Source organism: Pseudomonas sp. Marseille-Q5299, assembly GCF_943737035.1.
Classification (GTDB): domain Bacteria; phylum Pseudomonadota; class Gammaproteobacteria; order Pseudomonadales; family Pseudomonadaceae; genus Aquipseudomonas; species Aquipseudomonas putida_E.
The window spans coordinates 1-102,066 of sequence record NZ_CALSFR010000014.1 but is presented as its reverse complement, the minus strand read 5'-3'; the positions used below and the strand labels follow the sequence as shown (position 1 = coordinate 102,066).

Here is a 102,066-nt window from a genome sequence, read left to right as displayed (position 1 = left end):
CCGCTTGAACGGCTCAACGCTGAAATCAAACGCCGCACCGATGTCGTGGGGATTTTCCCCAACGATCCGGCCATCACACGGCTGGTAGGCGCGATGCTGCTGGAGCAGAACGACGAGTGGTGCCTGCCCTTTCCTCGCTCTGAGCGAGGCGCAATAAATCCGTCCATTCTGATTGCCTGTGATGCACCAAAAGCTCACATGGATAAAGCCCTACGCTCGGAATGAGGGCAGTAAGCGTCATCTTCCCTATGAAAATGTAACCTCCTATGCAGTGAATGCAGCTTGGCATATACCTTGCTTTACCCAAGAAAACCGAACGAATGTTCGTGCGGTTTCGGCAGGTCAGGTTCAACGACATCGGGGGCCCTATCGAGGCTCGAGGTTCAAGGGGAGAAGTTAGATGACAGCGTGTTTCCCAACCGTAGCCATCGTAGGAAGTGGGCCCTCAGGTTGCTACGTGGCCCAATTTCTTCAAAAAAAATGGGCAGGAGCACAGATCACTATTTTTGAGGCCTTACCAGTTCCTTACGGACTCATTCGCTATGGGGTGGCTGCCGATCATCAGGGATCTAAAGCGGTCATTCAGCAGTTCGAGCGCATGTTCGAGAAGGGTGGTGTCGAGTTCAGGGGAAATGTGAGCATCGGGCGGGACATTTCCTATGCGAAGCTGACCGAGTCATTCGATATCGTCGTCTTGGCAACCGGCCTGAATAATGATGCAGCCTTGGATATTCCAGTGCATCCCCAAGCGGCAGTTGTAGGTGCGGGAAGCTTGCTTAAGGCTCTAAACGGGCATCCAAGAGCCAGCCTACCTAAGGTAGTCGACGGCACCATTCGGAAGCTTGGAAGAAATGTCGCAGTTATTGGAAGTGGGAATGTTGCAATTGATGTTCTTCGGATGGTCGCAAAATCGGATGTCGATCTCGTGGGGTCAGATATCGCCGATGAAATTAGGAATGCTCTGGGTACGGAAGAAGTTAACTGCTTAACACTCATCAGCAGGTCGAGTGCTTCCGACGCTAAATGTGATGAATCAATGATGGCCGAATTGCTCAGCTTGCCTGGGGTTGCCATTCGTGCTCAGGGAATTAGTGAGGATGATCATGGCCCGATCGCACAACTACTTAAGTTGGCTTCTGAGAAGGAAGTAGGCCGAGGCGCCTCTCGTTTGTCTATAAACTTCATGTTCAATGCGATTCCTGTGGAAGTCAATGAGGAACGTGGTTTAGCAAAAGTCTCGCTTGTCGATCGACTGACCGGACTTCGAGCCGAAATGATGTTTGACACAGTGGTGACAGCCATTGGATTTAATAATGGGTGTGCACGTAAGTCTACTGTCCCATTTGAAGACCAAGCATACGACGGAGTTTATCGTGTGGGTTGGCTTAGACGAGGCCCTAAAGGTACCGTGGCAGAAAATCGCAAAGATGCTAAAGCAGTATCAGATCAGATTGTTTCTGATTATGAGGCTGGCATTGTGCAAGCTAGAAAACTTGGGTTGATTTCTATTGTTCATGAATTACCTATCGGTGTGGTAAATCATCAAGGATGGCTTCGTATAGATCGGCATGAGCGGGCCTATGCCAAGCCAACACGGTGTCGCGAGAAAGTCACCGAGATTAGAGCAATGCTAAAAATTGCCCAGAGCGGTGATGACATTAAAGTCATCGCTGTGTCAGAAAAGTTGGTTGACTGATTCGGTTGGATCCTGAGAGGTAAAGATATGTCGAATATTTTAATTGCTTTCGGTACTGAAAGTGGAAATGCCGAAATGGCAGCGGATGATATTGCGTCGTCTCTGAATTCGCGTGGTGCGATAGCAGTTGTTAAATCCATGGAGGACATTTCTGCGGATGATCTGCTCGCAGTGGGACAATTGGTAGTTGTGACCTCCACCTACGGTGAAGGAGAACTTCCTGAAACTACAGCACCTTTTTATGCAGATCTAGTAGAGGCTCAGCCTGATTTGAGCGATGTTGCGTTCTATGCTTTTGGTTTGGGTGATAGCACCTACTCCAAGTTTAATAATGCGATCGATATCGTGGCTGCAAAGCTAATCGACCTAGGAGCCAGTCAAGTAGGTGAGACGGGGCGACATGACGCGGCGACTGGAAAATCGGTCACATCCGTAGCGCAAGGCTGGGTCGACAAAGTCTTTAACTGATAGTGGTTGGGAAGAAACATGAACATTACTCATGAAGTGCTGCCTTGGGCAAACCCTGATTTTCGCCGGAACCCTTACCCTTGGTACGCACGATTGCAGCGCGAATATCCAATTTACAAAGAAAATGAGCACACTTATATTGTCTCGCGATACGAAGATTACATCGAGTATGTGAAACATCCTGCCATGAGCATGGTAGAGCCTGATTGGGTTAAACCTCATCATTGGCATGTGTTCTTGGATACTGTGCTTTTTTACGATCCGCCTAAACATACCGCCCTGCGTAGGCATACAAATAAGTGGTTTACACCCAAGCTGGTGAGGGAATGGATTAAACATACTACTGATGTGACTCGAGAGGCCCTAAATTTTATTGAGGCTGATGGATACATCGAAGCACACCACCATATTTGTGTTGTGCCGACCCATATCACGATGTGCCGAGTTTTGGGGATTGCTGAAGATGATATCGAGATCGCAACTCTCAACTCCTTGAAGATTGTAGGGATGCAGACTCCGGCTGCCACCCAAGCGGATAAAGATCGAGCGCGTGAAGGGTTTGATTGGTTGTTCTCTAAATGCAAAAGCATGATTGAAGAGAAGAGAAAGAGTCCAGGGGATGGTTTGTTGGATGCGATGTTGGCTCTCGAAGCCTCAGGAGATATGACTCCGGAAGAGGTAATTCAAACCCTAGTGTTATTCTATTTCTCGGGTGCGCCAAATCCGGCATATGTCCTAGCATCGATTCTGGAGCACTTTGCAAGAGAGCCGCATTTGTTCGCCCTCTATCGGAATGAACCAGAATCTCGGCAGGCGATGATTAACGAGTTCATTAGATTAAACCCGCCAGAGCAGTCATTCACGCGTTACCCTACCGAAGAAGTGGAAATTCGGGGAGTAAAGATTCCTGCTGGCTCTTGCATCCGATTTATGACTGCCGCAGTCAATCGTGATGAGGCGGTGTTCAAACGGCCTAACCAATTCGATCACAAGCGTCCTCAAGAGGCCAGCCAGCATGTGTCGTTCGGTATCGGCGTCCATGCGTGCGCAGGCCAGGTTATCAGTAGAGCAGAGATTGAAGCGTCTCTGAATGTCATTGCCGAAAGTTTCACCAGTATTGAATTAGCTGAAGACCCGGTCACGCTGCATGATGATCGAATTCGAAACTATCTAACACTTCCCTTGATTTTCAAGAAGTAGCAAAAATTTTACTGCGATGTTGGTTCATTTCTTGCTCGTAGAGGTCGTTCTGGGTAGCGATTCGTGGTGTTTGATTGGATGATAGATGGCGATATGAATAATCTGTCAAGCACGTTGCGTCAGGGAAGGGCTCTCATCGCAGAGTATTTACAGCAGGCATTTCTAATCTTGCTGAATGAAATCTACTCAAATCTGCGCTAATAAATAATAATCCCTAGTAATAATCTCTGCCAAATTATGTTAACCAAAATTCTCAATAGGAGAATCAGCATGGCGATTACTGCGGAGGCCAAGGTCTTGGGGCACGCTTCGTCCTCGGGGCATGCAAAGCTAACTGGTCAAATGGGGGCATTCAGTCTGGCACTTACCGTGCTCGCATTCTCAGCACCTCTTACTACGGTCTCTGGTTATATTCCAGTGGCTTTGTCCTTCGGTGGAGTTTCTAGTCCGCTGGCCTTTATACTTGTCACCGTAATGATCCTGATTTTTGGGGTTGGCTATGTGACTCTAAATGCTGCTGTCAAACGTCCGGGTGATTTTTACTCTTTTATCAGCTATGGGCTCGGGAAGGAGGCTGGCTTAGGGTCGGGCTTGATGGCGGCAGTGTCCTACTTCGTTATTTTGACTGGCGTAGCGGCCTATTTTGGAGTTTCATGTGCTGATTTCCATAAGGAAATCTCTGGGCACGCTTTACCTTGGTACTGGTACTCATTGGGCTGCTGGCTGGCGGTAGGTGTTCTTGGTTATTTAAATGTCGAACTTTCAGCAAAAGTCCTGACTTGGGTAATGGTTGCTGAAATATTAGTTTGTCTGGTTTTTGTGTTTGGTGTTTTTGACGGTGGAGGAGGATCCTCTTTGGGTGCTGGTGTTCCGTTCACCCCTGGCGAACTATCGAAGCCGAATGTAAATTTACCATTTGCAATGCTTTTCGTTGTGTCGTTCTTCATGGGCTTTGAAGCCACGGCGTTGTTTCGGGATGAGGTTAGGCTGCCAGATCGAACCATTCCAATGGCCACTTACGGAGCCATTGTATTTATAGGTCTGATTTATACTGTCTGCGCTTATGCGTTAATCATGTCCTATGGTTCGAGTGCTCAAGATGTTGCCTCTGCTAATCCAGCAACTATGTTTTCATCTGCTTTCGAGAAATTCGTAGGCGGTCGTTATCGGATTTTGGTATCAGGTCTTATTCTGGTTTCTGCATTTGCATGTATTCTTTCGATTCACAACGTGCTTTCCCGCTATCTCTACAATCTGGGAACTGATGGAGCGCTGCCAGAGCTTCTTAGGCAGGTACATCCGAGACACGCATCTCCTTACAAAGCATCCATTACCGTCTCGATTTTGGTTCTTGCTGTGCTTATGCCTTTTATTTTGCTGGGCGTTCAGCCTGAACTACTTTATGGTCAGCTTTCAGGTGTAGGTACATCAGGCGTCATATTTCTGCTGACTTTTGTCAACTTCTCCGCCTTGGCTTGGTACTTTACCAAGGGAAGGTTTGATGGGGCGAGTTGGACTAAATCGTTATTAGCTCCAGCTGTTTCTTCCGTATTCTTCATTGTCCTTGTAGTGCTGGTTGCCAAGAATTTCGAATTACTTGTGGGCGGGGAACCAGGGCAGAGAACCTGGATGCTATACAGTCTTGCTGTCGTGCAAATAGTGGGCATGGGGTTAGCCTGCTACTATCGGGTGGCTAAGCCGCATGTTTTTGAGAAGCTAGGTAGAAGTCATAGCTGATCTCAGCGCTCGGCGTTGGGTGGGTATTGCCCACCCATTTTTTTTGCAAGAAAATTTAGTGTTGAACTGCGTCTGGGTGATATGCTAGATAAATCGTATTTTGAGCTCTAGATGGGGGCGCGAGAGTATGCCTGGATCCGAAAATGCTACGGCAATGTTGGTGCGCCTTGAACAGTATTTAGATACTTTTGATTGGAGTGGTTTGACTCGTGGCAAGCAGGTGATTTTAGAGTCGTTTTTGATTGTAGCGACTCGAGAGGGGATCGCCAATGTTTCGATGCGTAGCCTAGCCGCTGCGGCCGGCGTGAAACCCCCGACTATGTATTTTCACTTCCCTGATGGGCGTGAGGAAATTGTCGCTGCCGCGATGCGTTGGCATTACAACAGTTTTGCGCACGCGCTCAAAACTGCTCTCGCAGAGTGTTGCACTCCTGATAGCTACTGGTCGACTCTAATTAGCTTTCACGTTAGTCAGCAATTGCAATGCCCTGAAAATGATATTTGGGATGCTCTCGTTGCAACAGATCGTATCGCGAAAACTTTGCCTGAGGACTTGCGAAGGGAGGTCGAGGATTGGGAAGACTTTTGCGACTACATGTATTTCTCAATCGCTCAAGATTTAGGAGCCTCATGCACAATGTTAGAGGCTAGAGCTTTGCGAAAGCTTATTGACTGCATCAATTCGTGGTGGTCTTGGGATGGCAGCGAGGAAAATTTGAATCAGGCGATTGCATACAGCTTGAGGTTGTCTCAACGTATTATCGAGATTTAGTAGTTTTACAAATTAAATTATTAATTCTAGGCCGCACGAGTGTTTTCATGCGGCCTAGAAGGCATTCAGCTGGCAGATTGCAATTTGCGCTGTGGTTTACCGAGCGCTTTAGCTCGTGTTGAAGTGATTTTCACAGCAGCGCGAGCCGCCTCGCGTCCTTTCTCAACGAAGTGATTGCTGAAGATCTCACGGTGGTGATCCGTCTCTTGGAAGTGGTGAGGAGTCAGAGATACGGAGAGCACTGGTACCTGAGTATCCAACCCGACTCTCATCAAGCCGTCCACTACAGCTCGTGCTACGAAGTCATGGCGGTAGATGCCTCCGTCGACAACCAATGCTGCAGCCGCAATTGCTGCGTATCGACCAGTCAGAGCGAGCTCCTGCGCCATGAGCGGAAGTTCAAAAGCTCCTGGAACATCCACGACATCTACGTGCTCGGCGGAGATCACCTCGCAAAAACCTTCCAATGCGCGATCAACGATATCGCTGTGCCAGCCAGCTTTGATGAATGCGTAACGATTGGCGGCCATTTTTGTCTACCTCATCAATTCTTGTTTATCTCCTCGGTTAAGGGTTGCCGAGGGCTTGTACATTCAGTTGCTGGTGGAGGCTCCTTTCATGAAGTCCCGTCAGCGTTTAGCCCTGTCCTCCTCCAGTGCTCGTTTTGATTGGCATTGGAGGAGGGGCGTTAAGGGCTTAAAGCAATCAGGCGATTTCAGCGCAGGTGCGGTAACGACGTTGATGCCAAACGAGGCACTCTGACGGATCTTCCGGAGTCATCACGATGTCGGCGATCGTGCCGATCAGGATCGTGTGGGAGAAACCGTCAATGGCGCGTTCCAGTTTGCAATCAAAGGCGATAAGGGCGCTGCTCAGCAATGGAGCGCCGGTGACGCGCTCCACCCAGTCGGAACTCGCGAAGCGGTCTACACCGCGTTGGGTGAACAGCGCGGCAAACTCAGTCTGGTTTGGCTTGAGCACGTTGACACCAAAGGCTCCTTGAGCGATCAGCTCGTCATGTGCGCTTGCGTTCTTGTTTACGCAGACGATGAGCGAAGGCGGTTCTGCAGACAGGCTGCAGAGTGCCGAAACGGTGAGCCCCATTCGCTTCTCACCTTGGCCCGTGGTGACCAAGGAAACGGCACCGGGGAGGATCGACATTGCTTGCAAGAACAGATTCTTGTCGACCACGTCACTCACTTGGGTAATTTTTTCTACAACAGACATTTTTCACCTCCGCAGACTTGGCTGGTTTGATTTGCTCCGCAGCCGTAGCGCGATCAATCCGCCTGAAATCACATTCTTCTTTGAGTTTTCTTGCTGCCCTATGGCAGTTAACCGGCTCGGTGAAGGGAGCAATGTCCCGCCGAAGCATTCGTCAATCTGAGATAGCTGCGCTTGAGAGCGGCTTGTCTCTGATCTCAGGTTCTCTCACTAGCGTGCATGAGAACTGTCCCAAGTTGAGCCAACCCATAGAAAGGCCGGTGATCAGTGGGTTTGAGCGATGTGAAGGAGAGCGGGAACGCTCCGTTAGTAGGTGCGACGCCCTCAGTAGCTCCCCCGAGTGTCTACCGCGCGGAAAAGTGACCCAAGCTGGGACAGTTCGGCGCTGTACGCGTGAGCAAGACTGCCCCCTGTCGTAGACATTTGGTTATGGAATGCGAGTGGTGAACAGGATTGCCGTAAAGCGAATCACTTGGGGCTTCCGGCTACTTGAATTCCCACATAAGAATAAATAGGAGCTGGACTGGTGAGAAATCGCGGATATGCCTTTTTAAGGGCCGGAGCTAATAAGGAGTTGACACAAGAGTCCTATGAGGGCTTTTGTGAAATGATTCCGAGAGACCATGTCGATTCCTTTGTAATCTCGGATGTATTTACGATTCCTCATGTCGCAATGATGCTTGCAAAAACAGGTAGCTATGAAGCCATTGTTACTTGTGCTCTGGTTAATGAACAGGTGGCTTGGCACCAGGAGCACCTTGTGAAAAGTATTTTTGAGGGTCTAGCGAGAGTAAGTGTAGATACCGAAGTATTAATGGTTCCGTTGATCTTTGAGTCGACGAATCGCTCTGGCAGTAATCATCGTCCCCTTGATGCTGAGGCGTTCTTTTTAAGAGGTTTGGAGGCAGCAAGTACGGCTCTTGAAATTTCGAAGTTGAAGTCTTCCGTTTTTGCACTGAAAGACGTTCTTGCAAGGCTCTGGCCTATTTGATTATGGCGCGGCTGTGATTGAATCGTTAATTTCGCTTGTTGTCACTAGGTCTGATATGTCCATTAAAACTGTTTCCATTCGCGTAAAAATTGTTGCCCTTGCCGGTCTCTGCCTATTGGGTATCGTCGGTGCTGTGGTATCCATGAATATCCACATGTCAGGGAGAAATAACTTACTGATTGCGCAGTCAAGCGAGCAGATGATGATCGCGAGTGCAAAGAGCTTGCTCCTGTCTGAGGCCAGCGAGCAGGCTGTGTCTCTGGATGGATACTTTGGGCAGAGCTTGATGTTGCTCACTTCTATCGCGGATCAGGTGACGGCCCAACGAGAGGGATGGGAACAGCACGGTGGTGACGCAGCTGCACAACGTGAGCTTCTCAACCAAACCTTGAAAAAGCTGTATGAGCGTAATGCATCCATAGGTTTACAGGGGCTCTGGATTGTTTTTGAGCCCAATGGCCTGGATGGGCAAGATGCGTCCTTCCGGAATGATCTGAAGCACGGCGGAAACGACAAGGGGCGCTTCACCTCTCAGTGGAGTCGGTACGGAGGAGCTTCGGTCAACTCAGTGATTTCTGAGGCCGACTTTGGGCGGGGAGACCTAAATGCCAGTGGTGTTCCGTACAACAATTGGTATCTGTGCCCCAAGACAACCCGATCCGTATGCCTTCAGCCTCCGTTCAAAGACACCGTGAACGGAGAAACGGCGTTGTTGACATCCATATCTATGCCGGTCGTGGTCAATGGTGCTGTCGTTGCGGTGGTGGGGGTGGATCTGTCCTTGGTCGCGTTGCAGGCTGGCGTTCAAAAAAGTGCATCTGAGCTTTTCAATGGCCGGAGCTATATCGTCATCACTTCCAATGACGGGGTCGTGGCAGCCAATAGTGCGAACCCTTCCTCCATTGGGTTAGAGCGAGCAGATAAAGCGCACGGCAGCGCCACGCGGAGTTCGCCAAGTGTTGAGGAGATCGGGAACGAGGTGCAAGCCATCTTCCCAGTCCGCCTGACCGACGCTACAGAGCCTTGGTATGTCATTTTGGGTGTGCCCCGCCAAGCGCTTCTGGAAGACTCCTTGGCGATGCAGCGTCAGTTAGACGAGGCCCAATCAAAAGGTGTTAGGGACACGCTCATTGTTGGATTTGGCGCTGCGCTCGTTGGCTTGGTGTTGATATGGCTGACTGCATCAGGCGTGATTCGCCCGATCAATGCAGTGGCGGAGATGCTCAAGGATATCGCCACCGGGGATGGTGATCTGACACGTAGGTTGGGCTATTCGAAGCATGATGAACTAGGTGAGCTAGCGGGATGGTTCAACCGATTCTTGGACAGGCTTCAACCTACTGTTGCTCATATCAAGCAGAGCATTATCGAGACACGGGAGACGGCTGATCGATCATCGACAATTGCTCGCGACACCAGTGAGGGAATGCAAATCCAGTTTCGAGAGATCGACCAGGTTGCCACTGCTTCGAATGAAATGAGTGCGACAGCTCAGGATGTCGCAAGCAACGCTTCAAGTGCCGCTACGGCTGCCCAAGGTGCTGAAGAGGCTGCACAGGACGGTATGACGATCATTCAGCAGAGTACTGAAGAGATCGCCAATCTGTGCGAGGAAGTCAGTCGAGCCGTAATCCAGGTTGAGGAGCTTGCCGTCAGCAGCGAGCAGATCGGATCGGTTCTCGATGTTATACGGGGTATCGCAGAGCAAACCAATCTTCTGGCATTGAATGCTGCCATCGAAGCTGCCAGAGCAGGAGAAAGTGGCCGAGGATTTGCTGTTGTTGCAGACGAAGTCAGGGCTCTGGCGCGCAGGACTCAAGATTCCGTCGAGGAGATCCGCCACGTTGTAGAGCAGATCCAAACCCACACGCGTAGCGTCGTTACGTTGATGCACAACAGTCAGGGTAAGGCGCAGGACAATGCGCGTAGCATTCAGGATGCACTCAAGGCGTTGGATCGTATTGGGCAGGCGGTTTCGGTCATCACGAGCATGAATTTGCAGATCGCAAGCGCTGCGGAGGAGCAGGGCGCCGTGGCGGAGGAGGTGAACCGCAACGTAGCCAATATCAGGACGGTGACCGAATCGCTGACCAACCAAGCTACTCAATCGGCTCAAATGACAGGACAGTTGAACGCACTCACTGTGGAGCAGATGCGGCTCATGGATCACTTTAGGGTCTGACATCGAAGGCGATTCGTAACCTTCTGAAATTGATGAATAAAGTGATATTTTTGCCGTTTTGGGCTGGGCTGAGCGGTATTGTTTTGGTGCGTGTCGGTGGGATTTCGCACCAGGTCAGTGCTGTGCCTAAATGGCACAGTAAAGCGAGCTGCACAACGCTAATGTGGCCCCGTAGGTTCAAACGGCACCAGCCAATAAAAATGAAGAGGTTAAGCAATGAATCGAGTATTGGGTAAAGTCACCATCATCACTGGTGCAGCACGTGGTCAGGGTGAAGCCCATACCCGTCTGTTCGCAGCGGAAGGTGCAAAAGTCCTCATGACTGACGTTCTTGATGCCGCTGGTACGGCGGTAGCTCAACAACTGCGTGATGCCGGCCATGATGTCCACTACGTACATATGGATGTCACCTCTGAAGCCGATTGGGTCACTGCAGTTGCGGAAGCTGAGCGTCGCTGGGGACGAGTCGATATTCTGGTCAACAACGCAGGCATTGTCGGCACCATGAAGCCCGCTGACCAAGAGGATTTGAGTGCCTGGAACAAGCTGATTTCCATCAATCAGCAAGGTGTCTTCCTTGGCATTAAACACACCGTCCCCGCGATGCGCCGTGCAGGCGGAGGCTCGATTGTGAACATCAGCTCTATCAATGCTGCCGTCGCGGGCCCGGGCGCGTTCTCCTACCAGGCTTCCAAGGGGGCGGTGCGCATGATGACGAAGGCCGCAGCCATGGAGTATGTCGTGGACAACATCCGTGTGAACGCCGTCTGCCCTGGCCAAGTACTCACGCCTATGGCCGAAGAAGAAGGCGAAGAGTCGGTCAAAGCGTTTGTGGCCGCTACGCCTATGAAACGTGCTGCTCGTTCTGAAGAAGTCAGCTACGGCGTACTGTTCCTGGCCTGTGACGAGTCCAGCTATGTCACCGGCACCGAGCTCTACATCGATGGTGGTTACACCGCTCAGTAATTTGCAAACAGCTTATTGCGCGAGCCTTTCAGGGCTCGCGTCGGCTAAAGGTTAACGCTCCAAACCTTGATGAGCCTCCTAGCGTGGAGGCGCGTCGGACGGACTGCACGCTCTGCTGATTGACGTAAAGTCGCAGACCGGATATTCCGTCACTGTCGCTCTGCTGCGTAGCTTTGCTCGCTGTCAGCGCCAGATCATGCGTGCGATGTGCCCGCTATGCCTTACTACCCTGTCCGGGAGGAGGATCGACATGAACCAAACGAATACAACTAGACAGCATGAAATTGCTGCAGGTTCACTAAGCAAATCTGCCATCATCTCACTCCGAGAACACTTTCTCGATGACCCTCGCAATACCGATCTGTCCGCATTGAGACCCGTGATTGCCCGCTCATGGCAACGCAGTGTTCTCTGCCAGGTGAGTCCGGCACAAAAAGCGATGGAGCTCATTGCCAAGCCTCAGATCGACGAGCAAATTTTACGTTCCGCTAGCCCCATCCTTACTGAGCTTGAGCGTCTGTGCATAGACTCTCAGGGCATCGTTACACTTTCCGACTCAATAGGAACAATCGCAGATTTCCGTGGCGATCCCCAGATGGTTCGGCGTGCAGAAAAATGCTTCCCCATCTTGGGGGGCTGTATGTCGGAAGACCAGGTCGGCACCAATTCTGAAGGCACTGCGATCGAGGAAGGTGGTGCTGTACAGGTCTGGGGGGCTGAGCATTTTAACGATGCACTGCAGGACATGTATTGCACCTCGGTGCCAATCCGAGACCCGTTGCGACGTTCAATCAGAGGTGTGCTGAGCCTTGCTTTCCCAGAGCGCCTAGTCGTCGGCATGGATCCTCGCTCGATCATGCTGATTCTACAAGGCGCTGCTTCTGAAATTACCAGTGCGCTAGCTGCTCGACTGGCAGCCAAAGAACAGTCCCTCCTTGCTGAGTACCTTCGCGAAGTACGCAAACGGGGATCTGAAGCTGTTGTGGCGATGGATGGTCGTACAACGATTGCCAGTCGAGGCGCCATGCAGTTGCTTGATCAGAGCGACTATGCCGTTCTGGCAGGGTACGCGCAGGAAGTTCAGGCCACAGACCGTCCTATGGAGCGCGAAATCTGTTGTGGCCCGGACAGAACGCTTCATCTTCAAGTGCGTCCTGTATCCGCCGGCGACAGTGAAGCGGGCTCGGTCATTCGGCTGCGCAAAGTTGAATCTCGTACGCGCGTAGTAGTGCCAAGGGCGTCCGCTAGCAAGGAACACTTCGAGCATATCGTTGGTAAGAGCTCCACTTTCAAGCGTTCTGTTGAAGGCGCTGCAACCGCTGCTAGCCGCGAAATCCCTGCCTACATCGTTGGAGAGGCCGGAACCGGCAAGCGATTGCTGGCGGAGGCAGTGGCAGGCCAATTGTCCAGTGATATCTCGACCTACGAGTGCAGTGCGGTAAGTCTGGATAACCCGTTGGATCTCCAGAAGGTCGACGATGAGCTGAGTCAGGGCTCAGCACTGATACTGCATGATGTGGAGAACTTGCCAGCGATTTTCCGTGATCAATTGGCTGATCTGATCTCTTCCAAGGCTCAGCCTCGCATTGTGATGACGGCTAAGAAGGTGACAGATGAATTGCTGCCGCTAATATCAAGCATGCAGGGCATTGAAATCCAAATGCCGCCGTTGAGGACTCGCCGTGAGGATATTCCCCTTCTCGTGGAGCATTTCCTGAACCAGCTGCCGCAAAAACGTCGTGCCGGCGCAAGACTGATGGAGCTCTTGGTTGGGGCAGAATGGCCAGGAAATGTCCGTCAGCTGAAAGAAGTAGTGGAGTCTGCGGCTCTTAAGGCTACTGGAGGAGAGGTCAAAGTTGAAGATTTGACTGAACTGCACCGCCGCGCCTTGGCGAGAAGTCGACTGAGTCGCCTGCAGAAAGCTGAGCTGGATCAGATCCGTGAAGCCTTGGTCGAGGCTGGGGGCAACCGCCTACGGGCAGCTGAGATCCTTCGGATTGGTCGGTCGACTCTCTATAGGAAGATTGACTCTTATACCAGCCGAGGCTTCGATATCGGCGTAAAATGCTGAATGTAGACTCATGTACCTATAAGGCTGCCCAGTAGGGTGGCCTTTTTTATTGGGTTGCTTTCGGAGGATTAGACACAAGATCAATCGCCCGGTCTATTCCCAAGGGGGTATGGGCGAGATGGGGTTGCGTAATTGGGTGGAGTAGGCACGCTGAATAGTAACGCCTCAAGCGCTTGTCATGGGCAGTCGAGGCGTTCGTTCTCAATTAACGAGTAAGATGAATTTGTCTGTTAGTCAGATGTCATCATCAGGGCTGGCTGTGGCTTCAGCGATGCTGAAAGGTAACCATAGGCAAACATGACGACGATAATCATCTGTAGCCATACTCCAGAGCCGGGTTCGCCACCCGTGAGGTAGTGGAAATTTATTGTGGTAAGCACTGTGAAGCTCAAAATCCCAGCCACGGCGACAAGAGGGCAAGCCGTGATCTTGAAACCAAACTGTTTTCGTCGAAGAAAGAAATACAATACTGCAATGGCGGTCAGTGACATTAAGATAAGCATTGCATAGGTGCCCACGCCGCCAACTCTGGCATAGAGTACATGAGGATCTGAATTGATGAAGGCTAAAGTGGCCACGGCCCACCCAAGGGTGCACGTAAAGCTGGCAATGTACGGTGATTTATGTTTTGGATGGATTTTAGAGAATGTCGGTGGAATCGCACCGTTGCGACTGAGCGAATGTATGTACCGTGCGAGAGCATTGTGCGCTGAAAGCAGGCAAGCGATGGCGGAAATAATCAGGATGCCTCGCGTGATGACTACGCTGGTTTTGCCCAAATAGTTAGCCATGGCGTTCATGAATAGGCTGGCAGCGTCCTTGTCAGCAGCAGCCATGACATCGTCGATACCGTAAGCTGTGATTGTCATCCAGGCGCTGAAGGCGTAGAAAATTCCAATGAAGAGCACGGCGCAGTAAGTAATGATAGGTATCGATCTTTCGGGGTTCTTTACTTCGTCTCGATAGACAGCCGTGGATTCGAAACCGATGAATATTATGATGCTGTACAGGAACGCTACGGTGAAGTTGCCGTCAAGAAAATGCGTGGGCGAAAGCGGTGCGAAGGATAGGTGCTGGCTGTCAGTCGATATAGGTACTATAAAATTAAATAGGAGCACGACGCCTATCTCCGTAAACATGACGAGGGTCAGTACTTTAGCGGAGAGGTCGATGCGCAGGTAGGCTAGCGTGCCGGTTATGCCAAAAGCAATAAAGCTCCCTACGTACCAAGGTACATTAGTGAGCTTGAAAACATCAGATAGGAAGTTAGAAATAACAGGGCCGACTAATGCGATAGTACAAAAACCAAGCGTGAAATAAGCGAAGACAGCAACGAATGCTGTTCCTTGTCCAATCCTAACGCCGCACGCTTCAACGACATAGGCATAAAATGCCCCGGGTTTCGTTACGTGTTTTGACATGGCAACGAAGCCGATGCTGAAGGCTAGCATCAAAACGGTGGCTGCCAAGATCAACAGTGGCGCTCCAATCCCCCCGCCTTGAATCACGAAGGGTATTAAGCTGCTTACTGAGGTGACGGGGGCTGCAAATGCAAGTACTGAGAAAAGAAGCTCCCATCCGCTCATTTTTCCTTTCAGGGCCTGTGTGCCTGGAGCGAATTCAGAGCAATCACTGCTGGAGGCGCGCGAAGGCTTTGCTGCCTCGTCTAAGTTTTTCATTGCATCACCATAGGTAATAGACGTTGGGCGGCAGTTTCTGCATGTGAAGTGGGTCGCTTACTTATAATGTTTTTTTAGCGCCTCATCATGCCGTTTCACGACTATCTCTGATCTGTCACCGGTTGGCATCAACCAAAGGTATTAGAGGGGTCTGGGGTAAAGGCTCCTGCTAGGGCTCATCAAGGGGCGTTTGGGCGCGTAGCATCTAGCGGATGCCGGCCAAAAGGGATATCACTTTTGCCCTGCTTTCTACTTGAAGTTTTTCGAAAATGTGTAGCACATGGGTTTTGGTCGTTGGTAGCTCCATACCCAGTAGCGCCGCAATGGACTTGTTTGACTCGCCTGCGAGTAAGAGTTCAGCGACTGCACGCTCTTTTGGGGTAAGTTTGTAACGGCTTTCCAATTCGGTGTTGAGCTCAATTAGCCTAACCGCTGGCAGTATTGAGAAAGTATACTGCAGGTATCTGTGCGCTTCCTGTAGGTCACCATTTCGTAGACTTTCAGTTTTTTCGTCTTGCATAAGTAATGCAGCTGACGCAACCGGAGTTCCGCCCGCACAAAACAACAAGTCGAGTTCCTCCTGGATTTTGTATTTTCGAAGAAAGGGGTAGTATCTCTCTAGTAAGTTCTCATCATGTCTCTCTCTCGCATTAGACAGCGTCTCGTAATAAGTCTCGCTCTGAATAAGGCGGTCGGCGCGGAGCGGGTCGGCTTCGTAGTAGGTATCATAATACTCGGTAATCATGCGCTCATCTGCACCCAGTTGGAAATGCGGTGGCTGGCTTGAGTCGCCTTGATACCAGGTGAACACCACTGCCGAACAACCGGTCGTGTTTTTCAGGAAGGCGGTAGTGTTCCTCGCATAGTCATGACATTTGCTGCTTAACTCTGTGGTATACATAATAACGCCTCGTGTTTCGGTGAACAAAAATATAGCGTGGTTTTTACTCTCGCCATTTTATGGTGCAGATCAAGCTGCTGAGTGAGCAGTCAAGCACTCTCCAAGCCCTTAGCACAATGCATGCCACTGTTTTCGAAGCGATTGTTAAGTGCTCATCCTTAAGGTTGATGTGCCTGGTTTCATAATTCGATAGCGTGCCTGAGAGCTTTCAATGTGAAAGTCAGTGTCTTTGGTTTTTTTTGGAGGGTATATGTCCTTGATCCATCTCCCAAGCAACTGTTCCATCGAAGAGGTCATTGCATGCCTTGACTCAGATGGATACTGCATCATTGATAATGCAGTTAGTGATGAGGTTATTGATGCTGTAAATGACCAAATTCAGCCCTATCTGGAGCGCACCCCGGAAGGCGAGAACAATGCGGTTGGCACGCTCACTCGCCGTTGCGGCGCTGTGCCTGCCCGCGCCTGGGCGTCTCACGCCATGGTGATGCATCCAACCGTGCTCGGGGCGACAAGGCAATTCCTAGGTAGGAACGCTTCAGCAGTGCAGTTGAATCTGACGCAGGTGATTTGCATTGACCCTGGGCAAAAAGCCCAATTCCTTCATAGAGACGAAGGCGCTTGGGATTGGTACGATCACTTTCCGGTGAATTTCCATATTGAAGTTAGCACCATCTGGGCTTTGGATGATTTCACGGAAGAAAACGGCGCCACCCGTGTTATTCCTGGTAGTCACAAACACAATTTGCTTCCTCTTGGTTTCACCCAGGCCGACACCCTTGCAGCAGAAATGAAAAAAGGATCTGTTTTGGTGTATACGGGCAAAACGATTCATGGTGGCGGTGAGAACAAGTCGCGAGCCAGCCGTCGTGCACTCAATATCGATTATTGTGTGGGCTGGGTGCGGCAGGAGGAAAACCAATATCTCTCCATTCCACTGGAGGTGGCAAAGACATTCCCTGCAGACTTACAGCGTTTGATTGGATATGAAATGGGTGGGGCCAGTGTAGGGTACGTACGTGAGTACGAGGATCCACGGGTGGCACTCTATCCTGAGGAGCCCTTTGATCAGACGTTCTTTATGGAGTTGTTAGAGAAAAGTTCGCACTTTTCTAACATCGCGCGCAGTGTGTATAGCTACCTCAAAAAATGAGCGGCGTGGCTGTACGGGTGAACAATGGCCAGCGCGAGTTGAAAAAGTTTGGGGGCATATGCCTCCAAATTTTTGCTATCTACACCTGTCAACTTTTCCGCTTTCAAAGCAAAAAGCCCAAGCTTAAGCTTGGGCTCTCATCGAGCGTAAGTGAGTTAGCGAACGACGTTGCGCAGTTTGCCAACTTCACTGATCTCGATCTCGACCACATCACCAGGTTGCAGCCAAACCGGAGGCGTGCGCTTGCTGCCGATGCCTTCTGGAGTGCCGGTGGCGATGATGTCGCCAGGGGATAGCTCAAGGAATGTCGAGACGAAGGCTACGACATCAGCGATGGTGAAGATCTGATAGCTGGTGTTCGACGACTGCATCACGTTGCCATTGACGCGAGTCTGAATGTCCAGATTCTGCGGGTTGCTGATTTCGTTCAGAGTCACCAAGGCTGGGCCGCATGGGGTTGAGCCATCGATGGCTTTACCTGGCGTCCACTGAGTACCTCGCAGTTGCAGGTCACGAGCGGAGGTGTCGTTGAAAACGGTCAGGCCAGCGACGTAGTTCAGGGCATCCTCAGCCGACACGTTGCGGCATGATTTGCCAATGACGATAGCCAGTTCGCCTTCGAAGTCCAGGTTAGGGGTCAGCTTCGAGCAGGCAATGTCGTCTGCAGGGCCAATGAGCGAGGTGTTGAACTTGCAGAAGATGTCGGGTGCGGTCGGCAGTTTACGACCAGTTTCTGCAACGTGATCACGGTAGTTGAGGCCGACGCACAGTACTTTGTGGGAATCATGCAGCGGTGGGCCCAGGCGCACCTGCGCAAGGGTGCCAACCGAGGTATCAGGACGAGCTTTCGCAGCGCTGATCAGCGAGTCTTCAAGGTTCGCAAGTTTGCCCTGCCAGCTTTCCAGAAGCTTGCGGTTGGTCAGATCGGTGACGTCTTTCTCGCCAATGGCAGAAAGCAGTTTGGCGGTATCAAATACCTGATCGTTGATGAGGAGACCAGGCTGGAGCTTGCCTTGATTTTCGTAGCTGACGAGTTTCATTGTTCTGCCTATCGAATAGATTGCGGTGGTGGCCTAAATCACACGTCCACGTTCTCGAGAGTGCTGGTCTGGATCGGTATCGGTTTCAACGCAGCGCCCGCGAGATGGTTTAGCCACGGATAAAGCCTTTCCGGATGATCGATCCCAATCATCCGGTTAGCCTTAGTGCTTAGTCTTTAACGTCGGCAGGGCGCTTGAGCTCAGCCAAGGTCTCGGTCTTGTGCTTAAGACCTTTGATGCGTGGGATGACTTCAGTACCCAGCAGTTCGAAGTGACGGCGGTACTGTTCACGTTGATCCAGGTAGTCAAACGCGAAGTGGATCAGAGTGCCGAAGCCGCCCGATGCGTCGAGATCGCGTTGCAGCTTCTTGATCACGGTGTCAGGGGAGCCGACCAGCCACTTCTCACGAGCAAGGTACTCGATGTCGATATCAGCAGCGGTGACTTTGCCCAGCTCAGGCACCATCACTGGCAGGAAGCCGCCTCGCTCGTAGCCTGGCAGCAGCCACTCGCGGTAGGTTTGGCCCATGGCGCCATTGACGGCCAGATCGATTGCTTCTTCATCGGTGTCGGCAACCAGAATGTTGTGCGCTACGCGCCATTGGTTGCGGTCGGCCTGATGGCCTGCGGCTTCGGCGCCCTGCATGTAGCGGTACCAGTGACCGGCCAGGTATTCACGACCCACGTTGAAGCTCATTGGCAGGTAGCCGTTGCGACCGGCCTCAGTGAGGGTGCGGGATGCTGGGCTGAGACCCGCCATGGCCAGGGGTGGGCCAGGCTGTTGGAACGGTTCGAAGAACGGGCCCTGTTGTACTGGGTCGTACTCAGGGATTTCAAACTGCCAGTACTTGCCTTCGTACTTGAAGGGGCCCTTGGTTTCCCAAATCTTACGCATGATGTCCACGGCTTCAGCCATCTTTTCAGGTGGATTGGAGTTCCCGTGAATTTTATGGTCGGACGGATAGGCGCCGGCACCCAGGCCAACGATCAGGCGGCCTTGGCACATGTGATCGAGCTGCATCAGGCGGTGAGCCAGAGCGACCGGGTTGTGGTGCGCCGGGACGTTAGCGCCGGTGCACAGCTTGATCTGCTTGGTTTGGGCGAGTGCGGCGGCCAGATAGAGCTCAGGGCTGCACACAGGCTCCCAACGCATGGTGCTGTGTTCTGCGACCCAAACTTCCGAAAGACCAAATTCATCAGCCCAGCGGATAACTTGCATATCCCAGTCATAGCCATCTTTCAGGCTGGTTTGTGGCAGACGGAATGGCACCAAAAACATACCGATATCCATTAGAACCTCCAACAAAGTTGTATTTGTGATTTAAAAGCGGCGGGTTGCAATGCAACTTGGCGATGCAGTGAAATTGCACCCCGCCGTATTCAGCCCAGTGAAAGGCCGGGGTGTACGAATGTTATTAATCGACGCTGGCGACGGCGATAATTGCGTCGGTCAGTCGTTCGGCCATATCAGCTACAACCTGCGTCGTCATTGGCGACGAAAGGGCTACCAAGTTGGCCGGGGAGAGCAATACGCCTCGCTCATATGCGGCCCACCAAAGTTTGTGTTGCATCTCGGTGGTGTATGCGCCGGCGGCTTTTGGGAATGGACGCAGAAGCGAACCTTTTCCTCGTACTTCCCAGCCGACGGATGCAACGCGCTCAGCAATCGATAAGCGAGCGTTGTTGCCCAAGTTGTTCATTGTGCTGATGACTTCAGGAGTGAGTAGGCGCAGAGATTCCGCACCTGCTGCCATGCTGACCGGGTTACCCGAGAAGGTGCCTGCCTGAGGCAACGGGTTCGGCCCCAGGGGGTCAAGGTGGCGCATCAGTTCTTCGCGGCCAGCGAACGCACCAACCGGGAAGCCACCACCAATCAATTTACCGGTGGTTAGCAGGTCTGGAACCACGCCATACTCGGCGCATGCACCGTTGTAACCCAAGCGGAAGCTGATGACTTCGTCGATGATCAGAGCGATGCCATAACGCGTCGCAAGGTCGCGAGCACCGCGAACGAACTGCTGCTCAGCGGGGATCAGGCCTGCGCGGTTCGGCAGGACATCAATGATGATGGCTGCGTAGTAGCTAGGTTTCGAGGATACAGCTTCCTCAAGGGCCACCAGATCGTTCAAATCGATGAGGGTTACATCTTTGGTAACGCCTTCAGGAATACCGCGACGGTATTGTGGGCCACCGGTGCTGAGCGCCAGGTCGGAAGACCCGTGGTAGCCATTCTTCATCATGATCACGCCGTCACGCCCAGTGGCGCCACGAGCAACACGCACAGCGGTCATGACTGCTTCGGTACCAGAGTTGCTGTAGCGTACTTGATCAAGGCCAGGCAGGCGGGCGAGCAGCAGCTCCGCGTGATCCCATTCGTGGGTGTTCGGAATGCCCCAGCAACTACCGGATTTGATCGCACGGGTGGCCGCTTCAACCAGCTGCGGGTGTGCATTACCGTGGATCAAGGTGGTGAAGTTATTGTTGGCGTCGATCAACTCACGACCCCGGTCATCCCATACCTTGTAGCCTTCGCCGCGCACGGCGTAAGGCGTGGGAGCGCCAGTGTAGTAGGTGGATCGGCCAAAGCCACCAGGAAGGAGAGGAAGGCCCTTCGCACCCCGACGGATGTTTGGATCCTCATTCACTTTGCGAGCTTGGTCGCTTTTGTTTTCGATCGCCATGTTGCGCCTGTCTCCGGGAAGAATGACCTGTTGGGTCGACATCGTGGGCTTAGCCTATCCCTGGGATTGGAGGGCAAACTGTGCCGACTTGGGACAAGAGAGGAGAGGGCGTGGCATCACTTTCTAGTTAGATGCTGGGAGCGAGGAAGGGCGCTTCTTTTTCTGCGTGCTAGAGAGGGTTGAGCTGAAATGCCTAAGCAATAACAAGGACTTGAGGGCGTGTATCAGGTTGGCACAGTTGCAATAAGTGTCCGAGGTTAGCCTAGTCCACGAAGCGAGCACTCGACCGAGTGTCACCTGACTGGTACGAGGAATATGATGTCTACTGCTAACCATAAAGATTTTGCTGAAGCCGTATTGGCTCAACGTCAACGCCGGCCGGTAATCGTGCCGCACGTGATTGCTGGTAAAGAGTACTACCATGGCGATCTCATTCAGCGGGAAGATCCAGCCCAGCCTTCGATCATCGTGTCTGGTTGCCACGATGCTCCAGCCGATCTTGTAAACCTCGCTGTTCAAAAGAGCCGTGAAGCTCAGCGCGAATGGGTCAAAGTTCCTTTGCACGAACGTCTTGCTCGTGTAGCCAAGGCCTACGACTACGTTAAAAGCAAGGTTGACGACTGGACTGTCCGAGTAGCAGTTGAAATCGGCAAGACGCAGTCCGGTGCACGTGCAGAGCCCTTGGAAGTCCTGGAAATGCTCAAGTACTACGTTCAGTACGCGAGCCAGCCAGGCGCTTTCGAGGATGAGCGCGAGGAAGATCCATCCGGTCTGGTTAACGCATCGATGCTTCGCCCCTATGGTGTGTTCGGTTTCATCACTCCGTTCAACTATCCCATCGTGCAAGCTGCAGGCCCAACGATTGCTGCGATCATTGCCGGCAATGGCATGGTGATCAAATCCAGTCACCATGGCCCTTGGTCTTGCCATGCTGTCTACGAAATGTGCGCAGCGATGGATCTTCCTGTCGGGCTGGTAAACATCATCCATGGTGCAGATGAGCCTGGTCGCGCGTTGGTAGCGAGCAACGTTGATGGCATGTCCTTCACTGGTTCGGTGTCGGTTGGTCAGGAAATCATTCGTCAGTTCAGCAACGGTGCTTACCCGCGTCCTGTCATTGCTGAGATGGGGGGTAAGAACCCGGTCATCGTGACTGACACTGCAGACCTTGAAATGGCGGCTGACGGTATCGTGTTCTCAGCGTTCGATCTGGTAGGTCAGAAGTGCAGTGCTTTGTCTCGCGTAATCGCTACTCCGAAAGCCTACGACCGACTGGTTGAGTTGGTAGCAGAACGTCGCGCGAAGCTGAAGATTGCTGACCCTGTCGTAGAGGGTAGCTTCGGTGGCCCCGTTGTTGAGCGCCGGGCCGTGCAGCGTTTCGAGAACGTCGTGGCGCAGGCGAGGAAGGGTGGTTTCCGCGTTGACGGCGGTGACGTTCTGAATCTCGATGGTTATTTCGTTGACGCTACGGTGATATCGGGCGTTCCAGTCGATCATGAGCTCGCTGTCACCGAGTACTTCCTGCCGCTGGTATCGATCAGCGTGGTTCCAGACTTTGTGTCCGCATTGGCTGCTGCGAACGCAACCTCGATGGGCCTGACTGCTGGTATCTACACCGGCGACATCGAAGAAGCACGCACCTTCTTGCGTGAGATCGAAGCTGGCTGTGTGAACGTGAACGTTCCTGGTCACGCGACCACCGGCTGGTGGCCGGGCCCACAAGCCTTCGGTGGCTGGAAAGCGAGTGGTTCCACTGGCAGGCAGGCCCTCGGCAAGTGGTATGTCCAGCAGTTTGCTCGTCAGCAAAGCCGTAAAACCGTAGCGGCGCTGGAGTCGCTGCTCGGCGAGTAACCACAACCCCGGGTGAAAGGAGGGCTTCCACCCGGGCTGAAACTAGCTCACTCTCTCTTTGTTGCGATCGAGAGAGTTTCAAGGCTGGCGAGAATGCCGCTCTCGTGAGGCCTTCAGGATGAAACAATAATAAGTCATAGGCCTGCGTGCGAGATAGGCCTCCCTGAATAGTTTTCCTGCCAAAAAATGCTTCGTCTGAAGGCGAAGTGACAAAAACTCTCACAGGTAAATGAAGATGAGCTCAGTGCTGAACCATTCACAACAGACAGGGGAGTTGTCTGAACTGGTGACGGATGCACCTCAAACTGATTTCAAGCTCAAGGGTAATATGGGCACTTTTGATTTGCTCTTTACGGTGCTGGCATTCAGCGCCCCATTGGGAGTGGTGTTCGGTTTTCTGTCGTATAATATTAGCTTCGGTATTGGCGTGCCGATTGCGTTTCTCGGCGCTACCGTGCTTATGATGCTATTCGCACTCGGCTTTACTAATATGACGCGTCGAGTGCCACGCCCAGGTGCATTCTATACTTACATCACAGAAGGTCTTGGCAAGAAAATCGGGTTGGGCGCCTCGTTCCTTGCACTTATTACCTATAGCTTCAATATCGTTTCAGCTATTGTACTGGCTGGGTTGGCAGTAAATAATTTTCTTGCAAGCTTCTCCATTGATAGCGGAACCCCATGGTGGGTGTGGTCGATCTTGATGCTCACGGCCGTATGGATCATGAGTTACTTCAATGTCGAATTCTCAGCAAAAATTCTTTCTCGGCTGCTGGTGCTAGAAATCATTGCAATCATTATATTTGACACGGTTGTGTTGTTTAATGGTGGCCCCGAAGGGCATACTTTTGTACCTTGGACGCCAACGAGCTTAATTGAACCAAAAGTTGGGTTGCTGCTGTTGTTCTGTGTAGGCTTGTTCAATGGCTTTGAAGCTACCGCGATCTATAGAGATGAAGTGCGTGACCCGGTCAATACCATTCCGCGAGCAACGTATCTCGCTATTTTGTTCCTCGGTATATTCTATGCAATTTCCTCATACACCCTGATCATTTCCGCAGGAGCCTCAAACGCAGTCGCGAATGCTCAAGCTAACCCCGCTGGCATGATGCCAGATGCGATACTTAAGTATTTTGGCGCGATGGCTAACCAGATTGTGAGTGTGCTTTTGCTGACCAGCATGTTTGCGGGTTCTCTTTCTCTCCAGAATATTTTGTCACGATATACACACTCCTTGAGTGTAGACGGAATATTCCCACGGGCCCTAGCAACAGTGCATTCAAAGCATGGTTCGCCGTATGTATCCGCGGTGGTTGTCGGTGCTGTGATCCTGGCCGCGATTCTTATTTTGGTACTTACAGGAACCAAGGAAACTGCGCTTTACGGGGCTGCTGGCGGTATTGCGTTTTATGGAATGCTCCAGCTGCTTTTCTTGACCTCTGTGGCAGTGTTGATCTTTTTCCGAAGGAAGGATCAGGCGGGCGGCTTCTGGAAGACCTTTGTTGCTCCCCTGGTCGCCGCCATTGGCATTGGTGCTGTCCTCGTAACAGCCACTCGTAATATTGAGCTTCTGATTGATGCTCCCCCTGCGGTTCTTTGGTCGCTGGTTGCGATGACCTATGCCGCAATCGGTTTGGGTATTGTCCTTGCTTTTGTGCTTAAAGTTCGTGGTTCTCCCATCTACGAGCGAATTGGTCGTCGAGTCGACTGATTAAAATTTCCAGCTCCCTGAGAATTGGCTCAGGGAGATTTACCTTATTTTTCCTCTGATAACAGGTGCATATTATGTCTGCCCGCGGCACTCTTTTGATCGCTCCTCACCAATTTCCTCATCTTGAGCGTGAGCACAAACTTGCTGAAGAGTTTGGCATGAAGCTTGTGGCTGCTGCTGATCAACAAGCTTTTACTGCTGGAATGGCGGACGCTGAAGTCGTCATGGTCACACCTTACGGCAAGGTGACCGAGGCTGAGTTCGCACAGATGACGCGCTGCAAAGCCGTCGTTCGATATGGCATCGGGTACGACAACATCGATGTCAAAGCTGCTGCAAAGGTTGGTGTGCCAGTCTCAATCGTCCCTGACGCTTCTTCAGAAGAGGTTGCAGCCCATGCGCTGGCAATGGGTGTAGCTTTGGCTCGCCGCTTGCCACATGGCCAGGCTTCGATCGAGAACAACGGCTGGGCAGGAACGATTGCTTACGACACCCCAAAGTTCGCCAACCTGGAAGTGGGTATTGTCGGTATGGGTCGGATCGGGCGCCTGACTGCCAAATGGTGGGCCGCCTTGGGCGTAAAAGTCAAAGCCTACGATCCTTTCGCTAAGTTCGACGATTACCCTCAGGCATCGCTGCAGGACATTCTTGAACAGTCTGATGTTGTCTCGCTGCATTTGCCCCTGAATGCTGACACGCGCGACATGATCAACGCTGATGTGTTGAAACGTATGCGTAACAACGCCGTGATCGTGAACGTGTCGCGCGGCGGTCTGATTGATGAGGCAGCTTTGGCCCATGCTCTGCGCACAGGTGAGATCGCTGGTGCCGCGTTGGATGTGTTTGCGAAAGAACCGCTGCCACAAGATAACCCTCTGCGTGGCGCACCGAACCTTATCATCACTCCGCACATCGCTTGGCGATCCACTACCTCGATCGGTGCGCTTCAAGATGGCGCAATTGACCGGGCTCGTCGTGCCCTGACCGGCGAGCAGCTTCCCGACGTTGTCAGCTGATTCTCTGGAGGAGGCGCGTTGTTAGCTCATCGCGCCTTCGTGGAGGCGACTTTCATTACTAGGTCTGACGTAACATAAGTCTTGGTTCCTAGAGCTGATGTTCACTTCTGGTAAGTCAAAGGCATGGAATTCCCATGTTTATCATATTTCCTTTGCCCTCAATATGTTTGAGTCTCGCCGATGTTGGGACAGATCGGAACTCAAAAGGCGCGCATAATGAGTTGTCGTCCTGAGTTTGAGCGCAGTGCCTCATGTTTTCGTCAATGTGTTTTGCTGGGGGGTTAGGTATATTGAAGCCCAAATAGAATTAGATAGGTGGAGGTTGGCATGATTTTCATCGTCAACTTGGAGTGTAGTAAGCCTCTGCTTATATGTTCACCCTCTTTGCATGGCAAGCTCTCTGTTAATTGGTCGGCGGAGGATTGCTATGCTTTTTTATTTGTTGTGATTGCCGAGAGCGTTGTTTCAAGTAGTGCTTGGTTGTCCGGTTAGGGCCTGCTTGGTTTTTGATAATCGGTTCAAATTGATACATTCGCTCTGAGTTTGTTCGTTTACTCTTAATTTGCTTTATGCACTGGATCACGGATGTTATGGCCATGCGTGAGGCAGACACTGCGCTTTACTCACATTTTGCCAGGGGGCGGAAATTCCAATCCCTGGTTTCTTTTATGTGATCCGATATTTTAGGCTACGATAGGGCATTCAATATTTGTTGTTCGCTCCATGCGTCTAGCGTGTGGGCAGGAGGCCCACAACATGGAGTGGTGGAAAGATGAAAATACCTCGAATTGAGCAGCTGATTTTTTGCCTGGTGCATCGGGGCGAGTTGAGTTCTGGCAGCCTTTGGCTGACGCGTTGGAGTGTCCCGGAGAGGAGATTTTGTCGGGTATCCGGGATTTGAGGCGTGCCCGATGCCCCCAGGAATTCAGGGGCTCTCTGATGTCGTCGAAAGGGTTATATCACTGATCGATAAACCCACTGCACTGATAGCTCAATCCATGGGTGGTGTGGTGGCAGTACAAGCCGGCAATGCACGGCCAGACCAGGTCTCTCACTTGGTACTAGCAGTGACATCGGGGGGGCTTGACATAAGTGCTTTTAGTGCTCGAGACTGGCGAGCTGACTTCGCGGGGCAGTATTTTTTCCCTGACTGGTTTACGCGTTTCTCATCTGACCTCAGTGAGGAAATTAGTCGCCTTCGCGCTCGAGCCTTACTGCTCTGGGGTGACCAAGACCCTTACAGCCCGGTGGCAGTTGGACGCAAGCTCGCCTCATTAATACCTATGTCAGAGCTGCATATCCTGCCTGGGGGTGATCATGATTTGGGATGCAGCAAGGCCGATGAGATCTCGGCCTTGGTCGACTTGCACCTCAGATCATGACTCGCGATCCTCAGGTTATTTCCCCGCTTCAGTTGATCCGATCGTGTCCCAGGAAGTGGTGTAACTCATCATGGCTCTGGCCATTGAGTTCGCCGTTTAGTTGATCACAGCTGACAGCTTGGCTTGTGGATTATCGCTGACCGCTTCGAAGGCCTCCAACTGCATGTAACGTCTTTGCAGGCACCACTCGTCGTTCTGCTCCAGCAGCATCGCGCCTACCAGCCGTGTGATGGCCGGATCGTTGGGGAAAATCCCCACGACATCGGTGCGGCGTTTGATTTCAGCGTTGAGCCGTTCAAGCGGGTTGGTGCTGTGTAACTGCTGCCGGTGTGCCTTGGGAAACGCCATGTGAGCCAGCACTTCATCCTCACAGCCGTCCATGAGCGTCGCGATCTTCGGGTACTTTTCGCGCAGTTGATCGGCGACCAACCGCCATTGCTGATGGCATTCGGCACGGCTGTCCTGGGCGAAGACCGTGCGCAGCAGCGCCGCTACCATGGTGCGCTGACCTTTGCCGACGTGGGCCATGGCATTGCGCATGAAATGCACACGGCAGCGCTGCCAGGTCGCGTTGAATACCTTGGAAACAGCCGCCTTGAGCCCTTCGTGGGCGTCGGAGATGACAAGCTTCACGCCCCGCAAGCCACGTCGCATGAGGCTGCGCAGGAAGTCTGTCCAGAACGGCTCAGCCTCTGACGGCCCAACCCGCATGCCCAGGACTTCGCGGCCACCGTCGGTGTTCACGGCCACGGCGATTATTACGGCGACCGAGACGATGCGCCCGGCCTCCCGCACCTTGACGTAGGTGGCATCGATCCAGAGATAGGGCCAGTCGCCTTCAAGCGGGCGATCAAGGAAAGCGTGAACGCGCTCATCGATCTCACCAGCTAGCCGTGAAACCTGGCTTTTGGAGATACCGGTCATGCCCATGGCCTTGACCAGCTCGTCCACCGAACGCGTTGAAACGCCTTGGATGTAGGCTTCCTGGATCACCGCCGCCATGGCCTTCTCGGCGGTACGTCGGGGTTCGAGGAAGCCAGGAAAGTAGCTGCCTTGGCGCAGCTTCGGGATCTTCAGGTCAACGTCGCCGGCGCGGGTTTGCCAAAGGCGATCACGGTAGCCATTACGGCTATTTGTCCGGTCTGGGCTTTTGACATCGAAGCCCGCGCCGCACAGGCCTTCGACATCGAACTCCATCATGCGCTGGGCAACGAACTGGATCATTTGCTTGAGCAGATCAGCGTCTGCCCCTTTCTCAACCAACTCGGTCAATGCGATAGTGGGCTTGGTCATCGTGGTTTCTCTGGTGAGTGTTTGGTCTTCGCAAACTCAACGTTAGCCAAGAACCACGATGACCATCCTCTTTCGCCCGCAGGGCGCCTTCGGCTGGTTCAGTTACACCACTTCCCGGGACACGATCGTTGATCCTTTCTCAAGTATCCTGGCGACCCCGTAAATCAGACATCCTGCAAGTGCCATTGCTGCACCAACGTAGCCTGTCGAAGTCCAACCCCAGCCGGCGTTGATGGCGAGCCCACAGATCCATGGGCCAAGCGCGTTTGCAAAATTGAGGGCGGCATGGTTCGAAGCAGCAACCAACGATTGGCCGTGTTTGCTGACATCCATGAGCCTCATTTGAAGGGCGGGAGTGAGTGCCACCATGCAGCCCAACATTAGCGCGCCAAACGTGATCCCTGCCATCGACTTCGATAGCAAAGGGAATGCAAACAGTGCGACAACACTGAAGATCATCACTTGGTTTACAGCGAGGAATTTGTATTTATCATATAGCCAGCCACCGGAAAGGTTGCCGATCATGGTTCCGATACCAAAGACCGCAAGCATCGGCGCAATCCAGTTTTCGCCGAGTCCGGTGACATGCAGTACGGTTGGTGCAAGGTAGCTGTAGACCCCGAACATGCCCGAGAAGCCGATGGCCCCAATAGCCAGAGCCAGCCATACCTGGGTGCTCTTGAACGATGCGATCTCCGCCTTGAAATCCATCCGAGCTTCATTCTCCACGTTAGGGGCGTGGCGGTAGAGCAAGATCAGGCTCAGAACGCTCAATATGGTGATGCTGCCAAATACCCAACGCCAGCCGAGCGCCTGGCCAAGATACGTAGCCCCAGGTGCTCCAAGCAAAATGGCTGCAGTGACGCCAAGCAAAATACGACTCACCGCTTTTCCCCGTTTGTTAAACGGTGCCATCGAAGCAGCAATCGTCGCGGCAACGCCAAAGTATGCCGCGTGAGGGAAACCTGCTATCAGGCGTGAGAGCAAAAGTGTTTCATAGTTCGGTGCGAGCAGGCTGAGGGCGTTAGAAACGGTGTAGATCCCGAGTAGGAACAGGATCAGATTCCGTTTTTTCAGGTAGACGCCAACAAACACCATAATAGGTGCGCCGATGACTACGCCCAGCGCGTAAGCGCTGATTAGGTGTGCAACGGTTGTTTCTGGCCTAGCAAAGGCGGCGGACAGGTTAGAGAGCAATCCCATTACCGCAAATTCGCCAGTACATAGCGAAAACACGCCAAGAATCAGGGCGAGCTCTACAAGGGCCTTTTGATTTCTGAAGATCGACAAAGCACACACCTCACAAGGTAACGAGCAAAACCGCACAGTAGAGGCAGAACTCTACGAGTACGGTTTTTTAGGCGCTCGGTGCGCCCAGCGCTCAAAGCTGGCTATAACAAGATAAGCGTGTTCAAGGCTTTTGTGTATTTTGTGCCTGTGACCTCGACTCGGGCGCAAGTTAACATATAGGCGCAGGCTCTTGAAGGGGAGCGAGACGTTGCGCTGAAACTCATTGGTGTTCACGGCTGATAATTTTATTTTATCATTCGTTTGCGAAGTTTCTGACGCAAGCCAAGAGTAGTACTGCAAATGGGGGTTTCGAACTCCTGGCTTGCATTACCTGCCAATTTTTTAGCTAAACGGCGGGAGCATTTCTTCTGGTTTAAGTTCTTGTGCGGTGGTTGCTGGGTGCAGTCCTTCTTCTACTATTTCAATCCAATGCTTTACTGGTCGTTTTCTGGCACCACTTAAGTGGGTTTGGCAACCAATATTGGCCGTGACGATTTGGTCTGGATTTCCACTGTCTAACGCCTTAAGCTTGTTGTCGCGTAATTGGGCTGATAATTCAGGCTGGGTAATTGAGTAAGTGCCTGCTGAGCCGCAGCACAAGTGGTCGTCTGGAACATTTGTCATTGTGAAGCCAAAGCGGCTGAGAATGTTTTCGACCGCCCCCCCTAACTTTTGTGCGTGTTGAAGGGTGCAAGGGCAGTGGAAGGCGATGCGTTTGTTTGCGGTAATTTTCAAGTTTTCGATTGGCTCAACTCGAATTACTTCAGCAAGATCCTTAGCTAGAGAGCTGACGACCCGTGCTTTTTCTGCATAGAGTGCGTCTTCTTCCAGCAAATGGCCGTAATCACGAGCGAATGCGCCGCACCCGCTTGCTGTTTGGACAATTGCCTCGACCCCTTTCTGTATTGCTGGCCACCATGCATCAATGTTTCTTTTGGCTCGCTCCAAACCCCTGGCTTGTGCGTTCAGGTGGTAATCAACTGCCCCGCAGCATCCGGCTTCTGGTGCATTTATCACCGAAATGCCTAGTCTATCAAGCACTCTGGCGGCAGCCGCATTCGTGTTCGGTGATAAGGTTGGTTGAACACAACCTTCTAGCATCAAGACCTTGCGATCGTGATGTACACGAGGTCTTGGCTTCGGTGCGGTGGGCAAGGATGGCAATTTACGTTTCAAGCTTTTTGGTAGTAACGGCCTGAGAACCATCCCTGTTGAGCATAAGGTCTTGAACAGTGCACGGCGTGGAATGACTGTTCGGATGCCAGCACGTAATGCCCTCTCGAGGAGTGGTCTTGGCACTTCTGCCTCGACAACGCTACGACCGATATCCAGGAGGTTATGATATTGCACACCTGAAGGGCAGGTTGTTTCACAGTTTCGGCATGACAGGCATCGATCTAGGTGTTTCTGAGTTTTAGCAGTTACTTCGTTGCCTTCAAGTACCTGTTTGATGAGATAGATGCGGCCTCGCGGCCCATCGAGCTCGTCACCTAATAACTGGTAGGTTGGGCATGTTGCTGTGCAAAAGCCGCAGTGCACACAGGAACGGAGGATTTTTTCAGCTTCTTCTGCTCTTGGCAGATTTTTGGCTTCTTGACTAAGTACGGTCTGCATGTGATGTCCTACGCCTCCGAACCGACGCGGCCAGGGTTAAAAATGTTCTGAGGGTCGAACTGATTCTTTAGGTTTTTCTGGTATTTCATCAGCGCCTTGAAGATCGGGTGCAGTGATGAGTCACCTTGGGCATAGAGCGTCGCGTGCCCCCCTAGATGCTCCACAACCTCACGGATTGCATCGGCGCTTTCATTCGTTTTCAGCCATCGTTGGGATCCTCCCCAGTCCAGGATCTGCTTCCCTGGAAGAATGTACGGGGAGACATCGCTTGGCAGCGAAAGGCGCCACAAAGGTTCCGAGCTTTTGAAAAAGTCTGTCTCGTGTTCGCGCAAATCTCTCCAGAAGCCGTTATCGAGAGGTTCACCTCCGAGAATGCTCAACGCAGATTTGACAGAACCATCCCCGCCCTCGATACGCAAGTGGAGCAGCGAGCCGTCATGACATGCGGCGCTGATAGGAATTGGCTGCTGCCCCCAGCGAGCAAGGTTGGCTAGAGCCTGAGCGGGATCCATATTGAGGGACAAGCTCGCAGAAGCACGAGGTTTAGGCAGCACTTTTAGGGAGACTTCAGTGATGACGCCGAGGGTGCCAAAACTTCCCGCCATCAGGCGTGAGAGGTCGTAACCTGCAACGTTCTTCATCACCTCACCGCCGAAGCGTAGTAGCTTGCCGTTCCCGATGATCACTTGGACACCGAGTACATAGTCCCTCACTGCTCCCGCCCAAGGACGGCGTGGGCCAGACAGCCCGGAGGCAACCATCCCGCCGACGGTTGCATCTGGCCCGAAATGTGGCGGCTCGAAGGGAAGCATCTGACCGGCATGATCCAATGCAGCTTCGATCTCCCACAGCGACGTACCGGCACGAGCGGTGATTACAAGCTCGGTTGGATCGTAATTGACAATGCCGCGATGAATGCGCGTGTCCAGCACTTCGCCAGAGACGTGGCCTCCAAGCATGTGCTTGCTGTTGCTGCCTTGGATGCGAAGGGGGATGTCTTCGTTGAGGGCGTAATTGACCTGTTCGAGGAGATCAGCGCTGTTGTCGTGATCGTATTGCATCAGAAGCGCTCCAGCTCAGGAAAGGGCAGATTGCCGTGGTGGATATGCATTGAGCCGAACTCAGCACATCGATTCAGCGTTGGAATGTTCTTTCCTGGGTTGAGCAAATTGTGTTGGTCAAAGGCGTTTTTCACTGCATGCATCAGGGTGATCTCGTCACCGTTGAACTGAGCGCACATTTGGTTGATTTTTTCTCGCCCTACGCCGTGCTCGCCTGTGATGCTCCCACCCACTTCAACACACAGCTCAAGGATTTTTCCTCCGAGCGCTTCAGCGCGTCCCAGTTCGCCTTCTTGGTTGGCATCGAAGAGGATCAGGGGGTGCATATTTCCGTCGCCCGCGTGGAATACGTTCGCTACCCGCAAGCCGTATTCATTGGAAAGCTCCTCGATTCCATTGAGAACACGAGGAAGCTGTCGACGTGGAATGGTTCCATCCATGCAGTAGTAGTCAGGAGAGATCCTGCCCACGGCAGGGAAGGCATTCTTCCTACCAGCCCAGAAACGAGTACGTTCTGCTTCATCGCGAGCGATCCGGACTTCGGTTGCGCCGGCTAATTCCAGAATGGTTTTGACTCGGTCGCAATCTTCCTGAACATCTGCTTCAACGCCGTCCAACTCGCACAGCAGCATGGCTGCCGCTTCAACTGGATAGCCAGCATGGATGAAGTCCTCGCTGGCCCGGATAGAGAGGTTGTCCATCATCTCCAGTCCACCGGGAATGATGCCGGCGGCGATGATGTCAGCGACTGCTGCCCCTGCTTTTTTTACTGAGTCGAAGCTTGCAAGCAGCACTCGTGCGACCTGGGGTTTCGGAAGCAGCTTGACCGTCACTTCCGTGATTACGCCGAGCATTCCTTCCGACCCTGTGAAGAGAGCTAGCAGGTCAAGACCAGGGCTATCTAGCGCATCGCTACCCAGCGTAAGTGCCTCTCCCTCGATAGTGAGGATGTTGACCTTCAGGATGTTGTTAACGGTCAGCCCATATTTCAGGCAATGCACACCGCCCGCGTTTTCAGCCACGTTCCCGCCGATGGAGCACGCAATTTGTGAAGAGGGGTCTGGCGCGTAGTACAGGTCAAAAGGTGCCGCAGCTTGGGAGATAGCTAGGTTGCGAACACCTGGCTGAACCTTGGCAAACCGACCATGCGGATTCACCTCAATGATCTGGTTGAATCTTGCCATCACGAGAAGAATGCCTCGCTCGTGCGGCAAGGCGCCGCCCGACAGTCCTGTTCCGGCTCCGCGAGCCACTACAGGGACACGGAGCTCAAAGCAGGTTCTCAGGATGGTTTGCACCTGATCGATTCTGGTGGGGATTACGACCAGCAGGGGCATGACGCGATAGGCTGACAGGCCGTCGCATTCGTAAGGTCTGAGCTCTTCTGGCGAAAACAGAATTTCAAGATCAGGTATCGCTGTTGATAGTTGATTTAACACGTGGTCTTTGTCGACGTTGGGCAATGCACCATCGACACGCTCATCATGGAGAATGTTCATCGCGCTCTCGCGTTAGGCTTTTATTCTTGTGTGCTTTGCCCCTGTCTCAAATGGGTTGCGTCTGGCAGGAGCTAGGGGCGAATCCAACACTGAGCGGGTGCTTCCATCATGTCGACGACCAAGCGCTCTGGTACGACCAGTTTTTAGGGCCTTGACAACGAAGTTCCTATGGCTCAGGTCACGCGGGGGATAAAATGAGCCGCGTCGTCCTGCAATTCACGGCTGGTCGTACCAGTCCTCAGGAGTCTTGATGGAAAATTCGCACTCGGGCAAACAAGAAAAAACCCAAGTCGCTGACCAGGTAGCCGAACGCATTGAACGGTTGATCGTTGATGGGGTGATCAAGGTTGGCCAAGCGCTACCCTCTGAGCGACGTCTGATGACCAAGATGGGCTGCTCACGTTCAGCGCTTCGCGAAGGACTCCGGGTTCTCCGTGGCAGGGGAATCATCGACACTGAGCATGGACGTGGCTCGTACGTGGCCGATCTTTCGAATACCGAAGCAACGCAGCCAATGATGTATCTCTTTAGCTCTCAGCGTAGAACCCTCTACGATTTGCTCGAGGTGAGAGCACTGCTCGAAGGTGAGTCAGCAAGGCTCGCTGCGCTAAGGGCCACCGATGTCGATCGGTTGCTGATCCATAAGCGTTACGAAGAAATGCTCTCCGCGCATTCAGATCCTCAGCATCATGATGCTAAGGAGCAGGCTAGGCTCGATCACGCTTTCCATCGATCAATAAGTGAAGCCTCTCACAACCCCGTCCTTGTTCACACGCTACAAGGCTTAAGCGAGCTAACCCTGAGTACGGTCTTCGCGTCCGTCAACAATCTCTACTGTCGTCCTGCCCAAAAGCGTCAGATTGATAGGCAGCATTCGCGGCTTTATCACGCGGTGATGGAGCAACTTCCCGAACAGGCTCAGCGAGCTGCGCGCGACCACATTAATGGTATTCGAGACAATCTTCGAGATATCGAGGATGAAGAGCAGAGATTGGTACGAGCTACGATGCGACTTGAGGGATGGCACTGAAGGATGGGCCGTAAGGTATCTTGATGTGGCGTCGAAGTAGTGAGGAGAGGGGAAGAGAAATTTTAGGTCGTTAGGCTAGGCAGTAGCGCGGACTACTACCCAGCCTAACTGCCCCTTAGAGCTTATCGCGAATCGAGAAATTCGCCATATGCTCCAAGCCTTTGATCAACGCAGAATGATCCCATTCACCGCCACCCAGGGCGACACAAGTGCTAAACACCTGCTGTGCGTTCGATGTATTTGGAAGGTTCAGCCCAAGTTCCTTAGCGCCCTGCAGAGCTAGGTTCAGGTCTTTTTGGTGCAGGTTGATGCGGAAGCCGGGGTCGAAGGTTCCTTTAATCATGCGCTCAGCATGAACCTCAAGAATCTTCGAGGATGCGAAGCCGCCCATGAGCGCCTCGCGAACCTTGGCCGGGTCAGCTCCGTTCTTGGACGCGAACAACAGTGCTTCACTGACAGCCTGGATGTTGAGAGCAACGATGATCTGGTTGGCAACCTTGGCGGTTTGACCGTCGCCATTGGCGCCAACGCGATTGATGTTTTTACCCATCACTTCGAACAGCGGGTAAGCACGGTCGAATGCAGCTTGAGAGCCGCCCACCATGATGCTGAGGGTGCCCGCTTTAGCGCCTACTTCACCACCAGACACAGGCGCATCCAGGTAGCTCGCACCTGTGGCATTGATCTTCTCAGCAAACGCTTTGGTGGCAGTTGGCGAGATCGAGCTCATATCGATGACGATCTTGTTTGGGCCGATGCCTTCTGCAACGCCGTTTTCCCCAAACAGAACGCTCTCTACTTGAGGGGTGTCCGGCACCATCACAATGATGACTTCAGCTTCCTGGGCAACCTCTTTAGGGTTAGCCAGGCTGATCGCACCTGCGTTTACCAGATCATCTGGTGCTGAGCTATGGTGAGTCGAAACGTAGACTTGGTTACCCGCTTTTTGCAGGTTCAAGGCCATGGGGCGACCCATGATGCCTGTGCCAATGAAGCCAACTTTTGCCATGATTCACTCCTTACGGATTGCGGTCTTGCCGCAATAAGCTGTGCGATCCCTGAGGGATCGCACCTGCACTAGCTTGCTTAGATCACATTGTGGGTTTTGATCCAGCCAAGACCCGCTTCTGTCGTGGTCAGAGGCTTGTACTCTGCTCCCACCCAACCTTGGTAACCGATCCGATCCAGGTGCTCGAACAGGACGCGATAGTTGATTTCGCCGGTGCCTGGCTCGTTACGGCCAGGGTTGTCCGCGAGCTGGATGTGGTTGATTAGCTGCAGATTGGTTTCCATGGTGCGCGCCAGGTCACCTTCCATGATCTGCATGTGGTAGATGTCGTACTGCAGGAACAGGTTGTCACTGCCCACTTCGGCCTGGATTTCCAGGGCCTGCTGGGTGGTGTTCAGGTAGAAGCCCGGGATGTCGCGGGTGTTGATCATTTCCATGACCAGGCGAATACCGGCGGCCTTGAGCTTGTCGGCGGCGTAGCGCAGGTTTTCGACGAAGGTCTTGCGCACGGTGGAGCAGTCCGGGCCTTGTGGGCGAATGCCGGCCAGGGCGTTGACCTGGGTGTTGCCCAGCACCTTGGCGTATTCGATGGCCTTGTCGACACCGGCACGGAATTCTTCGACACGGTCGGGGTGGCAGGTGATACCGCGCTCACCTTTGGCCCAGTCGCCGGCAGGCAGGTTGAACAGCACCTGGGTCAGGCCGTTGGCTTCCAGCTGCTGCTTGATGTCGGCAGCGCTAAAGTCGTACGGGAACAGGTACTCGACGCCTGTGAACCCGGCATTGGCGGCAGCACTGAAGCGCGCGAGGAAGTCGTGTTCGGTGAACAACATCGAAAGGTTGGCTGCTAAACGTGGCATCTGGCTGTCCTCACAAGTCTCAAGAATTGCTCAACGGCACAATCGAGGTCGGCGCATCGCTGGCGAATACTGCCAGCTCTTCGAACTCTTTAATTGCGTCGATTTCGGTACCCATGGAGATGTTGGTCACTCGCTCCAAAATCACCTCAACGACCACTGGTACCTGGTACTCTTGAGCCATTCGCTGGGCTTCCCTGAGAGCAGGGGCAATCTCAAATGGCTCGAACACGCGAATCGCTTTACAGCCCAGACCCTCGACAACCGCGACGTGATCCACGCCGTAACCATTGAGCTCTGGGGCGTTGATGTTTTCGAAGGCCAGCTGGACGCAATAGTCCATCTCGAAACCGCGCTGGGCCTGACGAATAAGACCCAGATAGGAGTTGTTCACCAGGACGTGAACGTACGGCAGGTTGAACTGAGCACCGACAGCCAGCTCTTCGATCATGAACTGGAAATCGTAGTCGCCGGACAACGCAACGACCTGACGGCTTGGGTCAGCTTTGACTACACCCAGTGCAGCTGGGATCGTCCAGCCCAGAGGGCCCGCCTGGCCACAGTTGATCCAGTGACGTGGTTTGTACACGTGCAAGAACTGAGCGCCGGCAATCTGTGACAGGCCGATGGTAGAGATGTAGCAAGTGTCCTTACCGAATACTTGGTTCATTTCTTCATAAACGCGCTGAGGCTTGACCGGTACGTTGTCGAAGTGGGTCTTGCGCTGCAGAGTGGCTTTGCGTTGCTGACAGCTCTCAAGCCACGCTTGTCGGCATTTCAATTTACCAGCGGCTTTCCATTCGCGGGCGACTTCAAGGAACGCTTCCAGTGCTTTTCCAGCGTCGGAAACGATGCCCAAGTCCGGGGTGAAAACGCGGCCAATCTGGGTCGGTTCGATGTCGACGTGAACGAACTTGCGGCCCTTGGTGTAAACGTCCACCGAACCGGTGTGGCGGTTTGCCCAGCGGTTACCGATGCCGAATACGAGGTCAGACTCGAGCAGCGTGGCATTACCATAACGGTGCGATGTCTGGAGACCGACCATGCCGACCATTTGTGCGTGGTCGTCCGGGATGGTGCCCCAGCCCATCAGCGTAGGGATAACCGGTACGCCGGTAAGCTCAGCGAACTCGACAAGCAGGTCGCTCGCATTAGCGTTGATAACGCCGCCACCGGAGACGATCAGTGGGCGCTCGGCGTCGTTGAGCAGTGCAAGTGCCTTTTCAGCCTGGATACGTGTCGCGCTTGGCTTGTGTACTGGCAGCGGCTCGTACGCGTCAATGTCGAATTCGATTTCGGCCATTTGCACATCGAATGGCAGGTCGATCAGGACGGGGCCTGGGCGTCCAGTACGCATTTCATAGAAGGCTTTCTGGAATGCGTAAGGAACCTGACCCGGCTCCAGAACTGTGGTGGCCCACTTGGTCACAGGCTTGACGATGTTGGTGATATCGATAGCCTGGAAGTCTTCCTTGTGCAGGCGGGCACGTGGAGCTTGGCCGGTGATGCAAAGAATTGGAATAGAGTCAGCGGAGGCACTGTACAGGCCCGTGACCATGTCAGTCCCGGCAGGGCCGGAGGTGCCAATGCATACGCCGATGTTACCTGGGTTGGCCCGCGTGTAGCCCTCGGCCATATGCGAGGCGCCTTCGACGTGACGAGCGAGGACGTGATCGATACCACCGACTTTCTGCAGGGCGGAGTAAAGTGGGTTGATGGCGGCACCCGGAATACCGAAAGCCGTATCGACTCCTTCGCGACGCATCACCAGGACGGCGGCATCGATTGCTCTCATTTTGGACATACTCTTTCCTCCAGGAAATCGATATCTTTTTGTAGTGGCCTCCAGTCTGGACGAGCGGGATAGTGGCTTGAAGATCCCAAAATGAGTTTCTGTCGATATAAAAGGTATCGAATGGCACGTTTCACTGAACTGCAGAGTTTCATCCAAATCGCACAGAAAGGGAGCTTTGCGGCTGCCGCCTTGAGTGAGGGTGTCACGCCAGCCATGTTGGGTAGGCGGTTGGACTCGTTGGAGAAGCGGTTGGGTGTAAAGCTGATGCACCGTTCTACCCGCGGTTTACACCTGACAGAGCTGGGTGAGCAGCTATTGGAGCGCGCCAAGGATCTCGTTCGTGAATTTGATGAAATGGAAGCGAGCATCAGCAACAGCGCCAAGCTGGTGACGGGGAACCTGATGGTCTCGGCCCCGGCTGCATTTGGCCGGTTACATGTCGCGCCACATGCGCTTGGGTTCCATCAGAAATTTCCGAATTTGAAGTTGTCCTTCAACCTGACCGATAGCCTCGTCGACCTTGTGAGTGAGGGGTACGACCTGAGCATTCGCATTGGCTGGGTGACCGACCCGAACTACGTGGCGGTGAAGCTTTGCTCCAATCGCAGGGTGGTCTGTGGTACGCAGGAATACTTCGAGAAGCATGGGAAGCCAACCAGTCTGGAGCAACTCGCCAATCACAACTGTCTGGCCTTCACATCGCAGGGGGGCCAGCCACGGGGGTGGACATTCCAGCGAGAGGGCAAGCAGGTGGCCATGAGGGTGAGCGGAAGTATGGCTTGCAACGATGGTGAGCTGCTCTTCTCCTGGATGAGGCAGGGGCTAGGCATTGGTTGGCGTTCGACTTGGGAGATCCATCGTGAATTGGCGAGTGGAGAATTGGTGACGGTGCTGGACGAGTTCGCACTGCCAGATTACGACATTCAGGCGGTGTATCCTCAGCAGCGTTTTCTGCCTGCCAAGGTGCGTCACTTCATCGACTACTTGAGGCACATCTACCAGCAGCCAGACTACTGGTTGTGAAAATTGAGGCGGGTAGAACCGCCCCACAGCTGTTAATGCTTCAGGAGAAATGCTGCCTCGATTTCGACCGCCATCCCTGAAGGCAGAGAGGATGCGCCTGTTGCGATTCGCGCATGTTGCCCCGCAACACCGAGCACTTTGGCGATCAGGTCAGATGCTGCATCCAGCACCTGTGAGTGAGCAGTGAAGTCTTCTACGCAGTTTACGACACCTGCCAAGCGCACCGCAGTCACTACCTTTAAAGGGTCATCACCGGTGGCATTCGCTAAATGGCTAAGGATGTTGAGCGCGCATAGTTTGGCGGCTTCACGACCCTCTTCGATGGACAAATCGCGGCCCACTCGCCCCGAGTATTTCAGTTCACCATTAAGACGCGGCGCCTGTCCGGCAATGAAGAGAAAGCCCCCTGCTTTGATGGCGGGTACGTAGCTACCGCGTGGAGGGTCGACTGGAGGCAGCTCCAGGTTGAATTCACGCAGGGCTTCGGTGAAGGTTTTATAACTCACTTGATTTGTCTCCAGTCGCCTTGGTCGCCTTTCCAGTTGATCGAATGGCCCATCGCGCGCATCACGCTCCCTCGCAGTGCTCTGACCATGCCTTCGTATTCGCGCATTGCGATGCCGTCGTGAGCAGGTTCTGGCCCCATGAACATGCCATCTACCCCGCCGTGAGCGATGCAGAGCCGAGAGTGCCGCCACGATTCCGGTGGCGCCCCAGTTTGAAATGTTGGAAATCACAAGATAGTCAGCTGCGGTTACTGCACCTACACCACCTCGACCCGGGATACCGCAGTCCATGGCCTTTGGAGGCATTGTTGGCGTTGTACGGATTGGCCTGATTGAAACGGCTGTCTACACGCTGCTTCCTGAGCTGGTGAAACGCACCAAAACTGAGCTGCCAAACGTTAGCGTGACCTGGGTTGTGGGGTTGACTGCGGATCTTGTTGAACAGCTGAATAAGGGGGAGCTTGACTTGGTATTGTCGCTCGACAAGCAACCTCAGAGCCCTTATGCCGTCTCTGAAAAGCTGCTCACGCTCTCGACCAAGTGGATTGGCAAGCCCGGGTTGGTCGATAACCTGGCTGATGAGTCTTTCATTTTCTCGCACCAAATACTCACGCCCCTGAGCAACACCACGCCGTCCGATGATGCTGCTCGGACGGTGCAGAAGCTGGCCTTCAAATATGGCGTCAACCCCACGACCATTCAGCTGTCCAGCTCACCTTCGATATCGGCGCTGATCACGCTGATTCGAAATGGCATTGGTATCGGTGTTCTGCCTGCCGTCCTGGTACAAGAACATCTGGCCAGTGGCGAGCTTGAGATGCTGCCAGTGACTGCTCCACCTCCCATGGTCATCCATAGGTGGCATCTGACCAATGCGGGCTCGGCCACCTTGGGAGTGGCCTAACTGGTTTCACAGGTGGCCCTGGAGCAGGAGGGTGACCACGGGTGAGTCTGAACTAATGGCTTAAGTGTTAAGTTCTTGCAGTGTTGTGATAGGGCGCACACCGCTCACTGATAACCGGCCATTATCACAGACAATAGCTAATGAAAATTTGACGTTATCGAAGGGCGGCGCGAGGATGATCCACAGCGCGATGAGCACGCTCAACACGATGTTGAAATGTTGGATGGAACGCTCGATTGACTCCGAGTGAATCATTAGCATCTGTGTGCACTAAGCCGAGTATCCATCATAACAAAAATTGTGGCGCTTCACTTGAGTAATGACTACTGCCGTTTACTAAAGTTGCGCTTACGAGTCGAGGAGAAAGGAATAAATGGCTATGAGTATTGAGGCTTCCGAAAGCGTCGGAGACGCCGCAGTCAGTCAGAAGAAATTGTCGGGTAATATGGGTGCACTGAGCTTGGCTATGACGGTGCTGGCCTTTTCTGCACCGCTTACTACAGTTGCAGGATACATTCCGGTCTCTTTAATGTTCGGAGGCGTAGCGACGCCGCTCCTATTCGTTGTAGTCGCCTCGGTCATGCTGCTGTTTGGTATTGGTTATATCACGCTCAATAACATGGTTCGTCGATCCGGCGACTTCTACTCGTTCATTACTTATGGCTTAGGGAAATCAGCGGGTCTTGGAGCAGGGCTGACAGCTGCAGTTTCCTATTTCGTTCTTCTTGCAGGTATCACTTCCTACTTCGGTGTTGCGTGTTCTGATTTCCACCGAGGGCTCACAGGCTCAGCTTTCCCTTGGTATTTCTACTCTCTGACTTGCTGGGTCATCGTGGGTATTCTTGGTTACCTTCACGTTGAGCTCTCGGCAAAGGTACTGCTGTGGGTCATGTTGTCGGAGATCGTGGTGTGCCTGGGCTTCGCCTTCGGGGTGTTGAGCATCGGTGGTGATACGGGTATGGCGGCGTCCGCCCCCTTCTCGCCGGGTGAGCTTTCCAAGGAAGGTGTGAATATTCCTTTCGCGATGCTGTTCGCCGTATCGTTCTTCATGGGCTTCGAAGCTACCGCGCTGTACCGTGATGAAGTGCGAGACCCTGACAAGACTATCCGTCGCGCTACGTATGGGTCGATTATCTTCATCGGCGCGATGTACACCGTATGTGCTTATGCATTGGTCACCGCTTACGGTGAGAATGTGCAGCAGATTGCCACTGATTCCCCTGCTACCATGTTCTCCCTTGCGTTCAGCAAATACATCGATGGTCGCTTCCAAGTGATCGTTACGATCCTTGTGCTCACTTCGGCCTTCGCATCGGCCCTCTCTACTCACAACGTCCTTTCGCGTTACCTCTTCAACCTGGGTACTGACCGCGCGCTGCCGAAATTCCTTAGCCGCATTCATATGAAGCACTCGTCCCCATTCGCTGCTTCGATGAGTGTGTCCACGATGGTGCTCTGTGTGCTTATGCCGTTTATCGTCATTGGTGCAAAGCCCGAGCTTCTGTACGGCCAGCTCTCCGGCGTAGGTACTTCGGGTGTGATCATCCTGATGGCTGTGGTGAACCTCTCTGCTCTGACTTGGTATGTACGCAAAGGGCGTCACGGTGAGGTCAGCTTTGCAAAAGCCTTCCTGGCTCCGTTCATTTCGGGCGTTTTCTTCGTCGCCTTGGTTACCCTGGTTGCCTACCACTTCGACCTGCTGGTAGGTGGTGAGCCTGGTGAGCGTACCTGGATGCTGCTCTGCTTGATCGGTGTGCTGATTGCCGGTATGGGGCTGGCTCAATACTTCAAGGCCATGCGCCCCGAAGTCTATGAGCGACTGGGGCGAAACCCAGCAGCCTGACAATACAAAAAACGGAGCCTCGGCTCCGTTTTTTTATACCCGCCAATACTCGGCTGCGACTTTCTGGGCAAGCTGCGCAACCATCCGGTTTAGCGGCATGTCTGCGCGCTCGATGAAGCTTGCAGTGAACGACATCACTGGCATTTCATGCGTGGAGGAGACGGTGTGGAGCTTGCCGCTGGCCAGCTCATCGAACACGGCGTGCTCGGGAATGGCAGCTATACCAATCCCATCCATCGTCATGCGTACGATCGAGGACAACGAGGAGTTCGAGAAAAGCCGTACCTTGTGAAGCCCTTTGCGATCAAACATGTCTTTGAGCTGCCAGTACGGGCGTGTGTTCCTCGCGTACGTGATCACGGGGTGGGCTGCGATCTCTTCGAGCGTCAGCGGCTTATTGCCCAGTTCTAGCTTGGGCGATTTGATCCAGCTCATCGGGTAGCTGCACAGAGGAAGATTCTCTGCATTACCGATGTTCACCGGGCCCATCAGCAAGGCCACGTCGAGGGTGCAATCTGCGAGTCCCGTGGTCATGTTTGCGGTGCTGTCTACCACGACATCCAGAGTGATCTCGGGATATTCCTGGCTTAGTTGCTTCAAAAGGTCAGAGAGCCAAGTGTGCACGATGGTGTCCGAGGCGCCCAAACTGACGGTGCCACTCAGGCCTTTGCGGCCTGCAACAGCCTCAACCATTTCGCTTTCAAGCGCGATCATGCGCTCGGCATAAGTCAGCAGCTCCCGCCCTTGAGCTGTCAGAAAACACCCGCGCTTATCTCTCTCGAATAGCCGGCCATTGAGCTGTCTTTCAAGCTGCGCAATACGCGCAGACACGGCTGGCTGGGAGGTGTGAAGCTTGTCTGCCGCTTTGTGAAAACCGCCCAGCTGCGCAACCGCATAGAAGGTTTGAAGGCTTCGTAGATCGATCATGCTGCGCCTCATTCATCTTATTGTGTGGTGCGGTGTGGGGCTTGCCCTAGAGGGCTCGCTGCTGTCGAGCCGGCTGATACGTTACCGCAGAAAATGACGAAATGGCTCAGGTGGGAGAGCTTTTTTTGCGGCCCCTAAGAGACCTTACCGATAAGAACACGTTATCTCTGACAATCCGCAATCGCAATTGGACGTTATCAGTGGATCGCGAGACGATTGGGCTACGAGGCGATCACTGTCACCCAGGAGTCGGACGATCTTCAGGGTGCCCTCGGCGAAGAGAGCGTTGGACTGTGACGCACAATAACGACAAAACAAGTTGCAATACTCAAATGAGGAGAAGTGGAATGTTCTCGCCGCATTTGCCACGCGAACGGCTGCTGGAAGCCTATCGCACCATGCAAACGATTCGCTGTTTTGAAGAGCGTGTGATTAACGAGATGGGTACCGGTGACATCCCGGGCAGTACCCACCTCTATGCCGGCCAGGAGGCAAGTGCGGTTGGCGTATGCATGCACCTCACCGACGAGGACTATATTTCGTCGACCCATCGTGGCCATGGTCACTGTATCGCTAAAGGCTGCGATATCAATGCGATGATGGCCGAGCTGTTTGGCCGAGTCACTGGTACTTGTGGTGGTAAAGGTGGATCCCAGCACATTGCCGATCTGCGCAAAGGGATGCTGGGTGCTAACGGGATCGTTGCCGGTGGCGCTCCAATTACCTGCGGTGCTGCATTGAGTGCGAAGCTGCAGAATACAGATCGAGTTGCGATAGCCTTTGCGGGCGATGGTGCCATGAACGAAGGCGCAATGGCCGAGAGTCTTAACCTGGCCAAAATCTGGATGCTGCCAATCATCTTCGTGATCGAAGACAATGGCTTCGGTGAAGCGACAGCGAACGAATTCGTTTCAGCGGGTAGTTTCGTTCGTCGTGCTGAAGGCTATGACATCCCTTCTACTGAAATTGATGGCACTGACGTTTTCAAGGTCTACACCATTGCTGGCGAGGCGATTGCACGCGCCCGCTCAGGCGGTGGCCCATCCCTCCTGCATATTCGTGTTCCTCGTTACTACGGGCACTACAGCGGTGATCCGGATACCTATCGTACGCCGGAAGAGAAGAAGATCATGCGTCAGGAACAGGACTGCCTGATTAAATTCCGCACCAAAGTCACTGTAGAGTCCCTTGCAAACGTGGCTGCTCTGGATGCGATTGACGAAGAGGTTACGGTAGCAGTGAACGAATCTGTTGCGTTCGCTCGCGCTTCTGAATTCCCTCCAGTTTCTGCTCTCACCACCGACGTCTACGTGAAGTACCTGTAAGGAGGGCATCATGGCTAAAATTTCTTTCCGTCAGGCGCTGAACGATGCTTTGCGCCTGGAGATGCAGCGTGATCCGCGCGTGATCATGATGGGCGAAGACCTTACTGGTGGCGCTGGTGCAAACGGAGTCAAGGACGCTTGGGGTGGCGCGTTCGGCGTCACTCGCGGTTTGCTCGGTGAGTTTGGCCCAGAGCGTGTTCGCGATACCCCGATCAGCGAAACCGCGTTCATTGGTGCCGCAGCTGGTGCTGCGCTGACCGGTATGCGACCTATCGCTGAACTGATGTTCGTCGACTTCGCTGGGGTTTGCCTCGACCAGATCGTCAACCAGATCGCCAAATTCCGCTACATGTTTGGTGGTCATGCTCGAACTCCTCTGGTTATTCGAGCAACCTATGGTGCAGGTACCCGCTCTGCAGCCCAGCATACCCAAGCGTTTTACCCCATCTTCACTCATGTGCCTGGTCTGAAGGTGGTCATCCCGTCGAACCCTTATGACGCCAAGGGGCTGCTGCTTCAAGCCATTCGGGATGATGACCCTGTCATCTTCCTGGAGAACAAAATGCTGTACGACACCATGGGTGAAGTCCCCGATGGCGCTTACACCGTGCCATTTGGTGAAGCCCGTGTGGTGCGCGACGGTAAGGACGTGATGATCGTGGCCATCGGTCGTATGGTTCATATCGCGGAAGAGGCAGCGCGCAAGCTTCAGTCTGAAGGTATTTCTGCGTGCATTATCGATCCGCGAACCACTTCGCCGCTCGATGAAGAAACACTGATGGACTTCGCCGACGAAATCGGTCGTGTCGTCATCGTGGATGAAGCAAACCCGCGCTGTGGTATGGCTGCAGATATTTCGGCAATGCTGGCCGACAAGTGTTTCGACTCGCTTCGCGCACCGATCAAGATGGTTACCGCCCCGCACACCCCGGTTCCATATGCGCCCAACCTTGAGGACGCATATGTACCGAATGCCGATGCGGTCATCAAAGCGGTCAAGTCGATTGTTGAGAGGTAAGCGGTATGTCGATTGAAGCAGTCACAATCCCCAAATGGGGCATGACAATGACTGAGGGTCTTGTCGCTGAATGGCTGGTAGCCGAAGGCGACGAGGTTACCCGCGGTCAGGAAATCATTGAAGTCGAGTCGACCAAAACCACCAATGCGGTGGAATCAGCTGCCAGCGGCATTCTGCGTCGAATCGTCGTTCAGGTAGGTGTCACTGCACCGGTTGGCGCTTTGGTCGGCGTCATCGCTGATGCATCGGTGAGCGATGATGAAATCGAAGCATTCATTGCATCGTTTGCTGATGCCAATGATGCCGCTGAAGAAGAAGACTTGAACGCACCGAGCGTTAAGGCCGTGGATGTCGGTGACGGTCGAGTTGTGAATGTGCTGACTATGGGCGCCGATGGCGATGACACTGTTGTCCTGGTGCACGGTTTCGGTGGTGATCTTTCCACTTGGCTGTTCAACCAGGATGCGTTCGCTCAAGGGCACCGTGTGGTTGCAGTGGATCTTCCAGGTCACGGTGCGTCCACCCCGATTCAGGGCGACAAAGTCTTCGACGATCTGGTCAATGCGGTAGAGCGTGCGCTCGAATCAGCTGCGCCTGGCAAGATGCATATCGTTGCTCACTCGTTCGGCGGCGCTGTCGCTTCAGCTCTTGCTATTCGGCAACCCGGTCGGGTCGCTTCTCTGGCACTCATTGCTCCGGTAGGTCTGAGCAAGCAGATCAACAAATCGTTCCTGGATGACTTCATCTCGGCTGAACGTCGCAGGCCGTTGAAAGATGTCTTGGAACGTCTGCTGGCCGATCCGTCGAAAATCAGCAACGACATGATCGAAGGTACTTTGCGCTTCAAGCGCCTTGAAGGGGTTCCTGAGGCCCTGTCGGCGATCCGCGACACTATCGTTGATGCCGAAGGTCAGCAGTGTCATTGGATCGCTGGGACGATCGCCGACTTCAATGGCCCTGTTGCGCTTATCTGGGGCGATAAGGATCAGATCGTACCGCTGCCGGTTGATACACAGATTCCGTCTCAGGCCAAGCTGAGCATCATCAGTGGCGCAGGTCACATGCCGCAGATGGAAGCTGCTTCGCAAGTTAACTCGCTCGTTCTGGAAAACATTTCCCGAGCGAAGTGATGCATAACGCCATTGCTAATAAAGCGATGGCGTACTTCAAATAAAATATGTGAGCGAGGTTAATATGACCGGTCATTTGGCGGGTAAGCTCGTACTTCTTACGGGAGGGGTAGCCAATATCGGGCTCGCTATTTTGGAGTCCTTTGTTCAAGAGGGCGCGAAAGTAGCAGTTGTAGATATCGATGCGGAGCGTGGTTCGAAAGTTGAGCAGCGTTTTCCGGGCATTGTAAAGTTTTTCCGTGCTGACCTTAGTAGCGAGACTGATGTCCGGTCGGTGGTGGGTAAGGCGGCAGATTGGTTGGGAGGTATTAATACCCTGTGCTTGAATGCAGGTATTCAGCTCTCCGGCAATGTTTCTGATTTTTCCACTGAAGCCTGGGACAAAGTCTACGACATCAATGTGCGCTCTAGCTTTATCTTCGTGCAGGAGTCCTTGACTCATTTGCGGAAGGCTAAGAAATCGTCCGTTGTCATGATGTCTTCGCTGGCTGGTAAGCGCGGCGCACCTGGCCTCACATGCTACTCGTCCTCTAAGGCCGCAGTGATTGGTATGGCAACGACCATGGCGATCGAGTTGGCGAAAGACGGTGTGCGTGTCAATGCTATTTGTCCTGGTTGGATCGACACTCCGTTCAATGCGCCGGTAATCGACTTCATCGGCGGCAAAGAGAAGCAAGAAGCGCGGGTTAAGTCGCTGATTCCGCTTGGTCGTCAGGCGACCGCTGATGAGGTTGCACCGCTATTCGTATTCTTGGCTTCGGACGAGTCCTCTTACATTACAGCCCAGGCAATTAATGTTTGTGGCGGTGCCTACAACTAGGTCAATAGGAGAGTTCACCATGTTGATCAAACACGAACTTGCCATGGCCGCTCTGCAGGCTGGTATCAAACGGGCCAAAGAACTCGATCAGCGCTCTTGCCTGTCGATCGTTGATGTAGGCGGTCATCTTGTTGGCTTCATCCGGGTCGATGATGCTGCTTTCGGTACGATTGAGGTGGCGACTAACAAGGCTTACACCGCCGCAGCGCTGCGCAATCCGACAGATACCTGGATGGCGATTACGCAGCCAGGGCAGGAGCTTTATGGGCTTGAGCGCTCCTGTGCACGTCCATTTGTAGTGTTCGGTGGCGGTCTGCCAGTGACCATCAACGGTGTAGTTGTGGGTGGTGTCGGCGTATCCGGTGGGCCGGAAGCAGCTGACGTTGAGATCGCGAAAGCAATGGTCGATGTCCTGCAAGCCCAGTAAGCGGTTTGAGTCGTTCACTTAGGTGCCAGAATGGAACCAATTAAAATAATGCAAGCGAAGTCTGCCGCTGAAGTAAGGCAGATGATCCGTGCTGGTGACCTGCGGGTTCCAACGAGCGGCTTCGCTGATGGATTTATGCAAGCCAATTTGATGATTCTGCCAAAGCGGTTTGCGGATGATTTCAAGGTCTTCTGCGATCTGAACCCTAAGAGCTGCCCGCTGGTTGCTATGGGGAAACCAGGTGACCCGACCCTTCCGCTGGCTGGTGAGATAGATATCCGTACGGACGTGGCGCGCTATCGCGTCTATCGGAACGGCGTTCATACCGAAACCGTTGATTCGCTGGTCGACCTGTGGCGAGACGATTTTGTAACGTTCGCTTTGGGCTGCTCGTTCTCTTTCGAGAATGCGATTCTGAATGCGGGCATCGAGATCCAGCACATTAGCGCGAACCGAAATGTGCCCATGTACATCACCAGCCTCCCGACCGAAGGGTATGGCCCGTTTAAAGGGTCGATGGTGGTGTCCATGCGAGCTTTCCGCCCGAAAGACACGATCAAGGCGATTGTCCTGTCTGAGCGTTTCCCGCTCGCTCATGGCGCTCCGGTTCACATTGGTGACCCATCGCTCATCGGGATCAAGGACATTGACCGCCCAGACTTCGGTGATGCTCCCGTTTATCGTGAAGGCGATATCCTGGGCTTCTGGGCTTGCGGTGTCACGCCGCAGATGGCTATCAAGCAAGCAGGCGTTGATATTGCTATAACGCATGAGCCAGGTTACATGTTAGTGACTGACCTTGCTGCCGATTCGCCTGATCTTTCTGTTGCCTAGTGTCAACTAACGAGGTATTTGTAATGTCCGAGCATTTTGCAAAAGTTGTCTGGGCGGCAGTTGAGCACAAAGATAAGGCCGGCACCTACAGTCGTGACCTGGAAGTTGAATTTAGTAACCAAGTAAAAGTGGTCGCGTCTGCGGCGGCAGATTACTTAGGGTCTCCTGAGAAGGCGGATCCTGAGCAACTGTTGGTAAGTGCGCTCGCGAGTTGTCATATGCTGTACTTCCTGGCTATCTGCGAAGGGCAGGGGTACGTTGTTTCGAAGTATATTGATAATGCTAAAGGGATTGTTGCTAAACGTGAGGAAGGCGGTTTTTGGGTCTCTGACATCACGCTGAGTCCACATGTAGAGTTCAGCTCGGAGAAGCAGCCTGATCGGTCGGCTTTAGAACGTTTACATCACCGGGCTCATAAAGGTTGTTTCATCGCTAATTCGATTAAGACTGCTGTCAAAGTCGAGATCGCTTAAAACTTAACAAGCTAGGAGTAAAGATGATGGACAAACTGTATGTTGTTGCTGTGACCCACGCTCAGCCAGGCAAAGAGGCCGAGCTTCAAAAGGCACTGCTGGAGCTGGTCGCTTACGCTAAAACCGAGCCAGGGTTCGTGAAGTATGACCTCCACGTTTCGGAAGAAAATCCAGGCGAGTTTCTGTTCTACGAGATCTGGGACGATCAAAAGTCGCTGGATCTGCATTCCAGTACTGACAATATGAAAGCGTTCGGTGAAAAGTACGGTCACTTGGTCAAGTCGTCTTCGCTGAGCAAATATCAGCTGCTGTAATTGCTTGATCAGCCAACGTGATCTTCAGTAGGTGAGCAGGGATATGGTAAAGATTGACCTCAATAGCGACCTCGGCGAAAGCTTTGGCCCCTGGGCAATGGGAGACGATGCGTCCATGTTGGACATCGTCACCAGTGCGAACATCGCGTGTGGATTTCACGCGGGTGACCCCGCTGGCATCCTTTCGGTGCTGAAAGAAGCCGTTGCGCGTGATGTCGTTATTGGAGCTCACGTTGGTTACCGAGACCTGGTTGGTTTCGGTCGGCGGGTGATGGAGCCTTCCAGTTCAGAGTTGATAGGTGATGTGATCTATCAGATCGGCGCTTTGGAAGGCTTAGCCAAGGCCGCAGGAACCACTATCAGCTATGTCAAACCTCACGGTGCGCTGTACAACACCATCGCTAAGGATCGCAGGCAAGGCGCAGATGTGATTGCTGCAATCAAGGCGGTGAACCCCTCGCTTGCTTTGCTTGTCCTGGCAGGAGCCCCTATCGTCGAACAAGCGCGCCAAGCGGGCTTGAAGGTTGTATGTGAGGCTTTTGCCGACCGAGCCTATAACAGCGATGGATCGCTCGTTAACCGACGCATAGCAGGTGCCGTCATCCATGATCCTGAACTGATTACCCAGCGGATGCTGAGATTGGTTCGAGAGGGTGTCGTTGAGGCCGTCGACGGCAGTATCGTGCCATTACAAGCGGATTCGATCTGTGTCCATGGCGACAATTCCGCAGCGGTTCAGACTGCCAAAGCCCTTCGCGATGCTTTCGAAATGAACAATGTTCATCTATGCAGTTTTGCTGTCGTGAGCGAGGGTTGATCGCATGTCTAAGACACTGCAGTTTCTTCCGGCGGGCTCCAATCGCTTCATCGTTGAGCTTGATGATCTTGAATCGACCATCGCTCTCGGTGACGCGCTGAAGGCAGCCTGCATCGAGGGTGTGGCCGAGGTCATTCCAGGCGCTGTGACACTCCATGTGTCGTTTGACCCGCTTGCTACCTCAGCGCAAAAACTTTATGCGCAAATTTCCTCGCTGCGGCCCCAGGTTGGTTGCAGCCGTTCGGGCGATCTTGTTGAGATCCCGATGGCTTATGACGGTGAAGATCTCGCGTTTGTTGCCGGTTATCTGGGGTGGTCGGTACCTGAGCTGATTCGCCGCCACCGTGCAGCAACTTTCACCGTTGCATTCACGGGATTCGCCCCTGGATTCGCTTACATGACATGTGACGATCCTGAATTGGATGTCCCTCGTCGAGATAGCCCACGCGTGCGGATCCCTGCGGGCTCTGTAGCCCTCGCTGGCCGTTTTTGCGGCATTTATCCTTCTGATACACCAGGTGGCTGGCAGCTGCTGGGCGCCACGACAATACCGATGTGGGATGTAGACCGTGAGCAGGCGGCGCTATTGAAGCCCGGCGACCGGGTTCGCTTCGTCGAGGCCGTCACCGACCAAATGCCAGCTCCGTCTGCCAAGGCTGAGTCGGCTTCAAGCTCGACTCAGATCGCTAAAGGCTTAAAGGTCGTTAGCACTGATAGGCCATTGTTGTTCCAAGATCTAGGCCGGGCTGGGAACGCTCACCAGGGTGTCTCTCAATCGGGCGCAGCTGATCTGCAGGCGCTGCGTCACGCCAACTCTTTGGTCGGCAACCACGAAGCAGCAGTGGCGCTCGAGGTGACCTACGGTGGTGCCGTTTTCGAAGCTGAGATTCCTCTGACTGTGGCCATAAGTGGAGCTCCAGCCGGTCTCACTCTCACTACCGCAGATGGGCGTACCAGAACACTTCCCCCTCATGCTCCGATTGCATTGGATGCCGGTGACACCTTGGCCCTGAGTGTGCCAACGCAAGGTGTTCGAAGCTATGTTGCTCTGCGTGGTGGTTTTGCTGCCCCGAAAGTATTGGGGTCAGCGTCGACCGATACACTCGCGAAAGTCGGGCCAGGCGCGATCACTTCTGGCGTGAGCCTGCAGCCATCGAATGATGTGTGTGGCTCCGTTTCTGCGTACGCATCGCAGGCCCCCAAGTTGCCTGCAGGTAGCGACATTGTGGTGCTCGACGTGGTGATGGGGCCGCGCACTGATTGGTTTACCCCTGAAGCGATTCGCACGTTCACTGAGCAATCCTGGGCAGTAACACCAGAGTCGAACCGCGTGGGTGTTCGGCTCAATGGCATGAGTGCGCTGTCTCGTGAGTGTGCTGACGAGCTTCCCTCGGAAGGTACTTCTCGGGGGTCGATTCAAGTACCCCGCAATGGTCAGCCTGTGCTGTTCCTCGCAGATCACCCACTTACTGGCGGCTACCCGGTCATTGCCGTAGTAGCCGAGCATCACCTCTCATTGGCGGCGCAGATCCCGATTGGTGCACGCATCCGCTTTAACGCTATTGCTGGCTTTGATCCGCAAGTAAAGGAAATCGATCGATGAAGAAGTTACTCATCGCTAACCGAGGCGAAATCGCAATCCGGATTATCCGAGCTGCGAAGGATTATGGTGTGACTTCCGTTGCCATCTATTCGGACGTCGACGCATCATCCCTTCATGTGGAGCTGGCTGACGAAGCCTACGGTCTCGGCCCAGGTCGACCAGTCGACACCTATCTCAATATCCAGAAAATTGTTGAGATCGCCAAACGTGCTGGGGCTGATGCTGTACACCCTGGCTATGGTTTCCTGTCGGAGCGGGCCGAGTTCGCGCAGGCGGTTCTTGATGCCGGCTTGGCTTGGGTGGGGCCTTCTCCACAGGTAATCCGGGCGTTGGGTGATAAGGTCGAAGCTCGACATATCGCGCAAGCAGTTGGAGCACCTTTGGTAAAAGGTACTCCAGGCCCGCTTGCGAATGCCCGTGAAGCGGTCGCATTTGCCAAGGAAGCTGGTTTGCCGCTTGCTATCAAGGCGGCGTTCGGTGGCGGCGGTCGCGGTATGAAGGTTGCCCATAAGCTGGAGGAGGTGGGGCAGCTCTTCGATTCGGCAGTGCGTGAAGCAACTGAGGCGTTCGGACGTGGTGAGTGCTACGCCGAGCAATTCCTGGAACAACCCCGCCACATCGAAGCGCAGGTGATTGCCGATACCCATGGCAATACTGTGGTGCTTGGCACTCGCGACTGTTCGCTGCAACGCCGCAATCAGAAACTGGTGGAAGAGGCGCCGGCGCCATTCATCTCTGAAGAGCAGCGTGAAGCTATTCATAAGGCTGCCCGGGACATCTGTAGCCGAGCCGGCTACGTCGGTGCAGGTACTGTTGAGTTTCTGCTCTCCCGTAACGGGACGATTTCGTTCCTGGAAGTAAACACCCGGCTGCAGGTTGAGCATCCTGTTACAGAAGTCACCACCGGCATCGACATCGTGGTTGAGCAATTGCGCATTGCTGATGGGCTTCCACTTTCCGTCCTGGAGACTCCGGTAACCCGTGGGCATGCGTTCGAGTTTCGTATCAATGCCGAGGATCCTGGGCGCGGCTTCTTGCCCACACCAGGTCGTGTTGAAAAGTTTCGCGCCCCATCGGGCCCTGGCGTTCGTCTCGACACGGGCGTGGAGAGTGGATCCTCCATCCCAGGGCTCTACGACTCTATGATGGCCAAGCTCATTGTCTTTGGTGAGACCCGCGAGCAAGCCGTAAACCGAGCTCGGAGGGCGCTGGCAGAGTTCCAGATCGAAGGAGTGGCTTCTGTTCTTCCTTTCCATCGGGCTGTCATGGAGGAGCCGAAATTCAATGGTACTGATTCGTTCGGGGTCTATACCAACTGGATTGAGACGGAGTTTCAAGGTTTGCCTCCGGCAGACCGTGTAGATTACTCGGAAGAACAATTGGTTCGATGCGTAATTGAAATTGATGGAAAGATCCATCGTCTTGGGGTTCCCACAGCGCTGTTCTCATTCAGTAAATCAAGTACTGAATCCGCCATGGTGACGAAATCCGAAAATGCTAATTCGGTAAGCTCTCCTATTCCAGGTACGCTGCAGCAGTGGCTTGTTGAAGATGGAGCAGTTGTTAAAGAAGGTGAAACCATTGCTCTCGTTGAAGCGATGAAAATGGAAACCCAAGTGCTTGCCAAATTGAGCGGGAAAATCAAGATTCTGGTTGGCTCTGGATCTGCTGTTACGCTCGGTGAAGAATTAGCAATAATTGGCTAATTACTAAGCCAGTCGGTCGGGTAGAGTAGTGCCGTGTAAGGCGGCACTTGTTAACGAAGTGTCCAGCATCTGATAAAGATCGTTGGGGTAGGTTTAACAGAAGCAGGGTCAGACAAACAGTCAGCCCTAGAGGAGTAAGGATCGTGAAAAAATATAATGTCGCACTGATCGGCACTGGCTTCATGGGTAAGGCCCATTCGATCGCCACTGCAGTTGTCCCAATCCTGTTCGGTGCCCCGGTCGAGATCGAGCGTAAGGTAGTAGTCGATATCGATGAAGAATTGGCGCAAAACGCAGCTAAGCAGTATGGGTTTACCGAGTACGCTACTGACTGGCGTGACGTTGTGAACCGCCCAGATATCGACATCATCGATATCTGCACCCCAAACGACACTCACGCAGAGATCGCAATTGCAGCGGCATTGGCTGGTAAGCACGTTATGTGTGAGAAGCCGATGTCGATGACTGTTGAAGAAGCTCAGCGTATGCAGGAAGCCGCCCGGGAAACCGGTGTGGTGACCATGGTTTCTTATAACTATCGGCACACTCCAGCGGTTCAAATGGCCAAGCGCCTGATTGACGAAGGCCGCATCGGTGACATTCTGAACTTCCGTGGTTACTACCTGCAAGACTGGGGCGCTGACCCTGAGCTGCCGCTGTCCTGGCGCTTCAACAAAGCGAAAGCAGGTTCCGGCACTCTGGGCGACATCGGTACTCACGTTATCGACGCTGCTCGCCTGCTGGTAGGTGAGTTCGCCTCGGTGAACTCGATCGTCAAGACCTTCGTGCAAGAACGTCCGCTGCCAGCTGGCCGATTCTTTGGCCCCGCTGGTCAAGCTTCGAGCGAGCGTGGCAAGGTTGACGTAGATGACGCCGCACTCACTATGATCAAGTTTGCCAACGGTGTGTATGGCACCATTGAGGTGACTCGAAATGCGTGGGGCCACCACAACCAACTCGGTTTTGAAATCTACGGTACCAAGGGTTCTATCGCCTTCGACTACCAGCGCCTCAACGAACTGCGCGTTGCTTTCGCAGATGATCCTAAGGATGCTTTCGGTTTCCGTACCATTTACTCGGGCCCTCACCAGCCGTTCGGCGACAAGCTGTGGCCAGTTGCCGGTATGGGCCAAGGCTACATCGATATCAAATCGATCGAGTGGTACAACTTCCTGAAAGCCATCGCTGAGAACGGCAAAGCTTCTCCGAACTTCGATGACGGCCTGCAGATCGAGCGAATTGCCGACGCCATCCTGACTTCGGGCGTGAGTGGCGATTGGGAGCATATCGAGCAGCCTGCTTGATAGCTGAACACTAGCCTAGGGTAGGCGTGATCTCGGTCACGCCCGCCTGTCCCACCGTAACGTTTGAGACTGCAGGAGACTCTTAATGAGTATCGCGGTTGGACTGATTGGTGCTGGTGTCATGGGTAGGGAGCACGGTCATATTCTGTCCATGCACACCCCAAACGCTCACTTGGCAGGGGTCTGCGATTTCGATTCAGAAAAAGCCCGATCTGTAGCTGGCAAGGTACAGGTTTTTTCAGATCCGTTAGATCTGATTGCCTCTAAGGAAATTGATGCAGTTCTGATTGCATCACCGGATTCTACTCATGCTGATCTGGTGCAAGCCTGCATAGCTGCAGAGAAACCAGTACTGTGTGAAAAACCATTGGCCATGAGCGCTGAACAAGCGCGCTTGGTCGTCGAGGCAGAATGCTCCAAAGAGCGCTCCTTCGTTCAAGTCGGATACATGCGCAGATTCGACCCAGGTTATGAAGAGCTCAAAAGGCTTTTCGAAGCGAATGCCGTCGGTAATCCCGAGATCCTTCACAACTTCCATCGTAATCCAGTTGCCCCGGATTGGATGACGGGTGACATGCTCATCACAAACGCTTTTGTTCATGAGATTGATGTCATGCGTTGGCTGATGGATACCGAGCTTGAAGCCGTCAGGATCACTGTTGCCGATAAAGGCGATCCGATGATGATCGTGACGCGGCTTGCGAACGGTGCGATTTCGTCTACTGAACTCTTCATGAACTGTAAATTTGGCTACCAGGTTCATGCTGAGTTAGTAGGTGCAGAGGGGACTGTCGCCTTGCCTCAGTTTTCAGCGCCTGTCATAAGCACATCGGGTCATCGTTCATCGCATGTTCCTCGGAACTGGATACCACGCTTCACCGCGGCCTACCAGGCCCAAACTCGCCGCTGGATTCAAAGCATTGTTTCTGGTGTCCCGAACCATGGGGCAACAGCATGGGATGGCTACATCACTACTCTGATTGCCGAGCAGTTGGTTAAATGGATAGGCACTGATCAAACAATCATACTTGACCTACCATCTCGTCCTTCGCTGTACCGATAAACATGATTATCTGAGTTGCGCCCCTACTAAACAGTAGATCGCTCCGTGTGGCGCAGCTCTTCGAGGATCTAAACGTGATTCGATATGCCGTAGTGGGAACTGGCTGGATATCCCAGACCGCATTCATCCCTGCTGTCTCTCTGTTAGAGAACGTAGTGGTTACAGCACTTGTCTCAGGAAACCCGGAGCGTGCTCGTCAGCTGGCGAATAAACATGGCATTGAACATGTTTGCTCGTATGAGGATTTTGATGAGCTGCTAGCGAGTGATCTGATTGACGCTGTTTACGTGGCCGTACCCAATCCATTGCATGCTACCTACGCCATCCAGGCAGCGAAGGCGGGCAAGCATGTGCTCGTGGAAAAGCCAATTGCCACTTCCCTGCCTGATGCTGACGCGATGATCGCCACAGCTCAAGCTGCAGGGGTGTCACTCATGACCAGTTACAGGTTGCACCATGACGTAGGCACCATCGCGGCGTTGCAAGCTGTTCGAGAGGGTCGAATCGGTCAGCCAGTGTTCATGTCCGCGACATTTAGTTTCCAAAGCGATATTGGTAACCACCGATTGGATGTGGAGCATTGGGGCGGCCCACTGCAAGACATTGGCATCTACTGCATTAATGCCGCTCGCCACGTCTTTGAATCTGACCCTATCTCAGTCTCTGCAATGAGCACCCGCCGCGCCGGCGATCCCCGATTCGCCAACGTGGATGATTCGATCGCGGTTACGCTCAGATTCCCAGGCGATCGGCTAGCGCAGTTCTATTGCAGCTTCGGAGCCTACCCTGTCGACACTTATCAGATCGTTGGTACCGATGGCGTTCTGAACATGGATCCTGGCTTCCGGTTTGAGCACGCCATGGCGATGTCACTGAAGAGCCGGGATGAGAACGAATACGTTCACTTCCCGCTCTACGATCACTTCGCAGGCCAGATCTCATACTTCTCGGACTGTATTGAGCAGGGCAAAGCACCGCAGCCATGTGGTGAAGAGGGGCTTGCAGACCTGGAAATTCTTTTCGCCATCGAGCGCGCTGCTGCCTCCGGTTTGCCACAAACGTTGTTGCCAAAGAAAAGTAGAGCTCGGCCATCAGCAGAAACTCTGAGGACGATCAAACGGGCGGTTGCCTGATCCGCATCCTTCATTCCATGAAGGATCCTCGAATCAAGAATAATAAACGGAGAAGTTCCTTGTATATCGGAGTACCGTCGGAGACCGCTTACGGTGAAACGCGTGTTGCGGTCACCCCAGACACAGTAAAGCGACTGGTTGCTTCTGGGCATCAGGTTGTCGTCCAAAGAGGCTGCGGGTTGCTTTGTTGCGTTACCGACCGCGCGTTTGAGGCCGTGGGCGCCAAGGTCGGGGAGGCGAGCGATGCTTTTGGTGCGGAAATTGTCCTGAAAGTAGTTGCCCCTAGTGACCAAGAGCTTGAGCTAATCAGTGCGGGTAGCGTGATTATCGGCATGCTCAACCCGTTCAACAGCGAGCTCATCGGCAAGATGGCCGATCGGGGGATAACCGCTTTCGCACTAGAAGCTGCACCACGCACCTCTCGTGCGCAAAGCCTGGATGTACTGTCGTCGCAGGCCAACATCGCGGGCTACAAAGCCGTGCTGCTCGCTACTCAGTACTACCCACGGTTCATGCCCATGCTCATGACCGCTGCGGGTACTGTTAAAGCGGCACGGGTGCTTATCCTCGGAGCGGGTGTTGCCGGCCTTCAAGCCATCGCTACGGCTAAGCGCCTGGGCGCGGTGATTGAAGCGTCTGATGTCCGCCCCGCCGTGAAGGAGCAAGTCGAATCTCTGGGCGCCAAGTTCATCGACGTACCTTACGAGACGGATGAGGAGCGAGCGTGCGCCGAAGGGGTTGGCGGCTATGCTCGCCCGATGCCGGAAAGTTGGATGCTGCGACAAGCACAAGCCGTCCATGACCGCGCTAAGCAGGCCGACATTGTCATCACCACCGCCCTGATTCCGGGACGCAAAGCGCCGACTCTTTTGAACACTGGCACTGTGGCGCAGATGAAACCCGGATCCGTTGTCATTGACCTGGCTGCTGCTCAGGGTGGCAACTGTCCACTAACTGTTGCTGATCAGGTAGTTGTAGAAAATGGTGTGACTATCGTCGGCCCGACCAACCTGCCCGCTCAGGTGGGTGCCGACGCGTCCGCGCTCTACTCCCGCAACCTGCTGGACTTCATGAAGCTGCTGTTCGACAAGGACGGTGCGCTAGACATCAACCTGGAAGACGACATTGTCGCCGCGTGCCTAATGTGCCGCGATGGCCAGGTCGTGCGCAAGAACAGCTGAGGAGCACGACAATGGAAGACCTGGTGATTTCCCATGGCATCTACAACCTCATCATCTTCGTGCTGGCCATCTACGTGGGATACCACGTGGTTTGGAATGTCACTCCAGCCTTGCATACGCCGTTGATGGCCGTCACTAACGCCATTTCGGCGATCGTGATCATTGGCGCCATGCTGGCTGCCGCACTCACTGTGACACCTGCTGGAAAAATCATGGGCACCTTGGCCGTGGCCTTAGCTGCGGTGAACGTATTCGGCGGTTTCCTGGTTACCCGGCGCATGCTGGAAATGTTCAAGAAGAAAACCAAAAGCGAAGGGCAGAAGTAACATGAGTATGAACTTGATAACGCTGCTCTACCTTGTCGCTTCGGTCTGCTTCATCCAGGCGCTCAAGGGTCTGTCTCACCCGACAACCTCGCGACGGGGCAACCTGTTCGGCATGATTGGCATGGGCATCGCCATTCTGACGACCGTAGGGCTCATCTATAAGCTGGGTTCAGGAATCGCTAGCGCTGGGATGGGCTATGTCATCTTCGGGCTGTTGGTCGGCGGCACAGCCGGTTCGATCATGGCCAAGCGCGTGGAGATGACCAAGATGCCAGAGCTGGTCGCCTTCATGCACAGCATGATCGGCTTGGCAGCGGTGTTCATCGCCATTACAGGTGTTATTGAGCCCCAGTCACTCGGTATCGTTGCCTCGATCAACGACCCCATTCCGGGTGGGAACCGTCTTGAGCTCTTCCTAGGCGCGGCGATCGGTGCCATCACCTTCTCAGGCTCTGTGATCGCTTTCGGCAAGCTTTCTGGCAAATACAAATTCCGTCTCTTCCAAGGAGCGCCATTTATCTTTCGGGGCCAATTCAAAACCAACCTTCTGGTTCTGTTCACGACAATTGGCCTAGGCATCATTTACAGCACCACAGGCTTGTTTGACGCTTTCATTCTGATGCTGCTGCTCGCCTTCGTCCTCGGCGTTCTCTTGATCATCCCCATTGGCGGCGCAGACATGCCAGTGGTGGTTTCCATGTTGAACAGCTATTCAGGCTGGGCAGCAGCAGGCATCGGTTTTTCGCTGAACAACTCAATGCTGATCATCGCCGGCTCCTTGGTTGGCTCCAGTGGTGCAATCCTCTCGTACATTATGTGCAAGGCGATGAACCGCTCATTTTTCAGCGTGATCTTGGGCGGCTTCGGTGGTGACGCTGATATCAGCGGAGATCAGGGATCTAAGGAGCAGCGACCAGTGAAGTCTGGTTCTGCCGATGACGCCACCTTCCTGCTAACCAACGCCGACACCGTGATTATTGTTCCTGGTTACGGTCTGGCCGTGGCTCGTGCCCAGCACGCGCTGAAGGAGCTGACTGAAAAGCTGATTCACAACGGCGTTACCGTGAAGTATGCGATCCATCCAGTGGCTGGTCGCATGCCAGGGCATATGAACGTGCTCTTGGCTGAAGCGGAGGTGCCGTACGACCAGGTGTTCGAAATGGAGGACATCAACTCCGAATTTGGACAGGCTGACGTGGTGCTGGTGTTGGGTGCCAATGATGTGGTCAACCCGGCGGCCAAGAACGATCCGAAATCGCCGATCGCCGGCATGCCAATCCTTGAAGCGTACAAAGCGAAGACCATCATCGTTAACAAGCGCTCCATGGCCAGTGGCTATGCCGGCCTGGACAATGAGCTGTTCTACATGGAAAAAACCATGATGGTATTTGGTGATGCAAAGAAAACGATTGAGGACATGGTTAAGGCTGTGGCTTGAGTGTGGCTTGAGGCAGTTACGGAATTTCTGATAACCAAAGCTGATCTAAAAGAATCGTAAATGGCGATTGGACGCGTTCAGATCCTTCGCCGATGATCGAAGGTGTCTGGCGGCGCTAGATATCAATGCGCAATTAAATATCTGACGAAGAGTGCTATATGAATAATTACAATGGTCGCGTAGTCATTATTACCGGTGCTGGCTCTGGCATGGGGCGGGCAATGGTTCAAGAGTTTGCCGCACGCCAAGCCTTAGTTGTTGCGCTGGATATCAATCTGAAAGCCGCCGAAGAATCGATTTCCACAATTGCAAACACGGAGGCAGGCTTCGCGTATCGAGTCGATGTAAGCGATCCTGCCAGTGTTAATGAAGCCGTGGAAGCAGTCATCGCCAAGTGGGAGCGAATTGACCTGCTCTGCAATAATGCCGGTATTCTTGATGGGCATTCCACTGCACACGAAGTTTCCATTGAGGAGTGGAACCGAGTCATTGCGGTCAACCTCACTGGGCCTTTCCTGATGGCCCGTGCTGTCATCCCTCAAATGCTCAAGCAGAAAAAAGGCGCGATCATCAACACCTCCTCTACATCCGGCTTCAGTGCCGCAGGTGGTGGTACTGCTTATACGGCTTCCAAACATGGAGTGATTGGCCTTACACGGCAGCTGACTTTCGAGTATGGCGCAAGCGGTATTCGCGTGAACACAATCTGCCCAGGGGCAACTGCTACCCCACTCGCTATGGCCGATCCTGTGACTGCTCATTCACCTGACATGCTGGCTGCCCTCGAGAAGTTCCCTGCGCGACGTTGGTGCCAGCCGAGTGAAATCGCCAAGCTTGCTGCGTTCCTCGGCGGTGATGAGGCAGACTTCGTTCACGGTAGTGAGTACGTAATGGATGGTGGCTGGCTGGCCGCTGCCCGAGACCCTTTCTGATAGATCAGATATCTACAAGCATTTCAGCATAGGTGAACACGATGTTTAGCAAGCGTGAATGGCCGGATAGCGGTGTAGAAGGATTTCAGCGTGGTTTTGTGACCGTTGATGGCACGCGGATGCACTACGTAAGTGGTGGTCGCGAAGACGGTGAAGTGATGGTACTGGTCTGTGGTTTTCCGCAAAGCTGGTATGCATGGCGAAAAGTACTGCCGATCTTGGGCAAGCACTTCCGGGTAATCGCACCTGACTTGCCAGGCCAAGGGGATTCGGATCGCCCGGCGGGTTGTGATACGGCCAACATCGCTCGATTGCTTCGCGGCATGCTAGACAAGATTGGTGTGGGCAAGCATTCGCTGATTTCCCATGACCTTGGTGCTTGGGTCAGCTACCCGTACTGCGCGAACTACGGCGATCAGGTCACCGGATGGGCGATTCTGGATTGCGGCATTCCTGGTATCAGCTTACCGGATAATCTTCCATGGGCTGGCAATGTCGCTTGGCGTACTTGGCACTGCGGGTTCCATAATCTCGTGGATCTGCCAGAGGCTCTTCTGGAAGGGCGCGAGCATATCTATCTGCAGTGGTACCTCCAGCGTAAAGCTGCTATTCCTCAGATCTTTACACAGGACGACTTTGAAGAATACCTTCGAGTGTTCAAGCTTAATGGTCTGAAGGGTGGCCTGGCTTACTATCGTGCTATGGGAAAATCGGCTGATCAGAACCGTGAGCTGGCGAAGAAAGGGAAGCTGCAGGTTCCAATCCTAGCCATTCGTGCAGATCAGGGTTCGATGCCCGACCTTGTCACTGAGCTGAAATTGATCGCTACGGATGTAACCGGAACAATGGTTCAGAGCGGTCACTACATTCCTGAGGAACAGCCCGAGCAGCTCACTCACGAACTGCTGAAGTATTTCTCAAAGTAACATCCGATATTTTCGTCGCTGTGCCACATTTGCTAGGAGCCGATACTGATCGGTTTCTAGCCTTTTTGTATCTGTTGTTCAAGCTTTGTTGTCATGGTCGACGAATTTAAGATTATGAGTATTCATGGTTTTGCTGGTTGGCTGTGTGTGCCTTTGTTCGTGCATTGTTCAGTGACCAATTAATAATAATAACGGAGTCGCGAATGAGAACTTTGAGATTGAGCTCTTTTGGGGGCGCGCTGTCGGCTGCGCTCTTGTTTCCAGAAGAAGCTCCTGCAATTGAATTCAATGGCTACATGCGAAGCGGCGTTGGTGGCTCGACATCGGGGGGTAAGCAAAGCTGTTTTATGCTTCTCGGAGCGCAGTCGAAGTACCGCCTGGGTAACGAATGTGAGCAATACATCGAGGTAGAGGGAAGGCAAGATATAGCCAATCTCGATGATGGTTCGGTTGTTAGTCTGGATGCTATGGTTCAAACACAAACAGATTACGGACATACACCGGCGCTTTCAGGAGACGATAGCTTCACCCGAATGAACCAAGCCTATATGGAATGGGGCAAGATGCCGGCATTGGGAGGAGGGTCGCTTTGGGCCGGGCGTCGATTCTATAAAAGGAATGATATCAACATCTCTGACTTCTTCTATTGGAATCAGAGCGCGACTGGTTTTGGCTTGGATCGGGTATCGATAGGAGACTATAAGTACAGCTACGTATTCTCACGCAAGGACAGCGTCTTCCAGAAAGAGAAGATTACCCGACAAGACTTTAACGTCGAAGGCTTCAAGGTCAACCCAGGTGGAGAGATTGAAGTTGGGGTCAGCTTTATCCGTGCTCCAAGCGGTGATAATACCCATGACGGTTGGTCAACAGTTGTTCAGCACAAACAGGCTAATTTTCTCGGCGGCCAGAACAAGTTTGCGCTCCAGTATGGCGAGGGCCCTGGAACGGCTTTAGGTTACACAGGCGATCCTGAACTCGATAGGAGCAATCGGAGCTGGCGAGCAGTAGAGATTTTCGACTGGCAGTCAACCGGCAATTTTGGAGGACAATTTAATGTTGTTTTCCAGAAGGATAAGCGACAGGACGATGCAGACCTGAATTGGCTGTCGATCGGTGTTCGTCCAGTCTACGGATTCACCGAGCAGTTCAAGCTTGCGGTTGAGCTTGGGCGAGATCAGGTAACGGCACCTGGTGGAACTCGTAAGCTTACAAAATTCACAATCGCGCCTACATGGTCGCCAAATGGCCCTGGATTCAACGATCGGCCTGAGATCCGTCTTTATTACACTTATGCCCGTTGGAATGCTGCTGCTCAGCGAGCGGCGAACGAATTTGCAGCCGGTTCAGCGCTCTCTGATGCTGGGGCATTTGGTAATGCTCTACATGGGTCAAACTTTGGTGTCCAATTTGAGTATGGATGGGAGTAACCGTAAGCTAGCAGCGCATCTAGGCTAAAGACTTAAAGCGAGAGAGTAATATGTCCCAGCAAGATCGTTTAAATATCAGTGATCATGATGACCCCCGTGTTTTGCAGGAGCAGTCTGCCGAGGATTATTCGCGACATGTAGTTCCATTGGCTGCCCGCACAGGTCGGTGGAGTTTGGCCATGGCCTCTTGGTCTGTACTGAGCGCTCTGTTCTACCTCTACATCAGTGTTGCTGTCGCGCAGGCGGTGGGATCACGCAGTGCACTCATCGGTATTCTGTTGTCAGTAATATTCTATGGGCTGATTAACTATATTATTAGTCAGCGATCCATCAAAAGTGGACTTTCTGTGGCGTTGCTATCCAGAGGGATATTCGGGAATTTTGGTGCGATTATCTCCTCGTTGCTTTTTGCTGTTACCGCTACTTACTATGCAGTGTTCGAGGGCTCTATTATAGCTGTCGCTCTTCAACAGTATTTCTCACCTGAGAGTGACATCCGATGGTGGTATCTTTTGGTAGTCCTTTATGCAATGCCACTTGTTGTAGGAGGCATCCAGGCATGGATGGATAAGCTAAATGGAACACTGCTGCCATTGTATGTCGGAGGCCTGTTGGTGATTGTCTTGATGGCCGGAAGCCGCTTTGGGTTTTCCACCGGATTCTTGTCTATTCAGCCGTCACTTGAAACCTCCATGCCAGGCTGGTTGTGGGCATTCGTTGTCTATATGGGCATTTGCGTCAACATGATGGTGACCGCTGAATTCTCACGTTTTGGTAAACCACAGGATGCTAAATTCCATGGAATAGTTACCTTTGGGCCACTGTTCTATTTTGCCCTTTACATTGTCAATGGCGTGGCGGGTATCTTTATCATGGAAACCGTTTTCCCTGGTCTGAAAGCCAGTGAACAGGGTATTGCGGAAGCAGTTCTTAAGTCGGCAGGCGTAGTCGGTTTGTTGTTCATTATCGTTAGTCAAACACGTATCAACACTGCAAACTATTATATGGCCTCGCTAAATATGGCTGGTTTCGCTGCCAGAGGTTTCGGTTTGCGATTACCTCGGGCTATATGGGTTATCTTTGTTGGGGCTTGCGTTTACTCTCTGATGCTTACCAATGTGTTCAGTTATTTGCTGAAAGCGCTAGCTTGGCAGGGTGTAGCCGTTACATCATGGGTGGCGATTATAATGACTCATTATGCGCTTCATCCAGGCACTCAGCACTCCGAGTTCCGTCCAGGTAGGGTCAAAGCAATGATGCCAGGCGCGTGGGCGATTTTGTTCTCTACAGCGGTAGGTATTTACATCATTGAGTTTGGTGCTAAAGGAGTATGGTACGTCGACTTTGCCCCCATCATTATTTCTGCTATCGCAGCTTTGAGCTACGGGTTAATAACTAAATTCAATCATGGTCGGCCAATTCTTCGCGTCGGAGAGCCTAGAAATGAAGTAGCGGACGTATGGAGTCAGCATATAAAATGCCATGTTTGCGACAGGTCTTATACAGCGATTGAAATGGACAGTGATCCTTCTGCTGGCCAGAAGGCTATTTGCACTGGCTGTGCAGAAGGGAATCGCGCGTTCCTACAAGCTGTCAAGCAGGAGTCTCAAGCGCTGTCAGGTCGAGCTGAATCCAACATCGCTTAAAAAATCAAGTACGAAGTACTTCTTGCAAAAATTCTAGTCGCATGAGCCTCTCGCATGAGAGGCTCCTGTTACCTACCTAGTTTGGCGAGCCTAATCGTTGGCTTCATAAAGTCTGATAACCACTTGGCTTTCGTCGTTTTTTATAGAAAAACGGACGTTTGAGAGTGGTCTACATGGTTAAAAACGAAATGAGAATTGGACGCTCGCGGTCTCTAATTCTGTGAGGAAAATTATACGAGTGTACCAAAATAAGACAGAAATTCGCTTATTGGCTGTCTTAGGATTATTGGTGAGAGCTTAAGGTTTCTCGGGTGTCAGAGGATATTTAGTTTCAAGTCATTGGTTGTTTAATAAATTTGTTAGGGAGCGGCCAAGTTTTCTGCTGCGAGATCCGAATGATGTTGCGACTAGTGCGCAGTGTCCTCAGATTAATGCGCCATGGTTGCTGGAAGTTTGTGGGGTCATTGACATGGATGTAGTCCCTTGGGTAGCGAGTAAGCTATATGTGTTAGGCGTTTTATGTTAAGCAAAATCATTGAGTGTATGTGTGTGAAAACGTAACTCGAGTTTTGATTCGGTATTTATAATTTGGGTGAATGATTTTTTTTGGTCAGGCTCACTGCTTCAAAATTACTAGATAACCCTGTGGCTTAGAAAAGGGTTGTTGGTGGAACTGCATCAAAATTAAATTTTTCTTTGGGTTGATACTGCCTGCCTTTTTTGCTCGACTGCGTTAGTCCGCTCTCGTGTGCGTGCTGCTTATATTAAGTTTGGGGTGAGGTAATGAAGCATAGGGTTTTGATTGTTGGTGGTGGCGCAGGCGGGCTTGAGTTGGCTACCAGGCTTGGTAAGACACTCGGAAAGCAAAAAAAAGCGGCGATTTCATTGGTGGATGCAAATTTAACGCATATCTGGAAGCCGCTCCTTCACGAAGTTGCAGCTGGTTCGTTGGATCCCAGTATTGATGAGCTGAATTATTTTGCGCAGGCGAAGTGGAACTATTTTTTATTTCAGTATGGTCGCATGGTAGGTCTGGATCGTGAACGAAAAGTAGTGCTACTAGCATCTACCGGCGGGGATGCGCGGGAGGTACCTTACGATACGCTTGTACTGGCTGTTGGTAGTCAGTGCAATGATTTTGGCACCGTGGGTGTTCAAGATCATTGCCAATTCTTGGACAGCCGTACCCAGGCAGAAAAGCTTCAGAAGCAGCTTTTCGCACGTTACATGCGAGCGCATGCAGAAGATGCATCTAATCCACTCCGGATCGCTATTGTTGGAGCCGGCGCAACCGGGGTTGAGTTGTGCGCAGAGCTGCAGCACGCTGTCCGTGTTATTGAGGGGTATGGCCTTCGTCATGCGTCCCCGGACATTCTGCAAGTGACCTTGCTAGAGGCTGGCCCTCGGATTCTCCCTGCCTTGAATCAAGATGTCAGTGAGACTGTTCACTCGGGCCTAGCCAACCTGGGGATAGACGTCCGTGTGAATACGGCGGTGAAGGAGGTGAAGGCTGAGGGCGTAGTACTGGCCGACGGTGGTGCTATAGCCTCTGACTTGACGATCTGGGCTGCAGGTATCAAAGCCCCTGCATTTTTGAACGGGCTAAGCGGGCTGGAGACGAATAGGATCAACCAGCTTCTAGTACGCCGTACGCTCCAGACGACGCTCGATGACTCAATTTTCGCCATAGGTGATTGTGCGTCCTGTCCGTTATCCGATGAGGGTGCAGGTACTGTCCCTCCTCGAGCACAGGCTGCCCATCAACAAGCCGAGATGCTAAGCAGAAGCGTCGCCCTTCACATTTCTGGCAAGCCGCTGCTTAAATTCAGTTATGAAGATCGAGGGACATTGATCTCAATGGCGTCTTTCAATGCAGTAGGGACGCTGAGTGGACTTCTGGGGCGGAAAAAGGTGACCGAAGGTATTTTTGCAAGGACATTATATATGTCACTTTATCGGCTTCATCAGGTAGCACTGTTTGGCGCTACGAGAATGCTGTTAAAGGCATTCTCTGAGTTGCTGCAGCGTAAGACCCGGCCAAGGCTCAAACTGCACTAATAATGAGATTGATTAAAGCGTACGTGTAGATTGCGGATGACTTATGGTGTTGTTGCAGTGGTGTGACTACTACTGCAACAACCTTTCCTTTGGTCGGCCACTAGGGATCGCTGTAACGCTTAGCTGAAATCGAGATCGATAGACCTTCTTTCACTAATGGACTTTCGAGCAGCATCCATGATTACAGCAGCGTCATAAGCGTCGCTCAGAGATGAAAGAGGGGCACGCTTTCCAGTGAGGCACTCTTCAATGAAGAACTTTTGAATTTGGTAAAAGCTATCCCAGTATGTGCCGTCGTCCCAGAACGGAAGTCTCGCGTCTCCGAACTTTGTGGTATCCCACGGCACCACTGATGAACCATTCTTGCCGATAATTTTGAAGTACACAGACCAGGGGTCACGGCTACAATCATCGGCTGAAAAGCTGCCCCAAAGATTCGCAATGTTGCCGTTTGGATATTCTGCGATGATCATTAGCTGATCGTGGGCTTGCGGATTTTCGAAATGGACATTAGAGCCTGTAGCAAATACTCGTTCCGGCCGGCCCAGGAAATACAGCATACAATATATGTGATGAACCATAAGCTCGCTCATGGTTAGATCAGGCGCGCCAATTTCAGCGCGGTGACGCTTGTTATAGATCGCCCAGAAGTTTACGATTTCTCCGAGGTGCCCGGCGTCAATGTGTGCGCGAACACGTTGCATTGTTTCTGCATAAACATAGTTGTGAGACGGTGCGCACAATCGGTTGACACCGCGCGAAAGTATCTCCAGTTCTCGGATTTTATCGGCGCTCGTGCAAATTGGCTTTTCGATCAGTACATGCTTTCTTGCGAATAGAGCTTCTCTGGCGAAGTGGAAGTGCGTATCTGCGTTGGTACAGATCACAACCGCATCGATGCTAGGATCATCAAGCAATGCTTCCGGAGTCGGATAAAGTACTCCTCCAAATCGCTCTTTGAATGCAGTTGCTTTGCCTGGAGTTCTACCCCATCCGCCGACGTAGGCGGTGGGATCAATTTCATTGATTGCAGTTACATGGAGCTCTGCAACGTTGCCTAGCCCAATGATGCCAATTTTCATGTGCTATTCTCAATACTTGATGTCGATAGGTTGACCGGATGCTAAAGACTCAGCGGCAGCATCCGCGATCAGTTGAGCAAACAACCCATCTGCAGCGTTCGGAGTAGGTGGTGTGCCAGTGGAAATGCAGTGTACAAATTGCTCCATTTCTGCGAGGTATGCAGGGCCAAATCTCTCTAGGAAAAATGGCTTGGCGACAGGCATCGTAAATCCTGAACTTGTCGCACTTTCAACTTGGCTTTCATGGATGTTTGTAACTCTCAGCATTCCTTTGGAGCCATGTACCTCGAGTCTTTGGTCATAGCCATAACTAGCACGCCGTGAGTTGGAAATTTGACATATTTTTCCAGACTTGGTCATGAGCAGTGCTATGGCGGTGTCAACGTCGCCCACGTCTTTAACTGCAGGGTCTACCAGCGCTGACCCCGTTGCAAACACCCGAGTAGGGTTTTCATTCAGTAAGAATCGTGCCAAGTCAAAATCATGGATCATCATGTCCCTGAAGATGCCACCAGAGCCTTTCAGGTACTCGACCGGAGGTGGAGCAGGGTCTCGGGACGTGATTGTGACAGTTTCCAGCTGCCCGATTTCACCCGCAGCTAGTCGTTTCTGCAACGCACCAAAATGCGGATCGAACCGTTGATTGAACGCGGTCATAAACGGTACGCCGGCGCTTGAGACCTTTGCTATGCATTGACGAACCCGATCTGAGGACATATCGATAGGCTTTTCACAGAAAATCGGCTTTCCTGTATCGGCCAAGGTATGGATAAGGTCGAAGTGAGTCGGAGAGGGCGTCGCAATCACTACCGCATCGATGTCTTCTGCCCGAATGATTCCTTCGATTGTCCTGGCTTCAACATTGAAGCGGCTGGCACATTTTTCAGCTGCTGTGGGTATGGTGTCAGCTACTGCTACAAGCTTGGCGGTTGGAATCTGCATTAGGCTCGCCGCGTGCACATGTCCGATTCGACCGCAGCCTAGAATACCTACTCTGAGCATATCGCTATCTCTGTATTTAAAATTGTTGATTTGAAGACGGCGGAATTAGAGTGACAGCGAGTGCTTAGACGGGCGAATCGTATTTTGTTATGGGTGCTGAAAGCTAAAGGTTATCAGCGGAAATGCTTGTCATCACTAGGCACTTTCTTGCAAGGCGTGAGGCCTCCTAGATTTGCGAGGATTGCGCGAGTGGAAGACTGTAAATAGCGGCCAGAAATCATCCCGATTTTAATTGGCCTCCCTAATTTTTGGATTTACTACTGATTTTGGTAACGTGCCGAGAGGGAATCTGATCATCTGGTCATGTTTCAAACCTTGGGCAGGTTGCTGTCTCAGTTTGGCACAGTTGCGTCGTCTGCGTGAGGATAGTCTATCGGTTCGGTAAGCAGATCCATCGGCTTAGCTCTAGAACATCAGAGCCAAGCAGTGATGGCGCTAACCACGCCAAACCTCAGTTCCCAATTGTAGGCTTGGTCTAAATAAAAAATAGAATTTTCTGAGTCTTCTGCCTCTCATTCGGAGATTCACTGATTAGCTACCTAAGGCCAGTGCTGATTTATCAACTGTTATTTTCTTGTTGGTGTGCCTGCTAGCGTTGTAGCTGTCGCAGTGGTAATTGCTCTATGAAAACTAACAAAAATTATAGCTGGAGATATGTATGAAGCATTCTGTTAAATTTGCGGCTATTTTTCTGGCGGCAGTTGCGCCATGGTCGGAAAGCAATGCGATTGAGTTAAGTAAGGACTTTACGCTAGCGCTCGATGCAGGGTTGTACAGTCAGTATTGGTCTCGCGGAATGTCACAAACCCAAGGCGATCCTGCCCTTCAGGGCTCAGCCACGTTAGTACATTCCAGTGGTTTGTTCGCGGGCGTATGGAGCTCGAATGTTGACTTCGGTCACGGCAGCAAGACACGCCAGGAAATCGATTATTACCTGGGTTACTCCATGCAGTTGGCCGATGACGTTAGCTTGGAGTTGACCTATTTGGAGTACGAGTACCCCAAGCAAGCGGATCTCAATTACAGCGAATACTATGCGAAACTGAATGCCCACGGATTTATTGTAGGCGGTTATTACTCCGATGACCTGTGGGGAGATGAAAGCATGCTCTACAGCTTCGTAGGCTATGAAACTACCTTGCCAGGAGGCATCGGTTTGAAAACGCGCTACGGTCAGGTTGACTATAAAGATCCAGTTTTCGTTTCCGGAAATGGCAGCGCCCAAAGCAAGTATAATGAGTGGCAGATTGAAATGAACAAGGAGTTGCTGGGGCTCAAATGGTCTCTCAGCTACGCCGATAGCAATCTATCCAAGGTGGAGTGCCTCAACTTCAACGGTTTTGATGATGTCTGCTCAGCAACAGTTGTCGCTGGGGTTAGCAAGTCATTCTAACTGGTTTGGTTATATATTTGAGCTGACTGGCTGTGCAAAGTGGGCAATTTTTTTGCCCGCTTTGTAGTGCGTGCATGCTACGCACTGTAGGGAATACGCAAAATCTCAATAAGCGTCTCTCCAAAGCTACGATTTTGTAGGCACTGCCATTAACTGAGAGAAACTCTTTTTTGCGAAGCATACATAGCTTTCGGTCGATGCCTGGTATTTGATTTATACATTGTGTCCACTGTGTGGGGCGAGCTGGCTTGTACTACCAACTGATCCTATCTTATGTGCTCTGAAGGCTTTGTTTAGGTGCTACGTGGTGAAATAATGTCTATCACAGTGCAGAGCGCTATAGAACTTAATCCGCGATCCGTGATCCAGGATGCGAAGTTTGCAAGCAGCGGTATCGCCTTTTTGGGCGCGTTTGGGAGTTGTCAGTTATGGCACATGGCGCACGTTTTTTGTGAATACTGCCGCAGGCCCTTGAGCAGCTTGGGCAGTAGCAATCATGAAGGCTGTCAGGGTAATCCGCAGTGTTTTTCATCATAGGTGTTGTTGTTTTTGTTGTTGTTGTTCAGAAATTGTCTTTCCACTTACGCATAGCAGCGAAGCATGACATCGCGTGATGTGATGGGTAGTCACGTGTGGCGCTGGACAGCTTCAGCAAGGTTCGCCTCCCGTGCACGCAGAAACGGATTAAAAGCCTGTTCAACGCGGATGCGGGTAGGTACGGTGCACTGTCCGCGATTGCGGATTTCACAGACCTCAGCCAAGCGCCCGGCTATTTGATGATTGTCTGGGTCGACAGCCAAAGCAAAACGCAGGTTGGACAGGGTGTACTCATGTGCGCAGTACACCTGCGTTTGGTCTGGCAGCCCTCCAAGGTATTCGAGCGACTTCAACACCTGCAACGGCGTCCACTCCAATAGCCGGCCGCAGCCGGCGCTGAATAGCACGTCCTCATCAACCAAGTGGTAGGCCAGATGCCCTGAGGTATGGCCAGGCACGGCGATCACGTTAATGGTTTGTCCCAACACTTGGATCCGGTCACCATCCTTAGACGAGGGAAAAGTCGTCGAACTCAAGGCGATGGGATTCCTGCAGGTCGAACGCTTGTCCGTAGAAACGCATGGAGGCATCCAGGTCACCTACGCGGATCATGGTATGGAGGAATTTCGGCATGATCAGGCTTTCCTGGACTGTTGTTATGCAGTCAGGATGGCAGTCTGGGTCGCGGTAGAAACGGCAGTCATTTGCCGCCCTCCGCACAGATCCGTACATGCGGAACTACCACATAGCGCTCCTGCCTCGGGTATGTGACGCAAAGCGATCCTCAAAGTAAGGATGTGCCTTCTAGGTATCGGGATGTAGGGATCGCCAAGGCGTCCACACCGTGACCATTGAAGCCGATTACGCTTAAGGGCTTGTTGCCAAAGACGGCATACCGGCAAACGAAATCCGCCAAGAGGTATAGGTTCCCCGGTATCGCGTGGCAATTGAAGTAGCCGCTCACCACACGTTTGAGCCGTTGCCCTTGAACCCGGACAAGGTCATGACACCGACGACTCAGCTCCTCACGAATAGCAAGAAACGTCGCACGTAGACATATCTCCTCTCACAGCTCTATTGCTGCAGCTGCAGTGGGTGACCCTTCTTATTTCTCGGTGGTAAGTGGCAAATCCGGTCACAGACATTGAGAGCTTTTACCATTGTCGGGCTCGTCATTCGAAGGCGATTATTTTCCGCCCGTGTCAGCGATTTCTCCCATCCAAAAATAACTCAGAGGGACGCTCGTGATGCCTGATTACTTTTCTGCTTTGACTAGCTTTAGCTATCAGCATGTTGTTGACCTTGAGCTAGCTGGACGTTTGTCAGCCGTCAATGCGTGTATCGAATGCTGTGATCGGCATGCTCAAGATGACCGAGCTGCCCTATTTTACGAGGGCTCTGATGGTACCAGTGCAACCTATACATTCGCAGACCTGCAATATAATGCTGCCCGCTTCGCTAACGCCCTTCGAGCGCAAGGTGTCAAAAAGGGAGATAGGGTCGCGGGACTGCTACCAAGAAAGGCTGAGTTGCTTATCACTATCTTGGCCACATGGCGTATTGGCGCGGTTTACCAACCTCTTTTCACCGCCTTCGGGCCGAAGGCCATTCAACATCGCCTGGAAGGCTCCGCTGCGCGCGTCGTGGTGACTGACCTGCAAAACCGCCCGAAGCTAGATGAAGTCGAGTTCTGTCCCTCCATAATCACCATTGGAAACAACGGTCGTGACTTGAGTTTCTGGGATGAGTTGGGAAAGTTCCCTCCTGAGTGCCAGCCCGAAATGCTGACTGGGGACGACCCGTTTCTCATGATGTTTACCTCAGGTACTACGGGCCCAGCAAAGGGGATGACGGTACCGCTTAAGGCGTTGGTGGCGTTTAAAAGCTATATGCGCCAGTCAGTAGACCTGAGACATGAGGATGCATTCTGGAACTTAGCGGATCCAGGCTGGGCTTATGGCCTCTACTTTGGTATCGCGGGCCCTTTGGCGATTGGCCATTCAATCACCTTGTACGATGGATCGTTTACGGTGCAGAGCACCTGCCAGGTAATACGGAAGTACGGCATTACAAATCTTGCAGGATCACCTACCGCCTTTCGACTGCTAATTGCTGCCGGAGAGGAGTTCACAAGTGCGATTAGGGGAAAATTGCGAATTGTGAGCAGCGCCGGCGAGCCATTGAATCCGGAGGTGATCCGGTGGTTCGCCGATACATTGGGAGTGACTATCCACGATCATTACGGTCAGACCGAACTGGGCATGGTGCTCTGCAACCATCACGGACTAGATCACCCTGTACATCCAGGCGCAGCCGGGTTTGCCTCCCCGGGCTACCGGATCGTGGTAGTGAATGACGTGGGTATTGAGCTACCACCTGGTCAACCGGGAATTCTGGCGATTGATCGGAAGCAATCACCGATGTTCTGGTTCTCTGGCTATCACGGGGCGCCGACTAAGTCTTTCATCGGGCAATATTATTTGAGCGGCGACAGTGTTGAGCTCAACGCGGATGGGAGTATTAGCTTTGTAGGGCGCACGGACGACGTGATTACCACGTCGGGCTATCGTGTAGGCCCATTTGACGTTGAAAGCGCCTTGATTGAACACCCCGCAGTGGTTGATGCAGCCGTTGTTGGTAAGCCTGATACGGAGCGTACAGAGCTGGTTAAGGCGTTCGTTGTGCTCAATCAGAGATTCACGGCTTCGCCTGAGCTGACCGAAGAACTCTCCCTGTACGTTCGTAGGCGCTTGGCAGCTCATTCCTATCCACGAGAAATAGAGTTTGTTAGCGACCTGCCGAGAACACCGAGTGGGAAGCTCCAACGCTTTATCCTGCGTAACCAAGAGATTGCTAAAGCTCAAGCGTCGCTCGTCAAGACTGCTGCTGGTTCGACTTGCAAGAGTACGTGCTAGCAAACGGAGCCGTGCCTACGTTGCTAAGTTCTTTGCCTCGCGAAATTCCGCTGATGTCGAGAGCCTCTACTGCGCGAGCTGTGAGAGTCCCGATAGGCAGCGCTGGGAATTCCATCCAGGTGGTCGGACAGATCCGATTGCTCTGCGATCGCAATACGTATGTGGACTTCAAAAGACAAAAACAAGACTGAAGGAGACACGGTATGAGTTCTTTGAATATGTACACGTTGGCCGGAGAATCAAAGTTCAATCGCTTTCATGGACTGATTCTTTTTTGGTGCGTGTTGATTCTTATAATTGATGGTTACGACTTGGCGGTGGTTGGCGCAGCGCTGCCAGCCATCATGGCTGACATGCAAATTGACGCAACCAGTGCCGGCGTGATGGCTGGCTCAGCACTGTTTGGCACAATGCTGGGGGCAATTTTCTTGGGCACTCTGGCAGACCGTATTGGTCGGCCAAAGATGATCGCAATCTGTGTAGCTCTCTTCAGCATATTCACCGCTGCAGCAGGTTTCACTGACAACCCGCTGACCTTCAGTATCATGCGCTTCATCGCCGGCCTGGGGATCGGCGGCGTGCTGCCTATCTGCACGGCGCAGATGGGAGAGTTCTCGCCCTTGAAAGTTCGCACCCGCCTGGTGACCATCGTTTTCGCAGGCTATTCGGTGGGAGGAATTTTGGTAGCGCTCACCGGTAAGCAACTGATCGAAAGCTACGGTTGGCAATATGTGTTCTACGTGGCAGCCCTACCAGTAGTTTTGATTCCCTTCATACTGAAGACCATGCCCGACTCTATCGGCTTCATGTTGAAACAAGGTCGGGATGACGAGTTGAAAGTCATTGCCCGTCGCCTCCGTCCTGACCTCATGATCAAGGATGACACTCAACTCGTCGGCAACCCTCAAATTGTCTCTGCCCAAGAGAGGCCTGTACGAAGCCTTTTCCAGGAAGGGCGTGGATACAGCACCGTCATGATTTGGATGGCATTCATGACCGGGCTTTTCATGGTGTACGCGCTCAATTCATGGCTCACCAAGCTGATGGCCATGGCGGGCTTCAGCCTCGGCTCTGCCCTGAATTTTGTTATCGTGTTCAATCTCGGTTCGATCTTCGGTGCAATTTTCGGTGGCTGGCTCAGCGATAAATTCAGCATCAAGCACGTCTTGGTGGTGTTCTACGTAGTGGGCGCGGTTGCACTCACGCTACTGGGTTATACGCGCTCTACTGAACTGCTCTTCGTCGTAGTGTTCATCGTGGGTGCCTCGACGCTCGGTACCCAGCTTCTGGCCTATGCATACGCCGGAGATTTCTATCCCTCCACCATCCGCTCCACTGGGGTCGGCTTTGCGTCGGGCGTCGGTCGCATCGGGGCGATTGTCGCGCCTGTTTTGATTGGTGCACTCGTATCGATGGCCTTGCCTCTGGAGCAGAACTTCATGGCAATCGGTCTCGCCGGACTGATAGGTGCTGTTGCTGTGACCATGATCAACCAATCTCGCGCGGACTCCGCTGTGGTGAGGAAGAAGGCCACTGTTTCACACGATCTGACCTAACCGTAAATCTGAGAGACAGGTTCAAATGCTTACTCATCGCTTGTGCCAATCATCGGTAGGTTCGGGCGAGACGGCTCTACAGCCTGTTGGGGAGCAGTCGAAGTGATAAGCAAAGGATTGCATGAGCTGCATGGCCGGAATTATCGTTTCTCGTTTAATTAAAGCCGGGCCATGTCCAACCCTCGGAGCGTGCAATCATTGAGTTCTGTCAGGAGCGATTCGCGCGGTTTAAGTGTCCTCGTCGAGTGATTGTCCAAGAGCTTCTAAAAACTGCAACTGGCAAGGTTCAGAAATGCATGCTTCGAGAGTTGGCCGGAAGTCGGGATGCAATCACTGGATTGGTGATAAATGGTTAATTCGTCAGCAGCGCTTTGATCCTATCCAAGGGCAGAATCTACATGAGGCGCTGGTGGGCGGCTCATGCTCAAGCACACAACAAGAACAAGGTGCCTGTGATGTCTATTTTTTCTCAAAAATCGTTGGTTTGTTCGGTAGTACTGTTAGTCGCGCCTTATGCTTCTGCCGCGTTCGTGGACGACTTCAAAGGCAATTTCGAGCTTCGAAATTTCTATTACAATCGCGATTTTCGCAATGATGGAGCTGCGCAGTCCAAGCGCGATGAGTGGGCACAAGGCTTTATTCTGAACCTGCAGTCTGGCTTCACAGAAGGGCCGGTGGGTTTCGGTATCGATGCCATGGGCTTGTTGGGGGTTAAGCTTGACTCTAGCCCTGACAGAACGGGGTCTGGGCTGCTTGCCTACGATTCCGGCAGGAATGTGGAAGACGAGTACGGAAAATTTGTGGCTACCGCTAAAGCGAGGGTAGGCAAGACTGAGTTGAGGGTAGGAGGGGTGAATCCTCTAATGCCTCTCCTCTGGAGCAATAATAGTCGCCTACTGCCTCAGGTTTTTCGCGGGGGGTCTTTGACCGTCAACGATATCGATAAATTGACGGTAACGGCTATCAGGGTAAACGCCGTGAAGCAGCGTAATTCCACCGATTTCGAATCCCTCACAGCTACTGGCTATGCTCCGGTTGAGGCTGATCACTATAACTACATGGCATTGGACTTCAAGCCAGCAAAGGACATGACATTCAGCTTGCACGCCGCCGAGCTTGAAGACCTCTACAAATCCTACTTCGCGGGGATTAAAGTTATCCAGCCGGTTTCGAAAGGCAATGTGATCGCGGATGTTCGCCTGTTCGATGCTAGCGAAACCGGCTCCAAAAAATTAGGTGAGGTGGACAACCGAACGCTGAGTAGCTATTTCGCCTACAGCATTAAAGGGCACACCATCGGTGGCGGTTACCAGAAGGCTTGGGGCGACACGCCATTTGCGTTTGTAAACGGCACAGATAGCTACCTATTCGGCGAATCGCTGGTCAGCACATTCACTGCCCCCAATGAGCGCGTCTGGTTCGCGAGGTATGACTTTGACTTCGCTGCTTTGGGTGTGCCTGGCTTGCTGTTTACCACCAGGTACATGAAAGGGGATGATGTTGATCCTACTCTGCTGACAAGCCGCCAAGCCGCTTCTCTGCGTCTAAACGGGGACGATGGCAAAGAATGGGAGCGGGTCACTGACATCTCTTATGTCATCCAGAGTGGGCCTGCAAAGGGCGTTTCGTTCCAATGGCGTAACTCTACGAACCGATCGACCTATGCGGATAGCGCTAATGAAAATCGATTGATCATGCGTTATACCTTTAACTTCTAAAGTGGTGTAACGGGCCGAACCTGCTAATCGGCCCTTTCCACATCATCCCCAGTCGAAGGCTTCGTTCCCTCCTGTGGAATTGATCCAGCGGCTCGTGAAAAGCGAGGTGCAGGCGCTTCATGGAGAACGCCATCAAGGAGAAGCTGCATATCAGTTATTTCTCAAGCGGCGAGGCGTTCGTCCCGTAGAGGCTTTGGGACGATAAGTCACCGGAACACCAACGCTGGGAATTGCGGGGGAAGGCACCCTTTGCCCAAGTGATGCTCGATAGATGCTTTGGGTGCTCTACTTCAGCGTTGCCTACAGAAATGACTCTTTTCAAAGCACAGCTCCTTTCAGTCCTCAGCGAGACATCCAGCCTATCGTTGCCATGAGGTCTTCGTCGCTGCAGTCACTGCAGAGTCCACGTGGTGGCATGACACTCAATCCTTTCACCACATTTTTGAGCAGTACGTCTTGCCCTTGAGCAAGGCGGGGTTTCCATGCAGTGGTATCACCTTTTTTGGGCGCGTTTGGGAGTTGTCCGTTGTGGCACATGGCGCAGGATTTTGCGAATACGACCTCAGGCTCTTGAGCCGCTTGGGCAGTAGCAATCATGAAGGCTGTCAGGGTAATCAGCAGTGTTTTTTTCATAGGTGATCTTCTTCTTGTTGTTCAGAAATTGTCTTTCCACTTGCGTAAGGCTGCAAAGCATTCCTCGGCAGATGTGATCTTCAGTCCCGCGTAGCGTTGGACAGCCTCAACGATTCCCGCTTCCCGCACACGCAAGAACGGGTTAGATGCGCGCTCAACGCCAATTCGGGTAGGTAAGGTGCACTGTCCACGGCCTCGGACTTCGCAGGCTTCAGCCAAGAGCTCGGCGATTTGGTGATTGTCTGGGTCTACAGCCAAAGCAAAACGCAGGTTGGAGAGGGTGTACTCGTGTGCGCAATATACCTGCGTCTCCTCCGGTAGCGCTGCGAGACATTCGAGCGACGTCAGCATCTGCATAGGCGTACCCTCGAACAGGCGGCCACAGCCGGCGCTAAACAGCGTGTCGCCGCTGAACAGCGCTTTCTCATCAACCAGGTGATAGGCCACGTGCCCTGAAGTATGGCCAGGCACTGCGATCACATTGATGGTTCGTCCTAATACCTGAATCAGATCGCTGTCCTTGAGTGGCCGATCCCTGTAAGGGATCGGCTCGTTCTCGGGGCCATGGACGCGAAGATCGAATGCAGACTTCAGTTTTTTCACACCACCCACATGGTCGCTGTGATGGTGAGTGATCAGTACATCGGTGAGCGCCCAACCGGGATGTTCTTCCAGCCAAGCTTGAACGGGTCCGGCATCGCCTGGATCTACAACTGCACAGGCCTGGCTTGAGTGATCGGCCAGAAGCCAGATGTAGTTGTCGGTAAATGCTGGGAGAGCGTAAATCTCGAGGCGCTTGGCGGAAGTAGTCATGCCGCATGCGTCCTCAAAGCATCGGCAATGTACTCAGCCTGACGAATCGCAAGGCTAACGATTGTCAGAGTAGGGTTCTCGGCTGCGCTGGTGGTGAACTGACTGCCATCCGAAATGAACAGATTCGGGACTTCATGGCTTTGCCCGTATTTGTTGCAGACGCCATCGGCTTCCTTGTGGCTCATGCGACAAGTGCCCATGTTATGAGTCGAGGGGTAGGGGGGGACGCGGTGAGTCTTCAGTGCGCCGACAGCTTCATATACGGCGCTACCTTGCCGATAGGCGTGCTCTCGCATTGCGATATCGTTGGGGTGGTCGTCGTAGTGCACGTTTGCTACTGGAATGCCGAAACGGTCTTTGACGGTATCGCTTAGGGTGATGCGATTGCTTTCCCGGGGCATGTCCTCACCGACCAGCCACATGCCAGCCAGATGCGTGTAGTTGTCCATAACTCGGGTAAAGTCGCGCCCCCAGGCACCAGGGTTGAAGAACGCTGCCATGAAGGAGGGGCCGAGCGAGATGGTTTCCATTTCGTAGCCACCGACAAAACCTCTGTCGGGATTGAAGTGCACCTCGTCACCTATAAGCCCGGCCATGATGGTGCCCCGGTAGAAATGCACCGGATCTTTGAATTCCGCGAATACTGAACCGGTGGTGTGGCGCATGTAATGTTTGCCGACCATTCCGGAACCGTTGCCAAGGCCATGAGGGAACAATGTGCTGGTCGAATTGAGCAGCAAGCGAGGAGTTTCGATGGCGTTACCTGCTACTGCTACAAGGCGCGCTTTTTGGCGTTGCAGTCGCCCTTGCGCATCTGCGTAGACCACACCAGTCGCGCGACCCTTGGCATCATGTTCGATTTTCACCGCGTGAGCCTGTGTGCGAAGCTCAAGCTTGCCAGTGGCCTCGGCCGCCGGAATTTCGGTGTAGAGCGTTGACCATTTTGCCCCCATTTTGCAGCCTTGGAAGCAGAAGCCGAGTTGCATGCATTGAGCACGCCCTGCGCGGGCGCGGCTGTTGATCGCCATGTGGCCGGTACTGCATTTCTTGTAGCCAAGCTTGCGAGCACCGTTATACATCACCTGAAAATTGTTGTTCCCCGGCAGGCCTGGAATCTCGTTGGTGCGCGTCACGCCCATCTTGTCTTCTGCCCTTGCATAGAAGGGTTCTAGCTCTGCGAGCGTCAATGGCCAGTCGAGCAGGTTCGCGTCTTTGATGTCACCATAGGTTTGGCGCGCTCGAAATTCGTGTTCTTGGAATCGCAGGCTGGCACCTGCCCAGTGGGTAGTCGTTCCGCCCACGGTCTTGCAGATCCAAGCTGGAAGGTTTGGAAAGTCCTTGGCGATTTGCCATGAACCCGAAGTCGTCCGTGTATCGCTCCAGGACAATTGCTCGAACGAAGGCCATTCGTCATTGATGAAGGTTGCTGAGGATTGCCGCTGGCCGGCTTCTAGTAAAACGACCGGGATTCCCTTCTGACACAACTCATTGGCCAGAGTCCCGCCACCCGCGCCAGAACCGATGATCACCACTACCGAGTCGTCGTCAAAGCTGAATGTAGTCATGTGCGGATCCTCAGGAAAACGCGGGGGGGCTGGCTTCGGTAGGGGCTGCAGGCAGCCATTTCAGATCGTTGAAGCCGCGCATCAAGTAGCCACCTTTGGGGAAGGAGGCTCCCTCGTAGCCAAAGTGCTGGTAGGCGAGTTCGTTGCTATAAAGGGCATTGACCGACACTGATCTGACCAAAGTGAAAAAAGGGGTGTTCTGGATGGACTCAAGCGCGGCCAATTGGCGCCCCTCATCCAGATCCAGCCAGGCGCCACCTGCTGATTTGTCTAGCTCGCTCAGGCCTTGCTCAAGCAGGGGAAGAATGGAGGGGTCAGTCATGGCGCGGTCGTCCAGCGCCTTGATCGCGAAAGCGTACACAGCATCTTCCATCCGATCGTGAGGATAGATGCGGCGTACCATAACGATTAGTCGCGCGGCCACAGTGTTGTTCAGCATTTTCATTTCGAGCGCCCAGGTTGTACTGGGAGCAAGGAGAGCTATGGGGCCGGACGTGAAAAGTAGTGTACCCAAAAGAATTCCGCCGCTGCCTTTGAGGAAGCCACGGCGGCTAGCTTGTAGATCGTTCATGCGGTTCTCCTTTTTGTTCTTATTAGGAGCCTGACATCACGGGTGCTGCGTGAGAGGGGGGCGCGTTTTTCAGACGGTATTGATCGACTACATCTGAACGTCAGATGCTCGAGATTGGGCTATTCATAGTGGCCGGCGCGCTGCAACACTTCGATCTTGTAGCCATCAGGGTCTTGAATGAAAAAGAAGCGAGCGAGCATCTCTTCACCGCGCTTGAATTCCTTGATGGGGGCAGGGGAAAGTCCCATTTCGTTCAACCGAGTGTGATGCTGATCGAGGTCATCTACTGCGAAGGCCACATGGCCATATCCGCTACCGTGGGTGTAGCCGTCCTGGCCCTTGTTCCAGGTCAGTTCTATTTCGGTGCCGCTCTGCTGATCGCGCAGGTAGACGAGGGAAAAGTCGTCGAACTCGAGGCGATGGGATTCCTGCAGGTCGAATGCTTGTCCGTAGAAACGCATGGAGGCATCCAGGTCACCTACGCGGATCATGGTATGGAGGAATTTCGGCATGATCAGGCTTTCCTGTGGTGTTGTTATGCACTCAGGATGGCAGCATGAAAATCTGGCGGGTAATAAGTGGCTATTACGTAGCCCCCCCGGCAGCAAAATGGGCGCGTGTAATAGCGGTTTATTACCCGCGTGCTGCTTTGGGGAGGTACCTTCAGGCTTGGGCCTATTCCCTCGATTGCGACTTAACCAGGTAGATCCAGCGGAGGCGTTATGTGTGAGCTGTATGTGAAGGCAGACCCGATTCTCTATGAGTCGCGCTCGCGCTCCTTGCGTATTCGGGGCGTAGTCACCACCTTGCGTCTGGAAAACCAGTTCTGGGACATCCTGACTGAGATTGCTGAAACGGATGGTGTCAGCACCAACCAGCTCATCGCAAAGCTGTACGAGGAAGTCATGGATTATCGCGGAGAGGTAGTGAATTTTGCATCCTTCCTGCGGGTAAGCTGCACCCGATACCTGAATCAGAAGCAAGCGGTAAATAAAGTAGTTCCATTCTCTATCGCTGCCGGTTGATTCTATCGGTAGCCGAGCAACTCAGCTGTCCGTTGGGCGGTCTTGAGATACCGACCCGCTGTGACACGGGTCGGTGGTGATCAAAGCAGCACCTGTCCAGTTTTTGAATGAGCACCAAGGTGGTGATTTGTTAGGAATAGCCTTGCCAGAGCTGGAGTCAGGATAAGAGCGCCCAGCATGTTCCAGATGAACATGAAGGCCAGCAGTATGCCCATGTCCGCTTGAAATTTGATGGGCGAGAGTGCCCAGGTAGCCACCGCAATTCCCAGCGTGACGCCGGTCAGGATCACGACCTTTCCAGTCGACAACAAGGCATGGTAATAGGCGCGCGATAGCGTCTCACCATTGCGTAGGTTTGATCATCAACATCTGCACATTTGCCTTCTTCACGACGATGTTGGTTGCGGCCTCAATCCCGGCATTACCTGCTGCGGACATGAACTGAAGGGTTTCGCTGTTGTTCGCTGCTGCGAAAGTCTCAACTGTATTCACCACGCGGGTGAGGGTGTCTGCTTTGTGGTCAGCGAGGAAGACATTGATGGTTAGCAGATCACAGTTCTGATTGAACAGTTCTCTTGAGGCGCGCGTAATGATGGCGTTGAGCAGGCCTTGGTTTCGAGGAATTTCGTACCAGGTGAGGCTACCCTCATTCATTCCTGCAGCAGCCTGCTTGCTCAACGCAGCGAGGGAGGTAGTCGTAAAAAGATGCACTTTACCTATCATTTCCAGGGGCAAGGAAGAGATCGAAGTGATCAAGTCAGCGTCCTTGATATACCGGTTTCCGCTTTTCCATGAATGCAGCCATTCCTTCCTTTTGGTCGTTGCTGTCGAATAATTGCACGAATGCACTCCGCTCCCGCTTTAACATGCTATGGAGTGGTGCATCCTCACCTGTTGCGAGTAATTCCTTAATAGCGAGCACTGCAAGCGGAGGTTGAAGTGCTATTCGGGCAGCGATAGAACATGCCCGTTCTAGCGCAGCCCCTTCTTCACACAATTCTGAAATCATTCCGGCACTGAACGCCTGCTCGGCCGTCAGTGGATCACCTGTGAGGGTAAGCAACGCTGTACGATATTTACCAATTGTTCGGAGCAATCGCTGTGTGCCACCTGCTCCCGGCATGATGCCTACGTTAATCTCTGGCTGACCCAGGCGCGCTGTTCTCGAGGCGATAATGATATCGCATGCTAAAGCGAGCTCGCATCCGCCACCAAGCGCATACCCCTCGATCGCGGCTATAACAGGCTTTTTGCAGTAGTCCACGACTTCGAATAGTCGCCCAGTTTTCAGTTCAATGTGTTGAGTCGGGGTCATGTCTCGCATCTCGGCGATATCTGTCCCGGCAACAAAATACCCCCCGGCTCCCGTTATTACCAAAGCATGAACGCGAGAGTCGGCTGCGAGTGTCTCTACAGCTTGGGCTAGTAGTTGTTTGATTTCCAGGTTCAGAGCATTTCGACGCACTGGTCGGTCTAGGGTGATGATGGCGTAGCCATCCTCGTGTATTTGCTGCCGGATTGGGCTCGGAGAAGTCATGTGGGGCCTCAATTCAAAGTTGTTTCCAAGGAGTATTCGTTTGCGCCTTGCGGCGGAGGAGTGCACTGGCGCGGTAACGTCCATCCGGGTAGGTGTGTGCCAGGTTGTCCAAAACGCTGACCACATTGTCATTGCCGAAAGCATCCGCCCAGGACAGCGGGCCGACCGGATAATTGACGCCTTTGAGCATTGCGAGATCGATATCCTCCGATGAAGCGATGCCGTGACTAACGGCTTCCGCAGCTTCGTTGGCAAGCATGCAAAGCGTTCGAGTGACGAGCATCCCAGCAACGTCGTCGATCATTACAACCTGCTTACCCAGCGCTTGAAAAAAGCCAATCGCGCTATCCAAGGAAGCTCGCAAACATGTTTCTGCCTTGCAGAGAACGACGAGCGATGCAGTTTCGTGATCGGTGGAAGCATCGAACAGTACGACTTGATCCAAATTCTGGCTGATCGCTATTTCGGTGGCAGTTATTCCGAGGGACGGGCGTAGCTGGACGCCGTCGATCATTAAATAACCTTCGCCGTTGTGTTTTTCGATGCGGTAACCGTGCTTTTCAGCCAGGCGTCCCAAAATTTGAGCACCGGGGAAATCGCCAAATTGCTGCACAAGGTTTGGCGAAGAGCAGGTACGTTCAAATGCGATCTCAGTCTGACTGGCCGATTCGTCGTATCGGTAAAATCCCTTTCCACTTTTCCGACCGAGCCATCCCGCGTCTACCAGCGCCTTCTGTATGAGTGACGGACGGTAACGAGGATCTTGGAAGAAGGCATCGTAGATGCTTCGAGTCACTGAAAAATTGGTGTCGTGACCAATAAGATCCATTAGTTCAAGCGGCCCCATGCGAAAACCACCCGCATCGCGCAAAGCAGCATCGATGACACCAGGGGATGCGACATTGTCTTGCAGAGCGAGGAGGGCTTCGGCGTAGAACGGGCGGGCGACTCGGTTGACGATGAAGCCTGGAGTTGATTTGCACTCAACAGGGCTTTTGCCCCATTTCACTGCGAGCTCGCTGATCTGGGCTACCACTGTGGCACATGTGGCTTCGCCTTTAACCACCTCTACCAGCGGTAGCACTGTTGCTGGGTTGAAGAAATGCATGCCGATCATCCGCTCCGGCTTTTGCAACGTAGCCGCGATCGCTGTGATCGAGATTGATGAGGTGTTGCTGGCCAGGATCGCACCCTCTCCAACGATTCCCTCAAGCGCTCGGAAAAGCTCTTGCTTGATTTCAAGGTTTTCAACAATGGCTTCAACCACTAACGAACATGAAGCAAGCTCGGTCAAGCTGGTTGCAAGGGTCAGGCGTCCTAGGCATGCGTCGCGTTGATCAGCAGTTAGGTGCCCACGTTTGACCCAGCGATCAAGCGATGATGTCACCGTCTCGGCCCCCTTGGTTAACGCTTGTTGGCGAGTATCGTGCAGGTAAACTGGATGTCCCGCTCGTAACGCCACCGCGACGATGCCCGCACCCATAGTGCCTGCCCCTATGATGCCAATGCTGGCTGATGTACTCAGTGCGGTGCTCATGACTGATATCCGTTTGACAGTGTGAGTGTTGCGTCACTGTACGGACATGGCGCCATAAAGGTCAATAGGATGACCTATGGAATTATAGGGGCTTAGGTTGAAAAGGCTAATAATGTAACTCTATGGTTTATGCGATACTGCCCTGACGCGATTGACGCATGCCCTGAGGGGCTCACAGGTGAGACGAATTGATGAAAGACATGGATGCATTGGCTGGCAAGTCAGGCATTGATTTCAGCCGAAGTGGGGTTGCTCGTTACATCCAGCTGGCCACATTATTCCGGCGTAGAATCGAGCAAGGTTTGTGGCCGGTGGGAGATCAGATTCCCACCGTGGATGACCTTGCAGCGGAATGTAGCGTCGCACGCGCTACGGTAAGGCAGGCATTGGACATCCTCGAAGAGGACAAGCTGATACGTCGCTTCCGTGCGAAAGGAACCTTTGTTATCCAGCAGCCACAAGAGCAAATGTGGTGTGAAGTCCCCACTGACTGGTCGGGGCTTCTGCTCTCTCCCGAAGGGGTTACGACTGAGGTGCTGTCCTTCGACGTCAAGGCTCAACCCGTTAATGTGCAGCACAAAATCGGTGAAATGGCGCCGGAATACAGGTGCTGGAGACGCCGTCATCTGCGAGACGGCAAGCCGTACTACATTGGGAACGCTTTCATTGATTCGCGGCTGGTGCGCAAGATCCCAGCGAAGCTGCTCGAAACCCACACTACCTTGCGGATCCTCAAAGATCTGCCGGGCCTTACGCTCAAAGAAGTGCACCAGACCATCACCATTGGCACTGCTGATTTGGCAACTGCAGAAGCTCTAGAGATCCCACTCAATGCGCCTGTCGCCTACTGCTACCGGTCTGCCATAGATGATCAGGGTCGTCTGGTCTTTGTTGGGGATGGGGTCTATCGGGGTGACGTGGTCAGGCTCGACGTCAAGGTTAGCGTATGACTGCCTTGATGACCCTTCATTGGTCGCCACTTTCGCCTTTCGTCCGGAAGGTTATGTGCGTGATCCATGAGCATCAGTTGCAGGACGAGGTGCGCTGCGTGCGCACCAAGGTCTCGCGGCACACACCCAATGACTCACTGACGACGATCAACCCGTTGTTGCGCATTCCAACGTTGGAGCTGAGCGATGGCATGGCCTTGTTTGACTCGGTAGTGATCTGTGAATACCTGGATACCCTGGGGCATGGCCCACGGCTTTACCCATACTCGTCCGATGCGCGCTGGCAGGCGCTGCGCTGGCAGGCGTTGGGGGACGGTTTGTGTGACACGCTGATCCTTTGGCGACATGAGCGTGACCGACCTGACTCTCAGCAACAACAGGACTTTCTGAAAGCCTCCGCACTTAAGCTCTCGTCAACTTTGCAGATGCTGGAGAAGGAGGTCGAACAGCTGGACGCTGCTCGTTACGGTATCGGACATATCGCAATCGGATGCGCCCTGGGCTACCTTGCAGTTCGGTTTGACGACCTGGTGTGGCGCGACAAATACCTTCTCCTGGCCCACTGGCAGCAACGCTTTGAGGCGCGCGAATCCAGTCGTTTGACTGCACCTCTTCAACCCTGAAAAAAATCGATGAATTAGGGATGGTAAGCTCTTTTCAGATGAGTCTATACTGAAAAGGTCATAAAGATAGCACATAGGATCAAAAGTGACCTTTGCCCCCTCTTCAAGCAGCGCAAGCCAGGTTATGACTCTTCACTGGTCACCTCGCTCTCCGTTCGTACGTAAGGTGATGATCGTACTTCACGAAACGGGTCTTCTCGACCGCGTCACCTGCGTGCGGAATGTGGTCGGTATGAGTCAGCTCAACGAGCAGGTCATGCACGACAACCCCCTGAACAAGATCCCGACATTGGTTCTGGAGGATGGCCGAAAGCTGTACGACTCTCGTGTCATCTGTGATTTTCTGGACGAGCTTCACGGCGGAGCCAAGTTAATACCCGCAGATCGCGCTCGGTATATACAAGCTATGACCTGGCAAGCGTTGGGCGACGGTTTTATCGATGCGCTGTTGTTGTGGCGCAATTGGTATATCGACCGTGGCTTGTCATACGACTGTACAGACGATCCCTTCCTCAATGCGTTCAACCTGAAATGCATTGCGGTGCTAGCTGCGTTGGAAGCCCAGGCAGCAGAGCTTGAGGCCGCGCCATTCGGGCTTGGCCATATCTCTATCGGATGTGCTCTTGGCCAACTCGATTTTCGATGGGCCTTCATTGATTGGCGCTCCGACCACCCAGCCCTCGCGCAGTGGTATCAGCGCTATCAATCTCGACCCTCCGTCATTGCGACCATGATTCGTGACGACAACGCGCCCAGCGCGCCCTAACTCTGGAGTCCATAACATGGCAGGCCCACTTTCACATATCCGTGTACTCGATCTGAGCCGAATCATGGCAGGCCCTTGGTCAGGGCAGGTTTTGGCTGACCTTGGCGCAGATGTAATCAAAGTCGAGCGTCCCGACGTCGGTGATGATACCCGTACCTGGGGGCCTCCTTTCTTGACAGACAAAGAAGGCAAAGCGACGAAAGAGGCGGGTTACTACCTTTCGGTCAACCGTGGTAAACGCTCCGTCACCGTCGATTTGGCTGACCCGGCTGGACAAGAAGTCGTGAGGCAGCTTGCCGCAGCTTCGGACATCGTATTGGAGAATTTCAAGGTAGGTACGTTAAGCCGTTACGGCCTTGGTTATGAAGACCTCAAGGCCGTCAAACCCGATATCATTTACTGCTCCATCACCGGTTTCGGTCAAACAGGCCCGAAGCGTGACAATGCCGCATACGATTTCATGATTCAGGCCATGGGCGGTTTGATGAGCGTGACAGGGGAGCGAGATGATCTTCCTGGCGGCGGCCCGCAAAAAGTCGGTATTCCGATTGTCGATATCATGACCGGCATGTATGCCACCGTATCGGTTCTGGCCGCACTCGCTCACCGCGATCGCACAGGTGAAGGTGAGTACATCGACTTGGCCATGTTGGATGTGCAAACAGCTGTACTGGCCAACCAGGCCATGAATCACCTGGTATCGGGTAAGACGCCGCAGCGTGCAGGCAATCGCCATCCGAACATCCAACCACAAGATGTTTTCAAGTGCGCTGATGGCCATATCGTTCTGGCGGTAGGTAACGACGGTCAATTCCGTCGGTTCTGCGAAGTCATTTCAGAACCAACGTTGGCCGATGACCCGCTGTACGCTACCAACCAGGCTCGGGTCGACAATTTGCCTTCGCTGCTCCGCATCATTTCTAAACGGCTTGCTGAGCGTCCACTGCAGGAGTGGCTGCTCGCTTTGGAAGCGGCAAAGGTGCCGTGTGGCCCCATCAATACTGTGCCGATGGTTTTCGCTGACGAACAGGTCAAATCACGAGAAATGCTACGGGAACTTCCCCACCCACTGGCAGGTGTCGTACCTCAAGTGGTCAGTCCGATTCGCATGCGCAACTCCACCTTGGATTTCAACCGTGCTCCGCCATTGTTGGGCGAGCACACGGTTGAGGTGTTGAGTGAGCTGGGAATCAAGATAGATGTCCCATCCGCCGTCTCGCAGGAGTGAGTCATGGCCAGAATTCCGTTGTTTGATGCTCGCACCATGTCTGAGGCGCAGGCTGAGGTTTATGAAGCCGTTGTACGTGGCCCTCGCGGGCGACTCGTAGGGCCTTTGCGGGCAGCTATGCATAACCCAGTTTTGGCTGACCGCTGGCAGCGCTTGGGTGAAGTGTTGCGTTACGACACTGTTCTCCCGAAGCGCCTCAGTGAGCTGGCTATCTTGGTGACTGCCCGCCGCTGGAACGGGCAGCTGGAATGGCATATCCACGCCGGTGATGCTGCCACTGCCGGTTTGGAGAGTCCGATCATTGAAGCAATCGCTGCGGGTGATGCTCCAGTCTTCGAAGACTCGGAGGCTTGGGACATCTATACATTCGCTCGACAGATGCAGCTTCACGGCGATGTGCAGGAAGATGTGTACGAGCGCATACATGAGCGCTGGGGGACGGTTGGGGTGGTCGAGTTGTCATCGGTGATTGGCTACTACACGCTGGTAGCCATGACCCTGAACGTCCACCGCATTCCGCTACCTGATGGCGTCAAAGCCCCCTTGGATGTGCCAACCGATACCCACTGCGGATTGCCCAGTCTGACAGAGCCTGCGCCGGCCAGATTCCAGGATTGCGCGCAGCCCGCGACGGGGGAGTGCTGATGGATACGATTGAGCCGCGCATGCCGGCCCGTACATCTCGAGTAGTGCCCGCTGGTGCGTGTGACGTTCACAGTCATGTTTTTGGCCCTCTCGAACGCTTTCCAACTGGTGCGGCGACCTATGCGATCCCGTTGGCGACGCCGTCGGTCTATCGACAGATGCTGGACAGCGTCGGGTTGGACAGGGGCGTCCTTGTTCAGCCGGCGCCTTACGGAACCGATACTCGCGCCTTGGTTAATGCACTTGATGCGCTGCGTGGCCGTGCGCGAGGCATCGCTGTAGCTGATTCAGGTATCAGTGATGCCTCCCTGGATGTTCTGCATCGTGCTGGGGTGCGCGGATTGCGCTTCATCGAGATGCTCGACCCCAGTAGTGGGAAGCGCTACGCAGGCAGCATTGGCGTAGATACTCTGCGCCAACTGGCTCCACGCATGCGCGAACGCGGCTGGCACGCACATATCTGGGCCAAGGCTCAGGACTGTCCAGATGTCTACGAATCAGTCAAAGATCTCGATATGCCGATCGTGTTCGATCACATGGGGCAATTTGACGTAACGACTGGGGTCGATGGGGCCGCTTTCCAGCGCTTCCTGGGCCTGCTCGAAAGTGGACAAGTTTGGACAAAGCTGTCGCTGTGTCGTGTGTCTCGGCAGTCCCCTGTATATGCCGAGCTAGAGCCGTTTCATCGGGCCTTGGTGAGCAAACGTCCCGACAGACTGCTGTGGGGATCTGATTGGCCATTTGTTCGCATGGCTGATGCATCGCCAGATGTTGGACAGTTGCTGGATGTCTTCATGAATTGGGTAGGAGATGAAGCAATCATTCGTCAGATTCTGGTAGATAACCCTGCCCATCTTTTCGGTTTCGATATTGAGGGAAGAGAGTGATGCAAGACTTGAAGCTTGAGATCAACGATGGCGTTGCCGTAGTCACTTTGGATCGCGCGCCGGTGAATGCAATCACCCTGGCCCACTACCAAGCCATCGGGGAACTGTTCACCCAGCTGGGTGACGATCCGTCAGTCAACTGCGTGATCTTTACTGCTGCCGGCGATCGTGCATTTTGTGCTGGCCTGGATTTGCATGAGTTCCTTGCTGCCACCGTTGATGAGGATCCTGCTCGTGCCGCTGTAGTCCGGCAATGCTTTGCTGCTGTGCGGCAGTGCGCGGTGCCGGTGATTGCTGCAGTGAATGGCCCAGCGCTGGGAGCAGGAACGGTACTTGCTGCCGTATGTGATATCCGCCTGGCATCGGAACGAGCCAAGTTCAGCATGCCGGAGATCAACGTTGGGCGCTGTGGCGGCGGCGCGCACCTCGGGCGTTTGATCGGTCAGGGTAACCTACGCAAAATGTTCTTCACTGGACTGCCAATTGATGCGGCTGAGGCACTGCGCATTGGCCTGGTAGAGGAAGTTCTACCTCATGAGGAATTGTTGTCGCGTGCGCTGGAACTGGCTCGATTGATCGCAAGCAAGAGCCCACTGGGCCTGCGTATGGGCAAGGCATCACTGAACGAGATCGAGTTCATGCAAGTGGAAGATGGATACCAGGTAGAGCAGAGCTACAGTACACGCCTGATGGCGACCGAGGATGCTCGTGAAGCTACACGGGCAGTAGTGGAGAAGCGAGCGCCGGTATTTGTCGGTCGCTGATTGCACTGCGTAAAAAAGGGAGATCAGCAATGATCTCCCTTTTTTATCAACGCTACTTAGGTAACCCATCAGCCCAATCAGCAATAGCATCGGCTGTTTCCAAGGGCTTCTCTGCCGGTAACGCATGGCTCGCATTTGGAATGACCTTGACGGTCACACGATCTCCAAACTCATCTTTGGTTTCCATGCGGGAGCTCTCGGGACGAAACGGATCCGAGCCAGCCTGTAAGTCCAGAATCGGGGCGCTACCTCCCGCCCAATAGCTTTCTTTAGGTGTGTTGGCTCGCGCTTCACGCTGGCTCCAAGTGACTTCTGGATGCCAGCCGGTAAGCCAGTGGCCGGGATCATTGCCTTCGGCGAAGAACGCCAAGCGCAAAGCAGCGAGCTTTTCATCACGGGATGTTTCCTCAGAATTTATCCGGGTAACTGCCTCTGAAAGCTCACTCGGCCACTGACGAGCGCCACCAGCGAGCAGCACGATCCCGCGAACATCCCCTGGGTGGTCGCTCGCGACGGTTTTAGCTATCCATTGTCCGTACGCATGCCCTGCAACAATTGCAGGGCCTCCCTCGGCGGCAATGACTTTGGCAAAGTCATTGCCAAAGTCGTGAAAAGTCACGTTTTTCATCGGCCCACTACTGCCTGCGATACCCCTAGGTTCAGGCAAAACGACTCGATAACCCCGTCTCACCAGTTGCTTGGCTAATGGAGCAAATTCGGCGCTGCCCCGTCCGGTGGATGCCAGGATCATGACCAGCGGGCCTTCGCCTTGTACTGAGTAAGCGATCGTGGCGTCTGCATTCTGGATTGAACGGTGTTGGAGATTATCCTGCGACCAGGCGATTGGTATGAGCGCAATGGCCCAGATAGAGCTTAGTGATGCGACTGATTTCGACAGTTTCATTGTTACACCTTCGTATGGTAACGGGGCACGAGCGCTCCCATCCCGACACTAGGTGGTCAGGATGGGGGAGGGGGCCGAGTGCCGAGTGCTTAGAACTTGAAGCTGTAGTCGACGATCAGCCGATCCTGGTCGCTGTTTCGCTGGTAATTGCTACGCATCACGCCATGGCGCCAACGCACGCCGAGGTCTCTGAATGTTCCGCTTTGCACCACATATCCAATATCGGTATCGAGCTCACGCTCGCGACCTTCTTGCTGGAAACCCACCACTTCTGCGTCATCGCTCTTCACATAACGCACGGTTAGCATCAGCCCTGGGATGCCTGCGGCAGCAAAGTTGTAGTCATATCGAGCTAGCCACGAAGCTTGGTTCTGCTTTGCGAAATTGGTGATCATCATTTCTGTATGCAGATAGGTTGCGGTACTTTCGAGCTGAGGGTATGCGCCCTTGCCATCTACCTTCTGATACCCGGCTTGCAGCGTGTGGCCATTCCACTCGTACCCAAACAGCCCACTGTAGATCCAGTTGTCGATAGACCCTGCGTCGCCGGAGCCAGCTTCTTCAGAGGCAAACAACCTTATGTCACTGACAATGCGTCCTGGCCCTGCCGGCAATTTGCCTTTGATTCCGATGAAGTGTTGGCGATAAACGTCCTGCAGCTCTCCGATGTTGTAGCTGAGCACCACATCCTTGCTGACTGCGTAGTCTGCAGCTGCATATTTGAAGTCACCGTCATCGGTGCGTGGGTACTGTCCATTTGCGTAGGCAATACCGATTCCCTGGTAATCGGTCGAGTCGCGATGACGAGCTCGATCAAGCTTACCGGCTCTGAGCGTCAGGCCAGATATCGAGGTATTTGTTACTTGGGTACCCTGAAAATCTTGAGGGAACAGCCGCGTGGTGCTTGGTTGCAGCACTCCCAGGTTGGGGTTGATAGTGCCGAACAGCACTTCAGTATCTCTGTAGAGCCTGAGCTTCGCTGTCAGCGCGAGTTTGCTGTACTCGTCTTGGGACTCTCGAGCATAGCTGGGGCCTCCAGGGCGGCTTTCGGCGTTACGAGGCAGCAGTCCGGAGCCGCTTCGCTCAGGACTTGAGTCGAGCTTGAACCCCGCCATCAGGGCAGCATCCAGCCCCAGGCCAATATCTCCATCCGTATATCCAGACTGGAACCGAAAGGTCAGACCCTGTGCGGCTTCTTCTACGCGGTTTTGCCCGGTTCCATCGCGGTAATCATTTTGAAAGTAGAACGTTTTTGAGTCGATCGAGGTTTTGCTGTCCTCGAGAAACGCGGCTTGTACGCCTGAGGATGCGGCCAAGGTGAGCGTGGTCAGCGTCAGCAGCTGCCGGTTCAGGTTTGTTGTCATTGTTACCTGTCCTATGTGGGGGCGTTTCTGTCAGCTGACGTTGAGTCAGCTCTCGACAATTACCGGCGAGGACGACCAAAAAGTCAATAGGCTATAGGAATGACCTATTGACTTTTAGGCGTTGCGGGGGTCTCATGCAACACAGCAAGCGCCCAAGGCTTGGCTGATAGCCGTACACTGAGCTGGCACGCTCATGTGATGGCAAAACTGATAACAACAACAGGGCAACCCACAATGATCACAGCGCGCAATAGTGCAGATGCCGTCCAGGCGTTCACCGACGAACAGTTCGCTCAGCGGACGTTCGCACGAGTGAAATGGAAGATCCTGCCACTGCTCATGATCTGCTACGTCTTGGCACTGATTGACCGGAATGTCATCGGCTTCGCCAAGCTCGGCTTCATGACTGACCTTGGTTTCGGCGAGATGGTGTTCGGCATTGGTGCCGGAATCTTCTTCGTCGGATACATCCTTTTTGAAATTCCGAGCAACCTGATGCTCCAGCGCATCGGTTTCCGCAAGACGGTACTCCGCATCATGATCATGTGGGGAATCGCCTGCGCGGCGTTCTCAATGATGCAAAACGAGATGCTGTTCTACATTCTGCGCTTCGCGCTGGGTGTGGCTGAGGCAGGCTTCTTCCCCGTTGTGTTGTTGTTCCTGACACTTTGGGTTCCGCGCAACCGCCGAGCCAGTGTCACTGCAATGTTCATGGCTGCAATCCCTATCTCGGGAATGATCGGTGGCCCATTGGCGGGCGGCATCATGCAGCATCTGGATGGTTTGTTCGGCCTCAAGGGTTGGCAGATCCTGTTTCTGGTAGCCGGCCTGCCTGCCTGCGTCATGGGTGTCGTCACCTACCTGTTGCTCGATAACTCGCCCAAAGAAGCCAAGTGGCTTTCTGATCAAGAGCGCAAAGTCATTCTTGATGAGTTGGCTGCAGATGACACCAGCAACGCCAATGAACACCATTCACTCTGGGGGGCGTTCAAAGACAAGCGTGTCTATGTACTGGCGTTCACCGCGTTGGCGGTTTTCAGTGGCGCGGTTGCCGCTGCATTCTGGGTGCCAACAATCATTCGCAAGACTGGCGTAACTGATCTGTTCCATGTCGGTCTGCTGTCTGCGCTTCCCTTCATGGTCGGCATGATCACTCAGTATTTGGTAGGTAAGCATTCGGACAAAGTGATGGAGCGCCGCTGGCATGTAGCGATTTGCTTGAGTGTCTCGGCGATTGGTTGGTTGACGCTGGCCATTCTCCAACCCAATACCACAGCCTCGGTAATTCTTCTGGTAATCGCCACAGCATCCGTTCTTGGCGCGACCGGCCCGTTCTGGACACTCCCCGGCAGCCTGCTTACTGGCAAGGCAGCAGCAGGCAGCATCGCCTTGGTAACCACTTTGGCAGGTGTTGGTAACGTATTTATGCCAGCCATTGTAGGTGCATTGATTGACCTCACTGGCAGCATGGCCGCGTCGCAGGCTGCTTATGGCGTTCTGATGCTCACAGGCGCCGCAACAATCGTGTTGGGTACTCCGGCTGAAGCTGGTAGGCCAGTCACCAAAGCCAACTGATTCGATTCGAGACTTGAACAGGAACCATTCACATGCGTGATGTTTTCATATGCGATGCCGTTCGTACCCCAATCGGGCGTTTTGGTGGGGCCTTAGCGGGAGTGCGAGCGGATGACTTGGCAGCTGTTCCTCTCAAAGCCTTGATTGAGCGCAACCCTGGAGTAGATCTGAACGCTATCGAGGAAGTGTTCTTGGGTTGTGCAAATCAAGCCGGCGAGGACAATCGCAATGTTGCGCGCATGGCGGCGCTCCTGGCCGGGCTGCCTGAGAGTGTGGCCGGGGTGACGCTGAACCGGCTGTGTGCTTCAGGACTTGATGCTGTTGGCACTGCATACCGAGCTATTGCTTGCGGCGAGATGGAGCTGGCTATTGCGGGTGGCGTCGAGTCGATGTCCAGAGCTCCATTCGTGATGGGGAAGGCTGAGACAGCTTTTTCTCGTGCCATGAGTATTGAGGACACAACGATTGGTTGGCGCTTCGTCAACCCTGCGATGGCCGAGCATTATGGCGTCGATAGCATGCCGCAGACAGCTGACAACGTCGCTGCGCAATATGGCGTTTCCCGTGAAGAACAGGATGCATTTTCTAGCCGTAGTCAGGCACGCGCGGCGGAGGCTCATCGCAGTGGGTTCTTCTCTGAAGAAATCGTCCCTGTAGTAGTCCGTCACCGGAAGGGCGAGCGGATCGTTGACCAGGACGAACATCCGCGTCCAGAGACCACCATCCAAACATTATCAGCGTTAAAGCCGGTTAACGGCCCTGGCAACACTGTTACCGCAGGCAATGCGTCGGGAGTCAACGATGGTGCAGCCGCCATGTTCCTCGCAAGCGCTGCTGCGGTCGAGCGCCATGGCCTCATCGCTCGCGCACGTGTACTGGGTATGGCTAGCGCAGGGGTCGCTCCACGGGTGATGGGTATTGGGCCAGTGCCAGCTGTTCAGAAGTTGCTTGCCAGAATCAATCTTGAAATCAGCGACTTTGATGTCATTGAGCTCAACGAGGCCTTTGCCAGTCAAAGTCTTGCCGTGGCCAGGGCGTTGGACATCGCAGATGATGCCAAGCAGCTAAATCCTAATGGCGGCGCCATCGCCCTTGGTCATCCACTTGGCATGAGTGGTGCTCGCCTGGTGATGACGGCGGTGCATGCCTTAGAAAAACAGGGTGGACGGCGTGGCTTGGCGACAATGTGCGTTGGAGTAGGCCAAGGCTTGGCGCTTGCGCTAGAACGCGTTTGATAGGTATCTCAAGCCAGGCTTGCCTGGCTTTCCTGCAAGAAGAATTGTAGCGCTATACAAAAGCTCGCGCTGCTTCACTGTCTTGGGTTAGTAAATACCTGAACCAAGCGGTCATGTAGCCATCTCCCTTGTACAGCATCTCGCCGTGATCTGCCTGTTTTCGGCGTGCCATTACACTTAAACCATTTCCTTTCAGGCTTTGATACTGCGCATAACTGTTCTCAAGCTTGGCGGGAAAATTGCTGTCCAATTTTCCAGTCCCGGCTATACCATTGGTGAAGTAAGAAAGCTAGGCTTATTGCAAGCGGAGATGCATGCTGCCGCTCAGGTAATTATTGCAAATCCGAGTTTCATCTGACGTTTCCCTTGCGGCTTACTGTAATACAGCTTTTCCTTGATGCAAATAACAGTTTTGGAAATTTGCAGTGTCAGTCCAGTACGATAATTTTGGAGACAAGTTCCGCGCTGTTCTTGGCCTTGAGCTTTTTCATCAGGCGAGCACGGTGAACCTCTACAGTGCGATGAGAGATATTCAGTCTGCGGCCAATCTCTTTGCACGTAAGCCCGTTCACAATGTCTACCGAAATCTCACGCTCTCGGGGCGTGAGGTTTACAGCCGTGCGGATAGCACGATCAACCCGCTCGAAGTGCCAGACCATCAGTTGGAATGGATCCTCCGGTGTCAACGTGAAACCGCTTGCCCGGGCCCAGAACACTTCCCCGTTGCGGTGTTGCATGAAGCGCTCATCTGAGTAAGCGCCGTTCTTCGCGTGCCTCAGCCAGTTCAAGCTCCGCTCCCCTATATCGCGGAAATCGGTCTGCGAAGGATAGAGCTTGAGCAGGAGCTCTCCGATGAGTTCCATCCGCTCAAAGCCAAAAAGGCTGCCGAAAGCCTGGTTCACCTCCAGGATGCGGCGATTCGATGTGATCACCTGTGGGGCCGGAGAGACTTGAAAACCAATCCGTTCAAGATCTTGTGGCTGAAGTAAGTGATCACTCATCGGGGGCCTTCTAAACGCTTAGGGCGAACCCGCATCGTAACACGCATGGCGCTACTCGTACGTGTACGTAGTTGCACGAATAGCGGTGTCCTGGTGGGTGATGCAGTCTAAAGCCAGCTCTCGGACTTGAAAAATGACCGGTGCCATCGTCGGTTATCTGCATGAATCAGGTCGGCCGAGAGGACGCCGCCCCATTTCAGAGGAGAAGGAAGTTAAGGCTGCAAGAGGCCGCCGGCCGATAGCAGGCCTGTCAGAAATAATTTACGTGTGTAGTCCATGAATAAAAATAAAAGAGGATACAACGATGAGTGATGGATCTGAAGGTGTAGTTCGACAACGTAGACGTGCTTTCATCGGTGCTACCTCGGGGCACCTCATCGAGTGGTATGACTACGGTGTCTATGGCTTCCTGGCTGTTTACATCGGCCAAGCTTTCTTCGTATCAGATGATCCAACAACAAGCTTGCTGAGCAGCTTCGCAGCCTTCGCATTGAGCTTTTTCATTCGGCCACTGGGCGGTCTCTTTTTCGGGCCGCTCGCGGACAAAATCGGACGGCGGCGTACCTTGATCACGGTCTTGGTAATGATGTCCGGATCCACCTTCCTGATCGGTCTTGCTCCAACGTACGAATCAGTGGGTATCGCTGCACCCATCTTGCTAATACTGATTCGCTGCATTCAAGGTTTTTCAGCGGGTGGAGAAATCGGCACGATTACGAGCTTCATCTCCGAATACGCTGGGCCTGGCCGTAGGGGGTTCTCAACTTCCTGGTTGATGGTAACTGCTGTATTGGGCTTGGTGTTGGGCGGAGTCGTAGCCAACGGCATGACCTACCTCATTGGTGCGGAGTCGATGCAGAACGGGGGATGGCGGATCCCATTCCTGCTTGCCGGCCCTATGGGTTTGGTATCGATGTATATTCGGCTAAAGTTGGAAGACAGCCCTGAATTCCTGGCTCTACTTCACTCTGGCGGAACGTCCAAAGCACCGCTGCGGGATGTGTGGCAGTGGAAGCGCTCGATCGCGTTGGTTTTCTTCATTATCTCCCTTCACAGTTCGATTTTTTACCTGGTACTCACGTTTGCCTCGACGTATATGTCGAAAATTCTGGGTTTCAGTAGTGGTGTGACGCTTCTTTACGTTTTCAGCGCTAGTATCACTTCGGCTGCTGTGATGCCTCTAGGCGGTATGTTTACTGATCGCTATGGTCGGAAAGGCTTTCTCTTGGTTGTGGCTGTTCTTGCAACCTTGGCAATGTATTGGCTGTTCCATTCTGCTAAAGGTGCGACCCCGCTCACCTTCCTTGTACCACTAATGGCCGTAGCGATTTTGTTCGGGCTTTATGCCTCATCGACCTATGCCACAATGAGTGAGTTACTGCCGACAAAGGTACGCTCAACCGGTATAGCTATCGCTTACAACCTACCGGTAGCAATGTTCGGCGGAAGCGCGCCCTTGATCTCTACGTGGTTGATTCAGTCGACAGGCGATCTTTCGTCCCCATGGTACTTCTACGTATCCACAGGTATTGCTTCAGTCGCCGCGTTGTTGTTCTTGCGAAAGAGTGATTTTGTAGGTGACAAAGCTGTTGCGCAGTCAGAGCCGAGCCAGCAAGCGCACGTTTTGCTGCGTGGACAAGGTATCTCTGGTTAGGGTGTAGCATTCGGAATGCATGGTGTAGTTGTTTTATGTTCGCACGGGCAAAGCTCACCCGTGGCTGTAAATTGAAGAGTAATTTGAGGAGACTGTCATGGGTTTTGAAAATAAAACTGCGTTTGTTACCGGCGCCGGGTCTGGCATTGGTGAGTCTGTGGCTGTAGCGCTCGCTGCTGCAGGCGCTAAGATCGCAGTTGCTGATGTAAATCTGGAAAACGCTGAAAAGGTAGCTTCTGCTATTCGTAATAGCGGCTACCAAGCAAAGGCAATCTCCGTTGATGTATCTAATCCAGAATCTGTAGAGAAAGCATTTTTCTTAGCGGAGTCTTGGTACGGAGAAAGCACGAATATTCTTGTCAACAGTGCTGGCATATTAGGTCTTCACAGCTTCATTGACTACCCCGCTGACCTGTTCGTAAAGGTTTTGGCAGTAAACGTCACTGGGGCATTTCTTTGCGCACAACGAGCGGCAAAAAGCATGGTCGCACTCGGCTGCGGCAGAATCATCAACATCGCGTCGATAGGTGCTGAGCGAGCAGGTATTGGCCGAACGGCTTACGGGACGTCCAAGGCAGCCATGGCTGGCCTTACCCGTCAACTCGCAATGGAGCTGGGGCCGCACGGCATTTCCAGCAATGCCATTGCTCCCGGGCCGGTGCTTACGCCTCTCACTCAGGAAAGCTATACACCTGAAACCATCCAGGCTTACAGCTCAATGATTCCAGCTGGACGACTTGGAATGCTGGAAGAAATGACCTCAGCAGTCTTGTACCTTGCATCTGATGCAGCAGCTTATATTAACGGTGTTCTGCTTCCTGTTGATGGTGGTTATCTCGCAAGCGGTGTTGCCAAAACCGGCAAGCTGGGGTAGTCCCTGCACGCTAGGGGGATGAGCATCCCCCTAGGCGTTTAAGCCTAGTGTGACCCGTACAATAAAAATAATGCAGTGAGGTACTGAATGTCCGTTTTTATAGCACTGGCTGCCTTAGTGTTCTTAATGGTTATGGCCTACCGAGGCTACAGTGTAATACTCGTAGCTCCTGTTGCAGCAATGGGAGCAGTATTTCTGGTTGACCCATCTTCTGTGGCGCCAGTCTTCTCCGGTGTATTTGTGGAGAAGGTTGCTACGTTTGTTAAGTTGTATCTCCCTATCTTCTTGCTGGGTGCTGTTTTCGGGAAGGTAGTCGAAATTTCCGGCTTCTCGGAGGCCATCGTTTCCTCCGCTATTCGTCATTTTGGTAAGTCAAAGGCGAATTTGGTGATTGTCGCTGTATGCGGCTTGATGACCTATGGAGGTGTTTCTGTCTTCGTGGTCGTTTTTGCCGTATACCCATTTGCAGCGGAGCTATACAAGCAGAATAATATTCCTAAGCGGCTGCTGCCAGGAGCGCTTGCGCTTGGCTCATTCTCATTCACCATGGATGCGATGCCAGGTACTCCACAGATCCAAAACATCATCCCAACCACATTCTTCAATACAACCTCGTGGGCGGCACCGATCCTAGGTATATGCGGATCACTGTTCGTTGTCACTATAGGTCTCCTTTACCTTGAGTATCGTCGCAAGTCGGTTACGAAGACAGGTGAAGGTTATGGCGAGGGACACATAAATGAGCCTGAACGGACTCAGTTGGCATCCCTTCCAAGCCCTGCATTGGCCATCATCGCGCTGCTGATCGTGGGTGTTACCAACTATCTGTTGTCCACCTACATACCGCATTGGTTTGAGTCGTCATTCACAGTGGAGAGCAGCCTGTTCCCTGGCGCTACAGGCACGATAGCCGGGAAAACTTCGAGTGTTGCGGCCATCTGGGCGGTAGCGGGAGCTTTGCTCTGTGGAATTTTGTTCGTCTGCATCGTTGCTTTCAGACAGGTCAGCACTCGCTTCGCCGCAAGCACAAAGCAGGCGGTATCTGGCGCTTCCTTGGCGGCACTGAACACAGCCTCCGAATATGGCTTTGGCAGTGTCATTGCTATTTTGCCTGGCTTCGTTGCTGTGAGTGGTGCTTTGCAATACCTCACTGATCCTTTGATCAAAGCCGCAGTTTCTGTAAGCACACTAGCTGGGATTACTGGCTCTGCGTCTGGAGGCTTAAGTATCGCCCTCGCGGCGATGGGCGATCAGTTAACCAATGCTGCAAATGCCGCCGCTATACCCTTAGAAGTTATGCATCGAATAGTATCTATGGCCAGTGGTGGTATGGACACATTACCCCATAATGGCGCGGTTATCACCTTGCTGGCTGTTACCGGATTGACCCACAAGCAGTCGTATCACGAAATTTTCGGCATAACAATTATCAAAACGCTGGCTGTGTTTTTTGTGATCGCTCTCTATTACGGTTTTGGTCTGGTGTGAGTGCTCTAGTTCAGGGGATCTTTTAAATGATTGGGCGTTAGCCCTGGCTGTCAAAGGTGAGGAGAAAGTAATGAGCAATATTGATCCGAGTTCAATTCCTCAGGTAGGAATTCCTGATGAGGTTGCCGAGCTGCTGCAGAAGCTGACCCACGCTACTCCCGAGAATGCACCATTTGTCGCAGGACGTCGGCATTTTTTCAAATACCGAGACTTGGGGCTGACTGATGCTACTGGAGGATTGGCGCGTGCTCAGGTTACTTGTGCGACGGATGTGATGGAGGAGACTGGTTGGCACTATCACATCTGCGATGTGCATTTTGTCTATGCGCTGCGCGGATGGATCGATCTACAGTTCGAAGACGGGCGTACCATCCGGGTGAACACAGGTGAGTCACTGTTCATTCCACCAGGGCTCAAGCACAACGAGACAGCGATTTCGCCTGATTTGGAGCTTTTTGAAATGTCTGTGCCGGCCAAGATGGGCACTGTAGCTTGCGACCCGCCGGCCCACCTGCCAAAGGGTGCTGCTGAAGGCGTCTAGGTATAAGGAGTTCAAAGCGGGGCGAAATAGGTAGGGACTGCCCCGCTTAGAAACTTTTAATTATGATTGCTAAATACCTGAGGTTTTTAGTATGGGTGCTAAGGGCTACCTTTTTGCGGAGCTCACCGTTCACGACCATGAAGTCTTTTACCATGAGTATATGGAGAAGGTGCGTCCGATCCTAGAAAGCTGGGAAGCCAACTTCCTCATATCGACTAACTCTCCTGAAGTCATCGAAGGCAAGCGTTTAGTGCCCAGGGTGATTCTACTTGAGTTTTCAACTTTGAAAAAAGCTCGAGACTTTTACTACTCAGAAGAATACCAATCCATCATTCAGCTCCGGTTTGACGCTTCAGTAGCACACCTTTACATCATGGAAGGATGTGCGGGCTAGGCCTGAGCAGAAA

General features: G+C 53.1%; 91 protein-coding genes and 4 pseudogenes. 62 read left to right on the top strand and 33 right to left on the bottom strand.

The features are described 5' to 3' along the window. The 6 genes and pseudogenes from NGJ21_RS26205 to NGJ21_RS25805 form a co-directional block, all read left to right on the top strand. Positions 1–126: pseudogene (locus tag NGJ21_RS26205) on the top strand (transposase); the annotation flags it as partial. A gap of 274 nt (positions 127–400) precedes the next feature. After that, the gene (locus NGJ21_RS25825) at positions 401–1,696 is read left to right on the top strand and encodes an FAD-dependent oxidoreductase (RefSeq protein ID WP_286010447.1); all 1,296 of its coding nucleotides are present in this window, start codon (positions 401–403) and stop codon (positions 1,694–1,696) included. A gap of 27 nt (positions 1,697–1,723) precedes the next feature. Beyond that, positions 1,724–2,164, top strand: coding sequence for a flavodoxin family protein (locus tag NGJ21_RS25820; RefSeq protein WP_251962885.1), 441 nt, complete (start codon positions 1,724–1,726; stop codon positions 2,162–2,164). 18 nt (positions 2,165–2,182) lie between these two features. After that, a complete protein-coding gene (locus NGJ21_RS25815; RefSeq protein ID WP_251962884.1) occupies positions 2,183–3,364 on the top strand; it encodes a cytochrome P450 in 1,182 nt (393 codons plus the stop codon). Positions 3,365–3,634: 270 nt separating this feature from the next. Then, the gene (locus NGJ21_RS25810; protein WP_182445280.1) at positions 3,635–5,101 is read left to right on the top strand and encodes an APC family permease; all 1,467 of its coding nucleotides are present in this window, start codon (positions 3,635–3,637) and stop codon (positions 5,099–5,101) included. 127 nt (positions 5,102–5,228) lie between these two features. Continuing rightward, entirely contained in the window at positions 5,229–5,873 is a 645-nt protein-coding gene (locus NGJ21_RS25805; RefSeq protein ID WP_119688837.1) for a TetR/AcrR family transcriptional regulator, read from the top strand. 65 nt (positions 5,874–5,938) lie between these two features. Here the strand turns inward: NGJ21_RS25805 and NGJ21_RS25800 are convergent, their stop codons facing one another. Both NGJ21_RS25800 and NGJ21_RS25795 read right to left on the bottom strand, forming a co-directional pair. Then, a complete protein-coding gene (locus NGJ21_RS25800; RefSeq protein WP_119688838.1) occupies positions 5,939–6,403 on the bottom strand; it encodes a 6,7-dimethyl-8-ribityllumazine synthase in 465 nt (154 codons plus the stop codon). Positions 6,404–6,578: 175 nt separating this feature from the next. After that, complete coding sequence (locus tag NGJ21_RS25795) at positions 6,579–7,100, bottom strand: flavin reductase family protein (protein WP_119688839.1); 522 nt, start codon at positions 7,098–7,100, stop codon at positions 6,579–6,581. Positions 7,101–7,623: 523 nt separating this feature from the next. Here NGJ21_RS25795 and NGJ21_RS25790 point away from each other — a divergent pair. The 5 genes and pseudogenes from NGJ21_RS25790 to NGJ21_RS25775 all read left to right on the top strand — a co-directional run bounded on the left by NGJ21_RS25790 (position 7,624) and on the right by NGJ21_RS25775 (position 13,307). Next, positions 7,624–8,088 (top strand): 6,7-dimethyl-8-ribityllumazine synthase, encoded by a 465-nt coding sequence (locus NGJ21_RS25790; RefSeq protein WP_182445282.1) that lies wholly within the window; start codon positions 7,624–7,626, stop codon positions 8,086–8,088. A gap of 55 nt (positions 8,089–8,143) precedes the next feature. Next, positions 8,144–9,412: pseudogene (locus NGJ21_RS26200) on the top strand (HAMP domain-containing protein); the annotation flags it as partial. 102 nt (positions 9,413–9,514) lie between these two features. Further along, a complete protein-coding gene (locus NGJ21_RS26195; RefSeq protein WP_502943689.1) occupies positions 9,515–10,270 on the top strand; it encodes a methyl-accepting chemotaxis protein in 756 nt (251 codons plus the stop codon). 216 nt (positions 10,271–10,486) lie between these two features. After that, positions 10,487–11,236 (top strand): glucose 1-dehydrogenase, encoded by a 750-nt coding sequence (locus tag NGJ21_RS25780; protein ID WP_119688842.1) that lies wholly within the window; start codon positions 10,487–10,489, stop codon positions 11,234–11,236. A gap of 250 nt (positions 11,237–11,486) precedes the next feature. After that, complete coding sequence (locus tag NGJ21_RS25775; protein ID WP_182445284.1) at positions 11,487–13,307, top strand: sigma-54-dependent Fis family transcriptional regulator; 1,821 nt, start codon at positions 11,487–11,489, stop codon at positions 13,305–13,307. 230 nt (positions 13,308–13,537) lie between these two features. Here the strand turns inward: NGJ21_RS25775 and NGJ21_RS25770 are convergent, their stop codons facing one another. Continuing rightward, entirely contained in the window at positions 13,538–14,986 is a 1,449-nt protein-coding gene (locus tag NGJ21_RS25770; RefSeq protein ID WP_119688844.1) for an APC family permease, read from the bottom strand. A gap of 205 nt (positions 14,987–15,191) precedes the next feature. Then, the gene (locus tag NGJ21_RS25765) at positions 15,192–15,887 is read right to left on the bottom strand and encodes a helix-turn-helix transcriptional regulator (protein ID WP_119688845.1); all 696 of its coding nucleotides are present in this window, start codon (positions 15,885–15,887) and stop codon (positions 15,192–15,194) included. A gap of 250 nt (positions 15,888–16,137) precedes the next feature. On the opposite strand from NGJ21_RS25765, the gene NGJ21_RS25760 reads away from it, so the two are divergent. Beyond that, positions 16,138–17,040, top strand: a complete 903-nt coding sequence (locus NGJ21_RS25760) for a phytanoyl-CoA dioxygenase family protein (protein ID WP_251962883.1) — start codon at positions 16,138–16,140, stop codon at positions 17,038–17,040. Positions 17,041–17,195: 155 nt separating this feature from the next. Here the strand turns inward: NGJ21_RS25760 and NGJ21_RS25755 are convergent, their stop codons facing one another. From NGJ21_RS25755 to NGJ21_RS25745, 3 genes are all read right to left on the bottom strand, one after another. Beyond that, positions 17,196–18,080: a fumarylacetoacetate hydrolase family protein gene (locus NGJ21_RS25755; protein WP_251962882.1), complete on the bottom strand. Its 885-nt coding sequence runs from the start codon at positions 18,078–18,080 to the stop codon at positions 17,196–17,198. 169 nt (positions 18,081–18,249) lie between these two features. Beyond that, positions 18,250–19,371 carry an LLM class flavin-dependent oxidoreductase gene (locus NGJ21_RS25750; RefSeq protein WP_119688848.1) on the bottom strand — a complete coding sequence of 374 codons (1,122 nt, stop codon included), beginning with the start codon at positions 19,369–19,371 and terminating at the stop codon, positions 18,250–18,252. 124 nt (positions 19,372–19,495) lie between these two features. After that, entirely contained in the window at positions 19,496–20,761 is a 1,266-nt protein-coding gene (locus tag NGJ21_RS25745; protein WP_119688849.1) for an aspartate aminotransferase family protein, read from the bottom strand. 318 nt (positions 20,762–21,079) lie between these two features. On the opposite strand from NGJ21_RS25745, the gene NGJ21_RS25740 reads away from it, so the two are divergent. The 4 genes from NGJ21_RS25740 (at position 21,080) to NGJ21_RS25975 (ending at position 26,721) form a co-directional block, all read left to right on the top strand. Beyond that, positions 21,080–22,612 carry an aldehyde dehydrogenase family protein gene (locus NGJ21_RS25740; protein ID WP_182445286.1) on the top strand — a complete coding sequence of 511 codons (1,533 nt, stop codon included), beginning with the start codon at positions 21,080–21,082 and terminating at the stop codon, positions 22,610–22,612. A 235-nt stretch (positions 22,613–22,847) separates the two neighbouring features. After that, entirely contained in the window at positions 22,848–24,323 is a 1,476-nt protein-coding gene (locus tag NGJ21_RS25735) for an APC family permease (protein WP_182445288.1), read from the top strand. A 74-nt stretch (positions 24,324–24,397) separates the two neighbouring features. Continuing rightward, complete coding sequence (locus NGJ21_RS25730) at positions 24,398–25,339, top strand: C-terminal binding protein (RefSeq protein WP_251962881.1); 942 nt, start codon at positions 24,398–24,400, stop codon at positions 25,337–25,339. A gap of 911 nt (positions 25,340–26,250) precedes the next feature. Next, a complete protein-coding gene (locus NGJ21_RS25975) occupies positions 26,251–26,721 on the top strand; it encodes an alpha/beta fold hydrolase (protein WP_353506422.1) in 471 nt (156 codons plus the stop codon). 96 nt (positions 26,722–26,817) lie between these two features. Here NGJ21_RS25975 and NGJ21_RS25725 read toward each other — a convergent pair whose 3' ends face one another. The 5 genes from NGJ21_RS25725 to glcD all read right to left on the bottom strand — a co-directional run bounded on the left by NGJ21_RS25725 (position 26,818) and on the right by glcD (position 33,478). Continuing rightward, positions 26,818–28,014: an IS256 family transposase gene (locus NGJ21_RS25725; protein ID WP_016391483.1), complete on the bottom strand. Its 1,197-nt coding sequence runs from the start codon at positions 28,012–28,014 to the stop codon at positions 26,818–26,820. A 102-nt stretch (positions 28,015–28,116) separates the two neighbouring features. Then, on the bottom strand, positions 28,117–29,304 hold the full coding sequence (locus tag NGJ21_RS25720; protein WP_251962880.1) for an MFS transporter: 1,188 nt from the start codon (positions 29,302–29,304) through the stop codon (positions 28,117–28,119). A gap of 342 nt (positions 29,305–29,646) precedes the next feature. Further along, entirely contained in the window at positions 29,647–30,918 is a 1,272-nt protein-coding gene (glcF, locus tag NGJ21_RS25715; RefSeq protein ID WP_119688853.1) for a glycolate oxidase subunit GlcF, read from the bottom strand. Between the two features lie 8 nt (positions 30,919–30,926). After that, complete coding sequence (glcE, locus tag NGJ21_RS25710; RefSeq protein ID WP_119688854.1) at positions 30,927–31,979, bottom strand: glycolate oxidase subunit GlcE; 1,053 nt, start codon at positions 31,977–31,979, stop codon at positions 30,927–30,929. Then, positions 31,979–33,478: a glycolate oxidase subunit GlcD gene (gene glcD / locus NGJ21_RS25705; RefSeq protein WP_119688855.1), complete on the bottom strand. Its 1,500-nt coding sequence runs from the start codon at positions 33,476–33,478 to the stop codon at positions 31,979–31,981. The genes glcE and glcD overlap by 1 nt, the downstream gene beginning before the upstream one ends. A gap of 250 nt (positions 33,479–33,728) precedes the next feature. Between glcD and glcC the strand changes: the two genes are divergently transcribed. Further along, entirely contained in the window at positions 33,729–34,508 is a 780-nt protein-coding gene (gene glcC / locus NGJ21_RS25700; RefSeq protein WP_251962879.1) for a transcriptional regulator GlcC, read from the top strand. Between the two features lie 115 nt (positions 34,509–34,623). Here the strand turns inward: glcC and NGJ21_RS25695 are convergent, their stop codons facing one another. The 3 genes from NGJ21_RS25695 to gcl all read right to left on the bottom strand — a co-directional run bounded on the left by NGJ21_RS25695 (position 34,624) and on the right by gcl (position 38,178). After that, complete coding sequence (locus tag NGJ21_RS25695; RefSeq protein WP_119688857.1) at positions 34,624–35,517, bottom strand: 2-hydroxy-3-oxopropionate reductase; 894 nt, start codon at positions 35,515–35,517, stop codon at positions 34,624–34,626. Between the two features lie 77 nt (positions 35,518–35,594). Continuing rightward, positions 35,595–36,377, bottom strand: a complete 783-nt coding sequence (hyi, locus tag NGJ21_RS25690) for a hydroxypyruvate isomerase (protein ID WP_119688858.1) — start codon at positions 36,375–36,377, stop codon at positions 35,595–35,597. Between the two features lie 19 nt (positions 36,378–36,396). Further along, positions 36,397–38,178, bottom strand: coding sequence for a glyoxylate carboligase (gcl, locus tag NGJ21_RS25685; protein WP_119688859.1), 1,782 nt, complete (start codon positions 38,176–38,178; stop codon positions 36,397–36,399). A 111-nt stretch (positions 38,179–38,289) separates the two neighbouring features. On the opposite strand from gcl, the gene NGJ21_RS25680 reads away from it, so the two are divergent. After that, complete coding sequence (locus NGJ21_RS25680; RefSeq protein ID WP_119688860.1) at positions 38,290–39,192, top strand: LysR family transcriptional regulator; 903 nt, start codon at positions 38,290–38,292, stop codon at positions 39,190–39,192. A gap of 32 nt (positions 39,193–39,224) precedes the next feature. Here the strand turns inward: NGJ21_RS25680 and NGJ21_RS26190 are convergent, their stop codons facing one another. Beyond that, the gene (locus NGJ21_RS26190; protein WP_502943685.1) at positions 39,225–39,989 is read right to left on the bottom strand and encodes a RidA family protein; all 765 of its coding nucleotides are present in this window, start codon (positions 39,987–39,989) and stop codon (positions 39,225–39,227) included. Here NGJ21_RS26190 and NGJ21_RS25670 point away from each other — a divergent pair. Next, positions 39,988–40,602 carry a substrate-binding domain-containing protein gene (locus NGJ21_RS25670; RefSeq protein ID WP_119688862.1) on the top strand — a complete coding sequence of 205 codons (615 nt, stop codon included), beginning with the start codon at positions 39,988–39,990 and terminating at the stop codon, positions 40,600–40,602. The genes NGJ21_RS26190 and NGJ21_RS25670 overlap by 2 nt on opposite strands. Before the next feature lie 379 nt (positions 40,603–40,981). Next, entirely contained in the window at positions 40,982–42,445 is a 1,464-nt protein-coding gene (locus tag NGJ21_RS25665; protein WP_251962878.1) for an APC family permease, read from the top strand. Positions 42,446–42,478: 33 nt separating this feature from the next. On the opposite strand, the gene NGJ21_RS25660 is transcribed toward NGJ21_RS25665, so the two are convergent. Further along, positions 42,479–43,372: a LysR family transcriptional regulator gene (locus NGJ21_RS25660; protein WP_119688865.1), complete on the bottom strand. Its 894-nt coding sequence runs from the start codon at positions 43,370–43,372 to the stop codon at positions 42,479–42,481. A 347-nt stretch (positions 43,373–43,719) separates the two neighbouring features. On the opposite strand from NGJ21_RS25660, the gene NGJ21_RS25655 reads away from it, so the two are divergent. The 22 genes from NGJ21_RS25655 (at position 43,720) to NGJ21_RS25550 (ending at position 67,276) form a co-directional block, all read left to right on the top strand. Then, positions 43,720–44,697 (top strand): thiamine pyrophosphate-dependent dehydrogenase E1 component subunit alpha, encoded by a 978-nt coding sequence (locus NGJ21_RS25655; protein ID WP_119688866.1) that lies wholly within the window; start codon positions 43,720–43,722, stop codon positions 44,695–44,697. Positions 44,698–44,704: 7 nt separating this feature from the next. After that, a complete protein-coding gene (locus NGJ21_RS25650; RefSeq protein WP_286010448.1) occupies positions 44,705–45,715 on the top strand; it encodes an alpha-ketoacid dehydrogenase subunit beta in 1,011 nt (336 codons plus the stop codon). Between the two features lie 5 nt (positions 45,716–45,720). Beyond that, entirely contained in the window at positions 45,721–46,845 is a 1,125-nt protein-coding gene (locus NGJ21_RS25645; RefSeq protein ID WP_119688868.1) for an acetoin dehydrogenase dihydrolipoyllysine-residue acetyltransferase subunit, read from the top strand. 64 nt (positions 46,846–46,909) lie between these two features. Then, on the top strand, positions 46,910–47,665 hold the full coding sequence (locus tag NGJ21_RS25640; RefSeq protein WP_251962877.1) for an SDR family NAD(P)-dependent oxidoreductase: 756 nt from the start codon (positions 46,910–46,912) through the stop codon (positions 47,663–47,665). 19 nt (positions 47,666–47,684) lie between these two features. Then, positions 47,685–48,092: a GlcG/HbpS family heme-binding protein gene (locus NGJ21_RS25635; protein ID WP_119688870.1), complete on the top strand. Its 408-nt coding sequence runs from the start codon at positions 47,685–47,687 to the stop codon at positions 48,090–48,092. Between the two features lie 30 nt (positions 48,093–48,122). Then, positions 48,123–48,926 carry a putative hydro-lyase gene (locus tag NGJ21_RS25630; protein ID WP_119688871.1) on the top strand — a complete coding sequence of 268 codons (804 nt, stop codon included), beginning with the start codon at positions 48,123–48,125 and terminating at the stop codon, positions 48,924–48,926. A gap of 23 nt (positions 48,927–48,949) precedes the next feature. Next, positions 48,950–49,399: an OsmC family protein gene (locus NGJ21_RS25625; RefSeq protein ID WP_251962876.1), complete on the top strand. Its 450-nt coding sequence runs from the start codon at positions 48,950–48,952 to the stop codon at positions 49,397–49,399. 23 nt (positions 49,400–49,422) lie between these two features. After that, on the top strand, positions 49,423–49,713 hold the full coding sequence (locus NGJ21_RS25620) for a putative quinol monooxygenase (RefSeq protein ID WP_251962875.1): 291 nt from the start codon (positions 49,423–49,425) through the stop codon (positions 49,711–49,713). A 43-nt stretch (positions 49,714–49,756) separates the two neighbouring features. Beyond that, complete coding sequence (locus NGJ21_RS25615; protein WP_251962874.1) at positions 49,757–50,530, top strand: LamB/YcsF family protein; 774 nt, start codon at positions 49,757–49,759, stop codon at positions 50,528–50,530. A gap of 16 nt (positions 50,531–50,546) precedes the next feature. Then, a complete protein-coding gene (locus tag NGJ21_RS25610) occupies positions 50,547–52,133 on the top strand; it encodes a 5-oxoprolinase subunit B/C family protein (RefSeq protein ID WP_251962888.1) in 1,587 nt (528 codons plus the stop codon). Further along, on the top strand, positions 52,130–53,839 hold the full coding sequence (locus NGJ21_RS25605) for an acetyl/propionyl/methylcrotonyl-CoA carboxylase subunit alpha (RefSeq protein ID WP_251962873.1): 1,710 nt from the start codon (positions 52,130–52,132) through the stop codon (positions 53,837–53,839). The genes NGJ21_RS25610 and NGJ21_RS25605 overlap by 4 nt, the downstream gene beginning before the upstream one ends. 143 nt (positions 53,840–53,982) lie before the next feature. Next, the gene (locus tag NGJ21_RS25600; protein WP_119688877.1) at positions 53,983–55,143 is read left to right on the top strand and encodes a Gfo/Idh/MocA family protein; all 1,161 of its coding nucleotides are present in this window, start codon (positions 53,983–53,985) and stop codon (positions 55,141–55,143) included. An 85-nt stretch (positions 55,144–55,228) separates the two neighbouring features. Next, the gene (locus NGJ21_RS25595; RefSeq protein WP_119688878.1) at positions 55,229–56,206 is read left to right on the top strand and encodes a Gfo/Idh/MocA family oxidoreductase; all 978 of its coding nucleotides are present in this window, start codon (positions 55,229–55,231) and stop codon (positions 56,204–56,206) included. 74 nt (positions 56,207–56,280) lie between these two features. Next, complete coding sequence (locus tag NGJ21_RS25590; RefSeq protein WP_251962872.1) at positions 56,281–57,339, top strand: Gfo/Idh/MocA family protein; 1,059 nt, start codon at positions 56,281–56,283, stop codon at positions 57,337–57,339. A 59-nt stretch (positions 57,340–57,398) separates the two neighbouring features. Next, positions 57,399–58,520 (top strand): Re/Si-specific NAD(P)(+) transhydrogenase subunit alpha, encoded by a 1,122-nt coding sequence (locus NGJ21_RS25585; RefSeq protein ID WP_119688879.1) that lies wholly within the window; start codon positions 57,399–57,401, stop codon positions 58,518–58,520. Between the two features lie 11 nt (positions 58,521–58,531). Continuing rightward, a complete protein-coding gene (locus tag NGJ21_RS25580) occupies positions 58,532–58,846 on the top strand; it encodes an NAD(P) transhydrogenase subunit alpha part 2 (protein ID WP_119688880.1) in 315 nt (104 codons plus the stop codon). Position 58,847: 1 nt separating this feature from the next. After that, positions 58,848–60,284: an NAD(P)(+) transhydrogenase (Re/Si-specific) subunit beta gene (locus tag NGJ21_RS25575; RefSeq protein ID WP_119688881.1), complete on the top strand. Its 1,437-nt coding sequence runs from the start codon at positions 58,848–58,850 to the stop codon at positions 60,282–60,284. Between the two features lie 158 nt (positions 60,285–60,442). After that, positions 60,443–61,216 carry an SDR family NAD(P)-dependent oxidoreductase gene (locus NGJ21_RS25570; RefSeq protein WP_119688882.1) on the top strand — a complete coding sequence of 258 codons (774 nt, stop codon included), beginning with the start codon at positions 60,443–60,445 and terminating at the stop codon, positions 61,214–61,216. A 41-nt stretch (positions 61,217–61,257) separates the two neighbouring features. Beyond that, on the top strand, positions 61,258–62,142 hold the full coding sequence (locus tag NGJ21_RS25565) for an alpha/beta fold hydrolase (protein WP_119688883.1): 885 nt from the start codon (positions 61,258–61,260) through the stop codon (positions 62,140–62,142). Between the two features lie 203 nt (positions 62,143–62,345). Next, positions 62,346–63,572: a maltoporin gene (locus NGJ21_RS25560; protein WP_119688884.1), complete on the top strand. Its 1,227-nt coding sequence runs from the start codon at positions 62,346–62,348 to the stop codon at positions 63,570–63,572. Between the two features lie 50 nt (positions 63,573–63,622). Continuing rightward, positions 63,623–65,218, top strand: a complete 1,596-nt coding sequence (locus NGJ21_RS25555; protein ID WP_147405251.1) for a purine-cytosine permease family protein — start codon at positions 63,623–63,625, stop codon at positions 65,216–65,218. A 783-nt stretch (positions 65,219–66,001) separates the two neighbouring features. Beyond that, on the top strand, positions 66,002–67,276 hold the full coding sequence (locus tag NGJ21_RS25550) for an NAD(P)/FAD-dependent oxidoreductase (protein WP_119688886.1): 1,275 nt from the start codon (positions 66,002–66,004) through the stop codon (positions 67,274–67,276). Positions 67,277–67,395: 119 nt separating this feature from the next. Here the strand turns inward: NGJ21_RS25550 and NGJ21_RS25545 are convergent, their stop codons facing one another. Further along, positions 67,396–68,358 carry a Gfo/Idh/MocA family protein gene (locus NGJ21_RS25545; RefSeq protein ID WP_119688887.1) on the bottom strand — a complete coding sequence of 321 codons (963 nt, stop codon included), beginning with the start codon at positions 68,356–68,358 and terminating at the stop codon, positions 67,396–67,398. A gap of 9 nt (positions 68,359–68,367) precedes the next feature. After that, positions 68,368–69,360: an inositol 2-dehydrogenase gene (gene iolG / locus NGJ21_RS25540; RefSeq protein ID WP_286010446.1), complete on the bottom strand. Its 993-nt coding sequence runs from the start codon at positions 69,358–69,360 to the stop codon at positions 68,368–68,370. Positions 69,361–70,018: 658 nt separating this feature from the next. Here iolG and NGJ21_RS25535 point away from each other — a divergent pair. Next, the gene (locus tag NGJ21_RS25535; RefSeq protein ID WP_119688889.1) at positions 70,019–70,753 is read left to right on the top strand and encodes a TorF family putative porin; all 735 of its coding nucleotides are present in this window, start codon (positions 70,019–70,021) and stop codon (positions 70,751–70,753) included. Between the two features lie 626 nt (positions 70,754–71,379). Here NGJ21_RS25535 and NGJ21_RS25530 read toward each other — a convergent pair. After that, entirely contained in the window at positions 71,380–71,826 is a 447-nt protein-coding gene (locus NGJ21_RS25530; RefSeq protein WP_251962870.1) for a hydroxyacylglutathione hydrolase C-terminal domain-containing protein, read from the bottom strand. Then, on the bottom strand, positions 71,798–71,923 hold the full coding sequence (locus NGJ21_RS25525; RefSeq protein WP_251962869.1) for a VOC family protein: 126 nt from the start codon (positions 71,921–71,923) through the stop codon (positions 71,798–71,800). Before NGJ21_RS25525 ends, NGJ21_RS25530 begins: the two co-directional genes overlap by 29 nt. 614 nt (positions 71,924–72,537) lie before the next feature. Here NGJ21_RS25525 and NGJ21_RS25520 point away from each other — a divergent pair. The 4 genes and pseudogenes from NGJ21_RS25520 (at position 72,538) to NGJ21_RS25510 (ending at position 77,479) form a co-directional block, all read left to right on the top strand. Continuing rightward, positions 72,538–74,205: an AMP-binding protein gene (locus NGJ21_RS25520; protein ID WP_251962868.1), complete on the top strand. Its 1,668-nt coding sequence runs from the start codon at positions 72,538–72,540 to the stop codon at positions 74,203–74,205. A gap of 203 nt (positions 74,206–74,408) precedes the next feature. After that, positions 74,409–75,761: an MFS transporter gene (locus NGJ21_RS25515; protein WP_251962867.1), complete on the top strand. Its 1,353-nt coding sequence runs from the start codon at positions 74,409–74,411 to the stop codon at positions 75,759–75,761. A 170-nt stretch (positions 75,762–75,931) separates the two neighbouring features. Beyond that, positions 75,932–76,117: pseudogene (locus NGJ21_RS25965) on the top strand (acyl-CoA synthetase); the annotation flags it as partial. 42 nt (positions 76,118–76,159) lie between these two features. Beyond that, positions 76,160–77,479 (top strand): OprD family porin, encoded by a 1,320-nt coding sequence (locus tag NGJ21_RS25510; RefSeq protein WP_251962866.1) that lies wholly within the window; start codon positions 76,160–76,162, stop codon positions 77,477–77,479. A gap of 342 nt (positions 77,480–77,821) precedes the next feature. Here NGJ21_RS25510 and NGJ21_RS25505 read toward each other — a convergent pair whose 3' ends face one another. The 5 genes from NGJ21_RS25505 to NGJ21_RS25485 form a co-directional block, all read right to left on the bottom strand. Continuing rightward, positions 77,822–78,112, bottom strand: a complete 291-nt coding sequence (locus NGJ21_RS25505; protein ID WP_119688893.1) for a c-type cytochrome — start codon at positions 78,110–78,112, stop codon at positions 77,822–77,824. Positions 78,113–78,133: 21 nt separating this feature from the next. After that, complete coding sequence (gene gloB / locus NGJ21_RS25500; protein ID WP_119688894.1) at positions 78,134–78,925, bottom strand: hydroxyacylglutathione hydrolase; 792 nt, start codon at positions 78,923–78,925, stop codon at positions 78,134–78,136. Next, positions 78,922–80,490, bottom strand: coding sequence for a GMC family oxidoreductase (locus NGJ21_RS25495; protein ID WP_119688895.1), 1,569 nt, complete (start codon positions 80,488–80,490; stop codon positions 78,922–78,924). Before NGJ21_RS25495 ends, gloB begins: the two co-directional genes overlap by 4 nt. Before the next feature lie 10 nt (positions 80,491–80,500). Then, positions 80,501–81,061, bottom strand: coding sequence for a tat (twin-arginine translocation) pathway signal sequence (locus NGJ21_RS25490; RefSeq protein WP_119688896.1), 561 nt, complete (start codon positions 81,059–81,061; stop codon positions 80,501–80,503). A 119-nt stretch (positions 81,062–81,180) separates the two neighbouring features. Beyond that, positions 81,181–81,573, bottom strand: a complete 393-nt coding sequence (locus tag NGJ21_RS25485; protein ID WP_119688897.1) for a VOC family protein — start codon at positions 81,571–81,573, stop codon at positions 81,181–81,183. Positions 81,574–81,783: 210 nt separating this feature from the next. Between NGJ21_RS25485 and NGJ21_RS25480 the strand changes: the two genes are divergently transcribed. After that, complete coding sequence (locus tag NGJ21_RS25480; RefSeq protein WP_119688898.1) at positions 81,784–82,086, top strand: ribbon-helix-helix domain-containing protein; 303 nt, start codon at positions 81,784–81,786, stop codon at positions 82,084–82,086. Positions 82,087–82,166: 80 nt separating this feature from the next. Here NGJ21_RS25480 and NGJ21_RS25475 read toward each other — a convergent pair. From NGJ21_RS25475 to NGJ21_RS25465, 3 genes and pseudogenes are all read right to left on the bottom strand, one after another. After that, positions 82,167–82,641: pseudogene (locus tag NGJ21_RS25475) on the bottom strand (MMPL family transporter); the annotation flags it as partial. A 202-nt stretch (positions 82,642–82,843) separates the two neighbouring features. Further along, on the bottom strand, positions 82,844–83,623 hold the full coding sequence (locus NGJ21_RS25470; protein WP_251962865.1) for an enoyl-CoA hydratase-related protein: 780 nt from the start codon (positions 83,621–83,623) through the stop codon (positions 82,844–82,846). 13 nt (positions 83,624–83,636) lie between these two features. Further along, a complete protein-coding gene (locus tag NGJ21_RS25465; protein ID WP_251962864.1) occupies positions 83,637–85,160 on the bottom strand; it encodes a 3-hydroxyacyl-CoA dehydrogenase in 1,524 nt (507 codons plus the stop codon). A gap of 191 nt (positions 85,161–85,351) precedes the next feature. On the opposite strand from NGJ21_RS25465, the gene NGJ21_RS25460 reads away from it, so the two are divergent. The 7 genes from NGJ21_RS25460 (at position 85,352) to NGJ21_RS25430 (ending at position 91,023) form a co-directional block, all read left to right on the top strand. After that, positions 85,352–86,110, top strand: a complete 759-nt coding sequence (locus NGJ21_RS25460) for a GntR family transcriptional regulator (RefSeq protein WP_196914430.1) — start codon at positions 85,352–85,354, stop codon at positions 86,108–86,110. Next, complete coding sequence (locus NGJ21_RS25455) at positions 86,107–86,733, top strand: glutathione S-transferase family protein (protein ID WP_251962863.1); 627 nt, start codon at positions 86,107–86,109, stop codon at positions 86,731–86,733. Before NGJ21_RS25460 ends, NGJ21_RS25455 begins: the two co-directional genes overlap by 4 nt. Positions 86,734–86,857: 124 nt before the next feature. Further along, positions 86,858–87,499, top strand: coding sequence for a glutathione S-transferase family protein (locus tag NGJ21_RS25450; protein ID WP_119688901.1), 642 nt, complete (start codon positions 86,858–86,860; stop codon positions 87,497–87,499). 16 nt (positions 87,500–87,515) lie between these two features. Beyond that, positions 87,516–88,727 carry a CaiB/BaiF CoA transferase family protein gene (locus NGJ21_RS25445; RefSeq protein ID WP_119688902.1) on the top strand — a complete coding sequence of 404 codons (1,212 nt, stop codon included), beginning with the start codon at positions 87,516–87,518 and terminating at the stop codon, positions 88,725–88,727. 3 nt (positions 88,728–88,730) lie between these two features. After that, complete coding sequence (locus NGJ21_RS25440) at positions 88,731–89,372, top strand: carboxymuconolactone decarboxylase family protein (protein ID WP_119688903.1); 642 nt, start codon at positions 88,731–88,733, stop codon at positions 89,370–89,372. Continuing rightward, on the top strand, positions 89,372–90,259 hold the full coding sequence (locus NGJ21_RS25435; RefSeq protein WP_119688904.1) for an amidohydrolase family protein: 888 nt from the start codon (positions 89,372–89,374) through the stop codon (positions 90,257–90,259). The genes NGJ21_RS25440 and NGJ21_RS25435 overlap by 1 nt, the downstream gene beginning before the upstream one ends. After that, positions 90,259–91,023 carry an enoyl-CoA hydratase-related protein gene (locus NGJ21_RS25430; protein WP_119688905.1) on the top strand — a complete coding sequence of 255 codons (765 nt, stop codon included), beginning with the start codon at positions 90,259–90,261 and terminating at the stop codon, positions 91,021–91,023. Before NGJ21_RS25435 ends, NGJ21_RS25430 begins: the two co-directional genes overlap by 1 nt. 52 nt (positions 91,024–91,075) lie before the next feature. On the opposite strand, the gene NGJ21_RS25425 is transcribed toward NGJ21_RS25430, so the two are convergent. Beyond that, complete coding sequence (locus NGJ21_RS25425; protein WP_174141475.1) at positions 91,076–91,927, bottom strand: alpha/beta fold hydrolase; 852 nt, start codon at positions 91,925–91,927, stop codon at positions 91,076–91,078. A gap of 89 nt (positions 91,928–92,016) precedes the next feature. Further along, positions 92,017–93,291 carry an OprD family outer membrane porin gene (locus NGJ21_RS25420; RefSeq protein ID WP_119688907.1) on the bottom strand — a complete coding sequence of 425 codons (1,275 nt, stop codon included), beginning with the start codon at positions 93,289–93,291 and terminating at the stop codon, positions 92,017–92,019. Between the two features lie 234 nt (positions 93,292–93,525). On the opposite strand from NGJ21_RS25420, the gene NGJ21_RS25415 reads away from it, so the two are divergent. Continuing rightward, the gene (locus NGJ21_RS25415; protein WP_251962862.1) at positions 93,526–94,866 is read left to right on the top strand and encodes an MFS transporter; all 1,341 of its coding nucleotides are present in this window, start codon (positions 93,526–93,528) and stop codon (positions 94,864–94,866) included. Between the two features lie 32 nt (positions 94,867–94,898). Continuing rightward, positions 94,899–96,101, top strand: a complete 1,203-nt coding sequence (gene pcaF, locus NGJ21_RS25410) for a 3-oxoadipyl-CoA thiolase (RefSeq protein ID WP_119688909.1) — start codon at positions 94,899–94,901, stop codon at positions 96,099–96,101. Between the two features lie 52 nt (positions 96,102–96,153). On the opposite strand, the gene NGJ21_RS25405 is transcribed toward pcaF, so the two are convergent. Both NGJ21_RS25405 and NGJ21_RS25400 read right to left on the bottom strand, forming a co-directional pair. Beyond that, positions 96,154–96,351 carry a hypothetical protein gene (locus tag NGJ21_RS25405; protein ID WP_147405252.1) on the bottom strand — a complete coding sequence of 66 codons (198 nt, stop codon included), beginning with the start codon at positions 96,349–96,351 and terminating at the stop codon, positions 96,154–96,156. 178 nt (positions 96,352–96,529) lie between these two features. Next, entirely contained in the window at positions 96,530–97,102 is a 573-nt protein-coding gene (locus NGJ21_RS25400; RefSeq protein WP_119688910.1) for a LuxR C-terminal-related transcriptional regulator, read from the bottom strand. Positions 97,103–97,406: 304 nt separating this feature from the next. On the opposite strand from NGJ21_RS25400, the gene NGJ21_RS25395 reads away from it, so the two are divergent. The 5 genes from NGJ21_RS25395 to NGJ21_RS25375 all read left to right on the top strand — a co-directional run bounded on the left by NGJ21_RS25395 (position 97,407) and on the right by NGJ21_RS25375 (position 102,053). Continuing rightward, positions 97,407–98,756 carry an MFS transporter gene (locus NGJ21_RS25395; RefSeq protein ID WP_251962861.1) on the top strand — a complete coding sequence of 450 codons (1,350 nt, stop codon included), beginning with the start codon at positions 97,407–97,409 and terminating at the stop codon, positions 98,754–98,756. Between the two features lie 97 nt (positions 98,757–98,853). After that, the gene (locus tag NGJ21_RS25390; protein WP_119688912.1) at positions 98,854–99,630 is read left to right on the top strand and encodes an SDR family NAD(P)-dependent oxidoreductase; all 777 of its coding nucleotides are present in this window, start codon (positions 98,854–98,856) and stop codon (positions 99,628–99,630) included. Between the two features lie 87 nt (positions 99,631–99,717). Further along, positions 99,718–101,118 carry a GntP family permease gene (locus NGJ21_RS25385; protein WP_119688913.1) on the top strand — a complete coding sequence of 467 codons (1,401 nt, stop codon included), beginning with the start codon at positions 99,718–99,720 and terminating at the stop codon, positions 101,116–101,118. A 70-nt stretch (positions 101,119–101,188) separates the two neighbouring features. Then, a complete protein-coding gene (locus NGJ21_RS25380; protein WP_119688914.1) occupies positions 101,189–101,659 on the top strand; it encodes a cupin domain-containing protein in 471 nt (156 codons plus the stop codon). Positions 101,660–101,750: 91 nt separating this feature from the next. After that, a complete protein-coding gene (locus NGJ21_RS25375) occupies positions 101,751–102,053 on the top strand; it encodes a DUF1330 domain-containing protein (protein WP_119688915.1) in 303 nt (100 codons plus the stop codon). Positions 102,054–102,066 lie beyond the last annotated feature (13 nt).

Bases quoted from the DNA above. Each gene is read 5' to 3' on its own strand.
- NGJ21_RS25535 (WP_119688889.1), top strand. From the start codon at position 70,019: ATGAAGCATTCTGTTAAATTTGCGGCTATTTTTCTGGCGGCAGTTGCG.
- NGJ21_RS25460 (WP_196914430.1), top strand. From the start codon at position 85,352: ATGAAAGACATGGATGCATTGGCTGGCAAGTCAGGCATTGATTTCAGC.
- NGJ21_RS25565 (WP_119688883.1), top strand. From the start codon at position 61,258: ATGTTTAGCAAGCGTGAATGGCCGGATAGCGGTGTAGAAGGATTTCAG.
- NGJ21_RS25570 (WP_119688882.1), top strand. From the start codon at position 60,443: ATGAATAATTACAATGGTCGCGTAGTCATTATTACCGGTGCTGGCTCT.
- NGJ21_RS25595 (WP_119688878.1), top strand. From the start codon at position 55,229: ATGAGTATCGCGGTTGGACTGATTGGTGCTGGTGTCATGGGTAGGGAG.
- hyi (WP_119688858.1), bottom strand. From the start codon at position 36,377: ATGCCACGTTTAGCAGCCAACCTTTCGATGTTGTTCACCGAACACGAC.
- NGJ21_RS25725 (WP_016391483.1), bottom strand. From the start codon at position 28,014: ATGACCAAGCCCACTATCGCATTGACCGAGTTGGTTGAGAAAGGGGCA.
- gcl (WP_119688859.1), bottom strand. From the start codon at position 38,178: ATGTCCAAAATGAGAGCAATCGATGCCGCCGTCCTGGTGATGCGTCGC.
- NGJ21_RS25470 (WP_251962865.1), bottom strand. From the start codon at position 83,623: ATGACTTCTCCGAGCCCAATCCGGCAGCAAATACACGAGGATGGCTAC.
- NGJ21_RS25620 (WP_251962875.1), top strand. From the start codon at position 49,423: ATGATGGACAAACTGTATGTTGTTGCTGTGACCCACGCTCAGCCAGGC.
- NGJ21_RS25520 (WP_251962868.1), top strand. From the start codon at position 72,538: ATGCCTGATTACTTTTCTGCTTTGACTAGCTTTAGCTATCAGCATGTT.
- NGJ21_RS25445 (WP_119688902.1), top strand. From the start codon at position 87,516: ATGGCAGGCCCACTTTCACATATCCGTGTACTCGATCTGAGCCGAATC.
- NGJ21_RS25420 (WP_119688907.1), bottom strand. From the start codon at position 93,291: ATGACAACAAACCTGAACCGGCAGCTGCTGACGCTGACCACGCTCACC.
- NGJ21_RS25480 (WP_119688898.1), top strand. From the start codon at position 81,784: ATGTGTGAGCTGTATGTGAAGGCAGACCCGATTCTCTATGAGTCGCGC.
- NGJ21_RS25580 (WP_119688880.1), top strand. From the start codon at position 58,532: ATGGAAGACCTGGTGATTTCCCATGGCATCTACAACCTCATCATCTTC.
- gloB (WP_119688894.1), bottom strand. From the start codon at position 78,925: ATGACTACTTCCGCCAAGCGCCTCGAGATTTACGCTCTCCCAGCATTT.
- NGJ21_RS25545 (WP_119688887.1), bottom strand. From the start codon at position 68,358: ATGAAAATTGGCATCATTGGGCTAGGCAACGTTGCAGAGCTCCATGTA.
- NGJ21_RS25810 (WP_182445280.1), top strand. From the start codon at position 3,635: ATGGCGATTACTGCGGAGGCCAAGGTCTTGGGGCACGCTTCGTCCTCG.
- NGJ21_RS25440 (WP_119688903.1), top strand. From the start codon at position 88,731: ATGGCCAGAATTCCGTTGTTTGATGCTCGCACCATGTCTGAGGCGCAG.
- NGJ21_RS25695 (WP_119688857.1), bottom strand. From the start codon at position 35,517: ATGGCAAAAGTTGGCTTCATTGGCACAGGCATCATGGGTCGCCCCATG.
- NGJ21_RS25755 (WP_251962882.1), bottom strand. From the start codon at position 18,080: ATGAAACTCGTCAGCTACGAAAATCAAGGCAAGCTCCAGCCTGGTCTC.
- NGJ21_RS25485 (WP_119688897.1), bottom strand. From the start codon at position 81,573: ATGCCGAAATTCCTCCATACCATGATCCGCGTAGGTGACCTGGATGCC.
- NGJ21_RS25510 (WP_251962866.1), top strand. From the start codon at position 76,160: ATGAGGCGCTGGTGGGCGGCTCATGCTCAAGCACACAACAAGAACAAG.
- NGJ21_RS25400 (WP_119688910.1), bottom strand. From the start codon at position 97,102: ATGAGTGATCACTTACTTCAGCCACAAGATCTTGAACGGATTGGTTTT.
- NGJ21_RS25635 (WP_119688870.1), top strand. From the start codon at position 47,685: ATGTTGATCAAACACGAACTTGCCATGGCCGCTCTGCAGGCTGGTATC.
- NGJ21_RS25425 (WP_174141475.1), bottom strand. From the start codon at position 91,927: ATGAAACTGTCGAAATCAGTCGCATCACTAAGCTCTATCTGGGCCATT.
- NGJ21_RS25395 (WP_251962861.1), top strand. From the start codon at position 97,407: ATGAGTGATGGATCTGAAGGTGTAGTTCGACAACGTAGACGTGCTTTC.
- NGJ21_RS25770 (WP_119688844.1), bottom strand. From the start codon at position 14,986: ATGAAAAACTTAGACGAGGCAGCAAAGCCTTCGCGCGCCTCCAGCAGT.
- NGJ21_RS25625 (WP_251962876.1), top strand. From the start codon at position 48,950: ATGTCCGAGCATTTTGCAAAAGTTGTCTGGGCGGCAGTTGAGCACAAA.
- NGJ21_RS25415 (WP_251962862.1), top strand. From the start codon at position 93,526: ATGATCACAGCGCGCAATAGTGCAGATGCCGTCCAGGCGTTCACCGAC.
- NGJ21_RS25630 (WP_119688871.1), top strand. From the start codon at position 48,123: ATGGAACCAATTAAAATAATGCAAGCGAAGTCTGCCGCTGAAGTAAGG.
- NGJ21_RS25605 (WP_251962873.1), top strand. From the start codon at position 52,130: ATGAAGAAGTTACTCATCGCTAACCGAGGCGAAATCGCAATCCGGATT.
- NGJ21_RS25750 (WP_119688848.1), bottom strand. From the start codon at position 19,371: ATGGATATCGGTATGTTTTTGGTGCCATTCCGTCTGCCACAAACCAGC.
- NGJ21_RS25670 (WP_119688862.1), top strand. From the start codon at position 39,988: ATGGCCTTTGGAGGCATTGTTGGCGTTGTACGGATTGGCCTGATTGAA.
- NGJ21_RS25640 (WP_251962877.1), top strand. From the start codon at position 46,910: ATGACCGGTCATTTGGCGGGTAAGCTCGTACTTCTTACGGGAGGGGTA.
- NGJ21_RS25450 (WP_119688901.1), top strand. From the start codon at position 86,858: ATGACTCTTCACTGGTCACCTCGCTCTCCGTTCGTACGTAAGGTGATG.
- NGJ21_RS25760 (WP_251962883.1), top strand. From the start codon at position 16,138: ATGTCCTTGATCCATCTCCCAAGCAACTGTTCCATCGAAGAGGTCATT.
- NGJ21_RS25380 (WP_119688914.1), top strand. From the start codon at position 101,189: ATGAGCAATATTGATCCGAGTTCAATTCCTCAGGTAGGAATTCCTGAT.
- NGJ21_RS25430 (WP_119688905.1), top strand. From the start codon at position 90,259: ATGCAAGACTTGAAGCTTGAGATCAACGATGGCGTTGCCGTAGTCACT.
- pcaF (WP_119688909.1), top strand. From the start codon at position 94,899: ATGCGTGATGTTTTCATATGCGATGCCGTTCGTACCCCAATCGGGCGT.
- glcC (WP_251962879.1), top strand. From the start codon at position 33,729: ATGGAAAATTCGCACTCGGGCAAACAAGAAAAAACCCAAGTCGCTGAC.
- NGJ21_RS25525 (WP_251962869.1), bottom strand. From the start codon at position 71,923: ATGCCGAAATTCCTCCATACCATGATCCGCGTAGGTGACCTGGATGCC.
- NGJ21_RS25560 (WP_119688884.1), top strand. From the start codon at position 62,346: ATGAGAACTTTGAGATTGAGCTCTTTTGGGGGCGCGCTGTCGGCTGCG.
- NGJ21_RS25815 (WP_251962884.1), top strand. From the start codon at position 2,183: ATGAACATTACTCATGAAGTGCTGCCTTGGGCAAACCCTGATTTTCGC.
- NGJ21_RS25660 (WP_119688865.1), bottom strand. From the start codon at position 43,372: ATGATCGATCTACGAAGCCTTCAAACCTTCTATGCGGTTGCGCAGCTG.
- glcD (WP_119688855.1), bottom strand. From the start codon at position 33,478: ATGAACATTCTCCATGATGAGCGTGTCGATGGTGCATTGCCCAACGTC.
- NGJ21_RS25665 (WP_251962878.1), top strand. From the start codon at position 40,982: ATGAGTATTGAGGCTTCCGAAAGCGTCGGAGACGCCGCAGTCAGTCAG.
- NGJ21_RS25645 (WP_119688868.1), top strand. From the start codon at position 45,721: ATGTCGATTGAAGCAGTCACAATCCCCAAATGGGGCATGACAATGACT.
- NGJ21_RS25655 (WP_119688866.1), top strand. From the start codon at position 43,720: ATGTTCTCGCCGCATTTGCCACGCGAACGGCTGCTGGAAGCCTATCGC.
- NGJ21_RS25795 (WP_119688839.1), bottom strand. From the start codon at position 7,100: ATGTCTGTTGTAGAAAAAATTACCCAAGTGAGTGACGTGGTCGACAAG.
- glcE (WP_119688854.1), bottom strand. From the start codon at position 31,979: ATGCAATACGATCACGACAACAGCGCTGATCTCCTCGAACAGGTCAAT.
- glcF (WP_119688853.1), bottom strand. From the start codon at position 30,918: ATGCAGACCGTACTTAGTCAAGAAGCCAAAAATCTGCCAAGAGCAGAA.
- NGJ21_RS25455 (WP_251962863.1), top strand. From the start codon at position 86,107: ATGACTGCCTTGATGACCCTTCATTGGTCGCCACTTTCGCCTTTCGTC.
- NGJ21_RS25975 (WP_353506422.1), top strand. From the start codon at position 26,251: ATGCCCCCAGGAATTCAGGGGCTCTCTGATGTCGTCGAAAGGGTTATA.
- NGJ21_RS26195 (WP_502943689.1), top strand. From the start codon at position 9,515: ATGCAAATCCAGTTTCGAGAGATCGACCAGGTTGCCACTGCTTCGAAT.
- NGJ21_RS25740 (WP_182445286.1), top strand. From the start codon at position 21,080: ATGTCTACTGCTAACCATAAAGATTTTGCTGAAGCCGTATTGGCTCAA.
- NGJ21_RS25745 (WP_119688849.1), bottom strand. From the start codon at position 20,761: ATGGCGATCGAAAACAAAAGCGACCAAGCTCGCAAAGTGAATGAGGAT.
- NGJ21_RS26190 (WP_502943685.1), bottom strand. From the start codon at position 39,989: ATGGACTGCGGTATCCCGGGTCGAGGTGGTGTAGGTGCAGTAACCGCA.
- NGJ21_RS25730 (WP_251962881.1), top strand. From the start codon at position 24,398: ATGTCTGCCCGCGGCACTCTTTTGATCGCTCCTCACCAATTTCCTCAT.
- NGJ21_RS25515 (WP_251962867.1), top strand. From the start codon at position 74,409: ATGAGTTCTTTGAATATGTACACGTTGGCCGGAGAATCAAAGTTCAAT.
- NGJ21_RS25375 (WP_119688915.1), top strand. From the start codon at position 101,751: ATGGGTGCTAAGGGCTACCTTTTTGCGGAGCTCACCGTTCACGACCAT.
- NGJ21_RS25825 (WP_286010447.1), top strand. From the start codon at position 401: ATGACAGCGTGTTTCCCAACCGTAGCCATCGTAGGAAGTGGGCCCTCA.
- iolG (WP_286010446.1), bottom strand. From the start codon at position 69,360: ATGCTCAGAGTAGGTATTCTAGGCTGCGGTCGAATCGGACATGTGCAC.
- NGJ21_RS25490 (WP_119688896.1), bottom strand. From the start codon at position 81,061: ATGAACGATCTACAAGCTAGCCGCCGTGGCTTCCTCAAAGGCAGCGGC.
- NGJ21_RS25435 (WP_119688904.1), top strand. From the start codon at position 89,372: ATGGATACGATTGAGCCGCGCATGCCGGCCCGTACATCTCGAGTAGTG.
- NGJ21_RS25505 (WP_119688893.1), bottom strand. From the start codon at position 78,112: ATGAAAAAAACACTGCTGATTACCCTGACAGCCTTCATGATTGCTACT.
- NGJ21_RS25555 (WP_147405251.1), top strand. From the start codon at position 63,623: ATGTCCCAGCAAGATCGTTTAAATATCAGTGATCATGATGACCCCCGT.
- NGJ21_RS25805 (WP_119688837.1), top strand. From the start codon at position 5,229: ATGCCTGGATCCGAAAATGCTACGGCAATGTTGGTGCGCCTTGAACAG.
- NGJ21_RS25390 (WP_119688912.1), top strand. From the start codon at position 98,854: ATGGGTTTTGAAAATAAAACTGCGTTTGTTACCGGCGCCGGGTCTGGC.
- NGJ21_RS25775 (WP_182445284.1), top strand. From the start codon at position 11,487: ATGAACCAAACGAATACAACTAGACAGCATGAAATTGCTGCAGGTTCA.
- NGJ21_RS25735 (WP_182445288.1), top strand. From the start codon at position 22,848: ATGAGCTCAGTGCTGAACCATTCACAACAGACAGGGGAGTTGTCTGAA.
- NGJ21_RS25385 (WP_119688913.1), top strand. From the start codon at position 99,718: ATGTCCGTTTTTATAGCACTGGCTGCCTTAGTGTTCTTAATGGTTATG.
- NGJ21_RS25495 (WP_119688895.1), bottom strand. From the start codon at position 80,490: ATGACTACATTCAGCTTTGACGACGACTCGGTAGTGGTGATCATCGGT.
- NGJ21_RS25615 (WP_251962874.1), top strand. From the start codon at position 49,757: ATGGTAAAGATTGACCTCAATAGCGACCTCGGCGAAAGCTTTGGCCCC.
- NGJ21_RS25780 (WP_119688842.1), top strand. From the start codon at position 10,487: ATGAATCGAGTATTGGGTAAAGTCACCATCATCACTGGTGCAGCACGT.
- NGJ21_RS25465 (WP_251962864.1), bottom strand. From the start codon at position 85,160: ATGAGCACCGCACTGAGTACATCAGCCAGCATTGGCATCATAGGGGCA.
- NGJ21_RS25680 (WP_119688860.1), top strand. From the start codon at position 38,290: ATGGCACGTTTCACTGAACTGCAGAGTTTCATCCAAATCGCACAGAAA.
- NGJ21_RS25820 (WP_251962885.1), top strand. From the start codon at position 1,724: ATGTCGAATATTTTAATTGCTTTCGGTACTGAAAGTGGAAATGCCGAA.
- NGJ21_RS25765 (WP_119688845.1), bottom strand. From the start codon at position 15,887: ATGTATACCACAGAGTTAAGCAGCAAATGTCATGACTATGCGAGGAAC.
- NGJ21_RS25800 (WP_119688838.1), bottom strand. From the start codon at position 6,403: ATGGCCGCCAATCGTTACGCATTCATCAAAGCTGGCTGGCACAGCGAT.
- NGJ21_RS25550 (WP_119688886.1), top strand. From the start codon at position 66,002: ATGAAGCATAGGGTTTTGATTGTTGGTGGTGGCGCAGGCGGGCTTGAG.
- NGJ21_RS25575 (WP_119688881.1), top strand. From the start codon at position 58,848: ATGAGTATGAACTTGATAACGCTGCTCTACCTTGTCGCTTCGGTCTGC.